This window comes from Mesorhizobium sp. M7A.F.Ca.US.011.01.1.1, assembly GCF_003998295.1.
Taxonomy (GTDB): domain Bacteria; phylum Pseudomonadota; class Alphaproteobacteria; order Rhizobiales; family Rhizobiaceae; genus Mesorhizobium.
The window spans coordinates 1-93,553 of record NZ_RZRT01000021.1; the positions used below are offsets into that span (position 1 = coordinate 1).

At 62.4% G+C, this 93,553-nt stretch carries 89 protein-coding genes, 1 tRNA gene and 2 pseudogenes; 57 read left to right on the forward strand and 35 right to left on the reverse strand.

Features of this window, described 5'->3' with window-relative positions; translation table 11 throughout:
• Nucleotides 1-338 precede the first annotated feature (338 nt).
• Nucleotides 339-533: pseudogene (locus EOA13_RS19570) on the forward strand (MFS transporter); the annotation flags it as partial.
• Nucleotides 534-629: 96 nt separating this feature from the next.
• On the opposite strand, the gene EOA13_RS19575 reads toward EOA13_RS19570, so the two are convergent.
• A complete protein-coding gene (locus EOA13_RS19575) occupies nucleotides 630-977 on the reverse strand; it encodes a GFA family protein (protein ID WP_127295110.1) in 348 nt (115 codons plus the stop codon).
• A 105-nt stretch (nucleotides 978-1,082) separates the two neighbouring features.
• On the opposite strand from EOA13_RS19575, the gene EOA13_RS19580 reads away from it, so the two are divergent.
• Entirely contained in the window at nucleotides 1,083-2,378 is a 1,296-nt protein-coding gene (locus EOA13_RS19580) for an amidase (protein WP_127295112.1), read from the forward strand.
• An 18-nt stretch (nucleotides 2,379-2,396) separates the two neighbouring features.
• Here EOA13_RS19580 and EOA13_RS19585 read toward each other — a convergent pair whose 3' ends face one another.
• The 5 genes from EOA13_RS19585 to EOA13_RS19605 are packed head-to-tail and all read right to left on the reverse strand — an operon-like array spanning nucleotide 2,397 to nucleotide 6,648.
• Nucleotides 2,397-2,783, reverse strand: coding sequence for a hypothetical protein (locus EOA13_RS19585; protein ID WP_127295114.1), 387 nt, complete (start codon nucleotides 2,781-2,783; stop codon nucleotides 2,397-2,399).
• A gap of 42 nt (nucleotides 2,784-2,825) precedes the next feature.
• Nucleotides 2,826-3,806, reverse strand: a complete 981-nt coding sequence (locus tag EOA13_RS19590) for a hydroxyacid dehydrogenase (protein WP_127295116.1) — start codon at nucleotides 3,804-3,806, stop codon at nucleotides 2,826-2,828.
• A 5-nt stretch (nucleotides 3,807-3,811) separates the two neighbouring features.
• Complete coding sequence (locus EOA13_RS19595) at nucleotides 3,812-4,528, reverse strand: FadR/GntR family transcriptional regulator (RefSeq protein WP_127295118.1); 717 nt, start codon at nucleotides 4,526-4,528, stop codon at nucleotides 3,812-3,814.
• Nucleotides 4,529-4,530: 2 nt separating this feature from the next.
• Nucleotides 4,531-5,700 carry a mandelate racemase/muconate lactonizing enzyme family protein gene (locus EOA13_RS19600; RefSeq protein WP_127295120.1) on the reverse strand — a complete coding sequence of 390 codons (1,170 nt, stop codon included), beginning with the start codon at nucleotides 5,698-5,700 and terminating at the stop codon, nucleotides 4,531-4,533.
• A gap of 60 nt (nucleotides 5,701-5,760) precedes the next feature.
• Nucleotides 5,761-6,648: a sugar phosphate isomerase/epimerase gene (locus tag EOA13_RS19605; protein ID WP_023812461.1), complete on the reverse strand. Its 888-nt coding sequence runs from the start codon at nucleotides 6,646-6,648 to the stop codon at nucleotides 5,761-5,763.
• Nucleotides 6,649-7,048: 400 nt separating this feature from the next.
• Between EOA13_RS19605 and EOA13_RS19610 the strand changes: the two genes are divergently transcribed.
• The 3 genes from EOA13_RS19610 (at nucleotide 7,049) to EOA13_RS19620 (ending at nucleotide 10,334) form a co-directional block, all read left to right on the forward strand.
• Complete coding sequence (locus EOA13_RS19610) at nucleotides 7,049-8,104, forward strand: sugar phosphate isomerase/epimerase (protein ID WP_127295122.1); 1,056 nt, start codon at nucleotides 7,049-7,051, stop codon at nucleotides 8,102-8,104.
• Between the two features lie 149 nt (nucleotides 8,105-8,253).
• On the forward strand, nucleotides 8,254-9,441 hold the full coding sequence (locus tag EOA13_RS19615; protein ID WP_127295124.1) for a Gfo/Idh/MocA family oxidoreductase: 1,188 nt from the start codon (nucleotides 8,254-8,256) through the stop codon (nucleotides 9,439-9,441).
• A gap of 41 nt (nucleotides 9,442-9,482) precedes the next feature.
• A complete protein-coding gene (locus EOA13_RS19620; protein WP_127295126.1) occupies nucleotides 9,483-10,334 on the forward strand; it encodes a sugar phosphate isomerase/epimerase in 852 nt (283 codons plus the stop codon).
• A 112-nt stretch (nucleotides 10,335-10,446) separates the two neighbouring features.
• On the opposite strand, the gene EOA13_RS19625 is transcribed toward EOA13_RS19620, so the two are convergent.
• The 3 genes from EOA13_RS19625 to EOA13_RS19635 all read right to left on the reverse strand — a co-directional run bounded on the left by EOA13_RS19625 (nucleotide 10,447) and on the right by EOA13_RS19635 (nucleotide 14,350).
• Complete coding sequence (locus EOA13_RS19625) at nucleotides 10,447-11,736, reverse strand: IS4 family transposase (RefSeq protein WP_245490429.1); 1,290 nt, start codon at nucleotides 11,734-11,736, stop codon at nucleotides 10,447-10,449.
• Nucleotides 11,737-12,196: 460 nt separating this feature from the next.
• Nucleotides 12,197-13,108: an RNA polymerase sigma factor RpoH gene (rpoH, locus tag EOA13_RS19630; protein WP_013529255.1), complete on the reverse strand. Its 912-nt coding sequence runs from the start codon at nucleotides 13,106-13,108 to the stop codon at nucleotides 12,197-12,199.
• Between the two features lie 201 nt (nucleotides 13,109-13,309).
• Nucleotides 13,310-14,350 (reverse strand): RluA family pseudouridine synthase, encoded by a 1,041-nt coding sequence (locus tag EOA13_RS19635; RefSeq protein WP_127295128.1) that lies wholly within the window; start codon nucleotides 14,348-14,350, stop codon nucleotides 13,310-13,312.
• Between the two features lie 27 nt (nucleotides 14,351-14,377).
• Between EOA13_RS19635 and EOA13_RS19640 the strand changes: the two genes are divergently transcribed.
• From EOA13_RS19640 to EOA13_RS19670, 8 genes are all read left to right on the forward strand, one after another.
• The gene (locus EOA13_RS19640) at nucleotides 14,378-14,761 is read left to right on the forward strand and encodes a fimbrial protein (protein ID WP_127295130.1); all 384 of its coding nucleotides are present in this window, start codon (nucleotides 14,378-14,380) and stop codon (nucleotides 14,759-14,761) included.
• Between the two features lie 31 nt (nucleotides 14,762-14,792).
• On the forward strand, nucleotides 14,793-15,200 hold the full coding sequence (locus EOA13_RS19645) for a VOC family protein (protein ID WP_127295132.1): 408 nt from the start codon (nucleotides 14,793-14,795) through the stop codon (nucleotides 15,198-15,200).
• Nucleotides 15,201-15,290: 90 nt separating this feature from the next.
• Nucleotides 15,291-15,365 (forward strand) — tRNA-Glu (locus tag EOA13_RS19650).
• A 247-nt stretch (nucleotides 15,366-15,612) separates the two neighbouring features.
• Nucleotides 15,613-15,789, forward strand: a complete 177-nt coding sequence (locus EOA13_RS19655; RefSeq protein ID WP_127295134.1) for a Flp family type IVb pilin — start codon at nucleotides 15,613-15,615, stop codon at nucleotides 15,787-15,789.
• 272 nt (nucleotides 15,790-16,061) lie between these two features.
• Nucleotides 16,062-16,643 (forward strand): VOC family protein, encoded by a 582-nt coding sequence (locus EOA13_RS19660; RefSeq protein WP_127295136.1) that lies wholly within the window; start codon nucleotides 16,062-16,064, stop codon nucleotides 16,641-16,643.
• 22 nt (nucleotides 16,644-16,665) lie between these two features.
• Nucleotides 16,666-17,523 carry a glutathione S-transferase family protein gene (locus EOA13_RS19665; RefSeq protein WP_127295138.1) on the forward strand — a complete coding sequence of 286 codons (858 nt, stop codon included), beginning with the start codon at nucleotides 16,666-16,668 and terminating at the stop codon, nucleotides 17,521-17,523.
• Between the two features lie 110 nt (nucleotides 17,524-17,633).
• Nucleotides 17,634-17,759: a hypothetical protein gene (locus EOA13_RS39400; RefSeq protein WP_281040873.1), complete on the forward strand. Its 126-nt coding sequence runs from the start codon at nucleotides 17,634-17,636 to the stop codon at nucleotides 17,757-17,759.
• 152 nt (nucleotides 17,760-17,911) lie between these two features.
• The gene (locus EOA13_RS19670; protein ID WP_127295140.1) at nucleotides 17,912-18,280 is read left to right on the forward strand and encodes a hypothetical protein; all 369 of its coding nucleotides are present in this window, start codon (nucleotides 17,912-17,914) and stop codon (nucleotides 18,278-18,280) included.
• A gap of 10 nt (nucleotides 18,281-18,290) precedes the next feature.
• Here EOA13_RS19670 and EOA13_RS19675 read toward each other — a convergent pair whose 3' ends face one another.
• Nucleotides 18,291-18,503 carry a hypothetical protein gene (locus EOA13_RS19675; RefSeq protein WP_023810978.1) on the reverse strand — a complete coding sequence of 71 codons (213 nt, stop codon included), beginning with the start codon at nucleotides 18,501-18,503 and terminating at the stop codon, nucleotides 18,291-18,293.
• A 318-nt stretch (nucleotides 18,504-18,821) separates the two neighbouring features.
• Here EOA13_RS19675 and EOA13_RS19680 point away from each other — a divergent pair, with 318 nt between their 5' ends.
• Both EOA13_RS19680 and EOA13_RS19685 read left to right on the forward strand, forming a co-directional pair.
• Nucleotides 18,822-19,736, forward strand: a complete 915-nt coding sequence (locus tag EOA13_RS19680; protein WP_127295142.1) for a DUF2865 domain-containing protein — start codon at nucleotides 18,822-18,824, stop codon at nucleotides 19,734-19,736.
• Between the two features lie 124 nt (nucleotides 19,737-19,860).
• Nucleotides 19,861-20,097 carry a hypothetical protein gene (locus EOA13_RS19685; protein WP_013529265.1) on the forward strand — a complete coding sequence of 79 codons (237 nt, stop codon included), beginning with the start codon at nucleotides 19,861-19,863 and terminating at the stop codon, nucleotides 20,095-20,097.
• Nucleotides 20,098-20,170: 73 nt separating this feature from the next.
• On the opposite strand, the gene EOA13_RS19690 is transcribed toward EOA13_RS19685, so the two are convergent.
• Nucleotides 20,171-20,521, reverse strand: a complete 351-nt coding sequence (locus EOA13_RS19690; protein ID WP_027037074.1) for a hypothetical protein — start codon at nucleotides 20,519-20,521, stop codon at nucleotides 20,171-20,173.
• Between the two features lie 191 nt (nucleotides 20,522-20,712).
• Here EOA13_RS19690 and EOA13_RS19695 point away from each other — a divergent pair, with 191 nt between their 5' ends.
• The 10 genes from EOA13_RS19695 to EOA13_RS19740 all read left to right on the forward strand — a co-directional run bounded on the left by EOA13_RS19695 (nucleotide 20,713) and on the right by EOA13_RS19740 (nucleotide 37,038).
• Nucleotides 20,713-25,275 (forward strand): PAS domain-containing protein, encoded by a 4,563-nt coding sequence (locus EOA13_RS19695; protein ID WP_164780185.1) that lies wholly within the window; start codon nucleotides 20,713-20,715, stop codon nucleotides 25,273-25,275.
• A 499-nt stretch (nucleotides 25,276-25,774) separates the two neighbouring features.
• Nucleotides 25,775-26,803: a substrate-binding domain-containing protein gene (locus tag EOA13_RS19700; RefSeq protein WP_127295146.1), complete on the forward strand. Its 1,029-nt coding sequence runs from the start codon at nucleotides 25,775-25,777 to the stop codon at nucleotides 26,801-26,803.
• A gap of 95 nt (nucleotides 26,804-26,898) precedes the next feature.
• Entirely contained in the window at nucleotides 26,899-28,365 is a 1,467-nt protein-coding gene (pstC, locus tag EOA13_RS19705; protein ID WP_127295148.1) for a phosphate ABC transporter permease subunit PstC, read from the forward strand.
• Nucleotides 28,362-29,678: a phosphate ABC transporter permease PstA gene (gene pstA / locus EOA13_RS19710; protein WP_127295150.1), complete on the forward strand. Its 1,317-nt coding sequence runs from the start codon at nucleotides 28,362-28,364 to the stop codon at nucleotides 29,676-29,678. Before pstC ends, pstA begins: the two co-directional genes overlap by 4 nt.
• Nucleotides 29,679-29,695: 17 nt before the next feature.
• Entirely contained in the window at nucleotides 29,696-30,514 is an 819-nt protein-coding gene (pstB, locus tag EOA13_RS19715; RefSeq protein WP_013529271.1) for a phosphate ABC transporter ATP-binding protein PstB, read from the forward strand.
• 26 nt (nucleotides 30,515-30,540) lie between these two features.
• Entirely contained in the window at nucleotides 30,541-31,248 is a 708-nt protein-coding gene (gene phoU, locus EOA13_RS19720) for a phosphate signaling complex protein PhoU (RefSeq protein WP_127267720.1), read from the forward strand.
• 16 nt (nucleotides 31,249-31,264) lie between these two features.
• On the forward strand, nucleotides 31,265-31,954 hold the full coding sequence (gene phoB, locus EOA13_RS19725) for a phosphate regulon transcriptional regulator PhoB (RefSeq protein ID WP_010911896.1): 690 nt from the start codon (nucleotides 31,265-31,267) through the stop codon (nucleotides 31,952-31,954).
• Nucleotides 31,955-32,488: 534 nt separating this feature from the next.
• The gene (locus tag EOA13_RS19730) at nucleotides 32,489-33,913 is read left to right on the forward strand and encodes a family 16 glycosylhydrolase (RefSeq protein WP_127295152.1); all 1,425 of its coding nucleotides are present in this window, start codon (nucleotides 32,489-32,491) and stop codon (nucleotides 33,911-33,913) included.
• A 44-nt stretch (nucleotides 33,914-33,957) separates the two neighbouring features.
• On the forward strand, nucleotides 33,958-35,715 hold the full coding sequence (locus EOA13_RS19735) for a type I secretion system permease/ATPase (protein ID WP_127295154.1): 1,758 nt from the start codon (nucleotides 33,958-33,960) through the stop codon (nucleotides 35,713-35,715).
• A complete protein-coding gene (locus tag EOA13_RS19740) occupies nucleotides 35,716-37,038 on the forward strand; it encodes an HlyD family type I secretion periplasmic adaptor subunit (RefSeq protein ID WP_245490430.1) in 1,323 nt (440 codons plus the stop codon). It begins immediately after the preceding gene.
• A gap of 33 nt (nucleotides 37,039-37,071) precedes the next feature.
• Here EOA13_RS19740 and EOA13_RS19745 read toward each other — a convergent pair whose 3' ends face one another.
• Complete coding sequence (locus EOA13_RS19745) at nucleotides 37,072-38,316, reverse strand: ROK family protein (protein WP_127295156.1); 1,245 nt, start codon at nucleotides 38,314-38,316, stop codon at nucleotides 37,072-37,074.
• Nucleotides 38,317-38,586: 270 nt separating this feature from the next.
• Here EOA13_RS19745 and xylF point away from each other — a divergent pair, with 270 nt between their 5' ends.
• The 4 genes from xylF to EOA13_RS19765 all read left to right on the forward strand — a co-directional run bounded on the left by xylF (nucleotide 38,587) and on the right by EOA13_RS19765 (nucleotide 43,693).
• The gene (xylF, locus tag EOA13_RS19750) at nucleotides 38,587-39,627 is read left to right on the forward strand and encodes a D-xylose ABC transporter substrate-binding protein (protein ID WP_127295158.1); all 1,041 of its coding nucleotides are present in this window, start codon (nucleotides 38,587-38,589) and stop codon (nucleotides 39,625-39,627) included.
• 145 nt (nucleotides 39,628-39,772) lie between these two features.
• Complete coding sequence (locus tag EOA13_RS19755) at nucleotides 39,773-41,125, forward strand: sugar ABC transporter permease (RefSeq protein ID WP_127295160.1); 1,353 nt, start codon at nucleotides 39,773-39,775, stop codon at nucleotides 41,123-41,125.
• Nucleotides 41,126-41,136: 11 nt separating this feature from the next.
• On the forward strand, nucleotides 41,137-41,937 hold the full coding sequence (locus tag EOA13_RS19760; RefSeq protein WP_127295162.1) for an ATP-binding cassette domain-containing protein: 801 nt from the start codon (nucleotides 41,137-41,139) through the stop codon (nucleotides 41,935-41,937).
• 127 nt (nucleotides 41,938-42,064) lie between these two features.
• The gene (locus EOA13_RS19765; RefSeq protein WP_127295164.1) at nucleotides 42,065-43,693 is read left to right on the forward strand and encodes a CHASE domain-containing protein; all 1,629 of its coding nucleotides are present in this window, start codon (nucleotides 42,065-42,067) and stop codon (nucleotides 43,691-43,693) included.
• A gap of 96 nt (nucleotides 43,694-43,789) precedes the next feature.
• Here EOA13_RS19765 and EOA13_RS19770 read toward each other — a convergent pair whose 3' ends face one another.
• The 6 genes from EOA13_RS19770 to EOA13_RS19795 form a co-directional block, all read right to left on the reverse strand.
• Nucleotides 43,790-44,035 carry a YMGG-like glycine zipper-containing protein gene (locus EOA13_RS19770; protein WP_013529278.1) on the reverse strand — a complete coding sequence of 82 codons (246 nt, stop codon included), beginning with the start codon at nucleotides 44,033-44,035 and terminating at the stop codon, nucleotides 43,790-43,792.
• Between the two features lie 83 nt (nucleotides 44,036-44,118).
• A complete protein-coding gene (locus EOA13_RS19775) occupies nucleotides 44,119-44,445 on the reverse strand; it encodes a hypothetical protein (protein WP_127295166.1) in 327 nt (108 codons plus the stop codon).
• An 89-nt stretch (nucleotides 44,446-44,534) separates the two neighbouring features.
• A complete protein-coding gene (locus tag EOA13_RS19780) occupies nucleotides 44,535-44,711 on the reverse strand; it encodes a hypothetical protein (protein WP_127295168.1) in 177 nt (58 codons plus the stop codon).
• 130 nt (nucleotides 44,712-44,841) lie between these two features.
• Complete coding sequence (locus EOA13_RS19785) at nucleotides 44,842-45,873, reverse strand: sensor histidine kinase (RefSeq protein WP_164780187.1); 1,032 nt, start codon at nucleotides 45,871-45,873, stop codon at nucleotides 44,842-44,844.
• A gap of 176 nt (nucleotides 45,874-46,049) precedes the next feature.
• The gene (locus EOA13_RS19790; RefSeq protein WP_013529282.1) at nucleotides 46,050-46,217 is read right to left on the reverse strand and encodes a DUF1328 domain-containing protein; all 168 of its coding nucleotides are present in this window, start codon (nucleotides 46,215-46,217) and stop codon (nucleotides 46,050-46,052) included.
• A gap of 267 nt (nucleotides 46,218-46,484) precedes the next feature.
• On the reverse strand, nucleotides 46,485-47,279 hold the full coding sequence (locus tag EOA13_RS19795; RefSeq protein WP_023810997.1) for a response regulator: 795 nt from the start codon (nucleotides 47,277-47,279) through the stop codon (nucleotides 46,485-46,487).
• A 221-nt stretch (nucleotides 47,280-47,500) separates the two neighbouring features.
• Between EOA13_RS19795 and EOA13_RS19800 the strand changes: the two genes are divergently transcribed.
• Both EOA13_RS19800 and EOA13_RS19805 read left to right on the forward strand, forming a co-directional pair.
• Entirely contained in the window at nucleotides 47,501-47,704 is a 204-nt protein-coding gene (locus tag EOA13_RS19800) for a NepR family anti-sigma factor (protein ID WP_023810998.1), read from the forward strand.
• A gap of 3 nt (nucleotides 47,705-47,707) precedes the next feature.
• Complete coding sequence (locus EOA13_RS19805) at nucleotides 47,708-48,259, forward strand: RNA polymerase sigma factor (RefSeq protein WP_013529285.1); 552 nt, start codon at nucleotides 47,708-47,710, stop codon at nucleotides 48,257-48,259.
• Nucleotides 48,260-48,272: 13 nt separating this feature from the next.
• Here the strand turns inward: EOA13_RS19805 and EOA13_RS19810 are convergent, their stop codons facing one another.
• Entirely contained in the window at nucleotides 48,273-48,644 is a 372-nt protein-coding gene (locus EOA13_RS19810) for a response regulator (RefSeq protein WP_027163154.1), read from the reverse strand.
• 149 nt (nucleotides 48,645-48,793) lie between these two features.
• On the opposite strand from EOA13_RS19810, the gene EOA13_RS19815 reads away from it, so the two are divergent.
• From EOA13_RS19815 to EOA13_RS19825, 3 genes are all read left to right on the forward strand, one after another.
• Complete coding sequence (locus tag EOA13_RS19815; protein ID WP_127295172.1) at nucleotides 48,794-49,555, forward strand: Crp/Fnr family transcriptional regulator; 762 nt, start codon at nucleotides 48,794-48,796, stop codon at nucleotides 49,553-49,555.
• 127 nt (nucleotides 49,556-49,682) lie between these two features.
• On the forward strand, nucleotides 49,683-50,009 hold the full coding sequence (locus EOA13_RS19820; protein ID WP_023811001.1) for a DUF883 family protein: 327 nt from the start codon (nucleotides 49,683-49,685) through the stop codon (nucleotides 50,007-50,009).
• Between the two features lie 11 nt (nucleotides 50,010-50,020).
• Nucleotides 50,021-50,479, forward strand: coding sequence for a hypothetical protein (locus EOA13_RS19825; RefSeq protein ID WP_127295174.1), 459 nt, complete (start codon nucleotides 50,021-50,023; stop codon nucleotides 50,477-50,479).
• A 13-nt stretch (nucleotides 50,480-50,492) separates the two neighbouring features.
• Here the strand turns inward: EOA13_RS19825 and EOA13_RS19830 are convergent, their stop codons facing one another.
• Nucleotides 50,493-52,025 carry an HWE histidine kinase domain-containing protein gene (locus EOA13_RS19830; protein WP_127295176.1) on the reverse strand — a complete coding sequence of 511 codons (1,533 nt, stop codon included), beginning with the start codon at nucleotides 52,023-52,025 and terminating at the stop codon, nucleotides 50,493-50,495.
• 149 nt (nucleotides 52,026-52,174) lie between these two features.
• Between EOA13_RS19830 and EOA13_RS19835 the strand changes: the two genes are divergently transcribed.
• The gene (locus tag EOA13_RS19835; RefSeq protein ID WP_127295178.1) at nucleotides 52,175-52,375 is read left to right on the forward strand and encodes a hypothetical protein; all 201 of its coding nucleotides are present in this window, start codon (nucleotides 52,175-52,177) and stop codon (nucleotides 52,373-52,375) included.
• A 29-nt stretch (nucleotides 52,376-52,404) separates the two neighbouring features.
• On the opposite strand, the gene EOA13_RS19840 is transcribed toward EOA13_RS19835, so the two are convergent.
• Nucleotides 52,405-53,325, reverse strand: coding sequence for a diacylglycerol kinase family protein (locus tag EOA13_RS19840; protein WP_127295180.1), 921 nt, complete (start codon nucleotides 53,323-53,325; stop codon nucleotides 52,405-52,407).
• A 254-nt stretch (nucleotides 53,326-53,579) separates the two neighbouring features.
• Here EOA13_RS19840 and EOA13_RS19845 point away from each other — a divergent pair, with 254 nt between their 5' ends.
• Nucleotides 53,580-54,917 carry a PRC-barrel domain-containing protein gene (locus EOA13_RS19845; RefSeq protein WP_127295182.1) on the forward strand — a complete coding sequence of 446 codons (1,338 nt, stop codon included), beginning with the start codon at nucleotides 53,580-53,582 and terminating at the stop codon, nucleotides 54,915-54,917.
• A gap of 48 nt (nucleotides 54,918-54,965) precedes the next feature.
• On the opposite strand, the gene EOA13_RS19850 is transcribed toward EOA13_RS19845, so the two are convergent.
• Nucleotides 54,966-56,537, reverse strand: a complete 1,572-nt coding sequence (locus tag EOA13_RS19850) for an alkaline phosphatase family protein (RefSeq protein WP_127295184.1) — start codon at nucleotides 56,535-56,537, stop codon at nucleotides 54,966-54,968.
• 224 nt (nucleotides 56,538-56,761) lie between these two features.
• On the opposite strand from EOA13_RS19850, the gene EOA13_RS19855 reads away from it, so the two are divergent.
• The 6 genes from EOA13_RS19855 (at nucleotide 56,762) to EOA13_RS19880 (ending at nucleotide 61,846) form a co-directional block, all read left to right on the forward strand.
• The gene (locus EOA13_RS19855) at nucleotides 56,762-57,694 is read left to right on the forward strand and encodes a VOC family protein (protein WP_127295186.1); all 933 of its coding nucleotides are present in this window, start codon (nucleotides 56,762-56,764) and stop codon (nucleotides 57,692-57,694) included.
• A 4-nt stretch (nucleotides 57,695-57,698) separates the two neighbouring features.
• Nucleotides 57,699-58,319: an alpha/beta hydrolase gene (locus EOA13_RS19860; protein WP_127295188.1), complete on the forward strand. Its 621-nt coding sequence runs from the start codon at nucleotides 57,699-57,701 to the stop codon at nucleotides 58,317-58,319.
• 2 nt (nucleotides 58,320-58,321) lie between these two features.
• Nucleotides 58,322-58,621 carry a GNAT family N-acetyltransferase gene (locus EOA13_RS19865; RefSeq protein WP_013529296.1) on the forward strand — a complete coding sequence of 100 codons (300 nt, stop codon included), beginning with the start codon at nucleotides 58,322-58,324 and terminating at the stop codon, nucleotides 58,619-58,621.
• 143 nt (nucleotides 58,622-58,764) lie between these two features.
• A complete protein-coding gene (locus EOA13_RS19870; RefSeq protein WP_127295190.1) occupies nucleotides 58,765-59,823 on the forward strand; it encodes a dipeptidase in 1,059 nt (352 codons plus the stop codon).
• Nucleotides 59,824-59,912: 89 nt separating this feature from the next.
• A complete protein-coding gene (locus EOA13_RS19875) occupies nucleotides 59,913-61,223 on the forward strand; it encodes a flavin monoamine oxidase family protein (protein ID WP_127295192.1) in 1,311 nt (436 codons plus the stop codon).
• Nucleotides 61,224-61,435: 212 nt separating this feature from the next.
• On the forward strand, nucleotides 61,436-61,846 hold the full coding sequence (locus EOA13_RS19880; RefSeq protein ID WP_127295194.1) for a hypothetical protein: 411 nt from the start codon (nucleotides 61,436-61,438) through the stop codon (nucleotides 61,844-61,846).
• A gap of 111 nt (nucleotides 61,847-61,957) precedes the next feature.
• Here the strand turns inward: EOA13_RS19880 and EOA13_RS19885 are convergent, their stop codons facing one another.
• Both EOA13_RS19885 and EOA13_RS19890 read right to left on the reverse strand, forming a co-directional pair.
• Nucleotides 61,958-64,045 (reverse strand): ATP-binding protein, encoded by a 2,088-nt coding sequence (locus EOA13_RS19885; RefSeq protein WP_164780189.1) that lies wholly within the window; start codon nucleotides 64,043-64,045, stop codon nucleotides 61,958-61,960.
• A gap of 84 nt (nucleotides 64,046-64,129) precedes the next feature.
• A complete protein-coding gene (locus EOA13_RS19890; RefSeq protein ID WP_206535297.1) occupies nucleotides 64,130-64,903 on the reverse strand; it encodes a response regulator transcription factor in 774 nt (257 codons plus the stop codon).
• Between the two features lie 46 nt (nucleotides 64,904-64,949).
• On the opposite strand from EOA13_RS19890, the gene EOA13_RS19895 reads away from it, so the two are divergent.
• Complete coding sequence (locus EOA13_RS19895) at nucleotides 64,950-65,651, forward strand: response regulator transcription factor (RefSeq protein WP_127295240.1); 702 nt, start codon at nucleotides 64,950-64,952, stop codon at nucleotides 65,649-65,651.
• A gap of 72 nt (nucleotides 65,652-65,723) precedes the next feature.
• Here EOA13_RS19895 and EOA13_RS19900 read toward each other — a convergent pair whose 3' ends face one another.
• Together EOA13_RS19900 and EOA13_RS19905 are read right to left on the reverse strand one after the other, a co-directional pair.
• A complete protein-coding gene (locus EOA13_RS19900; RefSeq protein ID WP_023811016.1) occupies nucleotides 65,724-65,891 on the reverse strand; it encodes a hypothetical protein in 168 nt (55 codons plus the stop codon).
• A gap of 55 nt (nucleotides 65,892-65,946) precedes the next feature.
• The gene (locus EOA13_RS19905) at nucleotides 65,947-66,279 is read right to left on the reverse strand and encodes a hypothetical protein (protein ID WP_127295198.1); all 333 of its coding nucleotides are present in this window, start codon (nucleotides 66,277-66,279) and stop codon (nucleotides 65,947-65,949) included.
• Nucleotides 66,280-66,634: 355 nt separating this feature from the next.
• Between EOA13_RS19905 and EOA13_RS19910 the strand changes: the two genes are divergently transcribed.
• Nucleotides 66,635-67,096 carry a L,D-transpeptidase gene (locus EOA13_RS19910; RefSeq protein ID WP_023811018.1) on the forward strand — a complete coding sequence of 154 codons (462 nt, stop codon included), beginning with the start codon at nucleotides 66,635-66,637 and terminating at the stop codon, nucleotides 67,094-67,096.
• Between the two features lie 225 nt (nucleotides 67,097-67,321).
• On the opposite strand, the gene EOA13_RS19915 is transcribed toward EOA13_RS19910, so the two are convergent.
• Together EOA13_RS19915 and EOA13_RS19920 are read right to left on the reverse strand one after the other, a co-directional pair.
• Nucleotides 67,322-70,405 carry an efflux RND transporter permease subunit gene (locus EOA13_RS19915; protein ID WP_127295200.1) on the reverse strand — a complete coding sequence of 1,028 codons (3,084 nt, stop codon included), beginning with the start codon at nucleotides 70,403-70,405 and terminating at the stop codon, nucleotides 67,322-67,324.
• Nucleotides 70,402-71,733: an efflux RND transporter periplasmic adaptor subunit gene (locus EOA13_RS19920; protein ID WP_127295202.1), complete on the reverse strand. Its 1,332-nt coding sequence runs from the start codon at nucleotides 71,731-71,733 to the stop codon at nucleotides 70,402-70,404. Before EOA13_RS19920 ends, EOA13_RS19915 begins: the two co-directional genes overlap by 4 nt.
• A gap of 146 nt (nucleotides 71,734-71,879) precedes the next feature.
• Between EOA13_RS19920 and EOA13_RS19925 the strand changes: the two genes are divergently transcribed.
• The gene (locus EOA13_RS19925; RefSeq protein ID WP_023811021.1) at nucleotides 71,880-72,413 is read left to right on the forward strand and encodes a TetR/AcrR family transcriptional regulator; all 534 of its coding nucleotides are present in this window, start codon (nucleotides 71,880-71,882) and stop codon (nucleotides 72,411-72,413) included.
• A gap of 124 nt (nucleotides 72,414-72,537) precedes the next feature.
• The gene (locus tag EOA13_RS19930; protein ID WP_127295204.1) at nucleotides 72,538-72,723 is read left to right on the forward strand and encodes a hypothetical protein; all 186 of its coding nucleotides are present in this window, start codon (nucleotides 72,538-72,540) and stop codon (nucleotides 72,721-72,723) included.
• A gap of 41 nt (nucleotides 72,724-72,764) precedes the next feature.
• Here EOA13_RS19930 and EOA13_RS19935 read toward each other — a convergent pair whose 3' ends face one another.
• The 6 genes from EOA13_RS19935 to EOA13_RS19960 form a co-directional block, all read right to left on the reverse strand.
• Nucleotides 72,765-74,444, reverse strand: coding sequence for an ABC transporter ATP-binding protein (locus tag EOA13_RS19935; RefSeq protein ID WP_127295206.1), 1,680 nt, complete (start codon nucleotides 74,442-74,444; stop codon nucleotides 72,765-72,767).
• A gap of 1 nt (nucleotide 74,445) precedes the next feature.
• On the reverse strand, nucleotides 74,446-75,297 hold the full coding sequence (locus EOA13_RS19940; RefSeq protein WP_245490431.1) for an ABC transporter permease: 852 nt from the start codon (nucleotides 75,295-75,297) through the stop codon (nucleotides 74,446-74,448).
• Complete coding sequence (locus EOA13_RS19945; protein WP_127295208.1) at nucleotides 75,294-76,232, reverse strand: ABC transporter permease; 939 nt, start codon at nucleotides 76,230-76,232, stop codon at nucleotides 75,294-75,296. The genes EOA13_RS19940 and EOA13_RS19945 overlap by 4 nt, the downstream gene beginning before the upstream one ends.
• A gap of 74 nt (nucleotides 76,233-76,306) precedes the next feature.
• Nucleotides 76,307-77,839, reverse strand: coding sequence for an ABC transporter substrate-binding protein (locus EOA13_RS19950; RefSeq protein WP_164780193.1), 1,533 nt, complete (start codon nucleotides 77,837-77,839; stop codon nucleotides 76,307-76,309).
• A gap of 74 nt (nucleotides 77,840-77,913) precedes the next feature.
• On the reverse strand, nucleotides 77,914-79,356 hold the full coding sequence (locus EOA13_RS19955) for an amidase family protein (protein WP_127295212.1): 1,443 nt from the start codon (nucleotides 79,354-79,356) through the stop codon (nucleotides 77,914-77,916).
• Between the two features lie 46 nt (nucleotides 79,357-79,402).
• On the reverse strand, nucleotides 79,403-80,350 hold the full coding sequence (locus tag EOA13_RS19960) for a MurR/RpiR family transcriptional regulator (protein WP_127295214.1): 948 nt from the start codon (nucleotides 80,348-80,350) through the stop codon (nucleotides 79,403-79,405).
• Between the two features lie 387 nt (nucleotides 80,351-80,737).
• Between EOA13_RS19960 and EOA13_RS19965 the strand changes: the two genes are divergently transcribed.
• The 5 genes from EOA13_RS19965 to EOA13_RS19985 all read left to right on the forward strand — a co-directional run bounded on the left by EOA13_RS19965 (nucleotide 80,738) and on the right by EOA13_RS19985 (nucleotide 85,990).
• A complete protein-coding gene (locus EOA13_RS19965) occupies nucleotides 80,738-82,066 on the forward strand; it encodes an NAD(P)H-dependent oxidoreductase (RefSeq protein WP_127295216.1) in 1,329 nt (442 codons plus the stop codon).
• Nucleotides 82,067-82,068: 2 nt separating this feature from the next.
• Nucleotides 82,069-83,097: a thiamine pyrophosphate-dependent dehydrogenase E1 component subunit alpha gene (locus EOA13_RS19970; RefSeq protein ID WP_127295218.1), complete on the forward strand. Its 1,029-nt coding sequence runs from the start codon at nucleotides 82,069-82,071 to the stop codon at nucleotides 83,095-83,097.
• The gene (locus EOA13_RS19975) at nucleotides 83,097-84,095 is read left to right on the forward strand and encodes an alpha-ketoacid dehydrogenase subunit beta (protein ID WP_127267172.1); all 999 of its coding nucleotides are present in this window, start codon (nucleotides 83,097-83,099) and stop codon (nucleotides 84,093-84,095) included. The genes EOA13_RS19970 and EOA13_RS19975 overlap by 1 nt, the downstream gene beginning before the upstream one ends.
• Before the next feature lie 3 nt (nucleotides 84,096-84,098).
• Entirely contained in the window at nucleotides 84,099-85,508 is a 1,410-nt protein-coding gene (locus EOA13_RS19980) for a pyruvate dehydrogenase complex dihydrolipoamide acetyltransferase (protein ID WP_127295220.1), read from the forward strand.
• A gap of 113 nt (nucleotides 85,509-85,621) precedes the next feature.
• On the forward strand, nucleotides 85,622-85,990 hold the full coding sequence (locus tag EOA13_RS19985) for a hypothetical protein (RefSeq protein ID WP_127295222.1): 369 nt from the start codon (nucleotides 85,622-85,624) through the stop codon (nucleotides 85,988-85,990).
• A 29-nt stretch (nucleotides 85,991-86,019) separates the two neighbouring features.
• Here the strand turns inward: EOA13_RS19985 and EOA13_RS19990 are convergent, their stop codons facing one another.
• The gene (locus EOA13_RS19990) at nucleotides 86,020-86,991 is read right to left on the reverse strand and encodes a sugar-binding domain-containing protein (protein ID WP_127295224.1); all 972 of its coding nucleotides are present in this window, start codon (nucleotides 86,989-86,991) and stop codon (nucleotides 86,020-86,022) included.
• 257 nt (nucleotides 86,992-87,248) lie between these two features.
• Here EOA13_RS19990 and EOA13_RS19995 point away from each other — a divergent pair, with 257 nt between their 5' ends.
• The 6 genes and pseudogenes from EOA13_RS19995 to EOA13_RS20020 form a co-directional block, all read left to right on the forward strand.
• Nucleotides 87,249-88,235, forward strand: a complete 987-nt coding sequence (locus tag EOA13_RS19995) for an ABC transporter substrate-binding protein (RefSeq protein ID WP_127295226.1) — start codon at nucleotides 87,249-87,251, stop codon at nucleotides 88,233-88,235.
• An 88-nt stretch (nucleotides 88,236-88,323) separates the two neighbouring features.
• Nucleotides 88,324-90,027 (forward strand): iron ABC transporter permease, encoded by a 1,704-nt coding sequence (locus EOA13_RS20000; protein ID WP_127295228.1) that lies wholly within the window; start codon nucleotides 88,324-88,326, stop codon nucleotides 90,025-90,027.
• A complete protein-coding gene (locus EOA13_RS20005; RefSeq protein WP_127295230.1) occupies nucleotides 90,015-91,094 on the forward strand; it encodes an ABC transporter ATP-binding protein in 1,080 nt (359 codons plus the stop codon). The genes EOA13_RS20000 and EOA13_RS20005 overlap by 13 nt, the downstream gene beginning before the upstream one ends.
• Nucleotides 91,094-92,260 (forward strand): MBL fold metallo-hydrolase, encoded by a 1,167-nt coding sequence (locus EOA13_RS20010; RefSeq protein ID WP_127295244.1) that lies wholly within the window; start codon nucleotides 91,094-91,096, stop codon nucleotides 92,258-92,260. The genes EOA13_RS20005 and EOA13_RS20010 overlap by 1 nt, the downstream gene beginning before the upstream one ends.
• Nucleotides 92,257-93,015, forward strand: a complete 759-nt coding sequence (locus EOA13_RS20015) for a 5'/3'-nucleotidase SurE (RefSeq protein WP_127295232.1) — start codon at nucleotides 92,257-92,259, stop codon at nucleotides 93,013-93,015. The genes EOA13_RS20010 and EOA13_RS20015 overlap by 4 nt, the downstream gene beginning before the upstream one ends.
• A gap of 108 nt (nucleotides 93,016-93,123) precedes the next feature.
• Nucleotides 93,124-93,553 (forward strand): annotated as a pseudogene (locus tag EOA13_RS20020) (hypothetical protein); the annotation flags it as partial.

A 93,553-nucleotide genomic window follows, 5' to 3' on the forward strand; every position in this document is an offset into this window, starting at 1 on the left:
GCATCTACGCCGTCGGCTGCACCGGCGCTCGCATAGCTCTCTTCACCACTCAAATAACGATCAACAACAGTGCGCTTCAAACTCTCGCTGTGTTTGGACATGAAAACCCCCGAAGGTTGATGTCCAACTTTCGGGGGTCAGTTCAGTGCGGCGGGTCACTGGCGCAAATCAGCACTATAGGCAAATATATTTAGCCGAGGTCACCGAGTCAAGAAAAAATTCCTATCGAGAAAAGCTGCCGGGACCGCCGAACTGGCTGCTGCCTTTGTCAAGCTGAGTTCGGAACCCCGAGCGCCAGCTGGCCTGGCGGATATCGGCCTGTTCCTCGGCCCGGAGGTGCAGCACCCGACCAGGCGGAAAGCGCCGGCGGACTGATGGTCGCGACGTTCCGGGTGGCGATCGCGCTCGGCGCCGTCTTTGGTGGCCTGCTGGTCGACCACACCGGCGTCGCCAGTGCCTTCGCCTATTGCGGCGCGGCGACATTGCTGGCGGCCATCGTGGTGTTCCTGCGCGGCCCGAAGCAGGCCGAGTAGCCTGGACGCAATCAGGCTTCCCTGATACTGCGCGTCGGCCCAAGAACCATCACGGTTTTCGGGCCGCTGCCGTTGTGATGGCAGGGGCGAACAAACTCAGGCCGACCGCCCGTCGAAATCGAAAACCGACAGGGTCGAGGGGTCGAGATCGGCCACGCAGTTGATGTTGATGTAGGCGCTGCGTTCACGGCCCTCGCGGACATCCTCCGCAAAGGGATGGATGCCGCAGGCCCGGCAGAACCGGTGCGCGATGGCATGATTGCCGAATGTGTAGGTGCCCAAATCATCGCCCCAGGCCAGGATCTGCAAGGTCCCGTGCGGGATGGCACACAACAGGGTGCCCTTGCGCGAGCAGATCGAGCAATTGCACCTGATGGCGCCGGTGAGTTCGGCCTTGAATACGAAGGCGACCTTGCCACAGTGGCAGCTGCCTTTGTAGAGCATCGGATTTTCCTCGCATTAGACAGGGTGCAAAACCGCCTGCGCCGGGTTAAGTCTCGGCAATCCATGCCCCAAGGACGTTCAAGGCGTCCGGAGTCCGACATCGAAATGCAATCCGTTCGTGATCATCTGGAAACCATTCTCGCGCGCCTCGCTGCCCGTGCCGGCGAAGAGCGCGTGTTCACGAAGCTCTATGCCGAAGCCGCACGGGCCGCGGCTGATGCCAGCGATGCGCGCAGCCAAGCCGGGGTGACGCTTGGGCCGCTCGATGGCACCATCGTCTCGGTCAAGGATCTGTTCGATGTGCCCGGCGAACCAACCACGGCTGGCTCGCTGATGCTTAGGACCGCAGCACCTCCGCTGCGCGATGCCGTGATCGTCAGCCGGCTGCGGCAAGCCGGCGCGGTCATTATCGGCAAGACCAACATGACCGAATTCGCCTTCACCGCGATCGGCGACAACCAGCACTATGACACGCCCGGCAATGCCGTGGACGCCAGCCGCATTCCGGGCGGTTCTTCCTCAGGCGCCGGCGTCTCGGTCGGTGAGGCGACGAGCGAAATATCGATCGGTTCCGACACCGGCGGTTCGATACGCATTCCGGCTTCACTCAACGGTGTCGTCGGCTTCAAGCCGACAGCGCGGCGCGTGCCTCTTGCCGGCGCGTTCCCGCTGTCCGCCACGCTGGACTCGATCGGTCCGCTTGCCCGAACCGTCGCCCAATGTGCCGCCGCCGACGCCGTGATGGCCGGTGAAGTGCCGACCGCGCTGACGCCGATTGCTCTTGCAGGGCTTCGCGTCGGCATTCCACGCGGCATTCTTTTCGAAGAGACGGAAGACGAGGTGGCGACCGCGTTCGACCGCTGCCTTGGCAAGATCGAACAGACGGGCGCGCGGATCGCGGGCTTATCGATCGATGATCTGCTTGCCGATTTGCGGGCCGCCACCAAGCGGGGCTCGATCGCTGCCATGGAAGGGGCCGAAGTGCATGCCGACTGGCTGGCCGCTGGGGCTTCGGTGCCGGTCGACCCGCATGTCAGCGGACCTTTGTCGCGGGCGGCAATGCTGCCGACGCCTGTCTACATCAGGGCAATGCGCCGCCGCACAGCGCTCGTTGCCGCCATGGACGAGCGGCTGGCATCGGTCGATGTGCTGGCTCTGCCGACCACGCCGGTGACGGCGCCGACCATCGTTTCAATGACCGAAGATGCCGAGCTGCGCGACCACGTCGAAGGCCTGCTGTTGCGCAACACGCAGGTTGCCAACCAGTTCGACCTCTGTGCGATCTCGGTGCCGATGCCGGGCACGGCGCTGCCCGCCGGATTGATGCTGGTGGCGCGCAACGGGCATGACCGGCGCCTGCTGCGGATTGCTGCTGAAATTGAGTCGCTGCTTGGCTCGTGACCGGGGTTGGACCGACGATCAGTGCGACGAACAGTGCCTGCGTTCGCTATCCTTGGCTGTCCGTACGATGCGGGTCGCGACCAGCCAGGGCAGATTGTACTCCTTGCCGGTGATCGACTGGGTACGTTGCTCGATCGAGCCCCTGACGACGATCTTGCCAGCATAAAGCGCGTCGGAAAGATCGGTTATCGCCTTGTCGGCCCGAGGCAATCCGCTGGGGTCGATCGACACGCCCTTGATGATCGCCCCGGTGGCAAGGTCGAGTGCGCTGTTGGATGGGCAGGGCGCCTTGAAGCAGCGCAGCCCGTTGTCACAATAGACATAACTGCTTTCGGCCGCGAATGACGGCATGGCGCAGAGCGAACACACGACGGCTACCAGGGATGCGAGGCGTGGATCGGACATGGCTCTCAACGTCGCGGAGAATTGGGGCGAAACCGCGATGTGTTACAGGCTCGCCGCAAACCGCCGCCGGTAGTGATCGACCACTTCCGGATTGCGCAGATTGACCGGCAGCTTGCCCGCCAGCACCAGCAAGGCTTCACCCGCCGCGCCGACGCCCATGCGCATCATCGATTCCTCGGTGATGCCGGCCATGTGCGGAGTTATGATGACATTGTCGAAGCCGAAATAGGGATGGTTCGACGGCAGCGGCTGCGTCGCAAAAACGTCGAGCGCGGCACCGCCGATACGGCGTTTCTGCAACGCCTCGATCAGCGCGTCGTCATCGATGACCGGTCCGCGCGACACGTTGATGAGCAGCGCCTGCGGCTTCATGCGGGCGATCCGCTCACGGTTGATCAGGCCGCGCGTTTCCGGCGTCAGCGGGCAGCACAGAACGATGATGTCGCTTTGTTCGACCAGGGCGTCGATCGACAGGAAGCCGACCTTGTCCGGCGCCGGCTGCATGCTGCGCGTCGTCGCCACCACCTTCAGGTCGAAGCCGTGCGCGGCGATATGGCCGACCGCCTGGCCGACGGCGCCGAGGCCGACGATGCCGATGGTCTTGCCGGCAAGTTCGCTGTTGGCATTGGCATGCTCGCGGCCGGCGAGCCAGCCTTTGGCGCGCAGGTCGCGGTCGACGACGCGGAAGTTGCGAAGCAAGGCAAGGGCCACGAACATGACGTGCTCGGCAACCGAGCGGGCATTGACCGCCGGCACATTCGCCACCAGCACGCCGGCGGCGGTCGCTGCTTCCATGGGGATCATGTCGAGCCCGGCGCCATGACGGATTGCCGCCCGCAGCAGCTTTGCGCCGTCGAAAAGCTGTGGTGGCAGCGGCGCGCGCACGATGACGATGTCGGCATCTCTCGCCTCGGCGGCCAGCGTGGCCGGATCGATGGCGGAGGCGACGACGAGTTCGCCGGCGCCGGCCAGCATGGCCGAGGCGCGCGGGTGCAGGGCGTGGGTCGTGAGGATACGGGCCATCTCGTTCAGGCTTTTTCGAGCGCCGGGCTTTGCGGCTCCTCGCCATGGCCCTCGATCAGGCCTTTCCAGTAGCTCTCAGCCCCTTGAAGATGGGCGCTCATCAGCGCCTGGGCGAGATTGCCGTCGCGGCGCAGCAGCGCCTCATAAATCTGGATATGCTCGGCATGCGAGCGCAGGTTGCGCTCGGGATCGTTGAAATAGATCGGCAGGCGCTGCTCGCCCATCATGTAGTAGACGCTGCAGACATTGTGGAAGACGCTGTTCTTGGTGGCGCGCACGATTTCGAGGTGGAATTCGCGGTCTTCCCTGGCAAGCCCTTCACCGGCGGCGATGCGCTCTTCCGAAGCCTTCAGGATTTCGCGCAGCCGCTCGAAATTCTCCTCCGTGGCACGCGAACAGGCAAGTTCGGCCGCCTTGATCTCGTGGATCTTGCGCAGTTCGACCGTTTCGTAGATCTGGATCGGGTCGAGCGGCAGGCCCGCGCGGGCAAAAAGCGCCATGGCCTCCACACTGGCCTGCTTGGTGTCGATGTAGATACCGGACTTGGCTCGACGCTCGACGATGCGCATGGCCTCCAGGATAGCCAGCGCCTCGCGGATCTGACCGCGGCTGACGGCGAAATGCTCCGCCAGTTCGCGTTCCGAAGGCGTTCGGCCGCTCTCCTTGTCCGAATGGGAGAACAGGTAGGCAGCGAGTTCCGCGAGGAGGTTCTTTTCTTTCATCGTCAACCGCGTTGCGCGTGCGCCTCCAGGAACCGCTCCGAAATGGTGAATCCCAGACCCGGTTTTTCCGGGATCGCTATCATACCGTCCCTGGCTTCGACAGTCTCTTCGACCAGATCATGGATCATCGGGTTGGCGCCGAGCGAATATTCGACGGTAAAACTCGACGGCGAGGCGGCGCAGACATGCAAGCCCGCGAAAAAACAGGGCGCGCCGGCCCACAAATGGGGTGCAAAGCGCAAATTGAAGGCGCTGGCGATGGTGCCGATCTTCATCGCCTCGCTGATGCCGCCGCAGAAAGCCGGATCGGGCTGGAAGATGTCGGCGGCTTTGAGCACGGCGAGGTCGCGGAAGGCGTAGCGGGTCGCCTCGCTTTCGCCGGTGGCGATCGGAACGGCGCCACTTGCCCGCACTTCGGCCATGCCCGGCTTATCGTCGGCGATGATGGGTTCCTCGAACCACGCCAGATCAAGGTCGTTGACGAGATGGATGAAGCGTTTTGCTTCGGCCACCGTATAGGTGCCGTGCGCGTCGACCATCAGTTCGACATCGGGGCCGAGCGCCTGCCGTGCGGCCCGCACGCGGGTGGCGGAAATGTGCGCTGCGCCGTCCATGGCGCCGACCCGCATCTTCAGTGCCTTGAAACCGCCCTTGGCGATATAGGATTTCAACTGTTCGCCGATGGCGTCGGCGGCCGCCCAGCCGCCGGACGCGTAAGCCGGCATGCGATCGAGCTTGCGGCCGCCGAGCAGCCGCCAGACCGGAACGCCAAGCGATTTGCCAAGAATGTCCCACAGCGCGATGTCGACGGCGCTGATGGCGGCGATGCTCATGCCGCGCCGCGCCAGTTGCGGCATGGCGTGGCCGCTGCGCGCTGCGCTGTCGTGGCGCACGCCATTGTAGAGCATCTCCCATATGACGCCGATGTCGGCCGGATCGCGGCCGACCAGCTGTGGCCCGACCTCATGGTTCAGCATGTGGACGAGTGCACCGTAGCTGCCGGCACTGCCGGCGGCGTTCTTGCCTTCGCCCCAGCCGACCAGCCCGTCATCGGTTTCGATGCGCAGAATGGCGGCGTCGAAGGTCGTCACCTGACCGAAGTCGCTGCGGTGCTGCCGAGCGGCTTCGATCGGAACGCGGATCCACCAGGCTTGGACGGACTTGATGCGCATGTTCTTCCCCAGCCCTGCCGCCGGTCAGGGCGGAAGGGCGAATTTCCCTGAGGCAGTCGACTACTTGATCAGCGGCAGCAACGTCTCGGCGTTGATGCGCATCTGGTCGGTGTAGAATTTCTCGGTGAGCACGCTGGAGCCGTGGTCCTGGATGAACTTCAGCTGCTCGGGTGAGATGTCGACCGGATTGCGCTCGACCATGTCGGGATAGGGGGCCGCCGGCGTCCGGTCGACGGGCGCGACGAACTCATTGGTCAGCGCGCCATCGTAGCCGATCTCGCGCAAGGTGGCGACGATCTTCGGCCAGTCGATCTGGCCGAGGCCGGCGGCAAACCGGTTGTTGTCGGCGACATGGAAGTCGAACAGGCGCTTTCCGGCCTGTCGGATCGCGTCGTAGACGTTAAATTCTTCCATGTGGATGTGGTAAGCGTCGAGGCAGACGCCGCATTCGGGGCTGACCGCGTCGGCCAGAGCCAGCGCCTGGGCACCGCGATTGAACAGATAGGTCTCGAACCGGTTGAGCGGCTCTACCGCGATCTTGACGCCGACCTTTTTGGCGTGGGTGAAGCATTCACGGGTGGCGTCGACGACCCACTTCCATTCCTCTTCTTCGGTCCCGTCAGGCACGACCTTGCCCACGGTTGCCGGAACCAGCGTGATGATCTCGCCATCGAGTTCGCTGACCATGGTCAGCACGTCCTTGACATACTGCACGGAGCGCTCGCGCTGGCCCTGGTTCCTGGCGGCAAGGTTACGCTCGCCCAGCATCAGGGTCACCGCGCCCCAGCAGCGAATACCATGCTCCTTCAGCAGCGCCCGGGTCTCCTTGGTCTTGTACTGCTCGGGCTCGCCGGAAATCTCGATCGACTCATAGCCGAATTTCTTGATGCGCTTGAGCGTCGTTTCCAAGGGTTCCGCGCGCATCCAGTTGTGCGTCGAAAGATGCATGGTCTGTCCTTCCCAACTCGTCTCTATGGTTCGCCTGCGACATGCATCGCCAAAAGGCGACACAAAGGTTCCTCCCCAAGGCGTTCCCAGCCTTTTCTCGCAAACTGGTTCGACCAATTGGGCCTGAAGCGAGGTCTACAGCAAATTCTCCAGATCGGCAAGAAGCGCTGGGACGCGACTCTCGCTGTGGATTATTCGCTTGATTATATTGAGATATACAGGCCCGCACCGGGTGATTTTGGGGTCTTGGTGGCGCATTGCATGGCTTGACCAAATTTCCACATTTGGTAATACCAGAATGGCGGTGCGTGCAAGCACCCGTTGAGAAAAGACCAAAGTGGCTGGCCCTGCTTCCAATCGGCGCTATGCTCGGTCGCGAGAGAAATGAGGGAGGATGCCGATGCCGACGACAATGAAGGGCCCCGGGCTGTTTCTGGCGCAGTTCGCGGGCGACGCCGCGCCGTTCAACTCACTGGCGTCGATCACCAAATGGGCGGCCGGTCTCGGCTACAAGGGCGTGCAGATCCCGACCTGGGACGCGCGGCTGTTCGACCTCAAGAAGGCGGCCTCTTCCAAGGCCTATTGCGACGAGGTGAAGGGCATCTGCGCGGATGCCGGCGTTGAGATCACCGAGCTGTCGACGCATCTGCAGGGGCAACTGGTGGCGGTGCATCCGGCCTATGACGCGCAGTTCGACGGCTTTGCGCCGGCGTCTGTGCACAACAATCCGAAGGCACGGCAAAAATGGGCGGTCGAACAGATGGAGTTCGGGGCCAAGGCCTCGAAGAACCTTGGCCTCAAGGCCTCGGTCAGCTTCTCGGGAGCGCTGGCCTTTCCCTACCTCTACCCCTGGCCGCAGCGGCCGGCAGGGCTGATCGAGGAAGCGTTCGCTGAGCTCGGCAAGCGCTGGAAGCCGATCCTAGATGTCTATGAGGATAATGGTGTCGATTTAGGCTACGAGATCCATCCCGGCGAGGATGTGTTCGACGGCGCGACCTTCGAGATGTTCCTCGATGCGGTCGGCGGCCACAAGCGCTGCAACATCAATTACGATCCGTCGCATTTCCTGCTGCAGCAGCTCGACTATCTCGAATTCATCGACATCTATCACGAGCGCATCAAGGCGTTTCACGTCAAGGACGCAGAGTTCAACCCGACCGGCCGGCAAGGCGTCTATTCCGGCTATCAGAGCTGGACCAACCGCGCCGGGCGCTTCCGTTCGCTGGGCGATGGACAGGTGGATTTCGGCGGCATCTTCTCCAAGCTGACACAGTACAATTATGATTCCTGGGCGGTGCTGGAGTGGGAGTGCTGCCTGAAGCATCCGGAGGATGGTGCGGCCGAAGGCGCGCCTTTCATCGAGCACCACATCATCCGCGTGACCGAAAAGGCATTCGACGATTTCGCCGGTGGCACCACCGACAAGAAGTTGCTGCGCGCCATGATGGGAATCTAGCTCGACTTTCCCTCCCCCCTCGCGGGGAGGGTGGCCTGAAGGGCCGGGAGGGGTCGGTTCATGCCGAGCTCTACGTCCGGCAACCCCACCCGATCCGCTGCACGGATCGACCTCCCCTCAAGGGAGGTGAGACAACGAGGGAGAAAGACATGGTCGGCGCATCAAAGTCGGAAACGGGAGGCGGCCCGATCCGCTACGGCATGGTCGGCGGCGGGCAAGGTGCCTTCATCGGCGCGGTGCATCGGATCGCGGCGCGGCTGGACAATGATTTCGTGCTGGTTGCCGGCGCTTTGTCAGCCGACCCGGCCCGTGCCAAGGCATCAGCGGCCGAACTGGGGCTTGATCCCGCACGCAGCTATGCATCCTATGCCGAGATGGCCAAGGCGGAGGCGAAGCGCCCCGACGGCATCGAGGCAGTGGCCATCGTCACGCCCAACAATGTCCATGTGCCGGCGGCAAAAGCCTTCCTCGAGGCCGGCATCCACGTCATCTGCGACAAGCCGCTGGCGACGACGCTCGCCGAAGCAAAAAAGCTTGCGGCGATAGTCGAGAAGACCGGCAAGGTGTTCGTGCTGACGCACAACTACACCGCCTATCCGATGATCCGGCAAGCACGCGAAATGGTCGCCAAGGGTGTGCTCGGCGACATACGCATCGTGCAGTCCGAATATCCGCAGGACTGGCTGACCGAGGATTTGGCCGCGACAGGCCAGAAGCAGGCGGCGTGGCGCTCCGACCCCAAGCAGGCAGGCGCCGGCGGTGCGCTGGGCGATATCGGCACGCATGCCTACAACCTCGCCCGCTTCGTCTCGGGGCTGGAACTGGACTCCCTGTCGGCCGATCTCGACGCCTTCGTGCCGGGTCGGCTTCTCGATGACAACGTCAACGTCATGCTGCGCTTCAAGCCGGTCGGCAAGACGCACCCGGCCAAGGGCATGATCTGGGCAAGTCAGGTGGCGCCCGGCCATGAGAACGGGCTGAAGCTGCGCATCTATGGCTCGAAGGGTGGGCTGGAATGGGTGCAGGCCGACCCGAACTATCTCTGGTACACGCCGTTCGGCCAGCCGAAACAACTGATCACCCGCAATGGCGCCGGCGCGCTGCCGGTGGCGGGCCGTGTCAGCCGCGTGCCGTCAGGCCATCCCGAGGGCTATCTCGAAGGTTTCGCCAACATCTACCAGGAGGCCGCGCGCGCTATCCGCGCGGCACGCCGCAAGGGCGGCAAGCCGGCCAAGGACGTCGTCTTCCCGACCATCCAGGACGGCGTCGAGGGCATGGCCTTCATCGAGGCCTGCGTGAAGTCGTCGAAGAAGAATGGGGCGTGGACGAAGCTCTGAAATAGAGGCGGTCCGGGGGATCCAAGGGGAGGGGGGCGTCGATGAAAATCGGCATGTGCATGTTCTTATGGACGACGGCCGTGTCGAAGACACACGAGCCACTGCTGCGCGACATCAAGGCAACCGGTTTCGATGGCGTTGAGATACCGATCTTCGCCGGCGCGCCGGACGACTATAGAAAACTCGGCGAACTGCTCGATCGGATCGGGCTGGAGCGGACCGCGGTTTCGGCCATGGGCGATCCGGCGATGAATTTGATCGCGGCCGATGCGGCAACGCGCAAGGCCGGCGTCGACTATATGAAATGGGCGATCGACTGCGCCGATGCGCTTGGCGCCAGCACGCTGAGCGGCCCGCTGCATTCGACGCTCGGCGCCTTTTCCGGCTCCGGACCGACCGCTGCCGAGAAAAAGCGCTCCGTCGCCTCGCAGCGGGCGATCGGCGACCATGCCGGCAACAAGGGCGTCACCATCGGGCTCGAGGCGCTGAACCGCTTCGAATGCTATCTCCTCAACACGATGGCGGATTTGTCGGAGCATATCGACGCCATCGACCGGCCGCACATCAAGGCGATGTACGATACTTTCCATGCCAATATCGAGGAGGCCGATCCGATCGGCGCCTACACGAAACACCGCCGGAATGTCGTGCATATCCATATTTCGGAGAATGATCGCGGCGTGCCGGGGCGCGGTAACATTCCGTGGAAGGAAACATTCTCGGCCATCCGCAAGAGCGGCTATGACGACTGGCTGACGATCGAAGCGTTCGGCCGTTCGCTGAAGGATTTGGCGGCGGCGACCAAGGTGTGGCGCGATTTTTCCGAGAGCCCGGAAGCGGTTTATCGCGATGGGTATAGGCATATCAAGAACGGGTGGAAGAGGGCGGTTTAGGCGCCTGCGCCTGGCCCACTTTCTATTTGGGTTCGCGGTGGTTGCCAGGTGGTTCCCCCACTCCGTCTCGACTTCGCCGAGCCACCTCTCCCCCCTCCGGAGGCTAGGCGATTCACACATCTCGCAGGCTCCAGCCGTGTGCTATGGATTGGAAGTACTGAAGGCCGTGGCGGAAGGTGATTGGGCCTGGTGGCTTGGACTTGGGATAGCCATCCCAGCCTCCGAGTTTGGCGATGATCCAGGCGGCCCAGGCCAGAGACTTGGGCGGGTGAGGATTTTTCTGGAGAGCGGTCTTGCCTTCCAACTCGGGCACCAGAGCCTGCAAGGTGTCGATCTCGGCGGGCGTAAAGGCGATCTCGGCGGATTGTGCGGATGCTCCGTCGCGGGCCTGGACAAGCTGCATGATGATGCAGGCGGCGCGTGCGGCGATGGCAGTCAGCTTCATCAGCCGCTCGGCGGTTTCCAACTGACTGTCCTCCAGTTGCAGGCCCTGCTGCTTCAAGGTGCGAAAGAACTGCTCGATGGTCCAGCGCATCCGGTACCAGGCAACCACCTGCCAAGCCATGGCCGAATCTTGAACCGTATGGGTGGTCAGCAGGCGCCAGACGATTGGCTCGGCGTCCGCAGGCGCACCCACCTCAAGCACCTCCACCAGGCTCACCGTCACTGTCTTGGCCAGCCCCTTCTCGATGCAGTTTTGTGGGCGCTTGAGGGCGACTTGGCCGAAGCGGGCCGCCAGATGGGCCGTACGCGCCGGCCGGCCAGGACGAGCGCGCAGCTCCACATCGGCTTCACCGGCCGGCTGCAGCTTTGCCGTCGAGAGCTTGCCGCCCTCGATCAAGCGGTCGCTCATGGCGCGGGTCAGGATATGGAAGTTCGGACCCGGCACGCGGTCCCACTTGGCGTAGATGTCGCTCTCGCGATCGCTCACCTCCGTCACCATCGCAGCCCGCACCAGCACGCCCTTGGCCGCTTCGGCCGTGGCCAGCCAGCGCTGCGATTCCTTGTCGGTCAACAACCGTTGGCCATGTGGCGTTTCCACCCGGCCATCGCGCGTCCAGATCTGGCCCGATACCAACCCGAGTACCTCGCCCGTTCCCGCATCCAGCGCCAGCATTGCATGCAGCAGCGCGCCTCGGACGTTGCCGCCCTTGCCGGTCTCTCCCAGACCCCTGCGATGCTCTGCCGTGGTCGTAAAGTGGATCTCGCTGGTGTCCTGGATCGCCAGCACGTGATGGCCCGCACAAGCCTGCGAACTCGTCGACCCCCAGCCTTCGATCAGACCCTGCGTCGTCACCCGCCCGTTCGCCAGGAACCGGCCAAAGCCAACGATCCGGCCGCGAGAACCTCCCGCCAGCCGCCGAACGCAAACGCTCTGCCGATCCACCATGAGCCCCAGCAACTGGGCCCCCTTTTTTGCAGGCGCTCGTCGCCGAACGCTCCCAACTCGATCTCATTGGCTGACATCGCGACACCTCCTCAATCCCAGCATCGCCAACAGAATCACATCCCAACGCCAGACAACCAATCAAAAGAGAGTCATTCACCTCAAAAGATGTGTGCATCCCCTAGACGTAGTGGGGAGAGGTGGCTCGGGCGTAGCCGAGACGGAGAGGGGAGCGACGTCCCCGAAGCCAAAGCCGGCTCGAGACAAGGCACATGGCGAGAAGCAGGCTTGGGAACCAATGAACGAGCGAACCCCAACCGCTGCGCTGCCCCCTCTCCGTCTCGGGCTTCGCCCGAGCCACCTCTCCCCCGCTTTGCGGGGGAGAGGAAGCGCCAATCGCGAAGGCAGAACCCCCAAAGAAAAAGGCGGCGCCAGTTTCCTGGCGCCGCCTTGATTTTTGTTGCCTTAGCCGGCTTTAAGCCGCGGGCTGCGCCTCAATCGTGCGCAGCGCCTGGGTCTGGCGCTTGGCGGCGGCCTTGACCGCATCCTGCACCTTCTCGAAGGCGCGCACCTCGATCTGGCGCACGCGCTCGCGGCTGATGTCGAACTCGGACGAAAGCTCTTCCAGCGTCAACGGCTCCTCGGCGAGGCGGCGGGCCTCGAAGATGCGCCGCTCGCGCTCGTTGAGCACGGCAAGAGCGCCCGACAGCATGCCGCGCCGGTTTTCTAGCTCGTCCTGCTCGATCAGCATCTCCTCCTGGCTTTCGTGGTCGTCGACCAGCCAGTCCTGCCACTCGCCGGACTCACCTTCGCTCGCCCGGATCGGGGCATTGAGCGAGGCATCGCCCGACAGGCGGCGGTTCATCGACACCACTTCGGCTTCGGAAACGTTCAGCCTGGTGGCGATCTCGGCGATCTGGTCGGGCTTCAAGTCGCCGTCGTCGAGCGCCTGGATCTTGCCCTTCACCTTGCGCAGGTTGAAGAACAGGCGCTTCTGATTGGCGGTCGTGCCCATCTTGACCAGGCTCCACGAGCGCAGGATGTACTCCTGGATCGAGGCCTTGATCCACCACATGGCATAGGTCGCGAGGCGGAAGCCACGCTCGGGTTCGAATTTCTTGACGGCCTGCATCAGGCCGACATTGCCTTCCGAGATCACTTCACCGATCGGCAGGCCATAGCCGCGATAGCCCATGGCGATCTTGGCGACGAGCCTGAGGTGGCTGGTGACGAGCTTGTGCGCAGCAGAGGTGTCTTCATGCTCGGCATAACGCTTGGCGAGCATGTACTCTTCCTGCGGCTGCAGCATGGGAAAGCGGCGAATTTCTTCCAGGTAGCGGCTGAGGCCGCCTTCGCCGGAAACGATACTGGGTAGTGACTGGGCCATGATAGCGCCCCCTCTCTATTGGAGTGATGCCCCCGAAACGCGGCGGGCATGTGACGCGAGCACCAAAAGGCTCGCCCGCGACATCAGATCTTATACAGGAACAAAACCAGAAAAGACAGGCATTTGTTCAACACGAAACAGTGTGTCACGGTGAAGTGAACAATCTCTGTCAGGTTTTTTGATGGCTTGTTGGTGACGGGTTCAGAGTTCGCGGAAGCCGCCGACGAGTTCCTCCATGTCCCTCGGTAACGGCGCCTCGAACCTCATCGATAGATGGGTAGTGGGGTGGCGAAATGCAAGGAGCCAGGCATGCAAGGCTTGCCGGGGAAATGCCTTGACCTGACTTTTCAAGGGTTCAGGCAGCCGGTTGCCCTTGGTGCGGAAGGCCTGGCCATAATCGGGGTCGCCGATCACCGGATGGCCGATATGCGCCATGTGGACACGGATCTGGTGGGTGCGGCCGGTCTCCAGCCGGCATTCGACCAGGCTGGCCGTGGCGAACTCCTTTTGGCTCTCGCCGAAACGCTCCTGCACGGCGAAGTGGGTGACCGCATGGCGGGCGTCGTCGCGTCCTTCCGGCACCACGGCACGGCGCACCCGGTCGGCGGCGCGGCCGAGCGGCGCGTCGACCCTTCCGGTCGGCCTCTGCGGTATGCCCCAGACCAGCGCCAGATAGGCACGTTCGAGATCGCCGGTCAGGCCGTGATCGGCGAAGGCTTCGGACAGCGACTTGTGGGCGCGGTCGGTCTTGGCGACGACCATGACGCCGCTGGTCTCCTTGTCGAGGCGGTGAACGATGCCCGGCCGGCGCACACCGCCGATTCCTGAAAGACTGTCGCCGCAATGATGGATCAGCGCGTTGACCAGCGTGCCGGTCCAGTTGCCGGCACCGGGATGAACGACAAGCCCGGCCGGCTTGTTGATGACGATCAGCTCTTCGTCCTCATAGAGCACATGGAGTGCGATGTTCTCGCCCTGCGGCTCCGCCGGCTCCGGCTCCGGCATGGTAACCGACACGCTTTCGCCCGGCGCCATCTTGCGCTTGGTCTCGTCGACAGGCTTGCCGTCGACCGAGACCGCGCCCTGCCTGATCAGCATCTGCACGCGGCTGCGTGATATGTCCGGTCCAAGGCTTGCCGCCAGCCACTGGTCGAGGCGCTGACCTGCCGCATCCGCATCTGCCACCAGCACGGTCGGTACCGCCTCTATCAATTCAGGGGCCTCTTCGCTATGAGCGCTCATTGAAAACCGTTCCGGAACTGTTTTGCCATGGCCAGCCCGATCGCCGAAGAAGACCAGGATAGGCCGCTCGACCCCGAGGTCGAAAAGGTGCGCAGGAAACTCGTCCGCTTCGTCGGGATCAATCTCGGCCTGCTGTTCCTCGCCCTTATGGTGGTGATCGGCGCCCTTGTCTACAAAGCGCGCAACGCACCGCCGGCGAACCCGCCGCTGGCCGGCGATATCCAGACACCCGCAGGCGAACCGGTCAGCGGCGACATCGTGCTGCCGGTCGGCGCCAGGGTGGTCAGCCAGTCGCTATCCGGCAATCGTGTCTCGATCGACGCCGAGCTTGCCGACGGCAGCCGCACGATCTTCGTCTACGATATCACCGAGCGCCGCCTGATCGGCCGCTTTGCGATCCGCAACAAGTGAGCGGCAGCAGGCCAATGAGCAAGCCTCAGGGATGAGCGGGTTCGCCGAGCATCGTCGCGTCGCCACGGTCGCCCTGGTCGTCGCCAACTATGACGAGGCGATCGCCTGGTATGTCGAGAGGCTGGGGTTCCTGCTCGCCGAAAATGTCGATCTCGGCGGCGGCAAGCGCTGGGTCACAGTGGCGCCGGCCAACGGGCAGGGCGCCAGGCTGCTTCTGGCCGAGGCTTCCGACGAGGCACAGAGCAAAAGCATCGGCAACCAGACCGGCGGGCGTGTCTTCCTGTTCCTGGAAACCGACGACTTTGCCCGCGACCACGCGGCGATGCTGGAGAAGGGCGTCGAATTCCGCGAAGCACCGCGCTTCGAGCCCTATGGCACGGTGGCGGTTTTCGCCGATCTGCATGGCAATCTCTGGGATCTGATCGAGCCGAAACGATAGGCTGACGGCCGGCTTTTCCTCGGCAAGGGAAAGCGGCCTAACCCCAGTTGCTTTTTCCCAGCGCTCAGCCTATATCGCCGGTTCTTGAACGCGCCCATCGTCTAGCGGTCAGGACACCGCCCTCTCACGGCGGGAACAGGGGTTCGATTCCCCTTGGGCGTACCAAGTTTTTCGACAAATTACAGGATGCCGTCGATTTCGTTTCTGAAGTCGTGGACCTTCGATACTGCGGCGTTCGGGAAACCCGCTCTGCACAGGTAGCCGCAATCTTGAAGATCCCAGTGGCACCAACCACTCCGGCCTTCATTTCATTCGTCTGGCAAATGTTAACGGACCCGAAACCGAGAACCTTAACGCCCCGCAACTCACGGTTATATATTAGTTATTGCTTTAGTAGCTGTAGGAGGTTGAAATGCAGAAAATAGGCTGTCGTTTCGCTTGGGACGAGCCTGGCGCGACCGCGATCGAGTATGGCTTGATCGCGGCTCTTATCGCGCTGGCGATCATCACCGGCGCCGGGGCGCTTGGCAATTCGCTCAACGGGATATTCACGAACGTCGGCACTACGGTCAACAGCAGCGGCTCGTAAGTCGGTACATCAATTCGGTCGCCACCGGCCGGATTCGTCGATCTCAGCCTCCAAGAGCGTAGCGCGTACGTGCTTCCGATGTCGGGCATCGGGAGTGCGGACGGCGCTCTCAATCAGTCGGCTTTTTCCCGTTGCGTCGCCGCGTCGTCGCTTCTGGCGCCGCGAGGCTGTTTGCATTAGCATCACGTCACGGATCCTGAGATACGGCTCCAGCGGCGCGCAGAACGCCGCGCTGCCCGGACGGCCAGTTGATGCCGTGGGGAGGAAGGCCAATGCAGAAGCTGCAATCGCAGGGCGTCCATCACATCACGCTGGTCGGCGCCGGGCGCCAGACCTCTATCGATTTCTGGGAAGGCGTGCTCGGCATGCCGTTCATCTTCGAACAGCCCAATCTCGACAAGCCGAGGGAAAGCCACCTCTATTTCGATCCTGGCGACGGCCGGCTGGTCACCATCTTCACCGACGAGAGCCGCACACCAGAGAAGCGGCGCACGCCGACCGATCCGGGCTGTGTCCACCACATTGCCTTTTCGGTGTCGCGCGTCACCTTCCTGCAGGCGGTCGCCCGGCTTGACGAGCGCGGCATCAAGCACAGCGGCGTCAAGGATCGCGGTTTCATGGATTCGATCTATTTCGAGGATCCGCTCGGTCTGCTGGTCGAGTTGGCGTCCTACCGCTTCGAACCGCCAGCGGGCTTCACCCATGCCGATGTGCTGATGGAAGCGCACAAGATCCGGGTCGCGCGCGGCGACTACAACATCGCCGAAGTGCATCTCGCCGATGCGATCCAGGCGCTTGTCGAGCGTTCCCGCGCAACCTTGTCGGAGGACCGGGCAGCGAAGAACCCATACTGAACAGACCAGAGGGAGGAATAAGATGGCCAAGACAGCGACGAAGACTGCCGGGGAATCCGCGGCCAAAGCTGCCACCAAGCCGGCGGCGAAAGCTGCGGCAAAGCCAAAAGCCAAGGCGGCCGTTAGGCCTGCGGTGAAGGCGACGGCAAAAGCCGCGCCCAGGGCCAAGGCCAAGTCGGCCAAGAAGCCGGCGCTGAAGCTCAGCATGCTGAAGCCCAGCGTCAACAACATGACCGTGCGGGTGTTTGCGCGCGCGGCCGGTTTCGACCATGCCGAGACCGATGCCTGGGGCCACACCCGTTCGCCGGAATTCATGGCGCGAAATCCCGCCCATTTGACACCGATGATCGAGGACAAGGGCCTCCCCAGAGGCGTGTTGTGGGAAAGCTGCGCCATCATGCAGTATCTCGCCAATAAGCACGGGCTGGAGAAATTCTATCCAAAGGCGCCGGCCAAGCGGGCGATGGTCGATAGTGCCATGTTCTACCTGATCGGTACGCTCTACCCCTATGTGGCGCGCGCCACATATCCGGCGCTCGGCTTCCCGCATTATGCCGGCGAGGTCGGCCACAGCGACGCCCACCCCGACAAGAAGTCCGAAGCCCAGAAGGCGGCGATGGCGGCGATCGCCGAGCCACTGGAGGTCTTCCATAGCTTCTTCAGGGACGGCAAGCCGTTCATCGGCGGCAAGAACCCGTCGATCGCCGATATCCGCCTGGCGGCGACGCTCGAATTCCTGGCCGTCATCGACTATGCCTTGCCCAAATGGGCGAAGGACTATGTGGCGGCGATCGAGAAGAAGCTCGGCAAGGCTTATAGCGAGCCGGCCGGCGACGTGCGCGGCTACATCGCCCATGTGAAGTCGCAGGCCAAGGCCTGAGGTTAAGGATGCGTTAACCAAAGCCCTGTCTACTGCGGGCAATTCGCTTTCGGCCCGCGACCACGGATGTACTGGCGCAGAACGTCGTAGCGATAGGAAAGGTCGGCGCAATGCCGGCCTTTTTGCTTTCGCACGCCGTCTCTTTGTTCGACGCAATTCCCAAGGGAAGCGCCGTGCGCTTCTCCCAGGAAAACCGTTTAACACTTTTCCTTGAATTGCTCTATCGCCGGGCGTGATCGAGCAGCGATCAGGCCACGCAAGCCTCGGCCGCTGTCGCTTTTTTGGCGTCAACTTTTGCGGAGAGATATTGTCATCGCCGGCGTTGGCCCTACCATCCATTTCGGCAGTCCGCATGGATTGTCGGTCAGGCGCGAAATGAGGGCTGGCGATGAAAAGCGTTGCGAAGCGGGTTGCGGTTGTGGGTGTGATGCTGGCGAGTGCTGTTCATCCTTCAAATGCGGCTGAACTGAACACAATGAACGATGTCGGGACCGCCATTCAGGCATGCTGGACACCGCCGGCGGATGCCGGAACTGCCAGCGTCACCTTGAGCTTCAGCTTCAAGCGGGACGGCACGCTAATCGGCCCACCGAGGCCGACAGCCATCAAGGTGGAAGGCGATGCCAAGGCGAAGAAATCGTTTGTCGACGCCGCGACAACGGCCCTGCAGAATTGTCTGCCCCTGACCTTCTCAGCGAAGCTGGCGCAAGGGATAGCCGGCAACGTGTTGACATTGCAATTCGCTTCTCCAAAATAGGCGCTGCCGCTCAGTGGTGACTGCGCCTTGCCTCGGCATGCCGGGCAAGATCGGGCGTCTCGAAGACGTAGTCGCTCCAGGCTGATTCAGGAACCTGGCCGGCCAGATAGCATTCCAGCAACAGGCTCTGCTCGGGATTGAGTGGCCTTGGAGCGCGCTGGTCCAGCCCCAGCGAGTGAAACAGGTTTCTTGTCAGGTCCGAGACGGTGAAGTGGATCGACATCTGCAATCTCCCTTTGGTCCTTCAACGCGGAAGGCCCGGCAAAGGTTTCGAACGCCTGGCGATAATGGCGCATTGATCTCGGTCCGTTGCGTTGCAAATCCTCGGCCATGATCAGGCTTGCGCTTTCTTTCGAGGTTCGTCTCAATCTTGAAATAAAAATGTAATATCGAATTTACATGAGGTGACGTAGTACAATAGATAAATAGGTCCTTCAGGTTGAAACTCTTTAGATTATTAGAAATTACTCATGTAGCTGAAGCTTGCTGAAGTCATGGGCTCTAAATTCCAGGTTCTCCGCAAAAGGACCAAGTTGTCCCGATGATCCGTTTCTGGCCTTCCATGGCGATCGCATTTATTTCGCTGGCGGCAGTTTTGTTCGGTACGCTTTCGTCCTACGCGGACAGCTGCGGCGCGATCAGAAGCCAGTTGCTTTCGGCTGGCCGCAGCGGCGGGGCGAGCCCGGAGCTTGCCCAGTTGCGCCGGCAACTTGCAGCCATCCAGACTATCGAGAGACAGCGCCAGTGCACGGCGAAAAGTTCGCTTGGTGGTCTCTTCAACGCCTGCGCCGATCTCGCCAGGAGCCGCTCGGATGTGCAGCGCCGGATCGCTGCCGCTGGGAATTCGGGCCGCGACACAGCGGGCCTGCAGGCGCGCCTCGTCGCGCTTGGCTGTGCGCCTTCGGCAAAGCAACGGCCTGTGCGCGCCGCGCCCAGCACCCAATCGGCGAGCACCACGTTCGCCGGCAATGCGATGCTGTTTTGCGTGCGTCTGTCGGACGGGTATTTCTTCCCGGCGCCAAAGTCGCAGTTCGCCGCCAGCGGCGATCTTAAGGAGACGGTCGATCAATGCCGTTACATCTGCGATGACCCCAGCGTCGACCTCTACACGTTGAGCGACGCCAGCCTCGAAACCGACCAGATGACCGCGCTCGACACGCGCAAACCCTATACCGAGCTGCCGGCAGCCTTCAGATATCGCGATGATGCGAATTTCAAGGCATGCGACGTCAAGCGCTACTACCAGCGGGTCACCGAACTGCGAGCCAGGACCGTGACGCCCGCCAACATGCGCAACGCCATTATTCCGCTGCCGACGGCGAAGCCGGATCTTGGCACGGTTGCGGCCGTCGCCGGGATCGATGCCGAAGCCCCAGGTGCCGCCCAGCACCTTTCGATCGAGGCCGGCGAGCGGCCGGTGCGCGTGGTCGGCCCGGCATTTTTCCCGGCCGAATGATCGCCGGTCTTCCCCGATCGGCGATCACCGGTGGCGGCGTGCGTGCTGCGATGCGGTTGCGCGATCCCTCTGGAACAGAGGGGCACTCACGGCGTTGTGATCGACATCAGCCGGGAGGAACGCCGTGGCTACGTTCAGGGAAATGCGGGTGCTGGAGATCGTCGAAGACGACTCGCTGACCACCGAACAGAAAATCGCCGAACTGCGCGAGATCGAATCCGAGGCGCGTGGGTTGCAGCGGGCTGCCTCGGAGGGTCCAATGGACGACGATGACGGTTGGCAGGAAGATCTGCGTCAGGTTCGTCTTGCACTCGACAAGCTCGGAGCGAAGGAGCCGAAAAAAGGCGCTGCTTCCCTGTGAAGGCCGGGTAACCGAGCTATCTGCGGATCGCGTTTTGTTTGATCGAATCCCGCTTTTAGAGACCCGCTCCAATCTAATCACAGACCATGCGAGCTCTCTTGCCGGGCTCGCTGACGTTCCTGCAGGTCAGCGGCTTCGCCGGCGCCGATAGGGACGCCGACGCAGGCAACCTCGTCTGGTGCCGTCTCGGTGCGGCATGGCTGACCTTGCGCTCGGAAAAACGCCGGGGTGGCTGCGGCGCCACCGGAAAAGCGCCGTTTTCGACCTCGGATTGGCCGTAGTCGACATTCGGTGGCGGCCGATCCCAGATGCGCCGGACATCGAGCGGTCTCGGGATGACGACCGTGCCGTCATAACTGCGAGAGCAACCGCCGCCGAAAAGCAGCGCCAGCCCCATGAAAAAAGGCACAATCCGTCCAAGCATCAGCAATACCCCTGCCGTTGCTTATATAGCGGGTTCGACCCTGCCGACAACCGGGCGGAATGAAGCAGACCCTGCCGCCCAATCCTGTCTAACCAACCGCTATGGTTAGCGGATCGTTAATGCTTCTCGGGCACATTCCGCCGACGAACCGCGGAGGAGGGTTCGGTCTTGGTTTTCGGGGTGGGGACGGCATGGCGGAAGCGGACGAAACAATTGGCGCGCGCGGTAGGCGCGGGCCTCGCAAACCCACAGCGTATGACGACGATGCATCATCGTCCGCCGCTTGCATGGATTCGACCGATGCGCTTCGCCAACTGGTCGAAGCCGGTTCGGACTGGGTCTGGGAGACCGACGCCGAACTGCGCTTCTCCTGGCTTTCGCAAAACTACCAGGCAGCCACCGGCATCGATCCGGCAAACGTGCTTGGCCGGTTCCGCTTCGACTTCCTCAACCAGGTCCTGAACGGCGATCGCAGCGGTGCCGCGCATCTGGAGGATCTGCAGGCGCACCGGCCGTTTCGCGACTTCGTCTATGAACTGAAAGGTGGCGGCGCCGATTGCCGCTGGGTTTTGACATCAGGTTTTCCAAGGTTTGACGGCGAGGGAAGATTTGCCGGCTATCGTGGGGTCGGCCGCAACGTCACCGCACTGGCAGGCGCCTTCCAAACCCCGGGGCAGGGATCATCGGCGGGCGGCGAGCCCGACCAGCATCTGACCGATCTCGAGCGGACGATGGACGCCATGCATATGGGCGTCGTGCTTCTCGACGCCAGGCTCGACACACTGCTCATCAACAAGGCTTATCGCGACCTCTCCAGGATTCCGGACGGCACTGTCACCGTCGGCGCTCCGTTCAGCCTGTTGATGGAACTCAACCGCCGCAACGGCATCTATGGCGACATCGACGAAAAGCAGTGGCAGGGCTACCTCGCCACCCGCATCGAGGAAATTCGCGCCGGCTCCGTCGCGCCACGCGAGTTTCTCCACGCCAACGGCAGGACGATGATGTTCTCGGTGACGGCATTGTCCGGGGGCAAACGGCTGTTGACCTATTATGAGGTCACCGAGATCAAGAATCGCGATGCCGAGATCGAGAGCGCCAACGCCAAAATCGCCGAGACCTTCGCCAATCTCCACACCATGGTCGATCAGATGCCGATCGGTGTCCTCGTCCTCGATGCCGATATGCGCGCCGAAGTCATCAACCGTGCCTTTTACGATTTCTGGCAGATCGACGCCCGGCGCGCCGAGATCGGCTGCAGCTTCCGCGATCTGATGGATGCCAGCCGCGACATCGATCCGTTTGGTTCCGACGATCCGACATGGCAGCGGCATATCGCCGAGCGCGAGGCGGAAATCAGAGCCGGCACCGCCGGATCGCGGCAGTTTCCGCGCAATGACGGCCGCACGCTGATATCGTCGATGGCGCCACTGGCCGGCGGCAAGCGGCTGATCTCCTATGTCGACGTCACCGACATGAAGGACCGCGAGGCCGAACTTGCCGACGCGCTGGAGAAAGCGCGACTGGCTGAAGCGGTGATCAACGCCGTCAAGGATCCGATCTTCGTCAAGGATGACCATCTGCGCTTCGTTTTCGTCAACGAGGCGTTCGCCGCCTTATTTGGCCAGACGCCGCAAGCCATGCTCGACAAGCGCGGCGGCGATTTCCTTACAACGAACGACACCGCGCTTTTCGAGCTGAGCGAACGGGACGTGCTTGCCACCGGGCACCCGTACGAAGTGGAAGAGAATTTCCAGGCCAATGGTGCCAGCCGCTCCCGCATCGTCAGGAAGAGCCGCGTCGGCATGGCCAGCGGCCGCAACTATGTCGCCGGCTTCCTGTTCGACATTTCCGACATGAAGCGCCGCGAGACCGAGGCCGAGGACGCGCGCAAGCATCTCGCCAGCGTGCTGGAATCCTTGCCGGCCGCCGTGATCATATACGATCGCGACGACAAGTTTGTTTTCGCCAACCGCAAGATCCAGGATACGCTGCCGGCCTTGAAGCCGGCATGGCAACCCGGCCGTACATTCCGCGATGCGCTCGTCCTTGGCCATGCGAACGGCTATTTCCGCAACAGCGGCGATCCGCAGGTCGACCAGCTCTACGGCGGCGACCACGACCGCTGGCTGGACGCGATCCTCGCCCGCTACCGCTTGCCCAGCTCCTCGTTCGAGCGCCATAACCCCGACGGCCGCTGGTATCAGGTCTATGACATGCGGACCGACGACGGCACCTTCATCGGTGTCCGTGTCGACATCTCCGAGATCAAGAGCCGCGAGGCGGCGTTGCGCGACTCGATGCGCCAGATCGATCTGTTCCGGCACGTGCTGGACGAGCTGCCGGTGGCCGCCTTCATCAAGGCGCAGGACCTGAGTATCGAGTTCGTCAACAAGGCCTGGTGCGCGATTACAGGCTTGGCCAAGGAGGATGTCATCGGCCGCACCGACCGTGAGCTGTTCGGTGTGGAGGACGCCGATGGCTACAGCCATGACGACACGCAAGTCGCCGTGACCGGTGCCGTCAAGGAGGTCGAGGAACCCGTCACCCATCGCGACGGCACGGTTCGGCAATTGATGACGCGCAAGAGCCGCCTGGTGGCGCTGGACGGATCGGTACATCTGGTCGGTTCCAGCACCGACATCACCGATGTCAAGGCGCGCGAGCGCGCGCTGGAAGAGAGCATGCGCGAGAACGAGGTGTTCCGCAGCCTGATCGACAATGTGCCGGTGTCGATCTACGCCAAGCGCTCCGATCTCAGGCAGTTCTACGTCAACAAGGGCTGGTGCGATCTCACCGGCTTCAGCAAGGAAGAGGCTACCGGCAAGACCGACATCGAGATCTTCGGGCCGGATGGCGAAGCCTTTGTCGACAGCGACCTTGCGGTACTGCGCACCGGTGAAACGCAAGAGGTCGAAGAGACCGTGACGGCGGCCGACGGCAGCATGCGGCATCAATTCGCCCGCAAAGGCGCGATGATCGCGTCCGACGGTTCACTCTACCTGATCGGATCGACCACCGACATCACCGAGCTGAAGACGCGCGAGGCCGAACTGCGCGAGGCTCGCCAGCGCGCCATACTCGCAGACCGCGCCAAGTCGGAATTCCTCGCCAATATGAGCCACGAGATCCGCACGCCGATGAACGGCGTGCTCGGCATGGCCGAACTCCTGGCCAAATCGGAACTCGACCCCAAGCAGAAGACGTTTACCGACATCATCGTCAAATCGGGCAATGCGTTGCTCACCATCATCAACGACATCCTGGACTTCTCCAAGATCGATGCCGGCCAGTTGGTGCTCGATCCCGCCCCCTTCAATCTTGCCGAGGCGATCGAGGATGTGGCGACGCTGGTGTCGACACGCGCCAAGGAGAAGGACCTCGAGCTCATCGTGCGCATCGAGCCTCGTCTCGAGAGCCTATTCGTCGGCGATGTCGGCCGCATCAGGCAGATCGTCACCAACCTGCTCGGCAACGCGGTGAAATTCACCGATGAAGGCCATGTGCTGGTCGATGTCACCGGCGAGAGGATTCCGACCGGAACGAAGCTGACAATCTCGGTCACCGATACCGGGATCGGTATCCCCGAGGAGAAACTGAAACTCGTGTTCGAGAAGTTCAGCCAGGTCGACACCTCATCGACGCGGCGGCACGAGGGGACCGGCCTCGGCCTCGCCATCACCTCGCGGCTCGTCGAACTGATGGGCGGCGACATCGGTGTCGAGAGCGCGGAGGGCAAGGGCTCGACGTTCTGGTTCACGGTCACGCTGCCGAGGGCCGGACAGCAGAACGGGCAACGCATCACGCCGATCGACGTGACCGGCGCGCGTGTGCTGATCGTCGACGACAACGCCGTCAACAGGGCTATCCTGACCGAGCAGATGACATCGTGGACGTTCGATTCCTGCGCCGCAGAGAGCGGCGCCGAGGGCCTCAAGGTGCTGATCGCCGCCGCCGCCTATGGCGTGCCGGTCGATTGCGTCGTGCTCGACTACCAGATGCCTGAGATGAGCGGCGCCGAAATGGCGCGGATCGTGCGCAACACCGCCGGCCTTGCCGGCACACCGATCATCATGCTGACCTCCGTCGACCAGTCGCTCGCCAACACCAGCTACCGCGATCTCGGCATCGATGCCCAGTTGATCAAGCCGGCGCGCTCATCGGTGCTGCTGGAAACGCTGGTCGCCACCATCCAGCGCCATCGCCACACGACCGGCAGCGACGCCCAGCCGCCCGCTGGCAACGTCCCTCCAGGCAAGGTGGCGCGGCCACAGCCGTCGGTGCCGGCGGAGCAGCGGGCACTGCTGCAACCGCCTTCTGTACGCCCCCGGCCACCCGTGGCGGGGGGCGGCGACAGACTGGATATCCTGGTGGCCGAGGACAATGAGGTGAACCAGATGGTGTTCACCCAGATTCTCGGCGAGACCGGTTATGGTTTCGAGATCGTGGGAAATGGCCGCAAGGCGCTCGACGCCTTCGGCCGGCTCAATCCGTGCATGATCCTGATGGATGTCTCGATGCCGGAGATGAACGGGCTCGAGGCAACCGCCGCCATTCGCCGGCTGGAGGAAGAAACCGGCACGCATGTGCCGATCGTCGGCGTCACCGCGCATGCGCTGAAGGGCGATCGCGAGCGCTGCCTGGAGGCCGGCATGGACGACTACCTGCCCAAGCCGATCAGCCCCAGGGCCCTGCTCGAGAAGGTCGAGCGCTGGGTCGGCGCCAGCCGCCAAGCTCAGCGCAACGCCGGGTAAGGATTCTCGTCGCAGCGGTTCGCGGAGATTCGTGACGCGTCCCGCGCGCAGCACCATGGTGCGATCGCACCATATCAAAACTGTGTCTGATCGAGACAATGGCGACATTCGAATTCCGCTCTTCCCAGTTACGGGCGGGAGCAGCGACCGCCGGCATGGAACAGCGTCAACCTACCCCAACGGACCTGTTTTCGGCGATGGCCCGGCCACGACACCGTCTGGCCGAGAGCAACGCGCTCCCGTCCGGATTTTTTTCATAAAGGCCGGCTAATCCTAAATCGCCGGCCAGCCTCGGCCCAAACGGAGCAAGTCTCTGATTCCGGGGGCAAAGCCGGGCTCCATCGGGAGTGCCGGCCAGGCGGCATTTTGTTAGTCCCGATGACGCGTTACCGGGGTGACATCAAACTGTCATGCGACTGTAATAATCGAAGGCTATTGGCCTCAGCGGGCGCCGACTGACGAGCGCCGAGAGACCATCTTCCGAACAGGAGCAGGCCACATGAAGAAATTCCTCTATACGGCGTCGGCCGCTGCGCTTGCGCTCGCCGCGACGTCCGGCTTCGCCGCCGCGCGCGACCAGATCCAGGTCGCCGGGTCATCGACCGTGTTACCTTATGCCAAGATCGTTGCCGAGCAGTTCGGCGAAACATTCACCAACTTCAAGACTCCAGTTGTCGAATCCGGCGGCAGCGGCGCCGGCATCAAGGAATTCTGCAAGGGCGTCGGCGAAGACACGATCGACATCGCCAACTCGTCGCGTCCGATCAAGGCGGACGAACTCAAGTCCTGCGCCGACGCCGGCGTGAAGGAAGTCCAGGAAGTCCGGATCGGCTATGACGGCATCGTCTTCGCCACCGACATCAAGGGCCCGGACTGGGCGCTGGTTCCCGCCGACATCTATAAGGCGCTCGCGGCCAAGCTGGTCGTCGACGGCAAGCTGGTCGACAATCCGAACACCAAGTGGAGCCAGGTCAATCCGAAGCTGCCCGACTGGGACATCGCCGCTTACATTCCGGGCGAAAAGCACGGCACGCGCGAAGTGTTCGAGACCAAGCTCCTCGATGCCGGCTGTGACAAGGCTGCTATCAAGGCCGCCGGCATTGCCGACGACAAGGAAATCGGCAAAACCTGCATCGCCATCCGCAAGGACGGCAAGGCCGTCGACATCGATGGCGACTATACCGAGACGCTCGCCCGCATCGACTCCAACAAGACCGGCGTCGGCGTGTTCGGCCTCGCCTTCTATGAAAACAATGCCGACAAGCTGAAGGTCGCCACCGTGGAAGGCATCGTGCCTTCGACCGAGACGATCGCCAGCGGCAAGTATCCCGTCTCGCGCCCGCTGTTCTTCTACGTCAAGAAGGCGCATCTGGGCGTCGTTCCCGGCCTCAAGGAATATGTCGAGTTCTTCCTTGACGACCAGATGGTTGGCCCGGAAAGCCCGCTCGCCGAATACGGCCTCGTTGCTGCTCCGGATGCCGAGCGTCAGGCCCAGCGTGACGCTTTCGCCGCCGGAAAGTCGATGTAATCAGCTGCCGAACCGGGGTGCGGGCCAATCCCGCGCCCCGGTTTCACCGCAGGCCGCAATGGCGGCTGCGTAAGAATTTCTCTTGGGGTGGGTCCATGTCGTCCTTGCTCGTACTGGCCATCGTCGTTGCCGTCGGCCTGGTTGCCTTTTTCATCGGTCGGCAACGTGCCGCGGCCCAGGACAATGGCAAGGTCAAGCCGCATTCGCGCGCCCACTATCATGGCTGGTGGGCCTTCCTGCTCGCCGTTCTGCCTGCTCTTTTGCTGCTTGCCGTCTGGACCGTCGGGTCTTCCATCTATCTGGACCGACACATTCACGCTGCCTTGCCCGAGCGCACCGTCGACAGCAAGGTTGCCAGTGAGGCACTGGATGTCAGCCTGGTAAAGAGCCTCGCCAGGGGCCTGCGCAAACTCGATGCAGGCACACTGGCCGCAATGCCTGCCAGCTTTGCCGAGCTGCAGCCGCTGCTCGCCGCCAAGGGTGTGGCACTGGCGAGCGACACGCAGGATTACATGATCCCGATCGCCGTCGAGGCGAACAAGGTCCAGGACCGGCTCGGCCTGTTCGGCGCCATTGTCATTCTCGTTTCCTCGATCGCCGGCGCCTTCTATGCGCTCAGGCAGATCGAGCCGCGCGCCAGGGCACGCAACAATGTCGAGAGGCTGATGCTGTGGGGGCTGCTTGCCGCCTCCACCATCGCCATCCTGACCACCATCGGCATCGTGCTTTCGATGCTGTTCCAGACGATCACCTTCTTCGAAAGCGTCTCGCCGATGAGTTTCTTCTTCGGCACCGTCTGGGATCCGCGTTTTGCCGCTGCCGGTTCGGGCGGCAGCCAGGGCCAGTTCGGCCTGATCCCGCTTCTTGCGGGCACGCTCTACATCGCCGCCGTCGCACTGCTGGTTGCGGTGCCGGTGGGGCTGATGTCGGCTGTCTACATGGCCGAATATGCAACGCCCAGGGTACGCTCGGTGGTCAAGCCGGCGCTTGAACTGCTGGCCGGCATACCGACCATCGTCTACGGCATCTTCGCCGTCGTCACGCTTGGGCCATTCCTGCGCGACCTGTCCGCGGCGCTGACCGGCGGCTCGCCCTTCATCCAGGGCCAGAGCATCTTCACCGCCGGCCTGGTCATGGGCGTCATGCTGATCCCGGTCGTGTCCTCTCTTTCGGACGACATCATAACCGCGGTGCCGCGCGCCATGCGCGACGGGTCGCTCGGCCTCGGCGCGACCCGCTCCGAGACGATCAAGCGGGTGATCCTGCCGGCTGCACTGCCCGGCATCGTCGGCGCCGTCCTGCTGACTGCCTCGCGCGCTATCGGCGAAACGATGATTGTCGTGCTGGCGGCGGGCGTCGCCGCCAACCTCACCATCAACCCGTTCGAGGCGATGACGACCATCACCGTCAAGATCGTCAACCAGCTCACCGGCGACCTCGAGTTCAATTCGCCGCAGACGCTGGTCGCCTTCGCGCTCGGCCTGACACTGTTCGCGCTGACGTTGGTGATGAACATCGTCGCGCTCTACATCGTGCGCAAATATCGGGAGCAGTACGAATGACCGACATTTCCATGGATACGATGGTCAGGGCGGCGGCCCATCCGCGCCGCGACATCGGCCTGAAGGCACGTTACGCTGCCGAACGCCGATTCCGCATCTATGGCGTCGTGGCGATTTCCGTAGGCCTGGCGTTCCTGGCAATCATGCTGATCACCATCGTCTCGAAAGGCTACACCGCCTTCTGGCAGACGACGGTATCACTGCCGATCTCGTTCGACGAGAAGGTGATCGATCCTTCCGGCAAACGCGCAACCGATCCGAGCGTTCTGATCAAGGCGAATTATCCCAAGCTCGCCGAAAACGCGCTGGTCGCCAAGCTCGGCATCAATCCCGAGGACAAGCCGGCGATCAAGCAGCTCAAGGGCTTCCTGTCGGAAGGCGCCCGCGTCCAGTTGCGCGACATCGTTGCCGCCGATCCGTCCGTGATCGGCACGACACGCGACGTCAACATCCTCGCCGCCGCCAATCTCGACTCGGCTTTCAAGGGCCAGATCGACCTCAGTGTCGAAGAAGCGCGACGCAAGGTCTCGGACCAGCAGATCACCTGGATGAACAAGCTCAAGGCCGAGGGCGCGATGGCCGAGCACTTCAACAGCGGCCTGTTCACCTACGGCGCCTCCAGCCGCCCGGAAACCTCGGGCATGGGCGTGGCGATCATCGGCTCGTTTTATATGATGGTGATCGTGTTGCTCCTGGCGCTGCCGATCGGCGTCGCCGCCTCCATCTATCTGGAGGAGTTCGCCAAGAAGAACCGTTTCACCGACCTTATCGAGGTCAACATCAACAATCTGGCCGCAGTGCCGTCAATCGTCTTCGGCTTGCTCGGCCTCGCGGTGTTCATCAATTTCCTGGGCATGCCGCGCTCCGCCGCTTTCGTCGGCGGCCTGGTGCTGACGCTGATGACGCTGCCGACGATCATCATCGCGACGCGCGCCGCACTTGCCGCGGTGCCGCCGTCGATCCGCTCGGCAGCTCTCGGTCTTGGCGCCTCCAAGATGCAGATGGTGTTCCAGCATATCCTGCCGCTTGCCGCGCCAGGCATCCTCACCGGCACCATCATCGGTCTGGCGCGTGCGCTCGGCGAAACCGCGCCGCTGCTCTTGATCGGCATGGTCGCCTTCGTCGCCGATCCACCGACGACGCCTTTCGATCCGGCCACCGCGCTGCCAGTGCAGATCTATATGTGGGCGAACGAGGCCGAACGCGCCTTCGTCGAGCGCATGTCGGGCGCCATCATCATCCTGCTCGTCTTCCTCATGGCCATGAACATCACCGCGATCGTGCTTCGGCGTCGGTTCGAGCGGCGCTGGTAGAAAAAAGGCATCTTGGTATGAACATCATGACCGAACAGTCCCTTGAAAACGCAGTGGGCGACAAGATGAAGTCGAACGAAGTGATCAAAATGCGCGGCGACAAGGTCGGCGTGTTCTATGGCGAGAAGCAGGCGCTGTTCGACGTCGATCTCGACGTCCGCCTGAACCAGGTGACGGCGCTGATCGGCCCCTCCGGCTGCGGCAAGTCCACCTTCCTGCGCTGCCTCAACCGCATGAACGACACCATCGATTCAGCACGGGTAACCGGCAAGATAACGCTCGACGAAGAAGACATCTACGACAAGAACATCGATGTCGTCGAACTCAGGGCGCGCGTCGGCATGGTGTTCCAGAAACCCAATCCGTTCCCCAAATCGATCTACGAGAACGTCGCCTATGGTCCGCGTATCCACGGATTGGCCAAGCGCAAAGCCGACATGGATCAGATCGTCGAGTCGAGCCTAAAGAAGGCGGCAATCTGGAACGAGGTCAAGGACCGTTTGCAGGAACCTGGCACGGGTCTTTCCGGTGGCCAGCAGCAGCGTCTGTGCATTGCACGCGCCATCGCCGTGTCACCCGAGGTGATCCTGATGGACGAACCGTGTTCGGCGCTCGACCCGATCGCCACCGCTCGCGTCGAGGAACTGATCGACGAACTGCGTCAGAACTATACCATCGTCATCGTCACCCATTCGATGCAGCAGGCAGCGCGCGTGTCGCAGCGCACCGCGATGTTCCATCTAGGCTATCTGGTCGAGGAGGGCGCCACCGACAAGATGTTCACCACCCCCGACGACAAACGCACCCAGGACTACATCACCGGCCGGTTCGGCTGAGCTCAGGCATACGAGGGACGAAGATCATGGGTGAACATACCGTCGCATCTTTCGATGAGGATCTGGAGCAGATCAGTCAGCTGATCCGCGACATGGGCGATCTCGCCCGTTCGATGGTCAGTGGCTCGACCAAGGCTTTGCTCAATTCGGACAATGCGCTGGCGCAGCGCGTGGTTTCCGATGATGCCATCATGGATGCACGCCAGCGCGAGCTGGACGATCGCGCCATCACGCTGATCGCCAAGCGCCAGCCAATGGCCAACGATCTGCGTGCGGTGGTCGGTTCGATCCGCATGGCCGGCGACCTTGAGCGCATCGGCGACCTTGCCAAGAACATCGCCAAGCGCGTCGGCACTGTCGGGCTGAGTGTCACGCCGCACGACCTTTCGCATTCGATCGACGCGATGGCACAACTGGTGCTGATCCAGGTGCAGGGGGTCGTCGACGAGTATGCCGCCGCTGACGCGGCAGCGCTTGCCACGCTCAGAAACAATGACGAACGCATCGACGTCAAATACACCTCGGTGTTCCGCGAGCTGCTGACCTACATGATGGAAGATCCCCGCAACATCACGGCGTGCACGCACTTGTTGTTCTGCGCCAAGAACCTCGAGCGGATCGGCGATCACGTGACCAACATCGCCGAAAATGCCTATTATGTTTTGACCGGCACGCAGTTGCCAGCCAATCGTCCGAAGCAGGACGAGACGGCAATGTCCGCGCCAGCGGCATAACAGGGGTGACCAGCCGATGATCGCACCACGCATCATGGTGGTGGAGGATGAGGAGCCGCTAGGCGTGCTGCTCCGCTACAATCTCGAATCCGAAGGTTACCAGGTCGAGGTGGTGACGCGCGGCGACGAGGCCGAAATCCGGCTGCAGGAGAACGTTCCCGACCTTCTGGTGCTCGACTGGATGGTGCCTGCGGTTTCGGGTATCGAACTCTGCCGGCGCCTGCGAATGCGTCCCGAGACCGAGCGGCTGCCGATCATCATGCTGACCGCGCGAGGCGAGGAAAGCGACCGCGTGCGCGGCCTGTCGACCGGTGCCGACGACTATCTGGTCAAGCCTTTCTCGACGCCGGAGTTCATGGCCAGGGTCAAGGCGCTGCTGCGCCGGGCCAAGCCGGAAGTGCTGTCCAGCGTGCTAAAGGTCGGCGACATCGTGCTCGATCGCGAGTCGCACCGGGTCTATCGCAAGAAGAGCGAGATCCGGCTCGGGCCGACCGAGTTCCGCCTGCTCGAATTCATGATGCGCCATCCAGGCCGCGTGTTCTCGCGCAGCCAGCTGCTCGACAATGTCTGGGGCGAGACAATCTACATCGACGAGCGCACGGTCGACGTGCATGTCGGGCGGCTGCGCAAGGCGGTCAACAATGGCCGCATGCCTGATGTCATCCGCACGATCCGTGGGGCGGGCTACGCGATCAGGGAAGACTAGGTGGCTGTTCCGTCCCGATAGATCGGGAAAACTCGATTAGCACGCGGTCGCCAACAGCCGGTGGAATGTTGCACTCGTCTCATTGATGGGGAGCGAGCACGGGACGCCAGGAGCGATCATCCTCATCAGGTTTCGAATGACTGCGTTTGGGCCAAAGCGACAGGCAGCTTCTCGCGTTCCTCGATCTCCCAAACTCTCTATTGGGCCCCGGCTGGCCAGGAAGCACGGCGAATTACTTGATACGTCGTCATCTTTCCCGCAGACTTCGACCAGAAAGCCACGCAAGAATGACTTGAGTTAATTTAGATATACGTTCTTCAAATGACGCGTATTTTGCACAAATATACAATTTTAATAAATTACTTCAAATTGTTGCGAGTCCTCTCCTCTTTATTCATTTCTCGTCTGTCGATTGTTCAATGCGATCTCGGATCTAATGACGATTCCGTGGAACGATCTCGTTCTTTGCAGCGTTGCTTTGTAAGCGGTCGCCGGACCTTTGACCAGGTCGGATACCATTAGGAAGGATTTCTGATGAGCACGGTCTTAAACGCCAAGGGCATCCCTCTTGCCTACACCGGCGCTTCCACTCATTGGTTCTCGGCCACCGGGTCTGGACCGGAACTGCATGGCACCTCCGGCAACGACTCCTTCTGGGGAGACACCGGCGTCACTGTCACGATCTACGGCGGCGCCGGCGACGACTACTATCATCTCTATTCCACCAACAATAAGGTGGTCGAGGATCCCGGGGCAGGGATCGACACGATCGACACATGGATGAGCTACAAGCTCCCCGACAATTTCGAGAACCTCGTCGTTACCGGCGCCAACCGATTTGCGTTCGGCAATGCGTTGGACAACATCATCAAGGGCGGGTCGGGTCACCAGACGCTGGATGGCGGCAAGGGAAATGATGTCCTGATCGGCGGTGATGGCGCCGATACTTTCGCCATCTCCAAAGGTAATGGAAGTGATCTTATCTTCGATTTCGGTGCGACCGATGCGGTCCGCCTTAACGGCTACGACTTCACTTCGTTCGATGCCGTCCGTTCACAGATGGTCCAGGTGGAATCGAACGTGATGTTGAACCTCGGGTCCGACGAGATCCTGGTGTTCAAGAATACGACCATCGACAAGCTGCAGCCCACCCAGTTCGAACTTCCGATCGACAAGTCCGGAATGACGCTGTCCTTCTCCGACGATTTCAACACACTGAGCCTTCGGGACGGGCAGGACGGCACCTGGAATTCCAATTTCTGGTGGGGAGCGCCGAACGGTAGCACGTTGAGCAGCAATGGTGAGTTGCAGTGGTATATCGACGCCAATTATGGCCCGACGAGTTCGGTCCATCCGTTCAGCGTTGAGAACGGCGTCCTCACCATCACCGCCGCGCAGGCGCCGGAGGACATCAAGCCTCTGATCAACAACTACGAATACACCTCGGGGATCCTGACGACCCACGACACCTTCTCGCAAACCTACGGCTATTTCGAAATGCGGGCGGATCTCCCTGAAACAGCCGGAGCCTGGCCGGCGTTCTGGCTGCTTCCGGAGGACGGCTCGTGGCCGCCGGAGCTGGACGTTGTCGAAACGCGTGGCCAGGACCCGAACACGCTCTACATGACGGCGCATTCCAATGAGACGGGCGCGCACACGAAGGTTTCGTCAACGGTGAACGTTGCGGATACCGACGGTTTCCACACCTATGGCCTGCTCTGGACGAAGGATGAGCTTGTCTGGACCTATGATGGTGTAAAGGTCGCTCAAGCAGCGACGCCGGCCGACATGCACGATCCCATGTATATGCTGGCCAATCTCGCGGTGGGCGGCATTGCCGGCCAGCCTCCTGACCATCTGGCTACGCCAGCGGAGATGAAGATCGACTACATCCGCGCCTATACGCTGGACGACCTGCAGCACCACCCCTTGGACATCGCCGGCGACCATTCGGTCTAAGCGACGCCCTGATTTTGGGGCCATGAGCCGTTAGGAGCGCGGGAATGATTGCACGGTCTGATCTGCGGGCAGTCTTGAGGCGCGCCATCGCCGATGTCGGCGTTTTTTCGTTCCTCATCAACATCCTGCTATTGGTGATCCCCCTTTATCTGTTGCAGGTCTATGACCGCGTCCTGCCTTCCTCCAGCGTCGAGACACTTCTTTACCTCTCTGCTATCGCGGTTCTCGCACTCGCCTTTCTCGGTCTCCTCGATGCGGTCCGCTCCGTTTACACGCAGCGCGTTGCAGCCATTGTCGACAACAGACTGGGCGCGAGGACATTCGCCGTCTCGCTGGAGGCTAAGTACGCCGGGGGAGCAGCCCTGTCTCCACTGCGCGACCTTGCCTCGGTATGCGCCTTCATCAGGTCACGCGGCGCGGCGGTCTTGTTCGACCTGCCGTTTGCTCCGTTCTTCCTCGCCCTGCTGTACCTCATCCACCCTTTGCTGTTCTGGCTTACGCTGGCGGGATCTGGGCTGTTGCTTGCGATGGTCGTGGCAAATCAGTTTGCCATCGGCAAGAATGATGCCTTGTCGGCGGAACGCTCGGCTGTTGCCAGCCTGTCGGAGCAGGCCTTTGCCCGGAACGCGGAGACGCTGCGCGCCATGGGCATGATCCAAAACGCCGCGCGAGTGTGGGGAAGGCACGTGGCGGAGGCGCTAGTCCTGCATGACCGTTCGTCGATGGCCAACGCGATTTTCAGTGGAACGTCGCGAGCCGTACGCATGATGCTTCAGCTGGCAATACTGGGTGTCGGAGCATGGCTCGTGCTGCAAGGGAAGATGACGGCCGGCATGATCTTCGCGTCTTCCCTGGTGTCGTCCCGTGCGCTGCAGCCGCTCGACCAACTGATCGGGTCATGGCGGCAGATCATCGACGCCAGACGATCGTGGAAGCGGTTGGACAAGGCGCTTTCCGCCCATCCGGCGCATGCGCAAAAACTGACCTTGCCGGACCCGTCCGGCGAAATTGTCGTGGAGGGCCTGATCTTTGTCGCGTCGAACGCCACGCCCGGCACCGAACCCATCATCAAGAGACTGAACTTCCGCATCGGCGCAGGCGAAGCGGTGGCGATAATAGGTCCGAGCGGAGCCGGCAAGTCCACCCTGGCAAGATTGCTTGTCGGTGCGATTCAGGCAACCAGCGGCTGCGTCAGGATTGACAGCGCCGATCTCAGAACCTGGGACGAGAAGCAGCTTGGCCGGCATATCGGATATCTCGCTCAGGAGGTGGAGCTCTTTCCCGGATCGATCGCGGAAAATATCGCCCGCTTTGAACCCGATGCGAATGACGCCTCGATCGTCGAGGCAGCAAAGAATGCCCGGGCGCATGAGCTGATACTGGAGCAGCGAGACGGCTACCAGACCAGAATAGGTCCGTCGGACAGAACACTGTCGGGCGGCGAACGCCAAAGGATCGGGCTGGCGCGCGCTTTTTACGGCAATCCGCATGTTCTCGTTCTGGATGAGCCCAGTACCCATCTAGACGGCAGCGGCGAAGCCGCGCTCGAAGAAGTGCTTGCCGCCGCAAAAGCGGCGGGCGTTACGACAATCGTGATAACGCACCGCCCTTCGATCGCCGCAGCCTGCGACCGCGTGATGCTTCTGCGCAGCGGAGTGATCGAAGCCTTCGGTCCAAGCGGCGACGTGATGCGGCAGCCGATCGCCGGCATCGACCTTGCCCCTCAGCGCAGCATGGCGGTGACAGGGTCTTTTGCCACGACGATCCGCGGCACCCCTCATAGCGTCCGTTTTGGATCGTAGATGATGACAGCGCAGAGCCTCGTCCGGGAAGGCACAGCACGCACCGACATTCGCCGGGTGGCATTCGCCGGATACGCGGCAATGGCGATATTGGTGGGTTGCTTTGGCTATTGGGCGGTCAGTGCACCGTTGTCCGGCGCGGTCATCACGCAAGGCACGATCTCAGCGACAGGCGGGAACATCCTCATCCAGCATCCCGAGGGCGGCATCATCCAAGAGTTGCTCGTCCATGAGGGTGATCGCGTGCAACAGGCCCAGGAACTGATCCTGCTGGATCGAACAGCCGCGCAAGCCGAACTCAACCGGCTGACGAGACAGTCGATCGCGTTGAAGGCCAGCGCTTCGCGGCTGGAGGCGGAGCGCGACGGGTTGGATCGGCTTGCACCAATCACAGAGGCTGCGCCGGCACCGTTCCAGCACAATTTCGAGGTCCTGGTTCAAGAACAGCGGAAGGAATTCAACGCCAGGCTCGCCCGATTTCGATCGGAACAATCGATCCTCAGGCAACGGGTTGCCATGCATCGCCAGTCTGTTGTCGGATTGCAGGCCCAGAAACAGGCCATTGAGCAGCAGGCCGAAGTCGTGAAGAAAGAACTGGGCATCAAGACCAGCCTTTTGGACAAGGGCCTCACCAATCGCACTGAATATTCGCAGCTTTTGCGTAGCGAGGCCGATCTCGTCGGGCAGGCAGGGGCGCTGGAGGCAAATCTTGCATCGGCCAACACCCAGATCGTCGAAGCGCAGGAGCAGATAGAGCGCCTGACCACGCAACGCGTGGAGGAAGCCCTGACGAAACTCGACGAGGTACGTTCTTCGCTGGCTGACATTGACGAACAGATGCGGGCATCCGAGGCAGTGCTGCGGCGGACGACGATCAAGGCGCCAGCGGCGGGCATCGTGGTATCGTCCACCTACAATTCCAAGGGCAGCGTGATTGCCCCCGGCGAGAAGATCATGGAGATTCTGCCTACGGCATCGGGCTTGATCGTCGATGCACGGCTGCCGCCGAAAGACATTGACCAGGTTCGTGTCGGCCAGCCGGCAAAACTGCGACTATCAGCGTTGAACATGCGGCTCACCCCTGAGATTTCAGCCATGGTGACACAGGTTTCCGCAGATCGGCTCATCGATCAGGCTACGCATGAACCCTATTTCCGCGCCAAGCTGAAGATTGCCGCCGACTTGCCGCCCGGCGTGAAAGCGGAGCAGCTTTACCCTGGAATGCCGGTAGAAGCGTTCATCGGCACCGGCGAACGGACTTTCTTCGAGTATCTCGTACGGCCGATGCGCGATTCCTTCGCGCGCGCTTTCACGGAGCGGTAGATGTTGCGGACCGCGCAATTTTGACCCTGGCCCTCACGCCACGCTCTTTCCGGCGCTCCCTCTCGCCTGCACGCCCGGCGCAAAAATCTCCTGATCGACGAAGATCAGCGCCCGCATGGCGCAGCCTTCGCGGATCAGCGGCAGTTCGTTCGGCTCTGTGTCGAAGGAAATCGATTTTGAGTGCTGGCCGCCGGCGGTCTGGGCAATCGCTTGCCGCAATGCCGGCTCGATCAGGTCGAAGGCGGCGGCGCTGACACCGACCATGGCGACCGGCGCCGGATCGATCAGCGCGAACAGGCTGCCGAGGCCGTAACCGAGCGCTTCGCCGGCCTTGCGATAGGCTTCCCGTTCGGGTCCGTCCCTTTCGCGGGCCGCGGCAGCCAGGGCGCGCATGTCGGCGTCGCTGACATCGGCGACGGGTTCTGCATCCTCGCCCATCTGCCTGGCGTTGCGCCAGATGGCGTAATTGCCCGCATAGGCTTCGACGCAGCCGCGCCGTCCGCAGCGACATAGCGCGCCGTTCGGCCGATGGATCATGTGGCCGAATTCGCCGCCCGAAGAATGGGTGCCGGTGAACAATTCGCCCTTCAGCACCAGTCCCATGCCGATGCCGTGCGACAAAAGGATAGCGATGAAATCGTCGCGGTAACGATCAGGGTCGCGCCAGCGCAGCGCCACCGCCATCATGTTGCAGTCGTTCTCCATAATGGCGGGTATGCCGAACGCGTCTTCGAATATGTCGGCGAAGGCGATATCGGTGTGCGGCGTGATCGGCGACCACAGCATGGCGCGGGCACGGGTGTCGGTGATGCCCTGGATGGCCAGCGCGATGCGGGCGATGCCGCGGACGTCGATATCCGGGTCTTCAAGACGCCGCCGCACGATGGCGACGCATTCGCCGATCAGCGCCTCGCGCGACATCGTCAGCGTGTCCAGCCGGCGCTGTTCCTCGGATACCACCTGGCCGGCATAGTCGATGAATGCAACGGACAGAAAATTCAGCGACAGCACCACGGTCATCACCGCCGTGGCTTCCGGATTGAGGCTGAGGCCGACCTGCGGCCGGCCGCGTTTGAGCGAGCCGGCCTCGCTCGGCTTGCTTTCGGTAAGGATGCCTTCGCCGATCAGGTCGGAGGAGATCGCCGATATGGTCGAGTGGCTGAGGCCCGTGGTCGCGGCGATTTCGGTGCGGGACGGTTGTCCGGCCTGGCGCACGGCCGCAATGACCATCGCCCGGTTGCGGCGACGCAGATCGTCGTGGCGGATTCCGACCGACATGTTCTTTCACGTCCTCCCGGTCGCCGCGGTTCTTCCTGCCCTGGAACGCTGTCGGCAACGCAGATAAATACTGGCAGAAGCCGCGCGCCCTGTCATTTATTTATTCCGGGACTCGAAAAAAATTCGAAAGGCCGTCAAAATCCATCAGATTCGATGTTGACAGCGTTCAGGCGTTGGCCCAGTGTTTTTTCGAGGCTCGAAAAAATAGGGGCTTCTGTGCCGGCCCTCGGGTCAGTTTGGTCGCGCCATACGCGGCGCAGGGAGGATAATATGAAAAGATTCACAGCCGCCATCCTGGCGGGTGCCGCCATGTCGCTGACGCTCGCGTCTGTCGCGCAGGCGAAGGACAAGGTCGTCGGCGTTTCGTGGTCCAATTTCCAGGAAGAGCGTTGGAAGACCGACGAGGCCGCCATGAAGACGGCGATCGAGGCCGCCGGCGACAAGTACATCTCCGCCGATGCGCAGTCCAATCCCGGCAAGCAGCTCACCGACGTCGAAAGCCTGATTTCGCAGGGCGCCAATTCGCTGATCATTCTGGCGCAGGACGCCTCGGCCATCGGCCCTGCGGTGCAGAAAGCGCTGGACGAAGGCATCCCGGTCGTCGGCTATGACCGGCTGATCGAGAACAAGGACGTCTTCTATCTGACCTTCGACAACAAGGAAGTCGGCCGCATGCAGGCCCGCGAAGTGTTCAAGGTCAAGCCGGAAGGCAACTACGTCTTCATCAAGGGCTCCGGTGCCGATCCCAATGCCGACTTCCTGTTCTCGGGCTCGATGGAAGTGCTCAAGGAAGCCATCGACAGCGGCAAGATCAAGAATGTCGGCGAAGCCTACACGGATGGCTGGCTGCCCGCCAACGCCCAGAAGAACATGGAACAGTTCCTGACCGCCAACGACAACAAGGTCGACGCGGTGGTCGCGGCCAATGACGGCACCGCCGGTGGCGCCGTCGCGGCGCTGACGGCGCAGGGCCTTGCCGGCACAGTGCCGGTCTCGGGTCAGGACGGCGACCACGCCGCGCTGAACCGTATCGCGCTCGGCACGCAGACCGTGTCGGTGTGGAAGGACGCGCGTGAGCTCGGCAAGACCGCCGCCGAGATCGCTTCGCAGCTCGCAGACGGCAAGAAGACCGGCGACATTGCCGGCGCCAAGGACTTCACGACGCCGGGCGGCAACACCGTCAAGTCGCTGTTCCTGACCCCGATTGCCATCACCAAGGACAATCTCAACCTCGTCATCGACGCTGGCTGGATCAAGAAGGAAGAAGTCTGCACGGGCGTCGCTGCCGGCACCGTCGCGGCCTGCAACTAAAAGCTGGCTTGTTCCTGCATTTTCAACGCCGCGGCCCAAAAGCCGCGGCTTTTTCTCAAAGACTTTTGTGTTTCCGCATCATGCGGATAGCTTCTAGGCTGGGCTCCGGCATGCGCGTCAGACGGCCAGTCGGTGGGAGGAAATCATGACCGATACGACGTCCAACCCACAGGCCGATACGGCGCGCGCGTCGGAACTCGGGGCCGTCGCCCGGTTCCTGAAGGCGACCGAGATCGATACCCGCATGCTCGGCATGATCGGCGCGCTGCTGGTCATCTGGATTGGGCTGCATGTCATTTCCAGCTTGCGCCTGGGCGTCAACCCGCTCGATTTCGACAGCCGCACCTTTCTCACGCCGCGCAATCTGTGGAACCTGTCGGTGCAGACATCCGCGGTCGCGATCATGGCCTGCGGCATGGTGCTGGTCATCGTCATGCGCAACATCGACCTGTCGGTCGGTTCCGCCGAGGGCCTGATCGGCATGGTGATGGGGTTTGCCCAGGTGCATTTCCTGGTGCGCTTTGTCGGGCTCGAACTCGGCAATCCGTGGATCTGGGTCCTGGCGCTGGTCATCGGCCTGGCGCTCGGCCTGTTGATCGGCGCTTTTCAAGGCTTCGTCATCGCCTATCTCGAAGTGCCCGCTTTCATCGTGACGCTGGGCGGCCTGCTGGTCTGGCGCGGTGCGGCCTGGTGGGTCACGTCAGGCCAGACCGTGGCGCCGCTTGATGCCACCTTTCAGCTGATGGGCGGCGGGCCGGCGGGATCGATCGGCGCGACCTGGAGCTGGGTCGTCGGGATCGTCGCCTGCCTCGCCGTGGTGTTTGGGCTGTTCAACGGGCGGGTGCAACGCAAGCGTTTCCGGTTTCCGCTACGTCCGATCTGGGCCGAGACGCTGCTTGGAGTCGTCACCTGCGGCGCCATCATGGGTGCGGTCTGGCTCGCCAACTCCTACCCCTGGCCGATCGGCATCGTGAACAGATATGCGGCTGCCAACAACATCACCGTTCCCGAAGGCGGCCTGTTCATCGCCCACGGTATCGCCATACCGGTGCTGATGGCGGTTGCCGTCGGGCTGGTCATGACCTTCATCACCAACCGCACCCGCTTCGGCCGCTATGTCTTCGCCATCGGCGGCAATCCGGAGGCGGCCAATCTCGCCGGCATCAACACGCGCTGGATCACCATGAAGGTGTTCATGATCATGGGCGTGCTGGCCACGATCGCCGCAGCGATCTCCTCGGCCCGGCAGAATTCGGCCACCAACGTGCTTGGAACGCTCGACGAGCTGCTGGTCATTGCAGCCGCCGTGATCGGCGGCACGTCGCTTGCCGGCGGGTCGGGAACGATCATCGGCGCCATGCTCGGCGCCCTGCTGATGCAGTCGCTGCAGTCCGGCATGGTGCTGCTTGGCGTCGATTCGCCGCTGCAGAGCATCGTCGTCGGCGCCGTACTGGTGATCGCCGTGGGGCTCGACACCGTCTATCGCAAGCGCGTCTAGGAGGGCATGCCATGACTGACAAGACTGCTCCTGCAGCCACCGCGCTGATCGACATGAGGAACATCTCGATCGCGTTTGGCGGCATCCGCGCCGTCGACGACGCCTCGATCGATCTTTTCCCCGGCGAGGTCGTGGCGCTGCTCGGCCATAATGGCGCCGGCAAGTCGACATTGATCAAGATCCTGTCCGGCGCCTACAAGCGCGATTCGGGCCAGATCTTCGTCAACGGCGAGGAGGCATCGATCTCCAATCCACGCGATGCCAAGAAATACGGCATCGAGACGATCTACCAGACGCTGGCGTTAGCCGACAATGTCGACGCCGCCGCCAATCTGTTCCTCGGCCGCGAGCTGATGACCGCCTGGGGCACGCTCGACGACGTTGCCATGGAGGCCGAGGCGCGCAAGGTGATGGGTCGGCTCAATCCCCGCTTCCAGCGCTTCAAGGAGCCGGTGATCAAGCTGTCGGGCGGCCAGCGGCAATCGGTGGCGATCGCGCGTGCAATCCTGTTCAATGCGCGTATCCTGATCATGGACGAGCCGACGGCGGCGCTTGGTCCGCAGGAAACGGCGCAGGTCGGCGAACTGGTCAAGCAGCTCAAGTCCGACGGCATCGGCATCTTCCTGATCAGCCACGATATCCACGATGTGTTCGAGCTAGCCGACCGGGTCTGCGTCATGAAGAACGGCCAGGTCGTCGGCACCGCCCGCACCACCGATGTCAGCCAGGACGAGGTGCTGGGGATGATCATTCTGGGCAAATGCCCGCCGGGCGCCATTCCCGGACCGGGCGCGCTGAAGATAGCGGCCTGAGATCGAGCCAGATCGCGGTTGCCGGACACGTGATATGCCAGCCGTAAGGATGGCTTGGCCTTGGCATTGTATTGGCACGGCGACTTGCCCATAAAGGTCCGACATCGCTCAGGGACCGCACGATCCGTTGAAGAAGCTTTTCCCGATCATCGCCTTTATCGCCGTCGCGCTGATCAGCATGGTGATGGCAGGTTTTGCCTATTTCGCCACGCAGGAAGCCGCGCGCATCAAGTTCGAGGCGACTGCCGACGATGCGCTCAACCGGATCGAGAGCCGCATCGACCTGCATCTGTCGCTGCTGCGCTCGACGCAGGCCCTGTTCGACGCCCGCAATGGCGATATTTCTCGCAATGAGTTCAAGGCGTTCTTCACCGCGCTCGATGTCGACAAGAATTTCGCCGGCTTGCGCGGCATCGGTTTCCTCAGGCTGGCAAAGGCGGGCGACGAGGCGACGGTCGAACGCGATATGCTGCACGATTATGGCGTCAGTCATCCAATCTACCCGGATACCACGCAACCCTGGCGTACTCCTATCATGCTGTTCGAACCGCTGGATCCATCCAACCAAGCCGGCATCGGCTACGACATGTTCAGCGAACCGGTGCGGCGTGTGGCGATCGAAAAGGCGATGTCCGACGACCAGCAGCACGCCAGCGGGCTGGTGCAGCTGGGCCAGGACACGGGCGCCGCGCAGACGTTCACCGGCTTCTTCGTTTTCGTGCGGCTCAATGTCGAAACCGCTCCCGACGTCATCAATGCTTCGAGATCCTCGACGGCCGGTTTTCTCTATGCGGCCTTTCGGGCTCGCGATCTGTTCCAGACCGCGCTCAGCCGGTCGCCGCTGCTGCCGGTCAACACCGAAATCTATGATGGCGATGGTGCCGTGAACGGCGACAATCTGTTGTTCCGGTCTGAGACGCCGCCGGCTTCCACTTTGGGCGACAGGCTGCTGGTCACCCGAAAGATCATCGTCGCCGGACGGCCATGGACTGTCCTGTTCCGGCCGACAAGCGCCTTCTCGCAGCCGTCGTCGCGCGCCATTCCGGTGATGCTGGGGCTGTTCGGCCTGCTGTTGGCGGGCGCCATCGCGCTGGTGGCACGCTATCAGGAGCGGGCCTATGAGGCAGCGTCGCGGTTGCACGAAACGACGGAAAAGAGCTTGATCGAAAAAGACCTGATGCTGCAGGAGATGAAGCATCGCATCAAGAATTCGATCACCAGGGTGCTGGCTATCGCGCGCCAGACAGCATCGCGGGCTACCGACGTCAACGAGTTTTCCGCATCCTTCTCGGCCAGGCTGCAGGCGATGGCGGCGTCCCAGGATATGCTGACGCGCTCGCGCTGGCAGAAGGCCGATCTTGGCGATCTCCTGCGCATCGAGCTGGGTCAGGTGTTCGGCAAGGAGCTACCCGATGAGCTGTTGTCGGGACCACAGGTGCTGCTCGACGAAACCACGACGCAAGCGCTCGGCCTGACCTTCCACGAACTGGCGACGAATGCGCTGAAATACGGCGAAGCCGGCAATTCCGTCGGCGCGCTGAAAGTGGACTGGTCGGTCGAAGGGCGCGGGCGCGACAGGACGCTGGCTCTCAATTGGCGCGAAAACGGGCAGACGAAACTCGAAGCGCCAGCCAAGACCGGATTCGGCACCAAGCTGATCGATCTCAACGTGACCCGCGAGCTGCGCGGTACGATCAAACGTGATTACCAAGCCAATGGGCTGAACGTGGAAATCAAAATTCCACTCGCCAACTGAGCGCGACCTTCAACCGAAAAGGATCAAGCGTCCAGACATGAAAAATCCGAAGGCCAGCGGACCGGCCTCCGGATCGACGTTTCGATTATCGCCGAATCAGTTGCAGCGAGCCGTGTAGATCCGGCCGCGATGATCGCGATATTGACAATAGCCGTTGCGCAGGTTGCGCACCAGCAGGCCGGAACCGGCACCAACAGCCGCGCCGATCAGCGCGCCCTTGCCGCCGCCGACCAAGCCGCCGACACCGGCGCCGATCAAGCCGCCGCCAACCACGTCCTTCTCAGTCGAGGTGCAGCCGCTGACGGCAACCACCGCAACCAGGGCAATAATCATCTTCCGCATAGAGTCACTCCTCACTTTTTGTCCTCACTTGGTAAAGCTCCAGCTGCCATTTAGCATGAAATGACGGCCTTTGCTGCTGCAATCTATTGTTGGTGAAGATAGTCTTTTTCTGGGCGTGCCGCGTTCGACGCCATTACGAGGCTGGAAATTGCCAAAGATGCGTCAAGCGTACCATCGGCGCGCACATTCCAGACGATCTGATCATAGTCGTCTTCAAGCGCCGGATCGACAGCAAGGCATTTGGCGACGATGTGGTCAGCCTGCCCTTGCACGTCGCCCAAGACGAATGGGCGTTCGGCCACGCATTGCTCGGCGCTCGCGAAAACGCTTACGGGCACCTGGAGTTCACGGCAGTCGGCCATCGTGTTCGAGCAACCGATGACCAGCAGCAATGCAGCGATATGTTCCATGGCGGGAAGTCCTCTCGCCATAGTAACGGTCTACATTCGCCAAAGTTCCTGGCTCGCTCGATTCTGTCACCGGCCGAAACGAGCTGGCCTCAGACCAATTGGTACAGGGCGACCACCGCGATCACGGCCAGCAGGCCCAGCGCGACAAGGCGCAAGGCCCCATTGGGAACAGGGGCCAGCGGTGGCGCGGATGCCTCGGAGTCCTCAAACTCGCCCATAGAAATCCGGGCGGCCTGCTCCAGTCTGTTCATGTCGGCAACCGTCAAGGCATTCCTCCCGCACCATGCTGCAAATCCTGCTGCGGAAATGTTCGATGATGCAACAAGTTCCAGCGGTATCTGGGAAAAACAGCATCTGCTTTTATGGTGAACAGCTGGTTAAGGAAGCTCGGGTCGCTCAATCCGTCTCGAAATTGCCGTGCGGAACGACAAGGCGGTACTCGAGACGGCCAGCCGCGATTTCGAGCGTCGCCGTTCCGTTCAGCGACGTCGGCACGACCCGTTCGAGTGCGACGCTGCCGAAGCGCTTCTCGCTACGCATAACATCACTGGCTCCGATTGCCTCGGCCCATGTCAGGGACAGGGAGGTTCCCGTGTCGGCGGCGGTCAGGTTAGCTGTAACATCGACGAATCCATCGGGCCGCGACAGGGCGCCATAGCTCACCGAATTGACGGCGAGTTCATGCATCGCAAGGCCGATATGCAGGGCAGCGTTGGGATTGAGATAGGGGTTTGCCCCCTGAAACCTCAGGCTGCGAACCGGATCGCCGCCGTAGCGGCCCACCTGGCCCGATACGAGTTCGCGAAGCGCCGCACCCCGCCAGTTGGAAGAGGTCACGAGATCCTGGGACGAAGCCAGCGATTGCAGCCGGCCGCGAAAGCGTGTCAGGAAATCGCCGATGCTGTCGGAGTAGCGACCGGTCTGGGTGGCTATGCTCTGGATGATCGCCAGCAGGTTTTTGGAGCGATGGCTTACCTCCCGCAACAGCGTCGTCAGGGTCTGCTCGCGGCGCTTTTGCTCGGTCGTCTCGACCATCGTGGTGACGACGCCTTGCACCGTGCCGCCGTCGCCGTGGTCGGCATCGATCCAGACCTCAAACCAGCGGCTGCCATCCTCGACGGGAATGCTGATCTCGAGACGTTGGGGGTTGCCGGATGCAATGACGTCGCGCTTGGCCGCGCCGATGCGGTCGGCCTGCGCCTCCGGCAGAATACCGATGCTGTCGGTGGTGTCCGCAACCCAGGGCGCACGCATGTTGCGCGCCCATACGGTTTTCATCTCGCGATCCTGGTAGAGAACGGAAATGCCGGCATTGTGCAACGCGTGAAGAAGGGCGCGGCCGAGCTGCATGCCGCTTTCGGCAGGATGGAGGGCGATGACTTCATCGCTTTGCACGTCGTCCTTCCTGTTTCCGGTCCTGGAACCCATCGGCCAAACTGTCCACCCAATTCAGGCTGAACGGCTCACCGGTGAATGGGTTCCAAACAGGTTTCCCGAACCCGCCGCCAAAAAACGGTCCGCCGGACGGCGTCCTTTAGGACACCGCCCGGCGGTGGCTGGAAACCGTTTGAGGGGTGCGGCTTCCAGTGTTCGGCCGTTCGTTGTTACGAAGCCCGTTTGAACAGGCCCGCAAGAAGCGAAATGACCAGGAAGGCGAGGAAGATGAAAAACAATATCTGCGCTATGCCGGCAGATGTACCGGCGATGCCGCCGAAACCAAGCGCGCCGGCGATGATCGCAACGACGAGAAATACGAGCGCCCAGTAAAGCATGATGCATCTCCTTCGAATGGTGCGATAAAAACGTGGGTGGTTGCGGTTTGTTCCCACCCTTTGCCGAAAAAGACCGAGCTTGCAATTCGGTAGGCAACCGGACGCGCAGGAAATTAGCCGTCACCGCCCGATGCGTGCATCAGGCTGCCCGAAGTGAGGAATTGAGGAATTAATGAATTGACGATTTGATGATCTGGAGAAATCGGCGAGCGAGGCTATCGCCTTCAATTCCTCAATTCCTCAATTCCTCCACTCCTCAATTCACGACTATGCGGCGGCTTTCGCCTGGCGGTCAAAGAACAGTGCCTGGCTGATCAGCGCCTTGACCATGTCGGGATTGAACGGCTTGGTGACCAGGAAGGCCGGTTCCGGCCGTTCGCCAGTCAAGAGGCGCTCGGGGAAGGCGGTGATGAAGATGACCGGCACCGACGTCGATGACAGGATCTCGTTCACGGCCTCGATGCCGGAACTGCCGTCGGCAAGCTGGATGTCGGCCAGCACCATCTTCGGCCGTGTCTTGCCGAACATCATCACTGCCTCGGCATGGGTGCGCGCCGTTCCAACGACGCGGTGCCCGAGGCTCTCTACCATTTCTTCGATATCCATGGCGATCAGCGGTTCATCCTCGATGATCAGAACGTCGGTTGCCACCTGACGGGATATCTCGTTGCTCGCCTGGGCAAGCAGCTCTGAAAACTCCTGGTCGCCGACGTCGAGGATCTCAGCCGCTTCGTCCTCGCTGAAGCCTTCGACAGCCACGAGCAGGAAGGCCTGACGGGGCCGCGGCGCGATCGCATTCAGATTGGCGGCGGTGCGCTGTTCCCACGCCGATTGCGCCTGCTCCTGTGGGACGCGGATGGCGACCGATGTGAACAGCTTGGCGAAAACCTTGTACAGCGCGATGCGGTCGCTCGATGCTTCGGGAAATATCTCGATATCGGCGATGATGGCCTCGAGCATCGCGGCTACCAGCGCATCACCACTCTCTTGCGACCCGGAAACAGCCCGCGAGAAGCGGCGCAGGAAGGGCAGATGTGGTGCGATGGTGGCGGATAAGCTCATGGTAAGACGTCTCCCTCAGAATGACGTGATTGCATAGGTGCATAGGTCAAGCTGACTGCAAGCCCTGACGTTAACGCGGATTTTTTGAAAAAGTTCCGCCTCGATGGAACAAAAGCCGGGGAGTGGCGTTTGTGGTCGGGATGGGCAGCCAGACGAGGGCGCCGCTTGCGTTGTGTTGAGTATGATAAGAGCGGCTTGAGCGCTGGGAATACAAGGGCAAAATGAAGGATATGACGAAAGATATTCTGGCTGGCGCCGAGAGCAGGCGCCGGAACGGTTCTGGTGATGCTCTTGGGCCGAACTCCGAAATCGGACGCAAACTCAAACAATATTATGACGCGCTGGTCTCCGACGATGTGCCGGATCGCTTTTCCCAGTTGCTTAGCCAGCTGGAACAGGCTGAACCCGCACAGAAGAAGGACTGAGGCATGGCCGCGGTCTCACAAGGCTTCAAGACTGATCTGCTTGGGGCAATCCCAAGTCTGCGCGCGTTCGCCGTGTCGCTGACGCAAAATGCCGATAAAGCCGACGACCTCGTCCAGGAAACGCTCGTCAAGGCTTGGGACAAGCATGAGAGCTTCCAGCCCGGCACCAATCTCAAGGCCTGGCTTTTCACCATCCTGCGCAACGAGTTCTATTCGCAGATGCGCAAGCGCGGGCGCGAAGTGCAGGACAGCGACGGTATCATGACGGCCAGGCTTGCCGTTCATCCGGCTCAGCACGGCCAGCTTGACCTGAAGGATTTTCGTGGAGCGCTGGAGCAATTGCCGGAGGACCAACGCGAAGCCATCATCCTCATCGGCGCGTCTGGTTTCTCCTACGAGGAGGCCGCCGAGATCTGCGGTTGCGCGGTGGGGACGATCAAAAGCCGCGTCAGCCGAGCCCGTACGCGCTTGCAGGAGATCCTGAAAATATCAGGCGAGGACGAGTATGGTCCGGACGCAATTTCGGCCCAGGTAACGAGCTCGCCTGCGAGTTGACCGCGATCGTGTCTCAAGCGCGTCCGCAGGCCGCGGCGACCGCTTGCACGAGGTCTTCACCCGAATAGGGTTTGCCAACCAGCCTGACGCCCGGAAACGAGGCCTTGATTTCATCGGCATCCGAATAGCCCGACGCAAACACGAAAGGTATGCCTGCCGCGCGCAGCCCGGAGGCGAAATCGATCGTCGAGGCGCCGCCCAGCATCAAGTCGACAATGGCTGCATCGAATCGCGTGGCGACCTCGCGGCCATCGACCTCGGTCAGGTCACGGGCGATCACCACCTCATCGGCGCCATGGTCGCGGCAAAGCTGCTCGACATCCATGGCGATCAGAAATTCGTCCTCCAGGACCAGAATCCGCAATCCGTCAAGCAATGTGGGCACAGGCAAAGACTCCTTGAAACGCCGGAGTCATGATCGCTAATTCGCTTGCTGTCATTTAAAAAAGACATGTGGCAAGCGGGCGGAACCTCAATCCTTGCAACGCGATGAAACGCGCTCCTCCAAGAGCGGGCTTTCGAAGGGGGGTCGAAATGTCAGTCCAGAACAATAGCGCTTTCTCCAGCCGCCAATATCTTTGCGAGAACTGCCCATTGCGGCCGTTGCCGATTTTCCGCGATTTCGAAAAACAGGAACTGGCCTTCATCAGCAAATTCAAGAAGGGCGAACTCGCAGTCGAAAAGGGTGGGACGGTGCTGGTGGAGGGAAGCCATAGCGCCCATCTCTACACCGTGCTCTCCGGCTGGGCGTTTCGCTACAAGCTGTTGCGGGACGGCCGCCGCCAGATCCTCAACTATCTCATGCCCGGCGATCTGATCGGCCTGCAAGGCAGTGTGATGGGCGAGATGCAGCATTCCGTGGAGGCCCTGTCGCCGATGCTGCTGTGTGTTTTCGAGCGCGAATATCTGCATGAGTTGTACCGCAATCATCCCGGGCTGGCCTATGACATCACCTGGATCGCATCGCGTGAAGAGCGGATGCTGGACGAGAACCTGCTCAGCCTCGGGCGCCGCAGTGCGATCGAGCGCGCTGCCTATCTCATCGCCTTCATCGGCAGCCGCGCCAAGGTCGTCGGACTGAATGGCAACCAATCTGTCCAGATACCGATCACGCAACAGCACATTGCCGATACGCTCGGCCTGTCGCTGGTTCACACCAACAAGACAATCCGCAAGCTGATGGATCGCAAGCTGATCGTCTGGCGCGACGGCGGCTGCGTGGTCTCCGACAATGAAGGCCTCAAGCGGCTCGCCGGCTGGGAAGGGCTGGGTGAAGCGCGCCGGCCATTAATCTGAGGAAGCGTCTCTTGCCGGAGCCGACGCACCGGGTGCGCGCCGATGCGTTTTCGGCTACTTTGTCCCAATGCCGGAACCTTGAGGCGGGCAGCGCGTTTGAAACCAAGCAATCACAAGGAGTTAAGCCATGGCCACTGCCGCAGGAAAGACCGCAAACGACGCCCGTGCAAATGCGGACCTGGAAGCCGACATCAGGCAGTTGAAGGCCGACATCGACAAGCTCACCAAACAACTGGCCAAGACCGGCGAGCATGGTTATGGCACCGCGCGCCGCGCAGCCACGGAAGGGGTCGAGCAGTTGCGTGCGCAGGGCGAAGCAGCCTTTGACAGCCTGCGCAGCAATGCCAAGGACATCGAAGCGCAGATGATGGCAAGTGTACGCGAAAAGCCGGTGACGTCACTGGCGATCGCCGCCGGCGTCGGCTTCCTTTTCGCGCTCATCGCGCGTCGCTAGTCGCGCTTCGGATGGGAATGCTGGCAACCCTGATCTCGGGTCTCGCCTCGGGGGAGACCGTGGCCGCCATATACCGGGCGCGCACGGCGGCAATCGTCTATGTGATCGCCATGGCCGCCGCACTTTGCGGTCTCGGCTTTCTTGTCGGGGCCGCCTATATCTGGACGGCGATGCGCTATGGGCCGCTTGCCGCGGCACTGGGGTTCGGCGTCGGTTTTCTGGTGCTTGCCGGGGTTGTCCTGCTGGTCTACCGGATATCGGCAGGCTCGCGCGCCCGGCGCCGGGCGCAGCGCCGCAATGCCGACATGAAGGCGATCGGCATCACCGCCGCACTCGCCGTGCTGCCGAGCCTGCTTAAGGGAAAAGGCGGTCTCGGCGTCATTCTGGGGCCGGCCGTGGCCCTCGCGGCCTACGCCATCTACCGCGAGAATGTGAAATCCGACGATCCGGACGAGAGCGAGCGGAGATAGAGCTGTCGGGAGGTCACTTCGACAGATCTTCCAGGGGCATCGATATTTCGGCAAATACGCCTTCCGGCCGGAATTCATGGGTCACTTCGCTGGAAATGACCTTGGCAAGGCTGCGGCGAATGAGGATCGAGCCGAAGCCGTGCCGATCCGGCGGAGCGACTTGCGGGCCGCCGCTTTCACGCCAGGTCAGCACAAGACGCCGGGCATCCCTCCTGCCTTGCGTCCTCCAGCCGAGGTCGACCCTGCCTGACGGCACCGACAGCGAGCCATATTTCAGCGCGTTGCTGGCGAGTTCATGCAGGATCAGGCCAAGCCCGATGGCCTGGTCGGGCGACAGCAGCAGGTCGTCGCCGGAGATCGTCATGCGCGGCTGCTCGGCCGTTTCGAAAGGTTTGACCTCGATTTGGACGAGTTCACTGATGCCGATGCCACGCCACTCGCGGTCCGACAACAGATTGTGGGCGATGCCCAAGGCCTGAAGCCTGGCGCCGAAGGCCTCGAGGAACTGGCTTGGCTGGCGGGCGTGGCGCACGGTCTGGGTTGCCAGCGCCTGGACGGTCGCCAAAGTGTTCTTGACGCGATGGTTGAGCTCACGCAGCAGCAGCCGTTGCCGTTCGTCGCCGAGCTTGCGCTCGGAGATGTCGTAGTTGACGCCGAAGATCAACGTCGGCTTGCCGTCGCCGTCACGCTCGATCACACGGCCGCGCGTGGCGAGCCAGCGCGGCGGATGAAAGCCCTTCACCCGGTATTCGCCGAAATAGTCGTCGCTGCCGGTCAGGGCGTCGCGAAAGCGGGTTTCGGTCTGGTAGACGTCACGCGGATCGATGGCGGCGAGGATGTCACGTGCGCGCAGCCGGTTGGAGCGCGGCAGGCTGAACAGCTCCGACATCAATGTGTCGCATTCGATGATATCGGTGCGGATGTCCCATGCCCAACTGGCGAGCGACGCCGCATCGAGTGCGATAGCGCGTCGTTTTTCCTCGCGCACCAGTGCGGCCTCGGCGATCGCGCCGCTGCGGGTTGCATCCTTGAGGGTGAACAGGCTGGCGGCGAGGCTGGCGAGCGCCTTCAACTGGTCGAGCTCGGCGCGGGATGGAAAACCATGCGGCTCGCGGTCGAGCACGCACAGAGTACCGATGCGGGCACCTGCCACGATCATCGGCGCGCCGGCATAGAAGCGGACATGATGTTTTCCGGTGACCAGCCGGTTGGTCTTGAAACGGGGGTCCGTCGTTGCATCCACGACCACCATCGGCTCGTCGCCGGCGGAAATCGCATGGGCGCAAAACGAGACGTCGGTCGCCGTTTCGGTCTCGTCAAGGCCGAAGCAGGATTTGAACCACTGCCGTTCGAGGTCGACGAGTGTGACCAGGGCCATCGGCGCCTGCATCACCGCCGCGGCAAGGCTGCTGACCCGGTCGAAATCGGGGTCAGGCGCCGTATCCAGCATCTCCAACCCGTGCAGCACGGCCAACCGGTCAACATCCTTGACTGCGCGCGCAACTTCGGCCGGCAGATCGGGTGCTGTTTGCGTCTTGCCAGTCACCCCAATTGCCTCGTCCCGGTCTTCGACGTCGCATGCTTGCACTGGTGCAAGGCCAGGGCGCTTTTCCGGAACCATCCTAGCGAGGAACCGTTACCCGACCATGATTTGCCGAGCGCGCCAGTTGGTGCAGTATGAGACAGGGATCGAGCATGGCCAAGATCATTCCAGAAAACAAGGCGCGGCAGGGGCGATGGGGCTGGCATGGATTTCGAATCCTGATCGCCGCATTGCTTTTGGTGTTTGCCGCGTGGGGCGTTGCCGAGATCTATGGTGTGTTGATCAAGGCGCCAACCAGCGATGAACAGCATGTCCCCACACCTAGCACCACCGAGCAGGCTCCTGCTGGTTAAAGCCGGTTTGTTCGTTGCAACGCATCGCATCAGGCGGCTCTCGATTGGGCCGCGCTCGCCGGCACCAGTACATTCAGCGCGCCAGGCTGGATTTCGATTACCGTTTCACGGTCAAGCCTGACCAATTCGCCGTCCATCACAGCGCGAAACTTGCGGCTGCTCGAATGGATTTTCAGCACCGTTCTGTTCGTCTGGTGGATTTCGACATGTTCGTTGTCGCGCCATTTGCCGCGCGCCACGTTGAAGAAGAACTTGACCAGTTCGGCGCGCTGCTTCGCCACCGTGACATAGACACCAAGCACGCCGCCCGCCGGATTGTCGGCGTAGGGCAAATGGCCTTCGCCGAACAAATTGTTGGTGACGCCGATGCCGGTGATGCGGGCCGCCATTTCGGCTTCGCCGATGCTGAGCGTCACATTCATCGCAGGTGGATTGTTGATCGTCGCCCAAGCCGCCTTGGCCGAGGCGCGGATCTTTCCCAACCGCGAACCGAACTCCATCTTCTGGCGCAGTTGCACCATTTTCGCATGCATGCCGATCGAGAACTGATGTATGAAAGGTTGGCCATTGGCCGTCGCCACGTCGACCGCGATGATTTCGCCGTCGGCGAAGGATTTCAGCGCCCCATCGAGCGACTGCGGGATGCCCAGCCCGCGTGCGAACAGGTTCATGGTGCCGGCCGGTAATATGGCAAGCGCCTTCTTCGTGCCCATCAACCGGGCGGCCGCGGCGGAAATGGTTCCGTCGCCGCCACCCGCCAGCACGATATCGACCGAGCGACGCGAAGCCGCGCTGTCGAGCGTTTCCACCACGTCCTTGCCGGCGACAATATCGATGCTGAGCGAGTGACCGGCCGTCTCCAGCGTCTGATGCATCCTGTCGGAAAAGGCAGCTAGGTCGGTGGTGCGCAAAGTGCCGCCATCCCGGTTCAGCACCGCTGCGAATTTCATGCCCCGCTCCACCGTGTCAACTAAAAGCGGCCGGGACACACCCAGCCTATGGCTGAAACGCGGCGGCGGCGGAAAGGTTCCCCTGCTGCGGGGTGGCTGCCCGGCGGCGCGATCATTTCTGTGGTTCCGATTCCCGGACAGCAGCGGTTTTGTCGGAACAACAGACTGGTCACAACGTTGTGAACCTGTAGATGCCGCGTCCGACTTTCCGGCGAAGACGCGGCGCATGAGATCAGGCACGAGGAGAGACTATCATGATCCGCAATCTTTTAGCCACCACCGCACTCGCAACGCTGATCGCCACCGGCGCTTATGCGCAGAGTGCGACGACCCCAGCGCCGGCGCAGAGCCCAGCCGTTCAGGAGTCAGGCGCCGCTACGCTCCGCGCAGAGGGCAGCATCGTCACCAACATCATCGGTGAGTCCGTCTACAACGGCACCGGTGATGACGCCGAGAACATCGGCAAGGTCAGCGACGTCGTCTTCGACAAGGATGGGCAGGCGAAATCCGTTGTCATCGACGTCGGCGGTTTTCTGGGCGTCGGCGCCAAGAGCGTCGCCTTCGACTACGGTAAGCTGCAGTGGGCCGAAAAGAATGGCGACCGCTGGCTGGTAGCCCAGACGACCAAGGACGAGCTGACGGCACAGGCAGAATTCGACAGCAAGCCCTACGCGCCGGCCCCGGCGCCTGCCGCATCGACCGACGCGACAGCACCGACGGCACCCGCTACGACGGATACGGCACAAAAGCCGGCCGACATGAACGCCGCACCGGCGGAACCGGTGAAGCGCGCGGATGGTAACCTTGCCACCAACATCATCGGTGAAAATGTCTATAACGGCACCGGCGACGACGCGCAGAATATCGGCGACGTCAACGACATCGTGCTGACCAAGGAAGGCAAGGCCGAGTCCCTTGTCATCGGCGTTGGTGGTTTCCTTGGTCTCGGCGCCAAGAACGTCACCTATGACTTCTCCAAGGCGCAGTGGGCCGAGAAGAATGGCGACCGTTGGCTGGTCGCCCAGACCACCAAGGAAGAGCTGCAGGCGCAGCCGGATTTCGACCGCAAGGCGTATGATCCGGCGCCGGCAACGACGGCTTCAAATGCGCCTGCGGCCACCGCTCCGGCAGCTCTGCCCTCTGACACCACGGCTCCTGCTGTCGCTCCGGCAGACAAGACCGCCGAAGCTCCGGCAGCGACGGCCCCTGACGCCTCGGCTCCCGACCAGACACAGACTGCCGCCATCGACAAGTCGACGTTGACCGAGATGCCGGTCGGCGAGATTCGTGCCGATGACCTGAAGGGCACGACTGTCTACGGCGCCAACGACGCCAGGGTCGGCGAGATCGGCGATGTCGTGCTTGCGCCCGACAAGAAGGCCGACGCGGTGATCGTCGACGTCGGCGGCTTCCTCGGCATTGGCGAGAAGGAAGTCGCGGTCGGCATGGATAATCTCAAATTCATGACCGACAAGGACGGCAACAAATACCTGTACACGACCTTCACCAAGGAACAGCTCGAGGCTCAAACCGCCTATGACAAGGGCAGCTATGCCGAACAGCGCGATCAGCAGCGCATGATCGTAAGGTAATTCTGTTCAGCCAAATGAAGCCCGCGCTGGCAACGGCGCGGGCTTTATTTATGTGTGGCCAGGTGGCAGGCCAGCGGCATGGCCGACTAGGCCGTTCTCGGTCAATTCGGCCAGTGCCAACGACTGGTCGAGATGTTCGGCCCGCCAGGCGAGCAGCCGTTCGGCGAATTCCAGGCGCACGGTCAGATGACTGGGGTCGGCCGCGAGATTGTCCAGCTCGCCCGGATCGTTTTCCAGATCGAACAGCAGCGGCGGCAGGTTGCCGCCGAAATGCACATACTTGAAATGTTCCGTGCGGATAACGGCGAGGTTGCATTGGCGTGCGGCGATGCCGAAATGGTTTTCGGCCTCGCCCGCGGCAATCGAGCGGAAGTCAAACTCCCAATGCGCGGCATCGCGCCACGCCGCAGGGGTTTCTCCGCTCAGGAACGGCTTCAGCGAGGCGCCGTCGAGATGCGGCGCGGGCTTTTCGCCGAGCAGGTCGAGAAGCGTCGGCAAAATGTCGACCGCTTCGGTGAAGCTGTCGACACTGCCGCCGGCCGCCTTGCCGTGGCGCGGATCGCGAATGATCAGCGGAATGTGATAGCTGCCGTCGAAATAGCCGCCCTTGCCCAGCATGAAATGGTCGCCCATCATCTCGGCATGGTCCGAGGTCAGCACGATGATGGTGTCGTCCCACGCGCCTGCGGCCTTAACCGCTTGCCAGACGCGACCGAGCCGCGCGTCGACCTCGGAAATCATGCCGTAATAGATCGCGCGGATGCGGCGAAAATCGTCTTCGCTCCAGTCGAGCACCTTGCCTCTGGCGTCTGGGCGGAATTTTATCTGTTTCTGCCGGCCGAGATCATAGGCAAGGTAGGGATGGTTTCCCGCCTCTTCCTGCCAGCTTGCCGCGCGCCGGAAGGCCGCGCCGTCAGCCGGATCGTACATTGTATTGTAGGGCTCCGGCACAATGAAGGGCGGGTGCGGGCTGATGAAGGAAAGATGCGCGAACCACGGCGTGGCGTGCTCCTGTTCGCCGAGCCAACGCGTGAATTCGCCGGTGAGGAAGGCCGCCGGGGTTTGTTGCCCGCAGTAGACGGGCGGCGCGTTGCTGATGGTGGTCCCGGCCACGCCGTCGGCCAGCGGACGGTGGATGTCGGGGGACCCGGCGCTGGCGTCGACACCTTGCAGCTCCAGCCAGGATAGCCATTGCTTCTGGTGCTCCGGCAGCAACTGGCGCACCGTAAAGCCGGGCAGCACGCCTTCATAGCTTTGCAGCCGCGGATCGCCCGGCGCCAGCAGGCGCGGATCGAGCGAGACGTCGGTGTAGCCGAACAGCGTCGGATCATAGCCCAGAGCGCGAGCCGAGAGCGCGATGTTGCCGTGGCGGGCGTCGAGCGGCGTGCCGTTGCGGCAGACGCGGTTGTTCATCTGGTAGAGACCGGTGTAGAGGCAGGCGCGGGCGGGCGAGCAGGGCGCCGCGCCGCCATAGTGCCGCTTGAACAGCACACCCTCCGCGGCCAAAGCGTCGGCATTCGGCGTCTGCACGACCGGATGACCGGCTGCGGACAGACAATCGCCACGCCACTGATCGCATGTGATCAGGAGAATGTTGGGCCGCCTGGCTTTTCCAGTCACTCACGATACCTTTGTCGCGGGAGGTCGAACGCCGTTCATGGAAACGAATTCTGGCCACGGCGCAAGTCTGACCTGCGAGCCAATTGGTGAACAAACTTCGTTTCATCGTTCACTTTTACGACACAGTCCATTCTGTGTTTGCCGCCTTTGCGTAAACTGCTCTGGTCCTCATATTGGCGTAGACAGCGGCGAGGGCCGCACATGCACAAGGAAGGAGCAAGACAATGCTCGACCAGATCAAGGGCCTGCATCACGTCACGTCGATGGCCAGGGATGCCCGCCAGAACAACGATTTCTTCACCAGGAAACTCGGCCAGCGCCGGGTCAAGAAGACTGTCAATTTCGACGCGCCCGACGTCTATCATCTCTATTATGGCAATGAGACCGGCACGCCGGGTTCGGTGATGACCTATTTCCCTTTCCCCGACATCGGCAAGGGCCGGCATGGCGTCGGCGAAGTCGGAACCACCGTCTACTCGGTGCCGGAAGGCACGCTTGCCTATTGGGAAAAACGTTTTGCCGATGAGGGCGTCACCGGCCTCTCGCGCGAAGAGACCTTCGGCGAGAAGCGCCTTGCTTTTGCCGGACCGGATGGTGACGGCTTCGCGCTGGTCGAGGGCAAGGGCGACGGCAGAGCGCCCTGGGCGAAAGGCGGTGTTCCGGTCGACCAGGCGATCCGCGGTTTCCATTCGGTATCGCTCAGGCTGAAGGATGGCGGCGCCACTGAGGAGCTGCTGAAGTTCATGGGCTATGAGGAAGTCGACAAGTCCGGCAATCTCAGGCGGCTGGCGGTGAAGAACGGCAATGGCGCCGATGTTATCGACATCGAGTCGTTGCCGAGCACGGCCTTTGCCGATCTCGGTGCCGGCTCCGTCCATCACGTCGCCTTCGCGGTCGAGAACCGCGCCAGGCAGCTCGAAGTGCGCAAGGCGTTGATGGACACCGGCTATGGGGTGACGCCGGTGATCGATCGCGACTACTTCTGGGCGATCTATTTCCGCACACCGGGTGGCGTGCTGTTCGAAGTCGCCACCAACGAGCCGGGTTTCGATCGCGACGAGGATACCGCTCATCTGGGCGAAGCGCTGAAGCTGCCGTCGCAGCACCAGCACCTGCGGCCGTATCTTGAACAGCATCTGCAGAGCCTGGAAGGCTGAGGCCATGAGCAAGGACGCTTACATCCACAAGCTGCTGCCCGGTTCGCCGGGCGGTCCATTGCTGTTCGTCTTCCATGGCACTGGGGCCGATGAGAACCAGCTTCTGTCGCTGGGGCGCGATCTCGCGCCCCAGGCAACCATCGTCTCGCCGCGTGGCGATGTATCGGAACAGGGTGCCGCGCGCTTCTTTCGCCGCACCGGCGAGGGCGTCTACGATATGGACGATCTGGCGCGGGCGACGGACAAGGTGGCGGGCTTCGTCAAGGCCCATGTCGAAGCAGCGAAGCCGTCATCCCTGCTGGGTCTCGGCTATTCCAACGGCGCCAATGTCCTGGCCTCGGTGGTGTTCGCGGTTCCAGCGCTGTTCGACGCGTCGGTGCTGATGCATCCGCTGATCCCGTTCGAGCCGCAGGTCAAGGGCAGCCTCGCCGGCCGCCATATCCTGATGACCGCCGGCAAGCGCGACCCGATCTGTCCGCCGAACCTGACCACGCGGCTCGAGGCCTATTTGCGTGCCGACGGCGCCGATGTCACAGTGGAATGGCACGATGGCGGGCACGAGGTGCGGCCAAACGAGATCGAGGCGGCACGGCGGTTCTTTGCCGATGCTGCCCAAGGAGCATAGCGATGCCTGACCAACTGCCTGAGATCGAACTTGAGGATCGCGGTTCCAAGGGCCGCTATGTCCTGCGTGGACCCGATGGCGCCGAGGCCGAGATGACCTTCACCAAGATCGGTGAGCACCAGATCATCATCGACCACACCGAAGTGCCGGACGTCTTTCGCGGCCAGGGTGCCGGGCTTCGGCTCGTCACCCGCGCCGTCGAGGATGCGCGTGCGGCAGGCAAGAAGATCATCCCGCTCTGCCCGTTCGCCAACGCCCAGTTCCGCCGCCATCAGGAATGGGCCGACGTGCTGAAGCGGTAGGGATTTCGTTGCTTGGAAACGGCGCGGCAAGCGGCTGCCATCCTGCCGGGGCGGCTTTGGCATTTGCGCGGGTGGCGCATCCTGCCTAAGTAGATAGGATATATCCTAGCCGCCGCGCCGACAAACGAACCGAATGATCCCCAATGACCGAAACCGATCTCGTTCCCGTCTTCGACGGCCACAACGATACGTTGCTCAGACTCTATCAGTCGAAAGACACGGACGTCGAAAAACTGTTCATCGAGGGGAAATCGGGCGGCCATATCGACCTGCCACGCGCGAAAGCCGGCGGCTTCGCCGGGGGCATGTTCGCCATCTTTCCGCCGCCTGTCGAGAAATCCAGGCGCGGCGCCGTGCCCCTGGCGCCGAGCGTCGCCGAACCGCTGCCGCCCGAGGTTCCACGCAACGAGGCGCTGACCTCGACCATCGCCATGGCCTCGATCCTGTTCAGGCTGGAACGGGCCGGAGCGCTCACCGTCTGCCGTAGCGCCGGCGATGTGCGCAATGCCATGGCGCAAGGTTCGATCGCCGCGGTGTTCCACATCGAAGGGGTCGAGGCGATCGATCCCGAGCTCACCATGCTCGACGTGCTGCATGAAGCCGGCCTGCGCTCGCTCGGCATCGTCTGGAGCCGTCCGAACGCCTTTGGCCACGGCGTGCCGTTCCGCTTCCCGTCCTCACCCGACACCGGCCCCGGGCTGACCGATGCCGGCAAGGCGCTGGTCAAGGCCTGCAACCAGTTGAAGATCATGATCGATCTCTCGCATCTCAACGAGAAGGGCTTTCGCGATGTCGCGGCGCTCAGCGATGCGCCGCTGGTCGCGACCCATTCCAACGTGCACGCGATCTGCGGCCATTCGCGCAACTTGACCGACTGGCAGCTCGGCGCGATCCGCGAAACCGGCGGCATGGTCGGGCTGAACTTCGCAACCGGCTTCCTGCGCGAGGATGGTCGCATGAATGCCGACACAAGCCTCGACATCATGGTGCGGCATATCGATTCGCTGCTGCAGGCGCTGGGTGAGGACGGCGTTGGTCTTGGCTCCGATTTCGACGGCGCCATGATCCCGGCCGTCATCGGGGATGTCGCCGGCCTGCCGAAGCTGATCGATGCATTGGCGGCACGCGGTTTCGGCCGCGCACTGATCGAAAAAATCGCCTATCGCAACTGGCTCAATATGCTCGAGAAAACGATAGGTTAGAGACAAGCCTGCGGCATGGCGTGTGCGGCCCGCCGGCATATGTCGACAAGGACATACTTCGTCTGTGGAAGCCGGATGCGATTGGGTGGATGCTGAAGACCTTCACGGATGAGGGCGGCGAATTCGAGCGAACCGATGTCGTCATCGTCGGTGCGGGTTTCACGGGCCTGTCGGCGGCGCTCGAGATGAAGAAGGCCGACATCGATTTCATCCTGCTCGAAGCACGCGACCGCGTCGGCGGACGCGTCGAGTCCCGACTGAACGGACTTGGCGAACGGATCGATAGTGGCGGCCAGTTCCTGTGCGAGGACATGCCGGAATTGATGGCGCTGATCGAGGCGGGCGGCAAGACGCTGGTTGAGACCTATGTCGATGGCGATTTCATCACCCAGCCGACGATGTCCGTACAAAGAGCAGAGCGGATCTATGACGCGGCAATGGCAATCCGCGAGCGCATGAACGGGATCGATCCGGACGACGTCTCGATTGCCGGACTGACCGTTGCCGACTGGCTTGCCCGCCAGCGCGATTCAGCCGATGCCAGGGCCGTCTTCCGATCGATGATCGAAGGTCTCTGGTGCATGGCGCTGGATCGGATTCCTCTCTGGTATCTGATCGACAATGACCGACGGGTCACCAACGAGGTGCCGGAGCTGCAATATTTCGTGCGCGAAACCATGCATTCACTGGCCGACGATCTGGCCCGCGACCTTGGCGATCGGTTGCGGCTCAGCGAGCCCGTCACGCGCATCGAGCACAGTTCGCAAGGTGTTCTTGTCGTTTCGGCCGGGGGTGCCATCGAGGCGCGCGCGGTTCTGGTTGCCGTCCCCCCGGCGACGGTGACGGAGCTCGCCTTTGTCCCTGCCTTGCCGGCTGGACTGGGGCGGGCGCTCGGCGCCTGGAAAAGCGGCGCGGCTATCAAGATCCTGGTGCGCTATGCCAAACCGTTTTGGCGCGGGCGGGATTTGAACGGCATGGTGATGTGGCTCGATCCGCCGGGACTGTTTGCCTGCGACGCCGGCAAGGATGTGGAGCATGCCGCGCTCGTCGTGTTCGTCGGCGGGCCGCTCGCGCTGCGCTGGCGCGACCTCGGCGAGGCGGAACTGCGTGCGGAGGTGACCGGCCGGTTGGAGGCAGCCCTTGGCCCTGATGCCGGTGATGTCATCGATTTCAGTTTGCGTGACTGGACAGGAGATCGCTGGAGCGGCGGCGCGTACAGCGATCTTGTTGTCGATGTTACAGCGACAGACGCCGAGCGAACGATCCTTGCCGGCGCACCGCCGGTGTATCTCGCCTGTTCAGAACTCTCGCCGTCGTTTCCAGGGTATGTCGAGGGCGCCATCATTGCCGGGCGTATCGCCGCGCACAAGATCATTGCCGAGATTCAGGCTCCGGGCTGAGTCTGATCTTTTCCGAAAAACTGTTCGGCAAGATCGGGTCAGGTTGCGCCTCGAGCCCGCGTGCCGTCGAGGCTATGCCCGATTTTGCCCGACTTCGCCCGAAATGCTGTTTCGAACTCGTTACAGTCCCAGTCCTTCGCCACCCCATCGTCGTTACAAAGTGCGGATAAGTTCATTTCACCGCCAAAAGAAACTCAGCGAAGGGGAAGGCAATGCATGCGAAAATCCAGACGATCCGCGGCGAGAGCCGCCTTCAGGCTCCAGAGCGCAATGACCGCCGTCCGAAACTGGCGCTGCGCCAGCGGGCCAGCGACCACCCCATGGCGATGTTCATGGTGCTGGCTGCTTGCGCCTTCGTCGGCATGGCGTTCACGCCGACAATCGGGCCGGCCTTCGCTTCGTTGAATCCGCCGTCCAATCTCATCGACGGCGCGCAGACGACGACCAGGACCGCGCGTCTGCCGGTGCCGGTGACCGACTTCGCCTGCAAGGGCCAGGCATGGGGTGCCGAGAGTATCGATTGCCTGCGCGCCATCGCCGAACAGTCCGGAACACACAAGAGCCGCGCCGTCCGCATGATCGCCAATGCCGCACCCTTGGCCGATACGCCGAATATTTTCTGATTTTGTCGAAGCATGATCCGAAACCGTTCCCGCTTTGGGATCATGCTCTGGACTCCCCGAGCGCTCCCTCCAGTGCGCTCTTCTTCGGCCCCCGCCCCCGGGGCCTCTTCTTTATCCTTTCAAGACCGCCTGTTCGGCAATGGCGGACAGCACACTGCGCACATCCAGCGTGCTGAACGGCTTTTCCAGGATTTGCGGCCGCTGCTGTGCCGGCAGCGCCTCGATTTCGGCTTTCGCACCGATCAGGTCGCCTGTGACCAGCACGAAACGCCGCGCCAGATCAGGCTTTTCGGCGAGCAACTCGCGATAGATCGATATGCCGCTGACGCCGGGCATGCGCAGGTCCGAAAAGACGATGTCCGGCGGCATGTGGCCGCTCAAAGTGGCGGCGGCCGATTCCCAGACCGGCACGATCCGCGACTTGATGCCCATCAGTTCGAGAATGTCGGAGAGCGAGCCGGCGACATCCGGCTCGTCGTCGATGATCAAGGCATGGCGCAGGCCGCTCGATCGCGGCTGGTTGTCGCCGGCGGTGGCGAGGCCGGCCACGATGGCCGGCAGCTGGACGACGAAACGCGCGCCTCTCGGGAGCACTTCCTCGAACCAGACATTGCCATTGTGCCGCTCGATGATCGATTTCGAGATCGACAGGCCGATGCCGGTGCCGACGCCGACCGGCTTGGTGGTGAAATAGGATTCGAAGATGCGGCCGCGGATCGTTTCCGGCACGCCGGGCCCGTTGTCCTCGACCGAGAAGCAGGGATGACCGCGGTCGCTGCGGAACGTCCGCACCTTGATCAGCCGGTCGCCGGCAATGCCGGCCAAAGCGTGCTGGCTGTTGATGAGGAAATTGGCCGCCACCTGCGTCACATGGTCGGCGTCGGCCATGGCCAGCAGCGGGCCGGCGGCGAAATCGGTGTCGATGGTGATGCCGCTCGAGCGCGCGCCATAGGCGGTCACTTCGAGTGCCGACCGGATCACCTGGTTGAGGTCGGTCTCGGCTTGTGCCGCGGGATGGAGGCGGACCATCGACAGGAAGCTCTTGACGATGCGGCCGCAGCGCTCGGCGGCCGCACGGACTTTCTCGGCGCGCACCTTGGTCTGCGGGTCGGAGGCAAATTCGTGCAGCAGCGTCGATTGCGCCACCACCACGGCCAGCGGGTTGTTGAGCTCGTGCGAGACGCCGGCCAGCAACGAACCCATCGCCGCCATCTTCTCGTTCTGGTGCAGCTTCTCGCGCTGCCGGCCGATCTCCTCCTCGGCGCGCAATTTGTCGCGCAGGTCGCGGATGGAGCCGAAGATCAGGCGGCGGTCGGCAACCCGCATCTCGGTCGCCGTCAGCTCGATCGGGAACACTTCGCCGGCGGCATTCTGGGTCACCGTCTCGAGCCGCTGGCCGACCATCGGCGCACCGCGGCCGGACATGTATTCGGCCCCCGAAGCATAGCCCTTGCGGTAGTAGATCGGCACGATCGTATCGAGCAGGTCCTTTCCGAGGATGTCGCTGCGCTGGAAGCCGAACATCTTCTCGGCAGCCGGATTGAATTCGATGATCGAGCCGGTCTCGTCGATGACGACGATGGCGTCGAGCGAGGCCTGCAGCATGGTGCGGCGAATGACCTCGCTGGCGTGGGCGTCCGAGGGCGAGCGCTCGATGGCGTCGCCGATGGCCAGCGCGATGATATGCAGCGCCGCCTCTTCCTCGTCCGTCCATGCACGCTCGTTGACGCAGTCATTGACCGCCAGCGTGCCCCAGAGATGGCCATGCGCGAAGACCGAGACCGAGAGGAACGATTTGATGTTCTGCTTCTCGAAATCGGTCCTCAGGAAGCCTTGGAGATCGCGCGTATGGCCGGCGAAGATCTTGCCTTGCCGTTCGTCCTCGGCAAGCCGCTCCAGCAGGGGGTCGGAATTGACGATCGATTGCATGATGACGGTTGGCGACGCCAGTTCGCCGCCGAAAAGAGGGTCGATCCAATAGGCGGCGACGGATTGGGCGAAGCCCTGGCCGGGCAGTTCGCGCAAGCGAAACAGGATGCCGCGCTGGCAATCCATGGCCCGGCAGAGCGTTTCCAGTATGCCGTCCATCTCGCGCTGCCAGTCGCCGGCCTCGCGAAGCCGGCGAACCACGCGCACGGCCGCCATCGCCGCGCCCTGCCTGAACCCTTGCATATCGGTGCTTGCTGCTTCAGCGATCATCTTGTGCCGTCATTCCGGAGTCGCGCCAATTCGGAGTCGTGCCTATTCCGGCTGGCGAGCAGCCGAATCCTTCTGGCCCGGTCCTCAGTTGCCGTCGCCGGTCGGCAGCGAGAAGATATAGCCCTCGCCGCGCACCGTGCGCAGGAATTTCGGATTGGCGGGATCGGCCTCGATCTTCTTGCGTAGCCGCATGATGCGAATGTCGACCGCGCGTGACGATTCCGGATCTTCGGTGAAACCGATCGCCTCGGAGATAGCGGCGCGGGTCAGCAGCCGATTGGCGCGGGTGAGGAAAATCTCCAGCACGTCGAACTCACTCTTGGCCATGTCGACCACCGCGCCATTGGCGCCGGTGACCAGCCTGCCGTCGAGATCGGCCTGGAAGGGGCCGAAGGTAACGGAACGGCGATCCGTCCCGGCCTTGTTGTCCTGGAGCTCCTTCGGCTGGGGAACCCGGCGCAACACGCTGCGCACCCTGGCCAGCACTTCGCGCAATTCGTAGGGCTTGACGATGTAGTCGTCGGCACCGAGTTCCAGCCCGACGATGCGGTCGAGCGCGGTGCCGGCCGCGGTCGCATAGATGATGCCGATCGGCAGTTTCGAACGCAGCCAGCGGCCGAGCGAGAGGCCGTCCTCGCCGGGCATGGCGATGTCGAGAATGGCGAGATGAAACGATTGCGTTTCAACGAGGCTGCGCGCCGCGGCAGCACTTTCAGCGGTGGCCACGTCATAGCCGGATGCGCCAAGATATTCGGCGACCGCGTCCCTGAGGTCGGGCTCATCCTCGACGATGACAATTCTTGCCCGCACGATGCTTTCGCTCCCACTTTCAGTGGAAAGTAGATTGGGTATAAACATCATGTCCAGCACTCATATCCGGGTTGCCAGGGAACGGTTGGAAAAGATGGCCGCACGATCCGTTATTGCGCTCGTTTCGGTAGCCGAAGTGGTGGCGACCGAACTCGCCGACCATCTCGAGCGGCGCGGCCACGATGTGCATCAGGCACGCCAGCCCTGGGAGGCCGAATCGCTGCTGTCGGGAAAGGGCATCGACGTCGTCGTCGTCGGCGACAGCCTCAGCCAGGCGGAGGGGCGGGACCTGCTCAGACGGTATGGCGGCCAAGCAGGAGGCGGCGAGGGCGGACCGGATTTTATCCTCATCTGCCGGCCGGCCGATCTTGTCGACAAGGTGCTGGCGCTGGAGCTTGGTGCGGCCGACGTCGTCGAGAGCCCGCTCAATGTCCGTGAACTGGCCGCCCGTGTCGGCGGCCTGCTTTCGCGCCGCGGCAGGGGTACCCAGGAACTCATCGTGCTGGAGAACGCGACCGTCGATCTGAGATCGGCCATGGTCATGCATCGCTCCGGCTCCGAGGAACAGCTTTCGCCCGGCCAGGTGGCGCTGCTCAGGTTGTTCCTGGCCAGTCCGCGCAAGGTGCTGACGCGTGACGACATCATCGCCGCGGCACCGGCCGAAAACGCCGACGCCTTCGATCGTTCGATCGATTCGCGCATCGTGCGGCTGCGCCGCAAGCTCGACACCGACACCATCACCACAATACGTGGAGCCGGCTATCGGTTCGATCCGCCGCGGCAATTCGCCGACTGACTGCCGGGTACTGGCGCAATCCGTTTTTTCGGGCATCGGATTTTCCATCTCTGGGCCCGATGCTCCTGATACTCAGCGTACCAGCAGAAGCGATGGCCCCACCGGCATGTCACTGCCCATGGTGAGTTCGCTTGCATGGGCGCGGTCCCTGAGAAGCATGGTGGCAAGACCGGCAAAGCCGAGCAGGCCTTGGGCGTAAAGCAGTGCGGACAGCACCGAAGCAGCGAATTTCGTTTTCATCGTCACAGTTCCCCAAAAATGCCAATTCTCTAGAAATGACCTGTTGCGGGTCGCTTCAGGATACCCCCGAAGTGCCCGCGCCGCCCACGGAGCCCCCCGTCGCGGCGCGGGCCTTCGGTCCTCTCGGCAGCAAGTTGCCGGAGGCGCCGCGCAAACCCGTCAGCCTAAGGCCGACCCGCCAGAGGGCCTTGTGCCGGGCGATGCGCAGGCTGGAAACAATCCAGACCGTGGCGAAAAACAGTGCGGCATGCAGCGTCGAAATCTCGCCTGATGTCATCGCGCCGAGGCTTGTCAGCGGGGTGCCGGCAACCGTGCCGACGCCGCCGATGACCGTTGCCGCGATGCTGATCCTGAGAAGCCAGGACAGCGCGTTCGATTTCGTTCCCATGTTCGTTACCGGCTGTTTTCGTTGCGTCAACTTTGCTCGCACCCCGTATCCGGATCATGCCGCTAGGAGCCGCACTTTGTTGCAGGTTGGTTTCGATGCCGAGGGTTGTTCTTTCACATGACGCCAATTCGCACTTTCGTTTGGGGGCGGATACTCATGTTCCCGACTCTTGGTCTTGGCTGGGCGGGCCTGCCGAGCCTGTTCCACCCCCATTTATAAGGAGGCGTTTGTTAACCAGTGGAAACAGATTCGAAACAGAAGCGAGCATTTTGCGAAATCCTCTCGAAACATGACGTTGGGATAAGCGGCCATCGAATTGGAGCCGGCCTAACCGGCAGAGAGAGGGGACTTCATCATGCATACCGCCATTTCCGCGAAGCTCATCAACATCACCGCCGCTGCCTTGACTGGTGCAGCACTGCTGCTCGGCGCCGGCTCGGGTGCGGCGCACGCCGCCAACAAGATCGTGGCGCGCGTTTCGCTTTCGCAGCAGATCATGGAAGTCTCCGTCGACGGCCGGCCGACCTTCGCCTGGAAAGTCTCCACCGGCGACCGGGCCCATGTGACGCCGACCGGCTCGTTCAAGCCGACCCGCATGCATGAAATGTGGTACTCGAAGAAATACGACAACGCCCCGATGCCGCACTCGGTCTTCTTCAGCGGCGGCTATGCGGTGCACGCGACCTATGCGATCAAGCGCCTCGGCCAGCCGGCGTCGCATGGCTGCGTGCGGCTGCACCCCGACAACGCCGCTGATTTCTACCAGCTCGTCGAAACCTTCGGGGCGACCAACACCAGCATCGTCATCGTCAAGTAGCAGGCTGGAAACGGTGGCGTGTCAGCATGCTGTCGCGCCTTGTTCAAGGCTCCCGCCGGAAAACGCTGCGGTATCGAGCACAGCGCAAACCGGCGGTATCGAGCAAAGCTCGAACCGGGGTATCGAGTCCAGCCAAAAAGAAAGAGGCCGGGAAATTCCCGGCCTCTTTCTTTTGCTTCCATCGATTTGTCCTGCACATTTCCGGGCGGGACTCCCTCGACCGCCCTAGCTCGGCAGTGCCGGCATCAGCTTGGGGTCCGGCTTCTCCGCCAAATGAGGCAGATCCTTGCTGGCGATGAAGGTGTAGAACATGGGCACGACGAAGAGCGTGAACAGGGTGCCGACCAGGATGCCGGTGAAGATGACCAGGCCCATCGAATAGCGGGCTGCGGCACCAGCGCCGCTGGACGTGATCAGCGGCACAACGCCGAGCGCCATCGCCGCTGTCGTCATCAGGATCGGCCGCAGGCGCACCTTGGCCGAGGCGATGATGGCGTCGCGCCGCCGCATGCCATGTTTTTCACGCTGCTGGTTGGCGAACTCGACCAGCAGGATGCCGTGCTTGGTTATCAGACCGATCAGTGTGATCAGGCCGACCTGCGTGTAGATGTTGAGCGTCCCGAGGCCCAGATTGAGCGGCACGATCGCGCCGAAGATCGACAGCGGCACCGCCATCATGATGATCAGAGGGTCGCGGAAGCTTTCAAACTGCGCCGCCAGCACCAGATAGATGACGACCACGGCGGCCGCGAAAGCGATCAGGATGGTGTTGCCCTGTTCCTTTTCCTGCCGCGATTGACCGGAATAGTCGAGGAAGAAGGTGTCGGGCAGGCTCTCCTTTGCGATGTCCTCCAGCGCCTTCAGCCCGTCGCCAGTGGTGACACCGGGTAACGGAAGCGCCGAAATCGTCGACGAATTCAACTGGTTGAACTGCTCGATTGCCGCCGGCGCCGCATTGGTCGAAATCTTGACCACCGCCGATAGCGGCACCATCTCGCCCGTCACGCTGCGCACGAAGTATTCGCCGAGCTTGTCGGGGTTATCGCGAAACTCCTGCGGCACCTGCGGGATGATGTCGTAGCTGTTGGAGTCGCGGTCGAACTGCGCCACTTCGGCGCCGCCGACCAGCAGGGTCAGCGTGCGGCCGATATCGGCGATCGGCAGGTTCAGCGCCGCGGCGCGGTCGCGGTCTATGGTCACCGTCACCTCCGGTGCGTCATAGGCCATCGAATTCTGCACGACGATGAAGCGGCCGGAGGCTTGCGCCTTGTTCTTGATCTGCTCGGCCACCTCGTACACTTCCGAGGAAGCGCCGGTCGATCTCACCACCATGGAAATGGGCAGGCCGCCACCGGAGCCCGGCAACGTCGGCGGTGCAAAGACGAAAGCCTCGACACCGGCCACTTTGGCGATACGGGCCGTAATGTCGGCCTGCAGTTCCTTCGAATTGCGCTTGCGTTCCGCCCAGTCCTTGAAGGCATAGCCGACGAAGGCGCTGTTTGTCGTGCCGCCGAAGGCGACGGCCGAGAACTGCGCCCGTGTTTCGGGAATATCCTTCACCAGGCCGAGGATCTGGTTGACGTATGTCTCGGTGTAATCGGAGGTCGCATAACGCGGCGCCGTCACAATCGAGAGCAGAAAGCCCTGGTCCTCTTCCGGCGCCAGTTCGCTCGAGGTCTTGGTGAACATGAAGCCAGTGACACCGACAAGCGCAAGCACGATGATCAGCGTCAATGGGCGATAATTGAGCGACCCGGTGACGGCCCGTTCATAGACATGCTCGACGCGCGCGAAGGTGCCGTCGACAATGCGCTGGAAACGGCCCGGCGTGCCGGACTTCAAGAGGCGTGCCGACATCATCGGGGTGATGGTGATGGCGATGACGCCCGACAGCACCACCGAGCCGGCGAGCGTGACTGCGAATTCGCGGAACAGCGCGCCGGTGAGGCCGCCGGTGAAGGCCAGCGGCGCGAACACGGCGGCCAGCGTCATGGTCATGGCAACGATGGCTGACGCGATTTCGCGCATACCGCTGAACGCAGCCTGCATCGGCGACATGTGGTCTTCTTCCATGTGACGATGGATGTTCTCCACCACCACGATGGCGTCGTCGACGACCAGGCCGATCGCCAGCACCATGGCCAGCAGCGACAGCAGGTTGATGGAGTAGCCGACAGCAAACAAAAGGAAGCAGACGCCGATCAGCGACAACGGGATGGTGATGATCGGCATCATCACCGACCGGAAGGAGCCAAGGAACAGAAGGATGACGACGATGACGATGGCAACCGCCTCGGCGATGGTCTTGAACACCTCTTCGATGGAAGCGCTGATCTGCCCGGTCGCGTCGTAGACGACCTCGATCGTCATGCCTTTCGGCAGCGTCTCCTGAATCTGCGGCACCAGCTTGGTGAGCGCAGCCGCCGTGGTCAGCGGATTGGCCGCCGGCGTCGGGAAGATGGCGAGGAAGGTGCCTGGCTTGCCGTTGAACGAGACCCTGGTGTCGGTGTTCTCTGCGGCGAGTTCGACGCGAGCCACGTCGCGCAACCGCACCACATTGCCGTCGGTAGAGCGCAGCGGCAGCTCGGCGAATGCCTCCGGCGTCTGCAATGTCGAGCGCACCGTGATCGAGGAAACGACATACTCGTTCTGGGTGTTGCCGGGCGCCGACAGGAAGTTGGAATTGTTGATCGCCGTCAGCAGTTCGGAGGCCGTCACGCCGCGCGCGGCAAGCTTGACCGGATCGATCCAGACGCGCATCGAGTATTCCTGGGCGCCGAAGATCTGCACGTCGGCGACGCCTTCGACCGTCGACATGCGCGGTCTGATGACGCGCTCGATATACTCCGTAAGCTGCTCCTTCGTCATGTTCGGATTCTGCATCGAGATGTACATCATCGCGAACTGCTGGCCGGTGCCCTTGACGATGACAGGGTCCTTCGATGCGTCCGGCAAGGTGCCGCGCACGCCCTGGACCTTGGACAGAACTTCGGTCAGCGCGACGTCGGGGTTCGAGCCGAGCTTCATCTGCACCGTCACGGTGCTGGAGGACGGGCGGCTGGACGAGGTGACGTAGTCGATGTTTTCGGTCGAGGCGACGGCGCGCGCGATCGGGGCGGAAATGAAGCCCTGGATCAGATCGGCGCTGGCGCCCGGATAGGCCGTGGTGATGGTGATCGCCGTTTCATCGACCTTCGGATACTGCCGGATCGACAGGTTGAAGATGCCCTGGAAACCCAGGAGCAGGATCATGCAGGCAAGGACCGTCGAAAGAACAGGCCGGCGAATGAAGAGATCTGAAAAGCTCATTGCTGTTCGGCCTGCTTGTTCGCCGATTTGGTCGGGTCGATGGTGTTGTCCACAACGACGGACATGCCGTTGAAGAGGCGGTTCTGACCGGCGGTGACGACCTGGTCACCGGCCTTCAGCCCCTCGACGATCTCGACCACACCTTGATTGCGGCGGCCGGGCTTGACGAACACCTGCGACAGCACGAGCGCGGGCTTGTCACCTTCCGCCGCCGGCTTGACCGCATCGGGAGCCTGGTCAGTCGGCTTTGCCGCATCGGCGGCGGGCTTGGCAGCATCAGCCGCCGGCTTCATCGCATCGGCCGGCTTGGTGTCCGCAGGCTTGGCATCAGCCGATTTGTCGGCTGCCGGCGCGGCGGGTTTTTCCTCCGGCTTGGCAGCTGGCGCCGCCTCGGCGGGCTTGGCTGGCTGCACCACGAAGATGTAGTCGCCATAGAGACTTGTCGTCAGCGCCGTCTGCGGCAGGGTCAGCACGTTCTGCTCTTCGGGCAGCTCGACACGCACCTGCACGAACTGGCCGGGGGTCAGCTTGCCATCGGGATTGGCGACTTCCGCCCGGATGTTCACCAGCCGGCTGGACGAGTCGATCTTCGGGTCGATGCCGCGAATGGCGCCTGCGAATGGCCTGTCCTCACCGCCAAAGCCCAATCGAATCGTCTGGCCTATCTTGAGCAGAGCGAGTTGCTGTTCGGGAACCGAGAAATCGACCCGCATCGTGTCGAGATCCTGCAATGTCACCACGGCGGTGCCGGGCGCCAGATACTGGCCGATATCGATCCTCGGAATGCCCACCGTGCCGCCGAAAGGCGCCGTCAACTGCTTCTGCTCGAGCACGGCCTGCAGCTTGGTGACCTGAGACGCCGAGGCCGAGGCCGCCGCACGCGCCGTGTCCAGCGTCGAGTCGGAGCCAACGCCACGCCTGGTCAGTTCGATGGCGCGGGCAAGCGATGTCTGATCGAGCGCGGCCTGCGCCTTCTGTGCGTCGAGATCGGCGCGCTCGACGGCGTCATCGAGCTGCAGCAGAACCGCATTGTCCGCCACCTTCTGGTTGGCATGGAAAAGGATGTCCTTGACGATACCGGTGGTCTCGACCGTCAGGTCGACACCGCGCACGGCCTTGACCGTACCGATCGCCTCGACGCCCGGCGTCCAGGCCGAAGGCTTGGCGATGGTTGTCGAAACGGTTGCTGCCGGCGGCTTCATCGATGCGAAGTACTGCTTGATGCCGTTGTCACGCAGGAAGTTGAAGCCGACGATGCCGCCGACCACGACGACGAGCAGGGCCAAAACCAGAACAATGATAAATATACGGAGTATGCGCTTGAACAAGGAAGTCCCCTCAGTCGAAAATCCGGCGCGCAGCGCGGATATCGGGACACATATCGACTGCGGGTCCCGATTTCAAATAATGGCGGTCTTACTGTACCGTCTGGACGGTCTTGTCAATTGGGCCTAAGCTTGCGATGGGAGGCACCATGAGAGCCCAACGACCGAATTCGCGCGAGAAGATTCTCGCCGCGGCGGCTGATGTTGCCCGGGAATCCGGACCAGGCAGCCTGTCGCTGGATGCCGTCGCCAGCCGTGCCGGCGTGTCGAAAGGAGGGCTCCTCTACAACTTCCCGACCAAGGCCAAATTGATGCAAGGTTTGGTCGAAGGCTATCTGCGTGAGTTCGAGCACGCGCTGGAAGCCGCCCGCACAAATGACAAGGACGAAAATCCCCTAGCCGTCTACATCAGGCTGTCGGCCAATGATTGCGAGGAAAAGCAGCCGTCGGCGTCCTGGATCTTCTCGGCCATCGCCGAGGATCCCGATTTCATGATGCCGATAAAGACCTTCAAGCGGCAGCTTTTCGAGCGGCTGAAGGGCGAAACGCCGGATCTCAAATCGCTGTTGATCTGCTATCTCGCCATCGAGGGATTGCGCAGCATGAACCTCTTCGATTCGGATGTCCTGTCGAAAGACGAGCGAGAGTTGTTGGTATCGTCCCTGCTCGAGATTGCCAAATAGGCGTGGCCCACCCGCTTTTCGGCAGGTCTGTTCGTGAACGCGGCGTTCGCCGGCGTCACACAGGGTTCATCGTGCGGTCATAGCGTCTTCCCAGTTCTTTGCTGCAATGCATCTGGAGTGGGACATGGTGGATATAGTTTCCAGCGAGGCGGGCATTCCGAGACCGGATCATCCGCTGGAACAATCGGGCAGCGCGAAGTGGTTCCTGCCCGCCTTCGGCGTGCGCAGCGTCGCCCCATTGCAGCCGGAACCGTTCGCCGCCGTCGTTCCGGCAACGCCCGACGCAATTTGCTGCTTGCCTGGGTGCTGACGCTGCCGTGCTCGATCACGCTCGGCCCTGAAGGCTTTAGTCTAGCATTTGCTTCCGGCGGCCAGTAGCGGGGTGTCTCCTGGTTGGATTCCGCTGCTCGTTCGACGCGAGAGTTTCGGGATAGCGGCAATCAATTCTTGGGTATAGGCCTGCTGCGGACGATCCAGAACGTCTTCCGTATTGCCGTATTCAACCAGCTTGCCGTGCTGCATGACCGCAACGTGCTCGCAGAGATAACGCACCACGCCCAGATCGTGGGAAATCAGGATCAGCGTCAGCGACAATTCGCGGCGCAGCCGCGCAAAGAGGCCGAGCACCTGGGCCTGGATGGTGACGTCCAGAGCGGAGGTGACTTCATCGGCGATTAAGATCTCAGGCTCCAGCGCCAGGGCTCTGGCGATACCGACGCGCTGCCGCTGGCCGCCGGAAAGCTGCGTGGTGCGTCGGTCCAGCAACTGGCGTGGCAATTCCACTTTTTCCATCAGCTCGCGGATCCGCTCCGGAATGTCTCTTTCCGGGCAGATGTTCTGTTGCCGCAGCGGTTCGGCCAGAGTTCGCGCAACCGTAAACGCCGGGTTGAGGGACATGAACGGGTCCTGGAACACCATCTGCAGTTTGCGAACCTGCTCCGGTCGGCGCTGCCTCAGTGCGCGATCGAGCGATTGGCCGTCCACCTCGATCTCTCCTTGTTCCGGCTGCACAAGGCCTGCAATAGCCCGGGCTATGGTGCTCTTGCCGGAACCGGACTCGCCGACGATCCCCAATGCCCCACCGCGCCGCAATGCCAGCGAAACATTGTCGACGGCGCGCACGATTTGCGGCGGCTTGCGCGTCGCCCAGGCCGCAAGGCTCTGCCCAGGGTAGAAGTTCACGCACAGGTTCTTCACCAGGAGATGCGGTTCCGTCGCCACAGGGCAAGCATGCGTGGTCGGCTTCATCAGCGAGGGTTGGGAAGCGATCAGGCGCTTCGTGTATTCATGGGCGGGGTCACGCAGGATCTGATCGACCGAGCCGATTTCCAGCACCGCACCGTCCTTCATGACGACGACGCGGTCGCACATTTCCGCGATCACGCCAAGGTCGTGAGAGACCAGAATGACCGACAGCTTGCGTTCACGCCGGATGCCGCGGAGCAGGTCGAGTATCTGAGCTTGCACCGTGACATCAAGTGCCGTCGTGGGCTCGTCGGCAATCAGCAGTTTCGGTTCGCAGGCAAGGGCCGCCGCAATCATCACCCGCTGACGCATGCCTCCGGACAGCTCGTGAGGATAGGCGCCCGCGCGCCTTGACGCGTCCTTGATATGCATGTCTTCGAGCAGTCCGACCGCCCGCGCATTGGCCTGCCGCCAGGATATGCCCTGATGGACCACCATCGCTTCGCCCACCTGACGCCCGACCGTCATGATCGGATCAAGATGCGTTGACGGGTTCTGGAAGATCATCGCCGCTTGCCCGCCGCGCAGCCGGCCCAGCTCGGCATCCTTCATGGCGAGGACATCGCTGCCCTCGAACATAATCCGGCCCGACTTCACCAGTGCGTTGCCGGCAATCAGCTTGAGGATGGCCCTGCAGGCCACCGTCTTGCCCGATCCGGATTCACCGACGATCCCAAGGACCTCTCCCGCTTTTAGTGAAAAGCTGACGCCGCGCAGGGCATGGACGTCGCCAAAATTGGTGGCGAAGTCGATGGTGAGGTTCTCGACGCTGACGAGGTCGCTCATCTCAGGATTCCGTGTTCAGGAGGCGGGCGAGACCATCAGCGGTCAACGAGAGGCCCAGCGCCAGAAGGCAGATGGCGATGCCTGGGAAGATCGCAATCCACCATGCGGTCGTCAGGTAGGTCTGCCCATCCGCGATCATGGCGCCCCATTCGGGCGTCGGCGGTTGTACGCCGAGGCCGAGAAAACCCAATGATGATCCGAGCACGATGGCCAGCACGGCATCGGTCATGACGAAGACGATCGATGGGACGATGGCATTCGGCAGGATGTGGAACAGCATGATGCGCAAATGCCCAAAACCCATGCCACGTGCCGCCAGCACGAAATCGACGCCACGCAGCACCAGCGCCTGGCTCCGCACAAGTCGCGCATAGCTGACCCAGTTCACCAAGGTGAGCGAGATGAAGTAGCTCTTGAGGCCGGGCCCCAGCACGGCCACGATGGCGATCACGAGGACGAAATAGGGAAATGATACGGTGACCTCGAGGATGCGCATCAGCACCGCATCGATCCTGCCGCCCAGATAGCCGGCGATGAGGCCGATGGTCGTCCCCAGGATGATCGGACCGACCACGCCGAAGAAGGCCATGGCGAGATCGTAGCGTGCGGCAAACAGTGTCCGCGCCAGGACATCGCGGCCGATGGCGTCGGTGCCAAACCAATGCTCGGCGCCAGGTGGTTTCAGCGCCTGCATCACATCGACCTTGATCGGGTCGAAACTGGTCAGCACCGGCGCCAAAATGGCCACGACGATCCAGGCCAAAGTGATGGCGCCGCCAATGATCAAGGTTGCCGGCATCGTCCGGATACGCGCCATGGCCAAGGAGCCGCTGCCCTGCATCACATCGCTCATAATTCCACCCTTGGGTCGAGAATGGCGGTCAAGACATCGACGGCAAAATTCGAAATGACGACACCTACGGCAAGCAGCAGGGCCACCGCCTGGACGACGAACTGGTCGTGCGTGAGAACGCCGCGGATGAGCAGGTTGCCGAGCCCTGGAATGTTGAAGACATTTTCGACAACGACCGTTCCGCCGATCAGGAAGGCGACCACGACGCCCAGCAGATTGACCGTCGGCAACAGGGAATTCCAGAATACATGCCGGGAAAAGATATAGCTTTCCGGCAGGCCCCTGGAGCGGCAGGCGATCGCGTAATCCTTGTCCAGCTGCTGAATGAAGGTCGCGCGCAGATTACGCGCGAGGATCGGCGTCACCCCGATGCCGATCGTCAGGGCCGGCAGGAACAGATGCCACAGATTGTTGATAAAGGTCGGTCCGTATCCAGAGACGGGGAAGATCTTCAGCCGCAGGCAGAAGCCCATGATCAGCAGCAGGCCGACAAAGTAGGACGGCACGCCGACGCCCGCGACGCAGACGAGACGGATGAGGTGATCGATCCACCGTCCGCGCTGCCGGGCAGCGGTGACCGCGAGCGCGAATGTCAACAGCAGCGAGATCACGAGGCCATAGATGATCAAGAAAACCGTTGGCGCGATCCGTGCCGCGATGACGCCGCTGACGGGACCCCGGAAGGCGATCGACTGACCGAAATCGCCGCGCAGGCAATTCAGCACGTAATAGAAATACTGCACGGGGATGGGCTGATCGAGACCGTATCGCGCCCGCACGAATTCGATCGCCTCCTGACTGGCCTTGGGGCCAAGCATGAGGCGAACCGGATCGCCGGGTGTCATTTGCAGCAGCAGGAAGGTGATCACACTGATACCCAGCAGCACGGGGATCAACTGTATCGGCCGTCTAAGCACGAAGGAGAATCGATTCATGGTCGGGATCCTGGTGTCAAATCGATGCGAGACGGGGATGAAGTGTCTCGTCCCCGTCTCGCATCCTGTGCCGATCAATCCAGGCTGGTCCCGCCGATGGACGAGAATTGCAGGCCAACGTTCAGGACCAACCCTTTCACGCTCGGAGCGTAGGCGTTGAGCCACGTCGGGTGATAGAGCGCCACCTGCGCCACCTCGTCCACCACGGTCTTCTGGATCTGGGCATAGAGCTCGGCCCGTTTGGCATTGTCCGCCTCGCCCGAGGCTTCATCGATCAGTTTGTCGACCGTTTCGTTGTTGTAGCGGGTGTAGTAGGACTTGTTGTCGCCCGCGCCCCAGACGCACCAGCGCAATGCGTTGTCGGGATCTCGCGTCTCGTTGTACCACCAGTTCATTTCCGCCTGGTACTCGCCATCGGCGAGGCGGGTCCATGCCTGGGTTGAATCGATCTTGGCAATGTTGACGGTGATGCCGACTTCCGCCAACTGCGCCTGGATCAGCACCGCCGCCTTTTCCTCGTCGGCACTTCCGGCGTTCTGGATGAGTTCGAAACTGGCTCCGGTCTTGCCGGATTCGGCCAGCAGGGCCTTGGCCTTTTCGACGTCTCGGGCAATGATCGGGAGCGATTTGTCGAAGAAATCGAGCGTCGGGCTCATGATGGAACTGGCCGGCGTGCCGAGACCCAGCGTCACCGCGGCATTGATGGCCGTGCGGTCGATGCCATAGCTGACGGCCTGGCGGAATTTGAGATCGTTGAAGGGTTCTGCCGAATGGTTGATCAGCATGTCATAGGTGGTGCTCGAAGGTTCAGGGTCGGCGCGGAAGCCGGCGGCCTTCAACTCGGCCATGCGCGGGGCTGGAACTGCGAGGCAGACGTCGAGTTCGCCCGCCTGCAACATCGAGACCCTGGTGTTGTCGTCCGGGACATAGCGGAATTCGACGCCGTCGATCTTGGGCTCGCCTTGGCGGTAATAATGCTCGTTGCGGCCAAGGACCACGCGGTCTCCCGGCTTCAATTCGACGAATTTGAACGGCCCTGATGTGACCGGCGCCTTGGCGAAAGCGTCGTCGCCCATTTTCTCGACCGCTGCCTTCGGCACGATGCCGGTATTCCAGATTTCGGTCAGCGTCAGGAAGGGCGTGAATTTGCGGTCGAGCGTCATCACCACTGTCCTGGCGTCCTTTGCCTCGACCTTGGTCAGGGGCTGAAACGGCGCCGCATAGGCGGAATCCTTCTGGAAGCGCATGCGGTTCCAGCTGAACGCCACGTCCTCGGCCGTGATCGGCGACCCATCGGAAAATTTGGCCTCGCGCAGATGGAAGGTATAGGTCTTGCCGTCATCCGCGATGTCCCAGCTCTCGGCAAGGCCCGGGCCGACTTCGGTGCGATCGGCATTGGCATGCAGCAGGCGTGCATACATCATGCCCTGGATAAGGATATCGGCTCCGTAAGTGGTTTTGATCGGGTCCAGGGTGAGAACCTCGGCCCCATAGGCCATACGCAGTATCTTGCTGCCGTCAGCATTGGCTCGAAGCAATGTGGCCGGCAATGTCGCGATGCTGAAGCCGGCAAACGCCGCACGTTTGAGGAATACTCTGCGGTCCATGACAATCTCCCATTTTCGTTGATGATGTTCCCGGGGCGGTTCCATGCTTGTTGGTTCAAGCAGTCCTTGTTGGTTCAAGCAGTCTTGGTGATGTGGGTAGGTGGTTTGCGCTGGTGCCAGGCGTAGTCGGCCTCAAGCACCGCACCCAGCCGCAGCAGCAGATCGTCGCGCCCGAACGCAGCGACAAACTGCACGCCGATCGGCAGGCCGTTTTGCGTCCAGCCGAGCGGCAGGGATATCGCCGGCGATCCGGTGCCGTTGAAGAGCGCGCTGAACGTCTCCTTCGGCGCCAGATCGGCGAACACCGTGTCGATGTCGCGGCCAGGACGATCCGGGTTGTGCGTGCCGAGCAACTCCGGCGAGATCGCGCAAGTCGGCGTCACCAGCACGTCATGGACGGCCAGGAATTCGCCAACCGTCCGCGTGATCTGGTCATAAACAGCGAGGGCCGCGATCAGGCTTGCCGCGTCCAGCGTTCGGCCATGGCGATAGACAGCAAGTGTCGTCTGCTGCAGGCAGGCCTCTTCGACCGACCGTCGCAGCAAGCCCGCCAACTCGTCGAGCGACTGCGCCGTAGAAGCTGCCCAGATCACTTTCTGTGCCGCCAGATAGCGCTCATAATCGAACACAGGCCCGGCTTCGACGACCTTGTGGCCCAGTTGCTCCAGCCTCTTGCCCACTTCGAGAACTGCCGTCCTCACCTCGGCGTCGAGCGGATAGCCGGACCAGGACGTTGTGCACAGGGCAATGCGCAAAGCCTTGGGTGGCGTCTTGATCGCCTGGGCATAGCTGGTGGTTGGAGGGACGATCTCATAGCTGTCGCCGGGAAGCGCACCGGACCCCAGATCAAGCAAAGCCGCCGTGTCTCGGATCGAGCGTGTCAGCATGAAGGAAATGGCGAGACCCAGCATTGGCGCATTCGATTCCGGCGCGCCGCTGATCCGTCCACGAGACGGCTTCAGGCCGACGACACCACAAAAGGCGGCGGGGGTGCGAATGGAGCCGCCACCGTCGGCGCCTTGCGCGAAGGGAACGATGCCGGCGGCAACGGCCGCGGCTGCGCCGCCGCTCGATCCCGAAACACCCCTGCTGGTATCCCAGGGGTTGCGTGTCGCACCATAGAGTGAGGATTCGGTTGCCGCCGCGATGCCGAATTCCGACGTGGTGGTACGCCCGATATTGGCAAGGCCGCCGGATCGCATTTTCACCCAGAAGGCGTGATCGTCGCCGCAGATGAAACCCTTGGCGAGAACGCTGCCGAACTCTCCCGGCCGGCCGGCTTCGATGGGGAAATCCTTGGTCAATGTCGGCATGCCGTGGAAAGGTGCGGGTCCGGGGACCTCGCCGAGCGCTTCGATCGCATCGGCATAGGTTTCGATCACGGCATTGAGTTGCGGATTGACCGCGGCGATCCCTGAAAGGATGCAGTTTCCCAGTTCGCGCGGCGTAACTTCCCGCTTGCGCAGGAGATCGGCCAGACCAACGCCGTCATAGGCGGCGTATTCCGTCAACTTCATGCGCTTGCCCTGACTGTCCACGGTTTCAGCAACGGGTGATGCATCGTCATTCTTCGCCTTCTTCTTTGATGTGCCGTGCGACGCGCCGTGGCGGCTTGTGGAAGGTTCGCAGGATCCCGGCGATATCCTCCAGCTCATTCATCCGCGTCTCGGCCGATTTGCCGAGTTTCTCGGCAACGGAATGCGTGAGGAGGTTCAGAACCGAACTTATTGCGGCCGTCGAATCCCAGTACAGGTCGACGCGCGTCGATACTTCGAGCGCCAGTTTTGTGTATTCAGATGCCCAATGACTGTATTTGTCGGTAACGATGATCAGAGGAATCTTCCGGCGCTTGATCTGGGCGCAAAGCCGAAAGCTCATCGCGGCGTATTCCGCTGTGTCGATCAGCAGCACGCAAGAATTTTCGCCGCTATCGGTGAGGATTTCCGAGAACGTGCCGCCCAAACCTTCGGCAAAGCGGACATCGTTCCGCACCCAGCGCAGACGCGTCGCGAAATCGAGCCCCAATCCCTTCACTGCCTGGAAGCTGACGCAGTTCACGCGATCGCAGGTGCTCAGCAGATGAACGATTTCGGACCACATCTCGCCCTGGGCAAGGCCATAGGCCGCGGTCAAGGCCTGCTGCTCCATCTCCAGGCTGCGAGCCAACCGCTCCTGCTTTTCGCCGCCGATGCGGAAACGCAACTCGGCACTGTCCAGGCCCGGGCCAGCGGCTTTCGGTGCGGAGCGCAGGCCACGCTTCATTTCCTTGAGATCGGTGTAGCCGAGACGCCGTACGAAGCGGGTGACGCTTGCCTCGCTGACACCGGCGCCGGCGGCAATGGTGGCGCCAGTTTCAAAGGGAATGTCGTGGATGTTGGCGAGCAGGTATCGCGCGATTGCCTGCTCGGTCCGGGCGAAATCCAGCCAGCCCTCACGCAACCTGGCTTCCAGCGCACTGGCCACCTCAGTCTCACCGGACACAGTCTTCTCGCCAGGCGTTTTCATCTTCATCGACCGCAACGTCCCTTGGCAGACCTATTTGGAACAGACCGGAAAAGGCTACCCCAGGAAGCGCACTCCATTTCCAGTCGTGACGCGACGCTAGCACGCGAGAACACGCCATGAAAGATAAATTTTATAGTTTTATATTCCGGTACTTTTATTTCATAGCTGGCCGTAATCCCAAAATGCCTGCAGGCTGGCGCTGTTCCGGCGCGCCTGCGAGAGAACCTGTCTTTGCGCGCCGTGCGGTTCCCGGCTTCGTTTTCATCCACGGTTCGGGCTGCTGGGAAAGTGGTTTTAAGCACGAGAATCTGGACATTAGTCTTGACAGAAATACAGATGTTCAATACCCGTCAGGCAATCGAACAAGCCTGCATTATGGGAGGAACGACCGGTATGGCTTCCAATGTTTCGTTGACGGGCCTTGCCCGCGATCTTGAGGAACGCGCCAAGTCGGGCAAGCCTATCCGCATCGGCCTGATCGGCTCGGGCGAGATGGGAACCGACATCGTCACCCGTGTCGCCCATATGTCGGGCATCGAGATCGGCGCCATTTCCGAACTGAACCTGCCTGCCGCCAGCAAGGCCGTCGATATCGCCTTTCAGGAAACCGGGCACGCGCGCGAAGTCTCGAGCGCGTCCGCGATGACGGCGGCGATGGAGGCCGGCAAGGTGGCGGTCACCAACGATGCCAGCCTTGTCATCAACAACGATCTGATCGACGTCGTCATCGACGCCACCGGGGTTCCCGCCGTCGGCGCCGAGATCGGGCTGCGCGCCATGGAACATGGCAAGCATCTGGTGATGATGAATGTCGAGGCCGACGTCACCATCGGCGCCTATCTGAAGAGCGAGGCCGACCGGCTCGGCGTCACCTATTCGCTGGGCGCCGGCGACGAGCCGTCCTCCTGCATGGAACTGATCGAATTCGTTTCGGCCATGGGGCATCCGATCGTTGCCGCCGGCAAGGGCAAGAACAATCCGCTCAACATCGACGCCATTCCCCCAGACTATGAGGAGGAAGCCAAGCGCCGGCACATGAATGTGCGGATGCTGGTTGAATTCGTCGACGGCTCCAAGACCATGGTCGAGATGGCGGCGATCGCCAATGCCACCGGCCTGGTTCCAGACAAGGCCGGCATGCATGGCCCGGCGGCGACGCTTGGCGAACTGTCCAAGGTGCTGGTGCCGCAGAAGGATGGCGGCGTGCTGTCGAGGGTCGGCGTCGTCGACTATTCGATCGGCAAGGGTGTCGCGCCCGGCGTCTTCGTCGTTGCCGACATGTCGCATCCGCGCATCTCCGAGCGCATGGAAGATTTGAAGATGGGCAAAGGCCCGTATTTCACTTTCCATCGTCCCTATCACCTGACCTCGCTCGAAGTGCCGCTGACCTGCGCCCGCGTCGTGCTTTATGGCAAGGCCGACATGGTGCCGCTGGCAAAGCCGGTGGCGGAAGTCGCCGCCGTGGCCAAGAAGGACATGCAGCCCGGCGAGAAGCTCGATGCGATCGGCGAATATTGCTATCGTGCCTGGATCATGACGACGCCTGAGGCGCGCGCCGCCAAGGCCATTCCCTGCGGCCTGCTGCAGGGCGGCTCGGTCACCGCGCCGATCAAGAAGGGCGAGCTCATAACCTACGCGAATGCAGCGCCCGCGGCGGGCTCCAAGATCGCCGAACTGCGCGCCCGCCAGGACAAGCTCGTCTATGGGTCCGTGGGAGCGTGATCATGGCCACAGCCAGCAAAGCCGTCACTGACAGTCGCGCCAATCTACCCTTCGTCTACCGCCACTACAGCGCCGAGCACCTCAGGGAGGTGCTCCATAAGATGTACCTGATCCGCCGCTTCGAAGAGGGCGCGGAGGAGTGCTACACGCGCGGTCTCATCCACGGCACCATGCATTTGTCGATCGGCCAGGAAGCCAGCGCCATGGGCATCTGCATGCCGCTTGCCGAGGATGACCAGATCACCTCGACGCATCGCGGTCATGGCCACTGCATAGCCAAGGGTGCCGAGGTCAAGCGCATGTTCGCCGAGTTCTTCGGTAAGACCACAGGCTATTGCAAGGGCCGTGGCGGCTCGATGCACATCGCCGATGTCGGCAAGGGCAATCTCGGCGCCAATGGCATCGTCGGTGGCGGCATCCCGATCGCCGTCGGGGCGGCATTGTCCTCCAAGATGATGAAGACCGGCAAGGTCGTGGTCTCCTTCTTCGGCGATGGCGCCAACAATGAAGGCGCTTTCCACGAGGCGCTCAACATGGCGGCGGTCTGGAAGCTGCCTGTCATTTTCGTCTGCGAGAACAATGGCTATGGCATGTCGACATCGACGGCCCGCTCGACCGCGGTCAAGAACATCGCCGAGCGCGCCGCCGCCTATTCGATGCCGGGCGTCATCGTCAACGGCAACATCTTCTCCGAGGTCGCTGAGGCGTCTCATCAGGCTATCGCCCGAGCCCGCGCCGGCGAGGGGCCGACGCTGATCGAGTCCAAGACCTACCGCCATCGCGGCCATTCCAAGAGCGACCGCAACCGCTATCGCACCAAGGAAGAGATCGAGGACTGGATGTCGAACCGCGATCCGATCACCCTGTTCGAAAGCGAGCTCAGGGAATTCGGCTTCATCGACGACAAGGGCATCGAGGCCATTCGCGATGCCGTGGCGCAAGAGATCGCCGAGGGCATCGAGTTCGCCAAGGCGAGCCCATCGCCCGATATCAGCGAGACCGGAAATTACGTGTATACGGAGCAGGCGTGATGGACGCGATGGTGCGTGAACTGAGCTACGCCCAGGCGATCCAGGAAGCCATGGCGATCGCCATGGACATGGACGAACGCGTTTTCCTGATGGGCGAGGATATCGGTGTCTATGGCGGCGCCTTCCAGGTCACTGGCGACCTGGTCGAACGTTATGGCGCTGACCGCGTCATCGACACACCGATTTCGGAACTGGGCGGCGCGGGCGTTGCAGTGGGCGCTGCCCTCACCGGCATGCGGCCGATCTTCGAGTTCCAGTTTTCCGATTTCGCCACGCTTGCCATGGAGCAGATCGTCAACCAGGCGGCCAAGATGCGCTTCATGCTGGGCGGCGAGGTTTCGGTTCCCGTGGTGATGCGCTTTCCCGCCGGTTCCGGCACCGGTGCGGCGGCTCAGCACAGCCAGAGCCTCGAGGCCTGGCTCGGCCATGTGCCGGGTCTGAAAGTCATCCAGCCGGCGACCCCCTATGATGCCAAGGGTATGCTTTTGGCGGCGGTCGCCGATCCCGATCCAGTCATGATCTTCGAGCATAAGCTGCTCTACAAGATGAAGGGACCGGTGCCCGAAGGCTATTACACCGTGCCGATCGGCAAGGCCGATATCCGCCGGGAGGGCCGGGATCTCACCATCGTCGCCACCTCGATCATGGTGCAGAAGGCGCTCGACGCGGCTGCCGCGCTGGAGAGCGAAGGCATCGACGTCGAAGTCGTCGATCTCCGGACCATCCGGCCGATGGACAAGCAGACCGTCATCGACAGCGTCAAGAAAACGTCGCGGCTGCTATGCGTCTACGAAGCGGTCAAGACGCTGGGGATCGGCGCCGAGGTCAGCGCCATGATCGCCGAGAGCGAAGCGTTCGACTATCTCGACGCGCCAATCGTGCGGCTGGGCGGCGCCGAAACGCCGATCCCCTACAATCCGGAACTCGAGAAGGCGACGGTGCCGCAAATTCCCGACATTATCACCGCCGCGCGCGACCTCGTGAAAGGGGTTCGCTGAGAAATGCCGACCGAAGTCATTCTTCCCAAGGTCGACATGGACATGGCGACCGGACAGATCTCGCGCTGGTTCGCCGAGGAGGGCGCGCACGTCAAGAAGGGCGATGTGCTGTTCGAGATCGAGACCGACAAGGCGGCGATGGAGATCGACGCGCCGGCCAGCGGCGTCCTGCGCGATGTCACCGGCAAGGAAGGTGTCGATATCGCGGTCGGCGCTGCTGTCGCCTGGATTTATGCCGACGGTGAAAGCTATGCGCCAATCTCCCCCCTCGAGGGGGAGATGTCGACGAAGTCGACAGAGGGGGTTGTCTCAGGAGGCACCGCCCTTGAGCCGCGTCCGGTCGAACCGACCCCATCCGACCGGCCTGCGGCCGGCCACCCTCCTCTCGAGGGGGAGGGGAGGACCCGCGCGACACCTTTGGCACGGCGCTTGGCTCGAAAGGCAGGCCTGAACCTCTCCGGCATATCCGGCACAGGCCCATACGGCCGCGTTGTAAAAGCCGATATCGACGCTGCACTTTCCTTCCCCCTCGAGGGGGAAGTGTCCGCGAAGCGGACGGAGGGGGCCCTCTCAGAAGGCACCGCCCAATCCAGCACCTCCCTTGCGCCGAGTCCAGTCGAGCCGACCCCACCCGACCGGCCGTTGGCCGGCCACCCTCCCCTCAAGGGGGAGGGGGACGTGCTTCGTTTGTTCGAAACGGGCTCCTACGAGCTCGTCCCGCATGACAATATGCGCAAGACCATTGCGCGCCGCCTGGCCGAGGCCAAGACCACCATCCCGCATTTCTACCTGACGCTCGACTGCGAGCTCGATGCGCTCTTGGCGCTGCGCACGCAAATCAATGCGGTTGCCCCGGTGAAGAAGACCGATAAGGGCGACGCTCCGGCCTACAAGCTGTCGGTCAACGACATGGTCATCAAGGCCATGGCGATGGCGCTGAAGGCGGTGCCCGATGCCAATGCCTCATGGACGGAAAGCGCCATGGTCAAGCACAAGCATGCCGATGTCGGCGTTGCCGTGTCGATCCCGGGCGGGCTGATCACGCCGATCATTCGGCATGCCGACGAAAAGACGCTGTCCACCATCTCCAACGAGATGAAGGATCTGGCCAGCCGTGCGCGCAGCCGCAAGCTGAAGCCGGAAGAGTATCAGGGCGGCACCACGGCGGTGTCCAACCTCGGCATGTTCGGCATCAAGGATTTTGCCGCCGTCATCAACCCGCCGCATGCGACCATCCTGGCCGTCGGCGCCGGCGAGGAGCGGGCGGTGGTCAAGAACGGCGAGATCAAAATCGCCACCGTGATGTCGGTGACGCTGTCGACCGACCATCGCGCCGTCGACGGTGCGCTGGGTGCCGAACTGCTGGTCGCCTTCAAGCGCCTGATCGAGAACCCGATGGGCATGCTGGTTTAGGTCCTGTCGGGAGCCGGTACCAAATCATGCGCCGGCTCACAAACAGAAACGACTTGTCAGGCGCCAACCCTTGACCCATGTTCTATCTGGACTGCGACCCAGGGAGGCCAAATATGCCTGCATTCGACCCGTCTGACGTCAAAACCCTGTTCGGCAAGGTCATGGGCGCGTCGCCATCCGACATCAAGCTTGTGGCGCAGCGCCTGCACGATCATGCCTTCGAGCCGCGCATGTCGGCGCAGGAGACCAGGCAGCTTGTCGCCAGCCTCGGCTATGACAGCCTGGATGCGTTCTGCGCCGATATCGGCCTGCCCACGCACATCGCCGAGCGCTGGAGCCGTTTTGGCGTTTCCGGCGAGATGAAGCAGGTGTTCACGCTGCTGGCGGCGCAGCGCAAGCGGGTGGCCGAGGCGATCGCCGAATTCGAATCCATGACCCATGTCGGCGTCGAGGACTTTTTGCGCGAGCGCGGACTCATCTAGCGGGAAACACCGGGGCCAGTCGAACCGGCTCAGCCGCCCTTGGCAAGCAGCGCCGTGGCGGTATCGCTGTCGGTGATCAGCACGTTGGTGTCGACGGCTTTCAGCGCGGCGAGGATCGCCGCGACCTTTCGCTTGCCGCCCGCGGCGAGAACCACGTTCGGCACGTTGCTGACCACATCGAGATCGATGGCCATGACGCGGCTGTTGACCTCGTGGTCGACCAGCCCGCCGGCGGCATCGACGAAATAGCACAGCATGTTGGCAACCGCGCCCTTTGCTTTCAGCGGAGCGATCAGCGATGACGGCACGATGCCGTGCCGGAAGATGGTGGCGTCGGGCGACATGTCGCCGACGGTGAGCAGCGCGATGTCGGCGGCGGCCGCGCGTTGGCGTACATCCTGCAGGGTCGGCTGCGCCCAGAGGAGATCGCGCAGCGAGGAATTGTCGACCGTCACCGGCGCGGTGATCTGATAGCTGTCGACCTCGAAGACATCGGCGACCTTGGCAGCAACGATGGATGGATTGATCCATTGCGAGTGCGGCAGGCTGCCGACGAGCGCCACCACGCAGGCACGCTTCAATTGCCGGCGAGCAAGGAAGCCGAAGCTGGCATGCAGGGTCGCGCCGCCACCGATCGCCAGCGTCATGCCGTCCTGCATCTGCTCGCCGAGATAGGCCGCGACGGCATGGCCGATAGCCTTCTCCAGATGGTCATGCGCCGAAGGCGTCGGGATGACGACGGCGGCATTCAGACCCCAGCGCTTTTCCAGTTCCCGCTCGAGCGCCACCTGCCCGGCGGTCGGTGCGTTGATCATGGTGACGACAATGCCCTCGGCGGTGCAGGAGGCCAGCGTACGCATGACCTTCACCCTGGAAACATCGAGCTTTTCGGCGATCTGTTCCTGGGTAAAACCTTCGACATAGTAGAGCCATGCCGTCTTGACGTTAAGGTCCGACGAGACCATCGGCAGGCGAGCCTGTCTGGGTTTTTCTGTGGTCATCGGTTTCTGTCCCTCATGAGCCGTGGCCTGATCGGTGCTCATCAAGGAAACACCGGCCAGATGTCAATCGATGCCGATCGCAGGCGCGTCGATTGTCGCACAGTTTTGTTCATTTGTAATTGACATCGTACATATGAACATATTTTGTGGGTTTCACGCGCTGTGTCATCCACCAGTCATATGCGCCGTGCAGGGAGGAAGAGACGGGGAGCCGGCCAGAGCCGGACCGGTCATGCACAGAAAGACAGGAGGTCTCATTGAAGACGAACTTCATCAAGCTGCTGGCCAGCCAGCTGGCGCTCGCGGCAACTTTGTTTGCTGGCGTGGCAAACGCCGAAACACTGACTCTCTACACATCCCAGCCGGAAGCCGACGCGGCCAAGACCGTGGATGCCTTCAAGAAGGCGCAGCCGGGTATCGATGTGAATATCTATCGCTCCGGAACGAGCGATATCCTGACCAAGATGGCGGCCGAGTTTGCCGCCGGCAGCCCGCAGCCCGATGTGCTTTTGATCGCTGACGCGGTCTCAATGGAGCTGTTGAAGAAGGACGACCGGCTGCTGCCCTATCCCGAGGCAAAGCTCGACGGCATCGAAGCGGATGCCTATGATGCCGACAAGACCTATTTCGGCAGCAAGCTGATCACCACCGGCATCGTCTACAACACCGCGGCGACCGAGAAGCCGCAGCATTGGGCCGATCTTGCCAAGCCCGCCTATGCAGATGGCCTGGTCATGCCGAGCCCGCTCTATTCGGGTGCCGCCGCCTACCTGCTTTCAGGCTTCGTCGGCGATACCAATTATGGCTGGGATTTCTTCCAGAAGCTGAAGACCAACAACACCGTCAGCGTGCGCGGCAATGGTGCGGTGCTGAAGTCGGTGGCATCGGGCGAGAAGCCCTATGGCATCCTTGTCGACTTCATGGCGATGAACGCCAAGAAGAAGGGTTCCCCGGTCGAGTTCGTGTTCCCCTCGGAAGGTGTGCCGGCAGTGACCGAACCGGTCGCCATCATGAAGACCGCCAGGAACGTCGACGGCGCCAAGAAGTTCGTCGACTTCATTCTTTCCGATGACGGCCAGAAGCTTGCGCTTTCGATGGGCTATCTGCCGGCGCGCGCCTCGGTCGGCCGCCCCGAATGGCTGCCGGAAGGCATCAAGGTCAAGGTGATGTCGTTCGACACCAAGGCAATCGTCGCCAAGACCGACGCCGACAAGGCGAAGTTCTCGGAACTGTTCGGCGGCTGAGCCGGCAATCCAGTCGGCATGCCCCCCTAGCGGCATGCCGACTGCGAAACCAGAGCGCATCGGCTGATCGATCCCAGGAAAAGCAATCATGTCAACACGGATCAGGGAAAGCCGGGGCCAGGAAATGGTCCTGACGGCGGCGGTGGCCATCGTCATCGTCCTGCTTTCGCTGTTGCCGATGCTGCGCCTGATCAAGGAAATCGTGGCACCCGGCGGCACGCTGTCGACCGTCGCGATAAAGGCGGGGCTCGTCAGTCCGGCGACCTGGATCGCCACCTGGCACACACTGGTCGTCGGTATCGGCGGCACCCTGCTTGCGGTGCTGTCGGGAACGCTGGTGGCCGTCCTCGTCACTCTGACCGATATCCGCGCTCGCAGCGCCATGGTGCTCTGTTACGTCATGCCCCTGATGATCGCGCCGCAGGTGACGGCGCTTGCCTGGCTGCAGCTGTTCGGCCCGGCAAGCCCGTTCCTCAAGCTGTTCGGAGCGGCACCGCCGCTCGGGACCAGGAACCCGCTCTATTCCACCTCGGGCATCATCCTGCTGCTCGGCGTGCAGTATGGCCCGCTGGTCTTCCTGCTGGTGCGCGCCGGCCTGCGCAAGCTGCCGCGCGAACTGATCGAAGCAGCGCGGGCGGGCGGTGCCGGCTGGTTCACCGTGCTGGTCACCATCGTGCTGCCGTTGATGACGCCCTCGATCATGGCCGCCGCCGCACTTGCCTTCGTCTCCTGCGTCGGCAATTTCGGCATTCCGGCCTTTCTAGGCATTCCCGCCAACTATCTCGTGCTGCCGACGCTGATCTATCAGAAGCTGGCCGGCGGCGGCCCCGCCGTGCTCGGCGAAACCGCATTCCTGTCGGTGCTGATCGGTATCATCGCCATGGCGGGCATCCTCGCCCAGGAGATCATGAGCCGCCGCCGCGACTATCGCATCAGCTCCACGTCGCTTGCCGCCGAACCATACGAACTCGGCCGCTGGCGGCCCGCCGTGCAGGCCGGCATGTGGCTGCTGATCATCGTGGTGCTGTTCCTGCCGCTGTTCGGGCTGGTTCTGACATCGCTGGTGCCGGGCTACGGCATCGCGCTCACCGCCAAGACGGCAACCTTCGACAATTATCGCTTCGTGCTGTTCGAGCATGATGCCGCCAGTCGCGCCTTCTTCAACAGCTTCTGGCTGTCGATCGCGGCTGCCTTCTTCGCGGTCCTGGTCGCCGTGCCGATCGGCTATCTGATCGCCTGGGGCAAGCAGCGCTGGGTGCGGCTGCTCAATCTGTCGGTGGAACTGCCCTATGCTCTGCCCGGTGTGGTGCTGGCGATCGCCTCGCTGCTCATGTTCCTGCGGCCGATCCCGCTGACCGGCATCCAGCTCTACAACACGGTCTGGATCATCCTCTACGCCTACATCGCCCGCTTCCTGGTGCTGGCGCTGCGGCCAACCATTAGCGGCTATCACCAGATCGACCGGGCGCTGGAGGAGGCTGCGCAAGTGGCCGGCGCCGGGCTGTTCACCCGCATGCGCACGATCATCTTTCCCCTGGTGGCACCGGCGGCGATCGCCGGTGGCCTGCTGATCTTCATGACGGCCTTAAGCGAACTTACCGTTTCGGCACTGCTGTGGTCGTCGGGCTCGGAAACGATCGGCGTGGTGATGTTCTCCTTCGAGCAGGGCGGCGATTCCAACTATGCGGCGGCGATGTCCGTCATCACCGTGGCGGTCACTTTCGTGCTGATGCTGGTGACCAATCTGCTTGCCCCCTACCTTCCGACCGGAGTGCTGCCATGGCGCGATTGAGCCTGGACAATGTGACCAAGAGCTTCGCCAATTTCGATGCCGTCAAGGACGTGTCGATCGACGTCGCCGACGGCGAGTTCCTGGCAGTGCTCGGCCCTTCCGGCTGCGGCAAGACGACGTTGCTGAGGCTCGTCGCCGGATTCGAGAAAGTGACGTCGGGCGAAATCCGCATCGGCAGCGAGGTCGTGTCGGGCAAGGGCGGCAGCGTCGCGCCGGAAAAGCGGCGCGTCGGCATCGTCTTCCAGAACTATGCGCTGTGGCCGCATATGACGGTGGCCGAGAACATCGGCTATTCGCTGAAGGTGGCAAAGCTCGACAAGGCCGTCGGCCGCCGGAAGGTTGAAGACGCACTGGCCCTTGTCAATCTGCAAGGGCTGGGCGAGCGTCGGCCGGCCAATCTTTCCGGCGGCCAGCGCCAGCGCGTCGCGCTGGCGCGCTGCCTTGTCGCCGCGCCCTCGCTGGTGCTGTTCGATGAGCCGCTCGCCAATCTCGACGTGCATCTGAGGGCATCGATGGAGGACGAGTTCGCATCCTTTCACAAGCGCACAGGCACCACTATCGTCTACATCACCCATGATCAGGCCGAGGCGATGGCATTGGCCGACCGCATCGCGGTGATGGATGGCGGGCGCCTTGCCCAGCTGGCGACGCCGCGCGAGCTCTATCATGAGCCGGCAAATAAAATGGTCGCATCCTTCATTTCGCAAGGCATTTTGCTGCCCGTCGACGTGCTGAGCGCGGAGCAGGCGGGCCACTGCAAGGTCCGGGTTCTCGGGACTGAACTGATTGTCCGCTGCCGGCCAGGCGAGCGGCCGCGCGCTGGCGCCAAGATCTGCTGCCGGTCAGCCGATCTCGACGTTTCGCCGGATGGCCCCGGCTTCGATGGCCTGGTCAAGCGGGTGATCTATCAGGGTGGCTCGGCGCGTATCGAATTCACGCCTTCGACCAGTCCCGACATCACCTTGCACTTCGAACAGCCCGACCCAGTCATGCTGGAAAGCGGGTCCCGGGCGCGTCTGCGCATAAGGTCCGGCTGGCTGATCCCGGCGGTGGGGGCGGCATCGTGATGATGCTCGACCTGCTCGGCGGCTTTGGCGAAAAGGGCCGCACCAGTCTTGCTGTGAGCAGCGGCAAGGATCGCATCCTGCTCGATGTCGGCATCAAGGTCGGCGCCTCGGGGGCGGACTACTATCCGGCGCTGAACGGGTCGGCCGCCGACATCGATGCGCTGTTCGTCTCGCACGCGCATGAGGATCATGTCGGCGCGCTGAGCTGGCTGCTGTCGCGCGGCTATGCCGGCCCGATTTTCATGACGGCGGGGACCCGCAATGAGGCGCCTGCCACGCTCGCCGGCTATGCTGAGCCCGAGGATTTCAGGCGGTTCCCTTTTCCCGAAGATCGCATCGAATTGTTCGAACCCGGCGATACGTTGAACAGCGGCAACCTCACGATCCGGACGGGACGCTCCGGGCATGTGGTGGGCGGCGTCTGGTTTGCCGTGAACGATGGCGAGAGCCGCGTTGCCTATTCGGCCGACGTGGTGCCGGACAGCAATGTCTTCGTCATGGACACGATCCCGCACTGCGACCTGCTTGTCCTCGATGCTTCCTATGGCGCCGATCCGGTGCCGGGGGCGGCGCGGGCGCTCGAAATATCGCAGTGGGTTGCGAGGCATTCGGGCGGGTGTCTTTTGCCGACGCCGCTCTCGGGTCGGTCGCTGGAGCTGATCGCGGCCTTGCCTGGGCCGTTCGCGATCCATGCCGGCATGCGTTCGTCGCTGGAAGCGCAGATCGGCGCCACCGCATCCCTGTTGCCAGGTGTCTCAGAACTCTTGCTTCGCCGCCTGCAAGACGCAGCCGACTGGACCGATGCCGATCCCCTGCCGCCAATGCCGTTGCTGGCGGATGACGGTATGGGTGAGGCCGGCCCGTCGTCGCGCCTCTTGCCGCGTGCCGACCATTCCGGTTTTCCGGTGCTGCTTACCGGCCATCTGCCGTCAGGCTCGCAGGGCGATCTGTTGCACAAGGCCGGCCGGGCGGACTGGGTGCGCATGCCGACCCATCCGACGCTGTCGGGCAATGTCGACATCTGGGAAAGGGCCGGCCGTCCCGCCGCACTCGGTCATTCCTGCACGCCGGACCTTCTCGGCGATCTGCAAACCCACATCCCGTCGCTGCGCACGCAGTGCCGCACCGGCCAGCGCATAGTGGTGTCGGAGGCAAGAAAACGATGAGAATTCTGATCTGCAACGACGACGGCAGCGAAGCGCCGGGGCTTGCCCGTCTGGTCAATGCGGCCAGCGCGTTGAGCGACGATGTCTGGGTGGTCGCGCCCGACGGCAAGCGCACCGCTGCCAGCTCGTCATTAACGATTGCCAGGCCGTTGACCATGCGGCGCGTCAAGCCGAACTGGTACTCCTGTTCCGGCACCCCGGCCGATTGCGTGGTAAGCGCTATGACCTGGCTGTTTGCCGATTCCGAGAAACCGGGCCTTGTGCTGTCGGGCGTCAACGATGGCCGCAACGTTGCCGAGGACCTTGCCTATTCCGGAACGCTCGGCATTGCGCGGGAGGCGACTTTCTGGGGCGTTCCAGCCATCGGCTTCTCCCGCGTGAAGAATCCTGATTTCACCGATGGCGACGACCAATGGCTTGGCGCGCTGATCGCTTCATTGTGGCAATCGCGCGCCGACTGGGCCGCTGAGGGTCATTGGCTGAGCATCAACCTGCCGACCTTGCTGCCGGCCGAAATCCGACAGCCGCGCATCGGTCGCGACAAGATCGCCCGCAGAGCCGAAATCGTTGAAAGCGACGGCGATCGCACTGTCATCACGGTGCCGCGCGGTCGGGCTCATGACAGCCAGCCGGGCGACGAGAACGAGGCGATCGATGCCGGCTTCATCAGCATCAACCGGCTGAACTGGTTTGGCGAGACACGGCTGGACGAACGGTTTCTGGACGGGATCGCGCGCCAGCGGCAAACTGGCTGACCTGGGGTCTGCGCGTCGTCATCCGATCACCAACCTGTCAGCGGTTAAATCAAGCCAATCCACTACCTATGCTTGAAGCCGCCGCTATTTCATTCCACATCGGTGCGGATGAAGGGCGAAACAGGAGAACGGCGGCGGCATCTGCTGTGGGCTTTGCCCGCATCGCTGATCCTGCATGCGCTCATCGCGGCGTTTCTGGTCTATGGCCTGCCGAGACAAGAGCAGCAGCCGGCTCAGCAGGAACAGCCCGTCAATGTCGCGATCGTGCCGCCACCCGAGAAGCCCAAGCCGAAACCTGCTCCAAAGCCACCGGAGCCGACACCTGAAAAGAAGGCTGAAAAGCCGCCTGAACAAAAGCCGCCTCCGGAACCGCCGAAACCGCCAGACGACCAGGTTCTGAAGCGCGTTTTCCAGTACGGCCAGAAAGATACCGGGCCGGAGAAATCGCTCGACGGAAGCAGCGCTAAACCCAACACGCCGTCGCCGGCCAAGGATGAGGCGGCGAAGCCGCCTGTAGCACCGACACCCGCGCCGACCC

Excerpts from the sequence above, each read along its gene's own strand:
- EOA13_RS19740 (WP_245490430.1), top strand. The coding sequence starts at position 35,716 with ATGATGACAGCGCAGAGCCTCGTCCGGGAAGGCACAGCACGCACCGAC.
- EOA13_RS19610 (WP_127295122.1), top strand. The coding sequence starts at position 7,049 with ATGCCGACGACAATGAAGGGCCCCGGGCTGTTTCTGGCGCAGTTCGCG.
- EOA13_RS19695 (WP_164780185.1), top strand. The coding sequence starts at position 20,713 with ATGGCGGAAGCGGACGAAACAATTGGCGCGCGCGGTAGGCGCGGGCCT.
- EOA13_RS19680 (WP_127295142.1), top strand. The coding sequence starts at position 18,822 with ATGATCCGTTTCTGGCCTTCCATGGCGATCGCATTTATTTCGCTGGCG.
- EOA13_RS19755 (WP_127295160.1), top strand. The coding sequence starts at position 39,773 with ATGACCGATACGACGTCCAACCCACAGGCCGATACGGCGCGCGCGTCG.
- EOA13_RS19820 (WP_023811001.1), top strand. The coding sequence starts at position 49,683 with ATGGCCACTGCCGCAGGAAAGACCGCAAACGACGCCCGTGCAAATGCG.
- EOA13_RS19700 (WP_127295146.1), top strand. The coding sequence starts at position 25,775 with ATGAAGAAATTCCTCTATACGGCGTCGGCCGCTGCGCTTGCGCTCGCC.
- EOA13_RS19785 (WP_164780187.1), bottom strand. The coding sequence starts at position 45,873 with ATGGGTTCCAGGACCGGAAACAGGAAGGACGACGTGCAAAGCGATGAA.
- EOA13_RS19770 (WP_013529278.1), bottom strand. The coding sequence starts at position 44,035 with ATGCGGAAGATGATTATTGCCCTGGTTGCGGTGGTTGCCGTCAGCGGC.
- EOA13_RS19845 (WP_127295182.1), top strand. The coding sequence starts at position 53,580 with ATGATCCGCAATCTTTTAGCCACCACCGCACTCGCAACGCTGATCGCC.
- EOA13_RS19730 (WP_127295152.1), top strand. The coding sequence starts at position 32,489 with ATGAGCACGGTCTTAAACGCCAAGGGCATCCCTCTTGCCTACACCGGC.
- EOA13_RS19910 (WP_023811018.1), top strand. The coding sequence starts at position 66,635 with ATGCATACCGCCATTTCCGCGAAGCTCATCAACATCACCGCCGCTGCC.
- xylF (WP_127295158.1), top strand. The coding sequence starts at position 38,587 with ATGAAAAGATTCACAGCCGCCATCCTGGCGGGTGCCGCCATGTCGCTG.
- EOA13_RS19800 (WP_023810998.1), top strand. The coding sequence starts at position 47,501 with ATGAAGGATATGACGAAAGATATTCTGGCTGGCGCCGAGAGCAGGCGC.
- EOA13_RS19575 (WP_127295110.1), bottom strand. The coding sequence starts at position 977 with ATGCTCTACAAAGGCAGCTGCCACTGTGGCAAGGTCGCCTTCGTATTC.
- EOA13_RS19985 (WP_127295222.1), top strand. The coding sequence starts at position 85,622 with ATGCCTGCATTCGACCCGTCTGACGTCAAAACCCTGTTCGGCAAGGTC.
- EOA13_RS19865 (WP_013529296.1), top strand. The coding sequence starts at position 58,322 with ATGCCTGACCAACTGCCTGAGATCGAACTTGAGGATCGCGGTTCCAAG.
- EOA13_RS19600 (WP_127295120.1), bottom strand. The coding sequence starts at position 5,700 with ATGCGCATCAAGTCCGTCCAAGCCTGGTGGATCCGCGTTCCGATCGAA.
- EOA13_RS19870 (WP_127295190.1), top strand. The coding sequence starts at position 58,765 with ATGACCGAAACCGATCTCGTTCCCGTCTTCGACGGCCACAACGATACG.
- EOA13_RS19970 (WP_127295218.1), top strand. The coding sequence starts at position 82,069 with ATGGCCACAGCCAGCAAAGCCGTCACTGACAGTCGCGCCAATCTACCC.
- EOA13_RS19595 (WP_127295118.1), bottom strand. The coding sequence starts at position 4,528 with ATGAAAGAAAAGAACCTCCTCGCGGAACTCGCTGCCTACCTGTTCTCC.
- EOA13_RS19605 (WP_023812461.1), bottom strand. The coding sequence starts at position 6,648 with ATGCATCTTTCGACGCACAACTGGATGCGCGCGGAACCCTTGGAAACG.
- EOA13_RS19925 (WP_023811021.1), top strand. The coding sequence starts at position 71,880 with ATGAGAGCCCAACGACCGAATTCGCGCGAGAAGATTCTCGCCGCGGCG.
- EOA13_RS19660 (WP_127295136.1), top strand. The coding sequence starts at position 16,062 with ATGCAGAAGCTGCAATCGCAGGGCGTCCATCACATCACGCTGGTCGGC.
- EOA13_RS19930 (WP_127295204.1), top strand. The coding sequence starts at position 72,538 with ATGGTGGATATAGTTTCCAGCGAGGCGGGCATTCCGAGACCGGATCAT.
- EOA13_RS19835 (WP_127295178.1), top strand. The coding sequence starts at position 52,175 with ATGGCCAAGATCATTCCAGAAAACAAGGCGCGGCAGGGGCGATGGGGC.
- EOA13_RS39400 (WP_281040873.1), top strand. The coding sequence starts at position 17,634 with ATGCCGGCCTTTTTGCTTTCGCACGCCGTCTCTTTGTTCGACGCAATT.
- EOA13_RS19580 (WP_127295112.1), top strand. The coding sequence starts at position 1,083 with ATGCAATCCGTTCGTGATCATCTGGAAACCATTCTCGCGCGCCTCGCT.
- EOA13_RS19690 (WP_027037074.1), bottom strand. The coding sequence starts at position 20,521 with ATGCTTGGACGGATTGTGCCTTTTTTCATGGGGCTGGCGCTGCTTTTC.
- pstC (WP_127295148.1), top strand. The coding sequence starts at position 26,899 with ATGTCGTCCTTGCTCGTACTGGCCATCGTCGTTGCCGTCGGCCTGGTT.
- EOA13_RS19655 (WP_127295134.1), top strand. The coding sequence starts at position 15,613 with ATGCAGAAAATAGGCTGTCGTTTCGCTTGGGACGAGCCTGGCGCGACC.
- phoB (WP_010911896.1), top strand. The coding sequence starts at position 31,265 with ATGATCGCACCACGCATCATGGTGGTGGAGGATGAGGAGCCGCTAGGC.
- EOA13_RS19790 (WP_013529282.1), bottom strand. The coding sequence starts at position 46,217 with ATGCTTTACTGGGCGCTCGTATTTCTCGTCGTTGCGATCATCGCCGGC.
- EOA13_RS20010 (WP_127295244.1), top strand. The coding sequence starts at position 91,094 with ATGATGCTCGACCTGCTCGGCGGCTTTGGCGAAAAGGGCCGCACCAGT.
- EOA13_RS19635 (WP_127295128.1), bottom strand. The coding sequence starts at position 14,350 with ATGAGCGCTCATAGCGAAGAGGCCCCTGAATTGATAGAGGCGGTACCG.
- rpoH (WP_013529255.1), bottom strand. The coding sequence starts at position 13,108 with ATGGCCCAGTCACTACCCAGTATCGTTTCCGGCGAAGGCGGCCTCAGC.
- EOA13_RS19885 (WP_164780189.1), bottom strand. The coding sequence starts at position 64,045 with ATGATCGCTGAAGCAGCAAGCACCGATATGCAAGGGTTCAGGCAGGGC.
- EOA13_RS19665 (WP_127295138.1), top strand. The coding sequence starts at position 16,666 with ATGGCCAAGACAGCGACGAAGACTGCCGGGGAATCCGCGGCCAAAGCT.
- EOA13_RS19980 (WP_127295220.1), top strand. The coding sequence starts at position 84,099 with ATGCCGACCGAAGTCATTCTTCCCAAGGTCGACATGGACATGGCGACC.
- EOA13_RS19905 (WP_127295198.1), bottom strand. The coding sequence starts at position 66,279 with ATGGGAACGAAATCGAACGCGCTGTCCTGGCTTCTCAGGATCAGCATC.
- EOA13_RS19590 (WP_127295116.1), bottom strand. The coding sequence starts at position 3,806 with ATGGCCCGTATCCTCACGACCCACGCCCTGCACCCGCGCGCCTCGGCC.
- EOA13_RS19840 (WP_127295180.1), bottom strand. The coding sequence starts at position 53,325 with ATGAAATTCGCAGCGGTGCTGAACCGGGATGGCGGCACTTTGCGCACC.
- EOA13_RS19940 (WP_245490431.1), bottom strand. The coding sequence starts at position 75,297 with ATGAGCGATGTGATGCAGGGCAGCGGCTCCTTGGCCATGGCGCGTATC.
- EOA13_RS20005 (WP_127295230.1), top strand. The coding sequence starts at position 90,015 with ATGGCGCGATTGAGCCTGGACAATGTGACCAAGAGCTTCGCCAATTTC.
- EOA13_RS19875 (WP_127295192.1), top strand. The coding sequence starts at position 59,913 with ATGCTGAAGACCTTCACGGATGAGGGCGGCGAATTCGAGCGAACCGAT.
- EOA13_RS19935 (WP_127295206.1), bottom strand. The coding sequence starts at position 74,444 with ATGAGCGACCTCGTCAGCGTCGAGAACCTCACCATCGACTTCGCCACC.
- pstB (WP_013529271.1), top strand. The coding sequence starts at position 29,696 with ATGAACATCATGACCGAACAGTCCCTTGAAAACGCAGTGGGCGACAAG.
- EOA13_RS19775 (WP_127295166.1), bottom strand. The coding sequence starts at position 44,445 with ATGGAACATATCGCTGCATTGCTGCTGGTCATCGGTTGCTCGAACACG.
- EOA13_RS19950 (WP_164780193.1), bottom strand. The coding sequence starts at position 77,839 with ATGGACCGCAGAGTATTCCTCAAACGTGCGGCGTTTGCCGGCTTCAGC.
- EOA13_RS19815 (WP_127295172.1), top strand. The coding sequence starts at position 48,794 with ATGTCAGTCCAGAACAATAGCGCTTTCTCCAGCCGCCAATATCTTTGC.
- EOA13_RS19615 (WP_127295124.1), top strand. The coding sequence starts at position 8,254 with ATGGTCGGCGCATCAAAGTCGGAAACGGGAGGCGGCCCGATCCGCTAC.
- phoU (WP_127267720.1), top strand. The coding sequence starts at position 30,541 with ATGGGTGAACATACCGTCGCATCTTTCGATGAGGATCTGGAGCAGATC.
- EOA13_RS19745 (WP_127295156.1), bottom strand. The coding sequence starts at position 38,316 with ATGTCGGTCGGAATCCGCCACGACGATCTGCGTCGCCGCAACCGGGCG.
- pstA (WP_127295150.1), top strand. The coding sequence starts at position 28,362 with ATGACCGACATTTCCATGGATACGATGGTCAGGGCGGCGGCCCATCCG.
- EOA13_RS19760 (WP_127295162.1), top strand. The coding sequence starts at position 41,137 with ATGACTGACAAGACTGCTCCTGCAGCCACCGCGCTGATCGACATGAGG.
- EOA13_RS19620 (WP_127295126.1), top strand. The coding sequence starts at position 9,483 with ATGAAAATCGGCATGTGCATGTTCTTATGGACGACGGCCGTGTCGAAG.
- EOA13_RS19990 (WP_127295224.1), bottom strand. The coding sequence starts at position 86,991 with ATGACCACAGAAAAACCCAGACAGGCTCGCCTGCCGATGGTCTCGTCG.
- EOA13_RS19880 (WP_127295194.1), top strand. The coding sequence starts at position 61,436 with ATGCATGCGAAAATCCAGACGATCCGCGGCGAGAGCCGCCTTCAGGCT.
- EOA13_RS19675 (WP_023810978.1), bottom strand. The coding sequence starts at position 18,503 with ATGTCGATCCACTTCACCGTCTCGGACCTGACAAGAAACCTGTTTCAC.
- EOA13_RS19895 (WP_127295240.1), top strand. The coding sequence starts at position 64,950 with ATGGCCGCACGATCCGTTATTGCGCTCGTTTCGGTAGCCGAAGTGGTG.
- EOA13_RS19795 (WP_023810997.1), bottom strand. The coding sequence starts at position 47,279 with ATGAGCTTATCCGCCACCATCGCACCACATCTGCCCTTCCTGCGCCGC.
- EOA13_RS19645 (WP_127295132.1), top strand. The coding sequence starts at position 14,793 with ATGAGCGGGTTCGCCGAGCATCGTCGCGTCGCCACGGTCGCCCTGGTC.
- EOA13_RS19825 (WP_127295174.1), top strand. The coding sequence starts at position 50,021 with ATGGGAATGCTGGCAACCCTGATCTCGGGTCTCGCCTCGGGGGAGACC.
- EOA13_RS19585 (WP_127295114.1), bottom strand. The coding sequence starts at position 2,783 with ATGTCCGATCCACGCCTCGCATCCCTGGTAGCCGTCGTGTGTTCGCTC.
- EOA13_RS19855 (WP_127295186.1), top strand. The coding sequence starts at position 56,762 with ATGCTCGACCAGATCAAGGGCCTGCATCACGTCACGTCGATGGCCAGG.
- EOA13_RS19670 (WP_127295140.1), top strand. The coding sequence starts at position 17,912 with ATGAAAAGCGTTGCGAAGCGGGTTGCGGTTGTGGGTGTGATGCTGGCG.
- EOA13_RS19860 (WP_127295188.1), top strand. The coding sequence starts at position 57,699 with ATGAGCAAGGACGCTTACATCCACAAGCTGCTGCCCGGTTCGCCGGGC.
- EOA13_RS19960 (WP_127295214.1), bottom strand. The coding sequence starts at position 80,350 with ATGAAGATGAAAACGCCTGGCGAGAAGACTGTGTCCGGTGAGACTGAG.
- EOA13_RS19900 (WP_023811016.1), bottom strand. The coding sequence starts at position 65,891 with ATGAAAACGAAATTCGCTGCTTCGGTGCTGTCCGCACTGCTTTACGCC.
- EOA13_RS19805 (WP_013529285.1), top strand. The coding sequence starts at position 47,708 with ATGGCCGCGGTCTCACAAGGCTTCAAGACTGATCTGCTTGGGGCAATC.
- EOA13_RS19965 (WP_127295216.1), top strand. The coding sequence starts at position 80,738 with ATGGCTTCCAATGTTTCGTTGACGGGCCTTGCCCGCGATCTTGAGGAA.
- EOA13_RS19890 (WP_206535297.1), bottom strand. The coding sequence starts at position 64,903 with ATGTTTATACCCAATCTACTTTCCACTGAAAGTGGGAGCGAAAGCATC.
- EOA13_RS19975 (WP_127267172.1), top strand. The coding sequence starts at position 83,097 with ATGGACGCGATGGTGCGTGAACTGAGCTACGCCCAGGCGATCCAGGAA.
- EOA13_RS19915 (WP_127295200.1), bottom strand. The coding sequence starts at position 70,405 with ATGAGCTTTTCAGATCTCTTCATTCGCCGGCCTGTTCTTTCGACGGTC.
- EOA13_RS19735 (WP_127295154.1), top strand. The coding sequence starts at position 33,958 with ATGATTGCACGGTCTGATCTGCGGGCAGTCTTGAGGCGCGCCATCGCC.
- EOA13_RS20015 (WP_127295232.1), top strand. The coding sequence starts at position 92,257 with ATGAGAATTCTGATCTGCAACGACGACGGCAGCGAAGCGCCGGGGCTT.
- EOA13_RS19955 (WP_127295212.1), bottom strand. The coding sequence starts at position 79,356 with ATGAAGTTGACGGAATACGCCGCCTATGACGGCGTTGGTCTGGCCGAT.
- EOA13_RS19640 (WP_127295130.1), top strand. The coding sequence starts at position 14,378 with ATGGCCAGCCCGATCGCCGAAGAAGACCAGGATAGGCCGCTCGACCCC.
- EOA13_RS20000 (WP_127295228.1), top strand. The coding sequence starts at position 88,324 with ATGTCAACACGGATCAGGGAAAGCCGGGGCCAGGAAATGGTCCTGACG.
- EOA13_RS19945 (WP_127295208.1), bottom strand. The coding sequence starts at position 76,232 with ATGAATCGATTCTCCTTCGTGCTTAGACGGCCGATACAGTTGATCCCC.